Source organism: Streptosporangium nanhuense, assembly GCF_059358815.1.
The window spans coordinates 1-115,343 of sequence record NZ_JCADBG010000009.1; the positions used below are offsets into that span (position 1 = coordinate 1).

Consider the following 115,343-nt stretch of genomic DNA (forward strand, 5'->3'; position numbering starts at 1 on the left):
GTCATCTGGTACGGGGGCCTGGCCGCCCTCATCGCCATGGTCGCCTGGTACGTCGCCACCCGCGACTGGCGCGCCGGGACCGTGCTCATCGGCTACGCCGCGGGCTGGCTCCCCTGGTTCTACTACGCCCTCGCCGACAACCGGACCATGTACCTCTTCTACGCGATCACGATGCTTCCCTTCATGATCCTCGCGCTGACCCTGGCCGCCGGACTGATCATCGGACGGGCGGACGCCGCGCCCAACCGCAGGGCGGTGGGGGCCGCGGTCGTCGGTGCCTTCACGCTCCTCGCGCTGATCAACCTCGGGTGGCTCTATCCGGTGCTGGTCGCCGAGCTCATCCCGCACTCCGAGTGGTGGGCGCGGATGCTGTTCCGGAGCTGGGCGTGACGGTGCCCGCTTCAGGGGTGTCGGCTTCAGGGGTGTCGGCTTCAGGGGTGTCGGCTTCAGGGGTGCCGATTTCCGGGGTGCCGGGGGTGCCGGGGGTGACGGCGCCTGGGGTGACGGCGCCTGGGGTGACGGCGCCGGGCACGGCGGTGGCGGGTCTGGAGAACCCGTGGCGCAGCGAGATCGCCGCCGCCATGCACGCCAGCGGCACCGCGGGCAGCAGGTAGCGGTAGTCGAACTCGGCCGTCGCCGCCGGGGCCAGGATGAGCCCGAACGCGGCCAGCCACGGCAGCAGCACCGGCCCGCCCAGCTTGCGCCAGCGCGCCGCCACCCCGGCCAGCCCGATCAGCAGCAGCACGCCGAGCACGATGCCCGGCAGCCGGACGATCCGCTGGTAGCCCTGCAGGAAAGCGGCCCACGGGTCGTTGACGTCGGTGCCGATCACGCGGACCTTGCCCTGGATCGGCGCGGTCCGCAGGCCGGGGTCGTACTTGTGCGCGTCGGTGTCGGTGCTGCCCCGGTACGACGACCAGGCGGGCAGGACCTTGGTCGTCGGCGGGAACTCGTACTGCAGGTAGGTCTGGGCGTCGGGGAAGCGCGGCCGGCCCCAGTGGAAGGCGCGGAAGAAGTCGCCGGCCACGAAGCCGAGGTAGTCGAGCGGCTGGGACAGGATGGCCCGCTGGGCGAACGCGCTCGCGGTCTTGTTCATCTCCGGGGTGAACGTGCTGCCCACCCCGAAGGCGTGGAAGCGCTGGCCGTTCTGCGCCCACCAGAGATACTTCTGCCCGGAGAAGTGGCGCTCGCTCGGCGGCGCGCTGATGCACAGCAGCGCCAGCTCCAGCTCCTCGCGCGGATCGACCTTCATCTTCGTGCAGTCGGCGAAGAGCGACGTCCGCATGTAGAGGATCGCGCCGTCGCTGTTGGTCATCGCGAAGTTGCCGTGCGCCGAGGCGAACCAGGCCATGTAGCCGACCACCGGGAGGGCGCACGCGGTGATCATCGCCGCGATCGTCCTCCAGTCCGTGCGCTTGACCAGCAGGTAGACCACGACCAGCACGAGGATCGGCAGGCCGATCGACCGCGTGAGGGCGGTGAGGGCGAGCAGCAGCCCGATCACCGCGCCGAGCCGCCAGGACATCCGCCGGTGCCAGAGCACCAGCGTGATCACGCCCACGACCAGCAGCATGAACATCGCGTCGGACATGACCAGGTGTTCGAGCTGGATCTGGTACGCGTCGAACAGCACCGGCAGCGCGGCCAGGGTCGCCCCCCAGCCGGGCAGCCGGAACCTGACGCGCAGCAGGGAGTAGATCAGCGCCGCGATGCCCAGGCCCATCAGGTGCTGGACGAAGGCCACCAGGCCGAAGCTGTGCAGCGGCCTCAGCAGCAGGAGCAGAAAGGAATAACCGTTCGGCCGCAGGGCACTGGGCCGGTCGGGGTTCACCGCCCCCGAGACGTACTCGTAGGAGTCGTTGAACCACAGGGCCGGGCCGTACCCGAGCATGGTGATCACACGCAGCAGGAAGGCCAGCGCGAGGGCGGCCACGAACAGGCGGTGCCGGTGGAGGAACGCCCGCAGGCGAGTGACCCGGTCGGGCGGAGGCGCGTCCAGGTAAGGGCGGTCGGCGACGGTCACCATGCATTACAGGATGCCAGCCGTTTCGGGGAGTTGACCCGGGCAGGGGACTGTAGAGGGCATCATGGTGAGATTGGCTTGTGCAGTGAGTGAAGGGTTGAGACGTGGAACTGACCGTGGTCATGCCTTGCTTGAACGAGGCGGAGACCGTGGAGACCTGCGTACGCAAGGCGCTCGCCTGCATGCGGGAGCACGGGATCGACGGGGAAGTCCTGATCGCCGACAACGGCAGCACGGACGGCTCGCAGCAACTCGCACGTGAGGCCGGAGCCCGGGTCGTGCACGTCGACGCCAAGGGGTACGGCAACGCCCTGATGGGCGGCATCCGCGCGGCGCGCGGCCGCTACGTCATCATGGGCGACGCGGACGACTCCTACGACTTCACGGCGCTGCTGCCGTTCGTCGAGCAGCTCCGCGACGGTGCCGACCTGGTGATGGGCAACCGGTTCAAGGGCGGCATCGCGCCGGGCGCCATGCCCCCGCTCCACCGCTACCTGGGCAACCCGGTGCTCTCCTTCATCGGCCGCCTGTTCTTCCCCAGCGCGATCGGCGACTTCCACTGCGGCCTGCGCGGCTTCCGGCGCGACTCCATCCTGCGGCTCGGCCTGCAGACCGGCGGCATGGAGTTCGCCAGCGAGATGGTGGTCCGCTCGACCCTGTCCGGGCTGGACGTGCGCGAGGTGCCCACCACGCTGTCGCCCGACGGCCGCTCCCGCCCGCCGCACCTGCGCTCCTGGCGCGACGGCTGGCGCCACCTGCGCTTCCTGATGCTCTACAGCCCGCGCTGGCTGTTCTTCATCCCCGGCCTGGTCCTGATGACCCTCGGCCTGGTCGCGGGCGCCGCCCTCACCTTCGGCCCGGTCTACATCGGCAAGCTCGCCTTCGACGTCGACACCCTGGTCGGCGCCTCGGCCATGGTGGTGATCGGCTTCCAGGCGTCGCTGTTCGCCCTGTTCACCAAGGTGTACGCCGCCGAGGAGGGCTTCCTGCCGGAAGACAGGAGGGTGCGCAAGCTCGTCGACATCGTGAGCCTGGAGAAGGGCCTGATCGTCGGCGGCCTGCTCGCCCTGGGCGGCCTGGGCGGCCTGGTCGCCTCGCTGGTCCACTGGCAGACGCGCAGCTTCGGCCCGCTGATCCCCTCGGAGTCGCTGCGTCTCGTCGTGCCCTCGGCCACCGCGCTGATCGTCAGCTTCCAGACGATCTTCGCGGCGCTGTTCATCAGCATCCTCGGCATCCGCCGTACCAAGGAGACGCCCATCGACGTGGCCGCCTCCGCCGCGGAGGAGGCCGCCGAGGCCGTCAGCCGCGCCACCGCGGGAGACCCGGCGGTCACCCCCGCCGACGGTGCCACGCCGGCGGCCCCGCGGCTGCCGTGAGCGTCGCGGCGGCCTCGCGGCCGTCGTTTCGCGGTCGTCTTTTCGCGCTCGCCGTTTCATGATCGCCTTGAGTGTCGCGGCGGGCTTCGCGGTGGTCGTTTCGCGGTCGTCTTGAGTGTCGCGGCGGGCTTCGCGGTGGTCGTTTCGCGGTCGTCTTGAGTGTCGCGGCGGCCCCGGGGCGGGCTCCGGAAAAGTCGAGGGCCGCGGAGAAGCGTGACCGCACCAAGGCCCGAGGCCGCGTCCCTTAGGCTTGCACCATGTCCCAGCACATCCTGACCGCGGTCGCCTGGCCATATGCCAACGGCCCCCGCCACATCGGGCACGTCTCCGGATTCGGCGTGCCGTCCGACGTCTTCAGCCGCTACCAGCGGATGGCGGGCAACAAGGTCCTCATGGTCAGCGGGACCGACGAGCACGGCACCCCGATCCAGGTCCAGGCCGACAAGGAGGGCCTCACCGCCCGCGAGCTCGCCGACCGCTACAACAGGGTGATCGTCGAGGACCTCCAGGCGCTGGGGCTCTCCTACGACCTGTTCACCCGGACCACCACGGAAAACCACTACGCGGTGACGCAGGAGATCTTCAAGGGACTCCACGCCAACGGCTACATCTTCCCCCAGACCACGATGGGCGCCATCTCGCCCTCCACCGGGCGCACCCTGCCCGACCGCTACATCGAGGGCACCTGCCCGATCTGCGGCTACGAGAGCGCCCGCGGCGACCAGTGCGACAACTGCGGCAACCAGCTCGACCCGATCCAGCTGATCGACCCGGTGAGCAAGGTCAACGGCGAGACCCCGGTCTTCGTGGAGACCGAGCACTTCATGCTCGACCTGCCCGCGTTCGCCGAGGTCCTGGCGTCGTGGCTGTCCTCCAAGGAGGGCGACTGGCGGCCCAACGTGCTGAAGTTCGCCCTCAACATGCTGGGCGACATGCACCCCCGCGCGATCAGCCGCGACCTCGACTGGGGCGTGCCGATCCCGCTGGAGGGCTGGGACGACCAGGCCAACAAGCGGCTGTACGTCTGGTTCGACGCGGTCGTCGGCTATCTCAGCGCCTCCATCGAGTGGGCCCGCCGCTCCGGCGACCCCGAGGCCTGGCGTCAGTGGTGGCAGGACCCCGAGGCCCTCGGCTACTACTTCATGGGCAAGGACAACATCGTCTTCCACGCGGAGATCTGGCCGGCGATGCTGCTCGGCTACAACGGCCAGGGCGCCCGTGACGGCGAGCCGGGCTCGCTCGGCGCGCTGAACCTGCCCTCCGAGGTCGTCTCCAGCGAGTTCCTGACGATGGAGGGACGCAAGTTCTCCTCCTCCCGCTCGGTGGTCATCTACGTGCGCGACTTCCTGGAGCGCTACGACGCCGACGCACTGCGCTACTACATCGCCGTGGCGGGCCCGGAGAACCAGGACACCGACTTCACCTGGTCGGAGTTCCTCAACCGCAACAACGGCGAGCTGGTGGCGGCCTGGGGCAACCTGGTGAACCGCTCGATCTCGATGGCCGCCAAGAACTTCGGGGTCATCCCCGAGGCGGGCGAGCTCACCGACGCCGACCGCGCCATGCTGGAGCGCAGCCGCGCGGCCTTCCCCAAGGTCGCCGCCGAGTTCGAGCACTGCCGGTTCAAGAACGCGACGAACGAGGCGTTCGAGGTCATCCGCGAGGCCAACCGGTACCTCGCCGAGCAGGAGCCCTGGAAGATCAAGGATGACCCCGCGCGGGTGAAGACCATCCTGCACGTCGCCCTGCAGGTCGTGGACGACGCCAAGACGCTGCTCACCCCGGTCCTGCCCAACTCCTCCAACAAGATCTACGCCATGCTCGGCGGCACCGGCGTCTGGACGGGCATGCCGGAGATCCAGGAGGTCACCGACGACGACGGCCGGACCTACCCGATCATCACCGGCTCCTACGACGGCGCCGCGCGCTGGGAGTCGTCCCCGATCCGGGTGGGCTTCCCGCTCGCCCCGCCGACCCCGCTGTTCGTGAAGCTCGACCCGAAGATCGTCGAGGAGGAGCTGGCCCGCCTGGGCGAGTAGGAGCGGCTCCAACGGCCCGCACCCGGCACCGGGCGCGGGCCGTACCGCTTCTCGGCAGGCGGGTCCGGCACTGTGGGGCTTCTCGGCAGGCGGATGCGGGCCGCACCGGCTTCTCGGGACGGCCGGGCGCGGGCCGTACCGGCTTCTCGGTAGGTTGGACGCCGTGAGCACGCTGAAGCTTCCCGACGCACCCAAGCCCCTGCCCGCAGAGGTGTTCGACAGCCACTGCCACCTGGACATCATGGTGGGCAACCGCCAGGCGTCCTCGGGGGATCCGGTCGCCCAGGCCGCGCAGGCGGCCCGGACGAGCGTCGAGGGCATCCTCGACGAGGCCCGCGCCGTCGGCGTGACGCGGCTCGTCACGATCGGCTACGACCTGCCGTCCTCGCGTTGGAACGCCGAGACGGCCGCCCTGCACGCGGACGTCTACGCCGGGGTGGCCATCCACCCCAACGAGGCGCACGCCTCGACGCCGGAGACCCTCGCCGAGATCGAGCGGCTGGCCCGCCTGCCGCACGTCAGGGCGGTGGGGGAGACCGGGCTCGACTACTACCGCGACTGGGCGTCGAAGGACGACCAGCACGCCAGCTTCCGCGCGCACATCGAGATCGCCAAGCGGACCGGCAAGGCCCTGGTGATCCACGACCGCGAGGCCCACGACGACGTGCTGCGCGTGCTGGCCGAGGAGGGCGCCCCCGAGGTCGTGGTGTTCCACAGCTTCTCCGGTGACGCCGAGATGGCGAAGCGGTGCGTCACCGCCGGATATTTCATGTCGTTCTCCGGCCCGGTCACCTACAAGAACGCCGCCTACCTCCGGGAGGCCGCGCGGGTCGCGCCGAGGGAGCTGATCCTCGTCGAGACCGACGCGCCCTACCTGCCGCCGACCCCCCACCGGGGCAAGCCCAACGCCCCCTACCTCATACCGCTCACGCTGCGCTGCCTCGCCGAGGTCAAGGAGACCGACCTCGCCGAGCTCGCCGGCGCCGTCAGCGCCAACGGGGAGACCGTCTTCGGCTCCTGGTGACCCTTCCCGGCTGGTGACCCTTCCCGGCGCTCAGCCCACGGCGGCGCCGAAGTCGGCGGAGGCGGCTCCTTCGAGGGCGGGGATCTTCCCGGTGCCCGGTGAGAGCGGGGTGCCCTCGGTGTCGTTGCGGCCCAGCAGGACGACCGCTCCGGCGCCTTTTCTGTCGGGCGCCCCGACGACCAGCCGGTTGCCGCTGAACCCGACCGACCAGCCGAAGTGGTCGCCCGCGTCGCTCTGGGTGACCAGCGTGCCCGCGTCCGGCCGGCCCATCGTGATCAGTCGCACGCCGCCCTGCCCGCCGGTGCCGTCGAAGGGCACGCCCACGGCGAGCCTGATCTCTCCCGAGCCCTCGCCGGTGAAGGCCAGCGAGAATCCGTAGCCCTCGCCCTTGGCCCCCTCCCCACCCTGGTGGAGGGTGGCGATCGGGTCGATCTCCTGGGCGTCGGCGGACTGGAACAGCTGGACGAGGCCGGAGTCCTTGACCTCCCCGCCGTCGCCGAGCGGGGCGCTCACCGCGAGGTAGCCGACGTCCCCCTGCTCGGCGTAGGCCATCGCGTAGCCGAACCGGTCGCCCTCCTCGGACCTGGCCACCTCACGAAGGTCCCACTTCCTGCTCCCGTACTCCTCCTTGGGCTCGCGCACGTCGTAGATCACCGCGATCGACCCCGAGTCGAGCTTGCCCGAGCCGACCTGGCGCCCGGCCCCGTCGTCGTTCTCGTACGGCACCCCGACCGCGAGATCCGGCTCGTCCAGGGCGCCGCCGAGCCTGCCGATCGCCAGGGACCAGCCGAACATGTCGCCGACCTCGCCGTTGCCCGAGACGCCCTCGGTCTCCTGGGAGATCCGCCGGCCCGTGCCGAGCGTCTCGCCGCCGAACAGGTAGACCGCACCGGAGTCGGCCGTACCCCCGGCGTTCTCGTGCGGGGCTCCGGCCGCCACCAGCGTCCCGCCGGAGGCCAGGGACCAGCCGAAGTGGGCCTCGGCCTCGGGGTCGGGGGAGACCAGGCGGACCGTCCTGCCCTGTGGGCCGCCGTAGACCACGTAGACGGCGCCCGCGTCCTCACGGCCCGCCACGTCCGCGTACGGGGCGCCGACGAGCAGGTCCGCGCAGCCGTCGCCGTCGACCTTGGTCAGCCGCACCGACCACCCGAAGGCGTCCCCCGCCCTCGTCTCGGGGACGGTCACGGCCTTGCCGCTGTCTCCCCGGCCGAACAGCACGTGGACGGCTCCGGCGCCGGTCAGCCCGCCGGGGTTGGCGAAGGGATCGCCGACCGCGGAGTCCTCCAGGCCGTCGCCGTCGAAGTCGCTCGCGCCCGCCCGGGTGCAGTCGGTGGGCGGGGCGGCGGAGGCGGCCGCGAGGGAGCCGGCGGGCGCGGCGGGTGCGGCGGGCGCGGTGAGCGCCTCGGCGGCCCCGGTGGAGGAGAGTGCGATCGCGGCCGTCGCCGCGAGCGAGAGCAGCAGCCTCAAGACAACCTCACCTCGATGTTCCTGCCTCCCTGGATCATGACACCGGTCAGCTTGGCGGGTTTGCGGGGCAGGGGCAGGTCGAAGACCAGGACGGCCTCCGCCTTCGTCCCGGGGGGCAGGGCGGGGGGCAGGAACGTCGACACCCTCTCGGGGGAGTGCGTCACGCCGCGATCGTCGATCAGGGTGATCGCGGTGCTGTCGCCGAGCTGGACCTGCTCCCCGCCGGCATTGATCATCGTCAGCGGGATCGTGCAGAACCGGCCCTTCGCCGGGTTGGCGTTCTGGTAGGAGGTGAGCCCGCAGGCCGGGGTACGCGGAATGATCAGCTGCGGGTCCTCGATGAAGGAACCTGTCGTGATCTTGCGGCCCACGTCGGTGGCGCCGGTACCGGCGAGGTCGCCGCGGTCTCCGGCGACGTCGGTGGCGCCCGGCCGGGCCTGTCCCTGGTTGTTCGCGTTCCCCCCGGAGAAGTTCACCAGGACGACGACCGTGACGGCGAGTGCCACGAGCACGGCCAGCCCGGCGAACAGCCAGCGCCGCCGGGGCCCCGAGCCCCCGGTGTCCGGCGCGTCAGGTCCCGGCGGGACCTTGAAGCCGGACGGGGGCGGCAAGGGCGGCAGGGTGGGCACCTGGCCCTGCGCCTGGCCCTGCGCCTGACCGGGTACCTGACCCGGCACCTGGCCCTGCGCCTGGACCCACGTCCGGTCCTGTGTCCGGCCTTGTCCCTGAGCCGGTTCCCGGCCCGGTGCGACGTCCGCCGCCCGGCCGGACGGCGGGGCGTTGAAGGGGGTCGTGAACGGGCGCGACGGTGAGGTCGCGGGCTCGGCCCGCATGGGGTACGGGAGCGGGTTCGGCGGCGGGGTCCGCTCCGGGGCCGTCAGGGAGCCCGATGACCCCGGCGGCCCGGACGGCCCAGACGACTCCGGCGCCGGTGTGGTGGACGGATCGTGCACCGAAGGCGCCGAGGACGCCGAGGACCCCAAGGACGCCGAGGACGCCGAGGACGCCGAGGACCCCGAGGGTGACGGGGTCTCCGGAAGCGCGGACGCGAAGGCCGCCCCGGAGGACGAGCCCGCCGGGCCCCGGACGGGAACCGCGCCGGAGGACGAGCCCGGAAGCGTGCCGGAACCCGATCCGGGGAGCGTGCCGGGAAGCGGTCCGGGGATGGGCGTCGGCGCCGTGGCCGGGTCGCTGAACCCCGTCTCCAGGTTCAGCGCGCTGAGGGTCTGGGTGGAGTCGGGCTCCACGTTGGCGGGCGGCTCCCACGACTCGTTCAGCAGGTCGGTGGCGATCAGCGTGGGCGGGTCGGCCCGGACGGGAGCCGGGGCGGCCGGTGCCGCGATCCCGCCGCCGACCAGGGCGATCAGCAGGTCCTGGGCGCTGGGCCGCTGGTAGGGGTCCATCTCGGTCGCGCGGCGGACCAGGTCGTTCAGCGGGGCGGGAAGCGCGCCCAGGTCGGGCGGGGTGGTGAGCAGCCGGGTGGCCATGGTCATCATGTCGCCCCGCCCGTAGGGGTGGCGGCCGTTGCCCGCGTACGCGACCATGCAGCCCCAGGCGAAGATGTCGGCGGCCGGGGTGATCTCCAGGCCGCGCACCTGCTCGGGGGCCCACCAGCCGGGGCTGCCGAGCACCTCGCCCGAGCGGGTGAAGTTGTGCGTGGAGTCGAGGGCCCTGGCGATGCCGAAGTCGATCACGCGGGGCCCCGACATGGACAGGATCACGTTGGCTGGCTTGAGATCCCGGTGCACCAGCCCCGCGACGTGGATCGCGGCCAGCGCCGCCGCCACCCCCAGGGCCACGCCGTGCAGGGTGCCCTGCTCCAGGGCGCCGTGCTCGGTGATCTGACGGGACAGCGGCGTGCCCGCGATGTACTCGGTGACCATGTACGGCAGGCCGTTGTCGTCGTTGCCGTTGTCCAGCACCTGGGCGGTACAGAACGAGGCCACCCGCCGGGCGTTCTCGACCTCCGTGTGGAACCTCGCCGCGAAGCCCTCCTCGACCGCGAACTCCGCCTTCACCACCTTGAGCGCGACCGGCCGTCCCGTCGGCGCCAGCGCCAGGTAGACGGTTCCCATCCCGCCCTCGCCGAGACGTCCGAGCAGGCGGTAACTCCCGATCTGCTCGGGGTCGGCGGGTCGCAGCCCCTCGACACCGGGCTGGTTCACGTCCTCTTCACCGGGAAGATTCCCTTTCTCACCGTTGGGCCCCCGTACGGCAACGTTATCCACAACGGAACCCCTCGCGCTTCATCGAGCGTCTTTGCATCGTCTTCGGTGCGGGAAACTGGTCGGATGGCATGGGAGAGCAACCTTGGGTGATCGAGACAAACGAGTCGAAGACCACGGCGGACCGGTGGATGCCGGGTTCGAACCGCCGTGCGGAGAACCAGCATGAACCTTCTTGGTCCAGCAGAAATACGTATTTTGGCGAATAAGCTCAACATTCGTCCCACAAAGAAGCTCGGCCAGAACTTCGTGATCGACGGGGGCACGGTCCGCAAGATCGTGCGGGTGGCCGGGCTTGAGCCCGACGACGTCGTGATCGAGGTCGGCCCCGGGCTGGGGTCGCTCACGCTCGCGCTGCTTCCCGAGGTCCGCGGCGTGATCGCCGTGGAGATCGACCCCGTCCTCGCCGCCCAGCTCCCGCTGACCGTCGCCGAGCACGCCCCCGAGTTCGCCGGGCGCCTCACCGTGGTGCTCGCCGACGCCATGCGCGTGCTGCCCGCCGACCTGCCCGAGGAGAGGCCGACCGCGCTGGTCGCCAACCTTCCCTACAACGTGTCCGTGCCGGTGGTGCTGCACCTGCTGGAGACGCAGCCGTCGCTGGGCAAGGTCCTGATCATGGTGCAGGCCGAGGTCGCCGACCGGCTGGCCGCGGCGCCGGGCTCCAAGGTGTACGGCATCCCCTCGGTCAAGGCCGCCTGGTACGCCGACGTCCGCCGGGCCGGCCCCGTCGGCCGCACGGTCTTCTGGCCGGTCCCCAACGTCGACTCCGGCCTGGTCGCGATGGTCCGGCGGGAGCCGCCCACGACCGTTGCCACCCGCGAGGAGGTCTTCGCCGTGGTGGACGCCGCCTTCGCCCAGCGCCGCAAGACCCTGCGCGCCGCCCTCGCCTCCTGGGCGGGTACGGCCCCCGCGGCCGAGCGGGCGCTGCGGGCCGCGGGCGTCGACCCCTCCGAGCGCGGCGAGCAGCTCACCGTCGAGGACTTCGCGCGGATCGCCGAGCACCGTACGACGCGGGGTGCGGCGGAGAGCGGTGTGGCGTGATTCGCAGGTCGGTTTGTGTGCGCGGCGGAGGGATCCCGTTACCATCTGACGTCGTGACCAGTGAGCGAGCCCCGATGGGGGACGCATGAACTCCGTGACCGTCCGCGTGCCCGCGAAGGTCAACCTGCAGCTCGCCGTCGGGCCGCTGCGGGACGACGGCTACCACGACCTCGTCAACGTCTTCCACGCCGTCTCGATCTTCGACGAGGTCACGGCCACCGCGATGACCGGGATGAGCGTCCGGGTGGAGGGCGAGTCCGCCGACCAGGTGCCGGAGGACCACGAGAACCTCGCGATCAAGGCCGCCCTCGCGCTGGCCGGGCACGCGGGCCGCTCGTACGGCGTGAACCTGCTGATCCGCAAGTCGATCCCGGTGGCGGGCGGCATGGCGGGCGGCAGCGCCGACGCCGCCGCCGCCCTGGTCGCCTGCAACGAGCTGTGGGGCCTCGGCCTGCCGCTCGAGGACCTGATGGAGATCGCCGCCGACCTCGGCAGCGACGTCCCGTTCGCGCTGCTCGGCGGTACGGCCGTCGGCACCGGCAGGGGCGAGCGGCTCACCCCGCTGGACATCGCGGGCACCTTCCACTGGGTGTTCGCGCTCGCCGACGGAGGCCTGTCCACGGCCACGGTCTACGCCGAGTGCGACCGCCTCCGCCAGGCGACCGGCGAGCGGGTCGCCTGGCCCCGGGCCGCCGAGCCGCTGCTGGCCGCGCTCCGCGAGGGGGACGCGGAGACCCTCGGCGGCGAGCTCCGCAACGACCTGCAGCCCGCCGCCGTGATGCTGCGCGGCTCCCTGGCCCGCACCCTGGACGCCGGCCGCGAGCACGGGGCCCTCGGCTCGCTGGTCTCCGGCTCCGGGCCCACCTGCGCCTTCCTCGCCCGGTCCGAGGCCCACGCGGGCGAGCTGGCCGCCTCTCTGAAGGACATCGGGGTGGCGCGCGACGTCATCACCGCGTACGGCCCCGTCCCCGGCCCGGTGATCGTGTAGTTCCGGACGCGGCCCCGAGACGCCGTGCGACCGGGGCCGGATCTCCCGGGGCCGTTTTCCCGGTGCGGGCGGGGTGCGTTTCCCGGTGCGGACGGGGTGCGTTTTCCGGCGCGGGCAAGGTGCGTTTTCCGGCGCGGGCGGGGTGCGTTTCCCGGTATGGGCGGCGATCGGTTCCCGGTGGGAGCGGCGGTCGTTTTCCGGGGGGAGCGCGCCGGTCGGGAGCGGATACGCTTGTGTGGCGATGAATCTGGTCAATCTTGAGTCGGTCTCCCACTCCTACGGTCCCAAGCCCCTGCTCCGCGACGTCTCCCTCGGCATCGAGGTGGGCGACCGCATCGGCGTGGTCGGCCGCAACGGCGGCGGCAAGACCACCCTCATCTCGGTGCTCGCCGGCGATCTCAAGCCGAACGCCGGACGGGTCACCCACAACCGGGGGCTCCAGGTGGGCTCGCTCTCCCAGGGCGACGACCTCGACCCGGCGCGCTCGGTGAGCGAGATCGTCCTCGGTGACAGGTCCGAGCACGAGTGGGCGGGTGACGCGGGCATCCGCGAGATCCTCGCCAGCCTGCTCGGCGACATCGACCTGACGGCGCCCGCCGGGAGCCTGTCGGGCGGTGAGCGGCGCCGTACGGCCCTGGCCAAGCTGCTCATCGACGAGCACGACCTGATCATCCTGGACGAGCCCACCAACCACCTCGACATCGAGGCCATCGACTGGCTCGCCAGGCACCTGGCGGGCCGCAGGACCGCGCTGGTGGTCGTGACCCACGACCGGTGGTTCCTGGACGCGGTCTCCACCAGGACGTGGGAGGTCGTGGACGGCGCGGTCGAGCGCTACGAGGGCGGGTACGCCGCGTACGTGCTGGCCAAGGCCGAGCGCGCCCGGGTCGCGGCCTCCACCGAGGCCCGCCGCCAGAACCTGATGCGCAAGGAGATCGCCTGGCTCCGCCGTGGCCCGCCCGCGCGCACGTCCAAGCCCAAGTTCCGCATCGACGCCGCCCAGGCGCTGATCGCCGACGAGCCGCCCGCCAGGGAGAGCGTCGAGCTGGTCAAGTTCGCCGCCGCCCGGCTGGGCCGCACGGTCTACGACCTGGAGGACGTCACCCTGCACGCCGGGGGCCCCGGCCAGGGCCCGATGGTCCTCGACCGCTCGACCTGGCAGTTCGGCCCCGGCGACCGGGTCGGCCTGATCGGCGTGAACGGGTCGGGCAAGTCCTCGCTGCTCCGCCTGCTCGCCGGTACGGTGCACCCCGACTCGGGCAGGCTCGTACGCGGCAAGACGGTCCGCCTGGCGCACCTGTCGCAGGAGCTGGGCGAGCTCGACCCCGAGCGCCGGGTGCTGGAGACCGTCGAGGAGGTCCGCAAGTTCATCCAGGTCGGCAAGAAGGAGTGGACGGCCTCCCAGCTGCTGGAACGCCTCGGCTTCAAGGGCGACGCGCAGTGGAAGGTCGTCGGGGACCTGTCCGGCGGCGAGCGGCGCCGCCTGCAGCTGCTCCGCCTTCTCATGGACGACCCCAACGTGCTGCTGCTCGACGAGCCGACCAACGACCTCGACATCGAGACGCTCAACGAGCTGGAGGACCTGCTCGACGGCTGGCCGGGCACGCTGATCCTGGTCAGCCACGACCGCTACTTCCTGGAGCGGGTCACCGACAGGACCGTCGCCCTGCTCGGCGACCGCAAGCTGTCGATGCTCCCCGGCGGGGTGGACGAATACCTCGCCCGGCGCGCCTCGGGGGCGGCCCTGTCGGCGCGGGCCGCGTCCGGCCAGGTGTCCGGTACGGCCTCGGCGACCTCGTCCACCGGTGCGAAGGAGGCGGCCCCCGGGCTGTCCGCGAAGGACGAGCGCGACCTCCGCAAGGAGCTCTCCCGGATGGAGCGCCAGCTCGACAAGCTGAGCGGCCGGGAGGCGAAGCTGCACGCGTCCATGGCCGACGCCGCCGCCGACTACGAGCGGCTGGCCTCGCTCGACGCGCAGCTGAAGGAGATCCTCGCGGAGAAGGAGTCGATCGAGGGCGAGTGGCTGGAGCTGGCCGATCGTCTGGGCGACTAGGCCGGATCCGTCCCGGAAGGGGAAGGCCCAGGTTTGGATCTTCCTCGGAGGGTACGAAGGGTCAACGCACTCCGGTGTCGGTGGCGTCAAAAGGGACGAGTAGCGTGCGCAGCAGGCCCGCAAGGGCCTGCTGTTCGCGTTTTCCGAGGCTCGACAGGAGTTCGCGCTCGCGGCGCAGCAGGTCGGCGAAGGCGCCGTCCACGCGCGTCCGCCCGGCGTCGGTCAGGGAGACCAGGACGCCGCGCCGGTCCTCGGGGTCGGGGCGACGCCTGACCAGCCCGGCCGCGGCCAGCCGGTCGATCCGGTTGGTCATCGTCCCCGAGGTCACCAGCGTCGCGCGGAGCAGGGCCCCCGGGCTCATCTCGTACGGCTCCCCGGCCCGGCGCAGGGCGGTGAGCACGTCGAACTCCCAGGTCTCCAGGCCGTGCTCGGCGAAGGAGGCCCGGCGGGCGCGGTCGAGGTGGCGGGCCAGCCGGGAGACCCGGCTGAGCACCTGGAGCGGCTCCACGTCGAGGTCGGGGCGTTCCTGGCGCCAGGCGGCGACCAGCAGGTCGACCTCGTCGCTGTCGGGCGCGAGACTCTTGTCCTTCGCGCCGGAGAGACGCCCGGAGTCGTGGTCCGCGTGGTGCAGGGTCATGGCGCGAGTCTATCTGTCTTGACATCGAGATATCTTGCCGGATATCAATTGTCTTGATGTCAAGAGATATGTGGGATCCAGCGATCTACGGCCACTACGCCGACGAACGCTCGCGGCCGTTTTTCGATCTTGTTTCCAGGATAGCCGCCGAGCGCCCCTCCCATGTGGTCGACGCGGGCTGCGGCACCGGCGAGCTGACCGCCGAGCTCGCCAGACGGTGGCCGGGCGCGCGCGTCCACGGGTTCGACTCCTCGCCCGCCATGATCGAGAAGGCCCCCGCGGGCGGCTCGCTGAGCTTCTCCGTCGACGACGTCACGCGGTGGCGCCCCGGGCGCCCGGTCGACGTGATCGTGTCCAACGCCGTCCTGCAGTGGGTGCCGGAGCACCGCGAGCTGCTGCCGCGCTGGGTGGAGGCCCTCGCCCCCGGCGGCCGGCTCGCCTTCCAGGTCCCCGGCAACTTCGACGCCCCCAGCCACGCCCTGGTCCGCGAGCTGTGCCGGACGACGTGGCGCGACCGGCTGGGCGATCTCGTCCGCCCCTCCCCGGTCGACGACCCGGCCGGCTATCTGGAGCTGCTCACCGGCCTGGGCTGCCGGGTGGACGCCTGGGAGACCACCTACCTGCACGTCCTCCCCGGCGACGACGCCGTGCTCACCTGGATCACCGGCACCGCCCTGCGTCCCGTGCTCGACCGCCTGGAGCCCGCCGAGGCCACCGCCTTCCTCGCCGACTGCGCCCCGCTGCTCCGCGAGGCCTACCCGCGCGGGCCGCACGGCACGGTCTTCCCCTTCCGCAGGATCTTCGTGGTCGCCCACAGGTGACCGTCCGTGAAGACGTGAGGTTTCGTGGGGGTTGTGGCATCGGAGGAGGTTCGGCGGAGCACTCTCCTCGCCGCCTCAACCGGGAATGTCGAAGGTGTACGAACCGGCTCGCTGTGCGCGCCACGATCGCTTCTGTCTCGGCGGTCAAGGCCGCACCACCGGTGGATCGGCGGTTCCCGGTGCAGGGAAAGCGATCGTGCGGCACGATACGTGCCCGATTACAGGAAGTTTAAAGTCATCACCTGAGAGTGACGGTTAGGGTGGGCGCGGCTGGTTTACCGGAGAGGCGTCAACAAGTGCCCGACCCGTTCCCCTCGCTCAAGCCGCAGGAGCTGCTTCGCGTGCTGCCGGCCCTTGGATATGAGGAAGTGGCATGTAAAGGATCACATCGAAAGCTTGTCTGTGAAGGGAGGGGAAGGCTGACCTTCGCCTTTCACGGAGGAAGTATCACCCCCGGGGTAGTGAGAGACATACTGGTCAAGCAGGTAGGGCTGGATGCGGATGAGGCGTTGAAGGTGGTGCGTGGTGAGCGGTGAGATCATTCATCTGATCGTTAGAGCGGGCTCGAACAACCGCGATCTTTACGCCACATCGCCCCAGGCGCCAGGCCTGCTGTACGGACGCCCGACCTTGACGGAACTTCGTGACGACCTCCAGGAAGTCCTGGAGTTCCACTTCGAGAAGCCAGGTCCCTTCACGGTGCGGGAGCACCATGAGCGCCACCACGACGTCGCCGGCGGCGAGCTGGTCACCCGCATGGCCATGGACGAGTGTGCGGACGTCCGGCAAGCCACGTATGAGGTGCTCGGCCGGGCTGTCGCGGCGAACTCGGAGCAGGCGGAAGGGCTGGTCTCCGCCCCGGCCAACGCCGTCGGAGAAGTGGTCTACATCTGCGCGGTGATGTCCGACACCGTGGGCTGGATCATGGATCAGCTCGACCCGCGGGGTGATGTCGTCAACGTGGCGGTCTCCGTGGCCAACCTCATGGTCGTCACGTTGCCCTTCGGCTGCGGTGAGGCGGTTGCCCCCGACGGCATGGTGAGTCTCGGTGCCAGGTCCTACACCTTGGAGACGAAGCTCACCGACGTCATCCAAGATCTTGAGATCGTCAGGCCGATGGCTGTCAACAAGATCAACATTTGCGCATAGGTGATCTTCGCACCACAAAAGCACGCTCCGGTTTTCGGCGCCCCGTCCTCGCAGGCCGGGGCGTTTCGCCTTTCTGGTGCTACGGCAACAGGCAGGCGAGGCGTAACAGGGGGAAACCCGAAGGACACGCTTGCCGTACGGGAGACTCTGGCCGGAGTGCTTCGTGCCCGTCCGGTCGGTGGTGTCCTGGTCACGGGAGCGGTTGGGGTTCCCGGACGAATAACAGGGCATCAATAAATACTGCGAAGACATGGTAGATATCTGGGCAAATCTGGGGATGACCTGTGGGAATAGAGATTGAGGACAAGTTCGACGTGCCGACGGACTACCAGCTGCCGGATCTCACGGGCCTGCCGGGCTCGGCGGAGGTCGTGGGTCCGAAAACCCACCAGCTGGTCGCCCTCTACTTCGACACGCCCGACCTGAGGCTCGCCGCGAGGGGGATCACCCTGCGGAGGCGCAGAGGTGGCACCGATCCCGGCTGGCACCTCAAACTTCCCAAGGCCAAGGGCGTCCGGCAGGAGATCACCCACCCGCTGACCCGGAGCGCCAAGATCGTACCCGCCGAGCTGGCGGACCTGGTGCTCGCCTACACCCGGGGCGCCCCGCTCGCGCCCATCGCCGAGCTGGACACCCGCCGCGCCGTCACCACCGTGGTCAACGGTGCCGGGGTGGGGCTGGTCGAGATCGCCGACGACCGGGTCAAGGGCACCGTCTTCGGCGACGAACCCCACGTCGAGCGCTGGCGCGAGGTCGAGGCGGAGCTGCTGGAGGGTGACGAGAAGCTCCTGAAAAAGGTCGGCAGGCGGCTGGGCAAGGCGGGGGCCGTCCCCGCCGACTCGGCCAGCAAGCTCGCACGCCTGCTCGGCGGCGCCGGAGCGGTCTCGGAGCACCCGCGCGCCGAGACCGCTCCGGGGTCGGCGGGCGAGGTCGTCGTCGGCTACCTCACCACCCAGGCCGGCGCGCTGCTCTCGCAGGACCCCAGGGTCAGGAAGGCCGAGGAGGACGCCGTCCACCAGATGCGCGTCGCCGCCCGGCGGCTCCGCAGCGCGCTCAAGTCGTTCAGGACGGTCGTCGAGGGCACCGAGAACCTCCAGGAAGAGCTCAAGTGGCTCGGCACGGTCCTCGGCGAGGCCCGTGACCTGGAGGTCGTCCGCGAGCGGTTCGCGCGCAGGCTCGACAGCCTGGACGACGCGCTGATCGTGGGCCCGGTCAGGGCGCGCCTCAGCTCCGACCTGCTGGACGACGAGCACGAGGCCCTCGACCGGATCAGGGACACCCTCGGCGGGGAGCGCTACTTCGCCCTGCTCGACGCCCTCGACGACCTGACCGGCACCCCGGTGCTCACCAAGGCCGCGAAGAAGCCCGCCGACACCCTGGACACCGTCGCCGCCAAGAGCTGGCGCCGGGTCACCCGGGCCTACGACACCGCACAGGCGATCGAGAACGAGTCCGAACGCGAGGTCGCCATGCACGACGTGCGCAAGGCGGCCAAGCGGGCCCGCTACACCGCCGAGGTGCTCGGCATGAGGCAGCTGGCCAAACGGGCGGAGGCCGTACAGGAGGTGCTGGGCACCCACATGGACGGGGTCGTCGCGCAGGAGCGGCTGGCGGCCGAGGCCGCGAACGCCCGCCTGGCCGGGGAGGACACGTTCACCTACGGCGTGCTGACCGGCGTGGAACGGGCCGGGGCCGCGCGCGCGTGGGAGGAGTTCCCCCGGGTCTGGGCCGAGACCACGACCGCCGTCGCGAAACTCCTCTGACATGCCCGTCGCCCTGCGAAGGTCTTGTGAGGCGTCCGGCGGACCGGGTGGTTCGCGGCCCCGGCCCGGAGCGGGCGGGGGCCGCGGACCCCGTGGAGATCAGTGGAGATCAGACGTCGTAGACGTCCGCGGCCACGACGTCGCCGCCCGCGTGGTGCAGGACCATGAACGCGCCCTTGGACAGCCGGGTGCCGCCCGCCCGCTCGTCGAGTCCGGCGATCAGCTCGGGCAGGACCTTGCCGTGGCTGCAGAGCGCCACGGGCCGGTTCGAGGCCATCGCCTCCGTGGCCAGGCGCAGGGTGGCCCGGGAGTCGTAGCCGTTCTCCGACAGGACGGGTTCGAGCCGGATCGGCAGGCCGGCCCGCCCTGCGTAGGGCTCCAGGGTCTGCACGCACCGCCTGCTGGGGGAGCTGACCAGTTCCGCGAGGCGGAAGGCGCCCAGCACGCCCGCCAGCACCTCGGACTGGTCGCGCCCGCGCCTGTCGAGCGGCCGGTCGTCGTCGTCGCCCTCCCAGTCCTGCCGGTTGCCCGCCAGGCCGTGCCGTACCAGGACGAGCGGGGTGGTCGCCGGCGAGGTCTCGCCGAGCGCGGTGAGCAGCCCGGCGTCCCACTCGTAGGTCAGGCGCCGCGCGGCCTCGTCGACCGGCAGCCACACCACGCCGTCGACCTCGCGCGTGTCGGTACGGGGGCCCTCGGCGACCGTCCTGGCCAGCCAGTAGTCGACGCGCTTGGGCCGCCCGCCCTTCAGGTAGTGGCTCGACGGCAGCGACCGGCCGAACTCCGCGGTGATGCCCGTCTCCTCGGCCAGCTCGCGCAGCGCGCCCGCGAGGGGGTGCTCGCCGCGTTTCAGCTTCCCCTTGGGAAACGACCAGTCGTCGTACTTGGGCCGGTGGACGAGGGCGACCTCCGGCGCGTCCGGGGAGCCGCGCCAGACGACGGCCCCGGCCGCGTGGATCATGTCGTCCCCGCGGGCGTCGCGCTCAGTCATCGATCGTTCTCCACCGGCGGGTGCCGATCAGGTAGGTCTGCAGGTCGTCGCCGGGGTGGCGGGTCCACGTCCCGTCGGAGTTGAGCCACCAGGTCGCGGTGTCGTCGGACATGGCCCGGTCCAGCAGGTCGCTGAGGTAGTTGCGCTGCTGCTGGCTGGAGACCTTGACCAGCGCCTCCACCCGGCGCTCGATGTTGCGGCGCATCATGTCGCCGCTGCCGATCCAGATCTCCGGGCGCCGGCCGTGGCCGAACTCGTAGATCCGGGAGTGTTCGAGGAAGCGGCCCAGCACGCTCCTGACCCTGATGTTCTCCGACATCTCGGGGATGCCGGGACGGAGCGTGCAGACCCCCCGCACCCACAGGTCCACCGGCACGCCGGCCCGCGACGCCCGGTAGAGGGCGTCGATGATGGGCTCGTCGACCAGGGAGTTCGTCTTCATCCTGATCCTGGCCGGGCGGCCCGCCTCCTGGTGGGAGATCTCCCGCTCGATCCTGGCCAGCAGCCCGCCGCGCAGGGAGTGCGGGGCGACCAGCAGCCGCCGGTAGGCCGAGTGGTTGGAGTAGCCCGTCAGGTGGATGAACAGGTCCGTGACGTCCTCGCCGACCAGCCGGTCGGCGGTGAGCAGGCCGAGGTCCTCGTACAGCCTGGCGGTCTTGGGGTTGTAGTTCCCCGTGCCGATGTGGCAGTAGCTGCGCAGCTCGCCGGAGGACTCCTGGCGCACGACCAGGGCCAGCTTGCAGTGGGTCTTCAGCCCTACGACGCCGTAGACCACATGACATCCGGCGCGCTCCAGCTTGCGCGCCCAGGTGATGTTGGCGTGCTCGTCGAACCTGGCCTTGATCTCCACCACTACGACGACCTGCTTGCCCGCCTCGGCGGCGTCGATCAGCGCGTCCACGATGGGCGAGTCGCCGCTGGTGCGGTAGAGCGTCTGCTTGATGGCGAGTACGGCGGGGTCGGCCGCGGCCTGCTCGATGAACCGCTGCACGCTCGTGGAGAACGAGTCGTACGGGTGGTGCAGCAGCACGTCCCGCTCGCGCAGCACCGCGAAGATGTCGTCCTCGACGTGCACGACCTCCGCGGGCACGAACGGGCGGAAGCTCAGTTCGCCCCGGTCCAGGTCGGCGATCGCGTGCAGCCCGGTCAGGTCCAGCGGCCCCGGCAGCCGGTAGATCTCGTGCTCGGCCACGCCCAGCTCGTCCACCAGCAGGTCGAGCACCTCGGGGGTGATGGTGTCCTCGACCTCCAGCCGGACCGGGGGACCGAAGCGGCGCTTGAGCAGCTCGCGCTCCAGCGCCTGCATGAGGTTCTCGGTGACGTCCTCGTCGACGTCGAGGTCCTCGTTGCGGGTCACCCGGAAGACGTGGTGCTCGACGACCTCCATGCCCTTGAACAGCTGCCCGAGGTGGGCGGCGATCACGTCCTCCAGCGGGACGAAGCGGTTCACGGACGCCGTGACGAAGCGGGGGAGCTGGCTGGGCACCTTGACCCTGGCGAAGACCGTGTTGCCGGTCGTGGGGTTGCGGACGGTGACGGCCAGGTTCAGGGACAGGCCCGAGATGTAGGGAAAGGGATGGGCCGGGTCGACGGCCAGCGGCGTCAGCACCGGCCTGATCCGCTCCCTGAAGAGCTTGCGCATCTCGCCGCGCTCGTCGCGGCCCAGGTCGTCCCACCGCACGATCTCGATGCCCTCGGCGCCCAGCTGCGGGCAGATCCGCTCGTAGAAGCAGGTCGACTGCCGCTGGGCGAGGTCGTTGGCGATCGCCGCGATCCTGGCCAGCTCCTCGCGCGGTTTCAGTCCGCTTTTCGTACGGAGCAGCAGTCCGGTGGCCATCCGCCGTTTCAGGCCGGCCACCCGGACGCGGAAGAACTCGTCGAGGTTGCTGGCGAAGATGGCCAGGAACCGCACCCGCTCCAGCAGAGGCAGGGACGGATCCTCCGCCATCTCCAGGACTCGCTGGTTGAACTGGAGCCAGCTCTCCTCTCGGTTGAGGAAGCGCTCCTGGGGTAGAGGAAGCCCGTCGGAGGTGGGACGAACGAGTTCAGCGGACATATGACCAGAATGCCCGCTTTGATTGAACGGAACGTTAATTTAGTCTCAACGAGCGCTGTTGCTTACTCACTTGGTTCAAGCTTTCCCTGCTCTTGGTCGGCGAGCTTCGCCTGCTTGAGGGCGTCGCGCTCGGCGGCCTTGGTCTCCTTGAGACGCGCCTTCTCCTGCTCCCTCAGTAATCGCTGCTGCTCCCGATACTCCCGCTCGCGGGCCTTGTCCAGCTCACGCTGCTCGCGAAGCCGTACCTTCTCCAGCTCCCTGGCCAGTTTCTCGGCCTCGCGCTGCTCGCGCTGCCGCAGTTTCTCCTGCTCCTTGAGCTCGCGCTCGCGCAGCTTCTCCTGGTTCCTCAGCTCGCGCTCGCGCGCCTTCTCCAGCTCCCGGATCTCCTTCTCCGTCGGGGGCGGCGGTAGCTCGGGGCGCGGGGCCGGGGCCGGCCCGGCCGAGGGCGGCTGCGGCTGCGGCAGGGTCTCCCCGGTGTGTAACTCCCCCTCCGTCCCCTCGACGTGCGGCTGGGAGCCGGAGGAGTGGGGCTGCGGGCCGGACGGGTGGGGATCGGCGGGGCGTTGCGGAGGGTGGGAGAGCCGCTGCTCCAGGCCGCGCGAGGCGGCGGTCAGCCGGGGGTTGGGATCCAGCCCGGTCAGGCCGTTCCAGGCCAGGTTGACCAGGTGGGCGGCGACCTCCTCGCGCGGCGGCCTGCGCACGTCCAGCCACCACTGGCCGGTCAGCGCCACCATGCCGACCAGCATCTGGGCGTACATGGGAGCCAGCTTGGGGTCGTAGCCGCGCTCGACGAACTCGTCGACCATGACGTCCTCGACCTGGCTGGCGATGTCGTTGATCAGGCTGGCGAACGTGCCGGTCCCCGAGGCGGCGTGCGAGTCGCGGACGAGGATGCGGAAACCCTCGCTGTTCTCCTCCACGTACGCCAGCAGGGCCAGGGCCGCCCGCTCCAGTTTGATCAGCGAGTGCGAGGCGGACAGCGCCTCGGTCACCAGGCTCAGCAGCTTCTGCATCTCCCGGTCGATGACGACCGCGTAGACGCCCTCCTTGCCGCCGAAGTGCTCGTAGACCACCGGCTTGGAGACGTTGGCGGTCGCCGCGATCTCCTCCACCGAGGTGCCGTCGAACCCTTTCTCCGCGAAGAGGGTCCTGCTGATCTGGATCAGCTGTTCCCTGCGTTCCTTGCCTGACATGCGCCGTCGGGGTTCGCTCACGGTTCTCATAATGGCGTTTCCCCGCTCCCTGACGGCAACCGAACCCCGGGTCAGGCGGCGATGCGCTTGGCGGCCAGGCGCTCGGGCGTGGGCCAGCGGACGTCGTACGCCCATCCGGCCTTCTCGAACATGCGGATGACACCCGCGCTGAGGTCGATCTGTCCCTTCAGCGCGCCGTGCCGGGCGCAGGTGGGGTCGGAGTGGTGCAGGTTGTGCCAGGACTCGCCGAAGGAGGGGATGGCCAGCCACCACACGTTGCGCGACTTGTCGCGCGACTCGAAGGCCTCCTCGCCGAAGACGTGGCAGATGGAGTTGATCGACCAGGTCACGTGGTGCAGCAGGCCGATCCGGACCAGTGTGCCCCAGAAGAAGCCGGTCGCCATGCCCCACCAGGACCAGGTCAGCAGTCCGCCCAGCAGCGCGGGAGCGACCATCGTGGTGATCGCCAGCACCGGGAAGAGCTTGTGCAGTTTGATGATGTCGGGGTCCTTGACCAGGTCGGGCGCGTACTTCTCCCGGTTGGCCCGGTCGGCCTCGAACAGCCAGCCCATGTGGGCCCAGAGCAGGCCCTTGGACACCGCCACGAAGCCGGTGCCGAAGCGCCACGGCGAGTGCGGGTCGCCCTCCTTGTCGGAGAACTTGTGGTGCTTGCGGTGGGTGGCGACCCAGTCGAGCACCGACATCTCCATCGAGAGGCTGCCGGCGATGCCCAGCGCGATCTTCAGCGGGCGCTTGGCCTTGAAGGAACCGTGGGTGAAGTGGCGGTGCAGGCCGACGGTGACGCCCAGCCCGGTGACCACGTAGAAGACACCCGCGATGACGATGTCGGACCAGCCGAGTCCCCAGCCCCAGGCGAACGGCACGGCCGCCACCAGGGCGATCAGCGGGGCGCCGACCACCACCCCGAAGGTGATGATCTCGGGCAGGGTCTTTCGCTCGGGGTCGAAGTCAGGTTTGGGGCCCGAAGCAGGCCGTTCTTCGATGAGGGTCATGCGCTACCTCGCGGTGGCTCGGAAAAGGCCAAGGACTCATGTGCGGCTACGCCACCGTAACCTACGCCATCGTAAGTTAGGAACACCTAAGAACCCAATGTCTGGAACATGACTCTTCGGGATTGACGCCGTAGCGGGTCCATCACTTGTTCTACCCCCCGCCGACCTGCTAAACGGGGTCCCTCGCGCGCGCATGGTCGCGCGGGCGCGTGTGACGGGCGTGCGGGCACGGGATGGGCCGCCGAAGCGGGTCCGTAAACGAGGCGCGTTCGGCGGCGCGGGCTCTGTATCGTAGGGGTGCCGGGTGCGCGGACACCGTCTCGATCGCCTGGCCGATCCGGCATTGGGTAATTGGCAGCCCGCAAGGTTTTGGTCCTTGTTGTCCAGGTTCGAGTCCTGGTGCCGGAGCCATCCCCGTGTGTCTGTTTTATTCGCTCGGCTGGTCGGCTGAGTGGCTTCCCGAGGGGGAAGGTATCCTCACGTTGTCGAGCAGGTGACGATGCCACCCCCTGGGGGTGGACATCCGTCATCGCGCTTCGCCATGTCTCAGCCGCGACGCCGAGGGAGCCTCGTCCGTGAGTGTGCCGCGCCCGGCAGCCGTCATCGTCCTCGCCGCAGGCGAGGGCACCCGGATGAAGTCGAGAACACCGAAGATCCTCCATGAGTTGTGCGGCCGGACCCTGGTCGACCACGCGCTCTCCGCCGCCCGGGGTCTCGAACCCAGGCGGCTCATTGTCGTCATCGGCCACGAACGGGAGCGGGTCCAGGCGCACCTGGCCGGGACCGACCCCGACGCGCAGGCCGTCGTCCAGACCGAGCAGAAGGGCACCGGCCACGCGGTCAGGACCGCCCTGGAGACGTCCGGCACCATCGACGGCACCGTCCTGGTGACCTATGGCGACGTGCCGCTGCTGCGCACCGAGACCCTCGCCGCCCTGCTCGAACGGCACGGCGAGGACGGCAACGCCGTCACCGTGCTCACGGCCGAGGTCCCCGATCCGCGCGGCTACGGCCGGATCGTCCGCGACGACTCGGGCGCCGTCCTGGAGATCGTCGAGGAGAAGGACGCCGACGCCGCGCAGCGGGCGATCAAGGAGATGAACTCCGGCGTCTACGCCTTCGACGGCCTCCTGCTCGCCGACGCGGTCAAGCGGGTGTCCGCCTCCAACGCCCAGGGCGAGGAGTACCTCACCGACGTCCTTGCGATCCTGCGCGAGGACGGCCACCGGGTCGGCGCGCACATCGCGGCCGACTACGTGGAGGTGGAGGGCGTCAACGACCGCGTGCAGCTGGCCTTCGCCCGCAAGGTGCTCAACGCGCGCCTGCTGGAGGCCCACATGCGGGCCGGGGTGACCGTGATCGACCCGGCCACCACGTGGGTCGACGTCGACGTCATCCTCGAGGCTGACGTGGTGATCCACCCGGGAACCCAGCTGCACGGCTGCACGACGGTCGCCGAGGGCGCCGAGGTCGGCCCCGCCAGCACCCTGACCGACACGATCGTCGGTGAGGGCGCGCTGGTGCGCAACGCCGTCTGCGTCGACGCCGTGATCGGCCCCGAGGCCCTGGTCGGGCCGTACGCCTACCTGCGCCCCGGCACGGTCCTGGCGCGCAAGGCCAAGGCGGGGACGTACGTCGAGATGAAGAACGCCCAGGTCGGAGAGGGCGCCAAGGTGCCCCACCTGAGCTACGTGGGCGACGCCACGATCGGGGCCGGCGCCAACATCGGCGCTTCGGCGATCTTCGTCAACTACGACGGGGTCAACAAGCACCACACGACGGTGGGCGAGGGCGCCTTCGTCGGGTGCGACACCATGCTCGTCGCGCCGGTCACCATCGGTGACGGCGCGTACACGGCCGCGGGCTCGGTCGTCGACTCCGATGTCCCTCCCGGGGCCATCGGGGTGGCTCGCGCGCGGCAGCGCAACATCGAAGGGTGGGTCGTGCGCAGGCGCGCGGGCACCAGATCGGCCGCGGCGGCGCTACGGGCCGCCGAGGCCGGGAAACAACAGGGGAGCCAGACGTGAGTGAGCGAAGCGAGCGGCCCGGTGGGCACGGCAGCGTCGCGCGGGCATCGGTGTGCTGTCAGGCGAGGAGGACGGCATGAGCGGCATCAAGCAGACGGGTGAGAAGAACCTGATGTTCTTCTCCGGGCGCGCCCACCCGGAGCTGGCGGACGAGGTGGCGAGCCACCTCGGGGTCGACGCGGCGCCGACCACGCTGCGCGACTTCGCCAACGGGGAGATCTACGCCCGCTACCAGGAGTCGGTCCGCGGCTGCGACGCCTTCGTCATGCAGAGCCACACCTGGCCGATCAACAAGTGGATCATGGAACAGCTGATCATGGTGGACGCCCTCAAGCGCGCCTCCGCCAAGAGGATCACCGTGATCATGCCGTTCTACGGCTACGCCCGCCAGGACAAGAAGGGCCGGGGCCGCGAGCCCATCACCGCCCGCCTGATGGCCGACATGTTCAAGACGGCCGGGGCCGACCGGCTGATGTCGATCGACCTGCACACCTCCCAGATCCAGGGCTTCTTCGACGGCCCGGTGGACCACCTGTTCGCCATGCCCGTCCTGGTCAACTACCTCAAGGACAAGCTCGACCTGGCCACGACCACGGTCGTCTCGCCCGACACCGGCCGGGTGCGGCTCTCCGAGCGCTGGGCCGACACGCTGGGCACCCCGCTGGCCTTCATCCACAAGCGCCGCGACCTCGACGTGGCCAACCAGGTGAAGGTGAGCGAGGTCGTCGGCCGGGTCAAGGGCCGTACCTGCGTGCTGATCGACGACATGATCGACACCGCGGGAACGATCTGCAAGGCGGCCGACGCGCTGTACGAGCAGGGCGCCACCAACGTGGTCGTGGCCGCCACCCACGCGGTGTTCTCCGACCCCGCGGTCGACCGGCTGAAGAACTCCGGGATCTCCGAGGTCATCGTCACCAACACGGTGCCGCTCTCGGAGGACAAGAGGTTCGACAAGCTCACCGTGCTGTCGATCGCCCCCCTGATCGCCCGCGCGATCAACGAGGTCTTCAACGACGGCTCGGTGACCAGCCTCTTCGAGGGCGACAGCTGACACCTGGACCCCGTCTCCCGGTAACCCGTCGTCGACGTGTTCCCCGGGGCGGGGTCTTTCGCCGTCCGGACGGCCCCGGCCTTCCCGGGGCGGCGGGACCTTCCGGCCGGGCCCCCGTGGGAACAGCCGGGACTCCGCGAGGACGGCCGACCCCCTCACGGGAGGGCGGGCCAGGGCTCTCCCGAGGGTGGCCGGGGCCGTGATGCGTCTCGCGTCACCGTTGACACGGTAGGGTTGTGGGATTGCGTGCGTTCGTAACGCCTTCCGCTAGGGCGGGTGAGGGGGAACGCACCTTTCCGATTCCCAAGATCCCTAGGAGATCAGCCATGTCCGAAGTGGTCATCACCACCGAGCTCCGTGACAAGTTCGGCAAGGGCGCCGCCCGCAAGATCCGTCGTGAGAACAAGGTCCCCGTCGTCCTCTACGGGCACGGCACCGACCCCCAGCACCTGTCCCTGCCGGGTCACGACCTGCTGCTCGCCCTGCGTACGCCGAACGTGCTGATCCGCCTTGAGGGCGCGGTGGCCGAGCTGGCCCTGCCCAAGGGTGTCCAGCGTGACCCGATCAAGGGCTTCCTGGAGCACGTCGACCTCATCCTCGTCCGTCGCGGCGAGAAGGTCACCGTCGAAATCCCCGTCACCGTGGTGGGCGAGGTCGCCGACGGCATCCTCGACCAGCAGCTCGTCTCCGTCTCCGTCGAGACCGAGGCCACCCACATCCCCGAGGGCGTCGAGGTCGACGTCGAGGGCCTGGAGGTCGGCACCCAGATCACCGCCGCCGACCTGAAGCTGCCCGAGGGCACGACGCTCGCCGCCGACCCCGAGGCGCTGGTCCTGATCGTCGCCCCGACCCCGGTCGCCGAGCCGGAGGGCGAGGCCGCCGAGACGACCGAGGCCTCCCCGGCCGCCGAGGGCGAGAGCTCCGAGAGCGCCGAGTAGTTTTCTCTGCTAGATCTGTCAGGGCGGCCCGGGACCGGGCCGCCCTGACGCGCGTGTGAAGGGATGCCGATCGTGGACCGCTGGTTGGTCGTGGGCCTGGGAAACCCCGGGCCGGAGTACGCCGGGAACCGGCACAACGCGGGGTTCATGGTCCTTGACGAGCTCGCCGCGCGAGCCGGGGGACGGTTCAAGGCGCACAGGTCACGGGCCGAGGTGGTGGAGGGCCGCCTGGCGGGCGTCCCCGCCGTGCTGGCCAAGCCGCTGTCCTTCATGAACCTCTCCGGCGGGCCGACCAAGGCCCTGGCCGACTTCTACAAGGTCGACCCGGCCCGCGTGGTCGTGGTCCACGACGAGCTGGACATCCCGTACGGCGCGCTGAGGGCGAAGCTCGGGGGCGGCGACAACGGCCACAACGGGCTGAAGTCGATCACCAAGTCGCTGGCGACCAAGGACTACCTGCGGGTGCGGTTCGGCATCGGCCGCCCGCCCGGCCGGATGGACGCCGCGGCCTACGTCCTGCGCGACTTCGCCACCGCCGAGCGCAAGGACCTCGCCTTCCTCGTCGACCGGGCCGCCGACGTGGTGGAGTCGCTGATCAGGGCCGGCCTGGAGCCGACCCAGAACGCCTTCCACACCGGAGACCTGAACGTCTCCGGCCCGCCCCGGTAGCCTTTCCCGGCTTCCCGGCTTCCCGGGGCCCGGCCCGCCCCGGTAACCGGTCCGCCCGTTCAGGGGCGGGGCGGGTCGAACGCCATCAGGTTCTGCAGCAGCTCGGCCTGCTCGATCGCGTCGTCCAGCGCGTTGTGGGTGTGCGGTCGCCGGGACCTCAGGTGCTCGGGCATCTGCCGCTTGGTCGCCCAGCCGATCGGCACGCCCGCCTTGGCCGCGTACAGCGTCTTGAGGTCGACGCAGCGCGAGTGCCCGAACGGCGAGACGCCGGTGAAGCGCATGAAATACCAGTAGATCCACATCCAGTCGTAGGAGAGCGGGTAGGCCGCCAGCACCGGCGAGCTGTTCCCGCACACCTCGCGGATCCACGCGGCGGCCGCCCGCATCGCCTCGGCCGGGTCACGGCCCTCGCGCAGCAGCGTCTCCCGGTCCAGCCCGCTCACGGCGAGCGCCTCGGGAACGTGGTCGTCGCTGATCGGCCGCAGCTCCACGTAGTGCGTGTGGGCCTGCGGATCCACCGGCTCGAAGACCTTTCCGGTCATCCGCCCGGCCACGGTCATACCAAAGCTGACCATTGAATACGGCCCCGGAATGGGACCATCGGCCTCGACATCCACAGAGATGTACGTTTCGGTCTTCAACCTTCGGGCCTCTCCCGTCGCCGCTACCATTCCATAACTGTCTGTCCGTGAACGGTTACGCAGGGGGAGCGCGTGCGCGACGTGACCGCAGTCCAGGCCGCACAGGAGACAGGGGAGGCGCGGAAAACCGGGCCTCTTCCGGCCGCGCGCCGGCGCGTGCCGGGCTGGGTGCAGGAATACCGCGCGACGGCCTTCGCCGCCGACACGGCCTGCGCCGCCCTGGCCGGGGCCCTCGCGCTGTTCGTTCGATTCGGCGAGGTTACCGCCTACGTCTTCCCGTACGTCGTGCTGAGCGCGGCCCTGCCCGCCGTCTGGGTCTGCGTGGTCGCGCTGAACCGCGTCTACGAGCCCCGGCTGATCGGCCTGGGCTCGGAGGAGTTCCAGCGGATCCTGCAGTGCGGCTTCATGCTCACCGCCGCCTTCGCCGTCTGCGCCTACCTCACCAAGATCGAGGTGGCCCGGGGTTACGTGGTGCTGGCGCTGCCGCTGACGACGCTGCTCACCCTCCTCGCGCGCTACGCCCTGCGCCGCTCCCTGCACCGCAGGCGGGCGCGGGGCGAATGCATGCGGCGGGTGGTGGCCGTCGGCCACCGGGCGGCGATCGCCGAGCTGGTCCGCGGGTTCCGCGGGGCGCGCTACCACGGCATGGAGGTCGTCGCGGCGTGCGCCCCGCACGACGGAATGGGCGACGTGGAGGGCGTGCCGGTGCTGGGCGACTTCTCCGACGTCGCGCTCGCGGTCGGGCAGGTCTCCGCCGACACCGTGGCCGTGCTCGCCTGCCCGGAGATGGACGGGGTGGCGCTGCGGCGGCTGGCCTGGCGGCTGGAGAAGACCGACACGGACCTGATCGTGGCCCCCGCGCTGATGGAGGTGGCCGGGCCGCGCACCACCATCCGCCCGGCGGCGGGGCTGCCGCTGCTGCACGTGGACCACCCCGAGATCTCCGGCCTGCGCCAGGTGCTCAAGAACCTGTTCGACCGGGTGGGGGCCGGGCTGCTGCTGGCGGCACTGCTGCCGCTGCTGGCAGGGGTGGCGCTGGCCGTACGGGCCTCGGGGCCGGGGCCCGCGTTCTTCCGGCAGACGAGGGTGGGCCGCGACGGCGCCGAGTTCACGATCTACAAGTTCCGGACGATGCGCGCCGACGCCGAGCGCCGGAAGATCACCCTTTCCAGCGACGGGCACGGCATGCTCTTCAAGATCCGCGACGATCCGAGGGTGACCCCGCTGGGCGCCCGGCTGCGCCGCCACTCGCTGGACGAGCTGCCCCAGCTGATCAACGTGGTCCTGGGGCACATGTCCCTGGTCGGCCCCCGGCCGCCGCTACCCGAGGAGGTCGCCAGGTACGGTGACGACGTCCGCCGCCGATTACTCGTCAAGCCGGGAATGACCGGCCTCTGGCAGGTAAGTGGTCGTTCTGACCTCTCTTGGGAGGAATCCGTACAGTTGGACCTGCGTTACGTGGAGAGCTGGTCCCTCATGCTGGACCTGCAGATCCTGTGGAAGACTTGGTCGGCTGTCGCGCGAGGAGCTGGAGCATACTGATGACCGTTCGCGACGATCACACACTCGCCGCGGAGCTGGCGACGACGGCCGGCGAGAAGCTGGCGGCCCTGCGCGCGGAGCGGGGCTTCGGCGACCCGTCCGAGCTTCGCAAGGAGGGCGACGCCGCCTCCCACGTGTTCCTGATGGAGGCCCTGTCCCGGTTGCGTCCGGGTGACAGTGTGCTGTCCGAGGAGGCGACCAGCGAGGAGCGCCTCGACCCGCGCAGGCTGCGCGCCGAGCGGGTCTGGATCGTCGACCCGCTCGACGGCACCCGCGAGTTCGCCGAGGAGGGCCGCGCCGACTGGGCGGTCCACGTGGCGCTCTGGGAGCACGGCACGCTGACGGCCGGGGCCGTCGCGCTGCCCGCCCAGGGCCGTACGCTCTCCACCCTCGAACCTCCCGTGCCGCCCGCCCCCGAGGCGGGCGCCAGGCCGCGGATCGCGGTCAGCCGGACCCGCCCGCCGGAGTTCGTGCAGAACCTGGCCCGCCTCGCCGGAGCCGACCTGGTGCCGATCGGCTCGGCGGGCGCCAAGATCTCCGCCGTGCTCACCGGCCAGGTCGAGGCCTACGTACACGCCGGGGGCCAGTACGAGTGGGACTCGGCCGCGCCCGTCGCGGTGGCACTCGCCTCCGGGGTCCACGCGAGCCGCATCGACGGCTCGCCGCTGATCTACAACCAGCCCGACCCCTCGTTGCCGGATATTCTTGTATCCCTACCGGGACTGGCGCCAACGTTGCTCGCTGGAATCCGGGATCTGCACCGCTAATCCCCGCTAGGAGAGTCTGATGCTTCAGCGCGACTACACCACGTCGCAGCTCGACGTCCTCGAGGCAGAGGCTGTTCACATCATGCGCGAGGTCGCGGCGGAGTTCGAGCGTCCCTGTCTGCTCTTCTCGGGGGGCAAGGACTCGATCGTCATGCTCCGCATCGCGGAGAAGGCCTTCTGGCCGGCGCCGATTCCCTTCCCGCTGATGCACGTCGACACCGGGCACAACTTCACCGAGGTGATCGAGTTCCGCGACCGCCGCGCCGCGGAGCTGGGCGCCCGCCTGGTCGTCGCGAGCGTCCAGGACTCCATCGACGCCGGACGCGTCGTCGAGGAGACCGGCCGCAGGGCCTCGCGCAACCGGCTGCAGACCACCACGCTGCTGGACGCGATCGAGGAGAACGAGTACGACGCGGTGTTCGGCGGCGCCCGACGCGACGAGGAGAAGGCCCGCGCGAAGGAGCGCGTGTTCTCCTTCCGCGACGACTTCGGCCAGTGGGACCCCAAGAACCAGCGCCCCGAGCTGTGGAACCTCTACAACGCCAGGATCCGCAAGGGCGAGCACATCCGGGTGTTCCCGCTGTCCAACTGGACCGAGCTCGACATCTGGGACTACATCCGGCGCGAGGAGATCGAGATCCCCTCGATCTACTTCGCCCACACCCGCAAGGTGTTCGAGCGCGACGGCATGCTGCTGGCCGACAGCGAGTTCATCACCCGCGACGACGACGAGTCGCTCCTGGACATGACGGTCCGCTACCGCACGGTCGGCGACGTGACCTGCACCGGAGCCGTCCAGTCGAGTGCCGCGACGGTCGAGGCGATCATCGAGGAGATCGCGGTGACCCGGATCACCGAGCGCGGCGCCACCCGTGCCGACGACCGCGCCTCGGAGGCCTCCATGGAGGACCGCAAGCGGGAGGGATACTTCTAGTGAGCGTCCGTCTCCCCGGTTCCCCGTGCCGGCCGGCCCGCCCGGTCTCCCGTGAGCCCCTTCCCGCGCGGTCCCGCCGCGCACGCCGTACGACCCCTGGAGAGCAGCGCTAATGGACATTCTTCGCTTCGCCACGGCGGGAAGTGTCGACGACGGAAAGTCGACTCTCATCGGGCGGCTGCTCTTCGACTCCAAGGCGATCTTCGAGGACCAGCTGGAGGCCGTCGAGCGCACCTCCCGCGACCGCGGCACCGAGTACACCGACCTGTCGCTCCTCACCGACGGCCTGCGGGCCGAGCGGGAGCAGGGCATCACGATCGACGTGGCCTACCGCTACTTCGCCACTCCCAAGCGCAAGTTCATCATCGCCGACACCCCCGGGCACATCCAGTACACCCGGAACATGGTCACCGGCGCCTCCACCGCCGACCTGGCGATCGTCCTGATCGACGCGCGCAAGGGCGTGCTGGAGCAGTCGCGGCGGCACGCCTTCCTCACCACCCTGCTCCGGGTGCCGCACCTGGTCCTGGCCGTCAACAAGATGGACCTGGTCGACTACTCCCAGGAGCGGTTCGAGGAGATCCGCGAGGAGTTCACCGCGTTCGCCTCCAAGCTGAACGCGCCGGACCTGACGTTCATCCCGATGTCGGCGCTGCACGGCGACAACGTGGTGTCCCGCTCGGAGAACACGCCCTGGTACAACGGGTCCTCCCTGCTCCACCACCTGGAGCACGTGCACATCGCCTCCGACCGCAACCTGGTCGACGTGCGCTTCCCCGTGCAGTACGTCATCCGCCCGCAGCGGGCCACCGACCCCTCCCTGCACGACTACCGCGGCTACGCGGGCCAGGTCGCCGGAGGGGTGCTGAAGCCGGGCGACGAGGTCATGCACCTGCCCTCCGGCCTGGCCACGCGCATCGCGTCGATCGACACCTTCAACGGGCCGGTCGACGAGGCGTTCCCGCCGATGTCGGTCACCCTCCGGCTGGAGGACGACATCGACATCTCGCGCGGCGACATGATCTGCCGCCCGAACAACCAGCCGCAGGTCTCCCAGGAGCTGGAGGCGATGGTCTGCTGGATGGCCGACACCGCCAAGCTGGCCCCGCGCACCAAGCTGACCATCAAGCACACCACCCGCACGGCCCGTGCCCTGGTCAAGGACCTGCACTACCGGCTGGACGTCAACACCCTGCACCGGGACGAGACGGCCCAGTCGCTCGGCCTCAACGAGATCGGGCGGGTCTCGCTCCGCGTCACCCAGCCCCTGTTCGTGGACGACTACGCCCGCAACCGCCTCACCGGCGGGTTCATCCTGGTGGACGAGTCCACCAACAACACGGTCGGCGCCGGCATGATCGTCGACGCCCGGTAGGCACACCTCGCCGCCCGCGGCCCGCCGTGGCTCCCTCCCGTACGCGACGGGAGGACCACGGCGGGCCGCGGTGTTCGTACGCGGTGTGGAAGGGGCACGGCGGCCCGCGGATCCCGCGCGTGGGTCCTGCGCGCTGTGGGGGGCCACGCCGGGCCGCGGATCCTGCGCGTGGGTCCTCCGCGTGGGTCCTGCGCGCTGTGGGAGGGCCACGCCGGGCCGCGGGCGGTTCGCTGTTCGTCGGCCGCCGACCGTGGGTTCGTGCCCTCTCATGCCCGTGGCCTGCCCGGTGTCGGGGGCGGGGTTTCGGTGCCCCCCCGTTCAGGAGACGGGCGGCGTTACACCCGCTGGGTAGATCCTTTGTCCGTTCTCTGACCCCTCCGTTACGCTCCGCGCTAGCCTCGGCACGTTCCGTATCCGTCGGGTAAGGATTCGTGCCTGTGTCTGATAGTCCGTCACCTGCTCGGGTGGTATTCCTGGGCGGCCTGGGCCGCAGCGGGACCACGCTGCTGGAGCGCCTGCTCGGGGAGGTCCCCGGCATCGCGCCGCTCGGCGAGGTCGTCCACCTCTGGGCCAGGAGCGTGCTCGCGGACGAGTCCTGCGGGTGCGGCGAGCGCTTCGGGTCGTGCCCCTTCTGGGAGAAGGTCGGCGAGCGCGCGTTCGGCGGCTGGTCCGAGGGCCTGGCCCACCGGATGATCGCGCTCAGGTCCCGTGTCGACCGGACCCGCCGCGTCCCGACCCTGGCCAGGCTGCTGGCCGAGGAGCAAGCGGGCACCGGCAGGTGGCCGACCCCCGGCACCGCCGAGCTGGACGAGTACGCCGCGGTCCACCGCGACCTGTACAACGCGGCGGGCGAGGTCGCCGACTGCCCGGTCGTGATCGACTCCAGCAAGCACGCCTCGCTGGCCTTCTGCCTCGCGGCGGCCGGAGTCGACGTCCAGGTCGTCCACGTGGTCCGCGACCCCCGCGCGGTCGCGCACTCCTGGCGCAGGAGGGTCGCGCGTCCCGAGGACGGGCGCCCGATGACCCACTGGTCGCCCTCCCGCACCTCGCTGCACTGGCTGAGCGAGAACCTCAGCCTCGAACTCCTCGCCCGCAGGGGTGTCCCGGTCACCCGGATCCGCTACGAGGACCTGCTCGACGCCCCGGCCGACACGCTCAGGCGCGTGATCGCCAGGATCGGGCTCCCGTGCCGCCTCGACTTCCTCTCGGGCGGCTGGGCGGAGTTCTCGACGGCGCACACGGCATCGGGCAACCCCGTGCGCTTCACGGTCGGCCGCACGGAGCTGACCAGGGACGACAGCTGGCGCGCCGTCGCGTCGTCCCGGCAGTCGCGCCTGGTCGCCGCGCTGACCTGGCCCCTCATGATCAAATATGGCTATCACAGGAGAGTCGCGTGAACACATCGGTGGGTGTCGTCATCCCCACCCGGGGGCACCGGCCTGACCAACTGCGCGCGGCCACGCTCGCCGTGCTCGGCCAGGACCACCCCGGCCCCGTCGAGGTCGTCGTCGTGGTGGACCGGGGTGATCCGGCCTGGGTCGCCGACCAGGTGGCCGACCTCCTGGCCAGCCGGGCACTGGCGCCGGGCCGGCGCGAGGCGCCCGCGCGCGGGGTGCGGGTGATGGCCAACCGGCTCACCCCGGGCCTGCCCGGTGCCCGCAACACCGGCATCGCGGCGCTCGGCACCGACATGGTCGCCTTCTGCGACGACGACGACCTGTGGTTGCCCGGCAAGGTCGAGGCCCAGGTCGCCGCCCTGGAGGCGGAGCCGGACGCGCGCTTCTGCAGCTGCGCCATCGAGGTCGAGTACGGATCGCGCCGCATTCCCAGGCTGGCCGGGACGAGCCGCGTCACCTACCGCCACCTGGTGCGCTCGCGGATGGTGATGGTGCACTCCTCGACGTTCCTGTTCCGGCGCGGCGGCCTCTGGGCGGACGAGAGCGCCCCCAAGGGCCAGAACGAGGACTGGGACCTGGCGCTGCGCGCCGCCGCCCAGCACCCCATCGTGCACGTCGACCGGCCCCTGGTCCGGGTGCGCTGGGGTGGCTCCTCGTACGTGGCCCGCTGGGCCGACCGGATCGCCGGGCTGCAGTGGATGCTCGCCCGGCACCCTGATCTGGCCGTGGATCCGCGCGGCGCGGCGCGGGTCTACGGCCAGCTCGCCTTCCACCACGCGGCCCTCGGCCAGCGGCGGGAGGCGGGCCGCTGGGCCTGGCGGGCGTTCACCGCCCGCCACGGCGAGCCTCGCGCGCCCATCGCGCTCGCGGTGGCGGCGGGCCTGGTCCCCGCGAGGACCATGCTCAGCGTCCTGAACCACCGGGGGCACGGCATCTGATGACGCCCATCATCGAGCAGCCGAGGGTGACCCTCCGCCACGGTGCCTGGATCGTGCCGCCCGCGACGGACCCGGTCGCCGAGCGCCCGCCCTACGGCCCGCCGGTCGCCTCGCTCCTGACGGGACAGGCCGTCAAGCGACCGCCGGTGTTCCCCCGCCACGGTCCGGTGCTCGCTCCGTCCACGGCCGGGCAGGCTGTCGAGCGCCCGCGCGTCACGGTTCGCTACGGTCCGCCGGTCGTTCCACCCGCGGAGGGGCGGGCCGTCGAGCGTTCGCGCGCCACGGTTCGCTCCGTTCCGCCCGTGTCGGGGCGGGTCGTCGAGCGTCCGTCGGTGGTCATGCGCCACGACTCGCCGGTCGTGCCGTCGGAGGTGGAGCCGGCCGCGATCCCGGTCGCCCGTGACGCCGCGACGCCGATCCCGTCGCCTGCCGACCACCGGTCCGCGACCACCGGTCACGATCCGGTGCCCGGCCTGCCCGCCGTCGCAGGGCGGGCCGGGACGCCGGTCGCGAGGCGGGGGGCGACCTCGGCCGTCCCCCGCCGGAGGCCCAGGCCCGACAGGGCCACCCGCAGGCGGCTGCGCAGGCGCGTGCGCGTGGCGGGGGTCGCCGTCGACCCGATGACCGAGAGCGAGGTCGTCGACCACGTGGTCGCCGCTCTGAAACGCGGTGAGGGAGGCCACCTCGTCACCCCGAACGTCGACATCAGCCGGACCGTCGCCCGAGACCCCCGGGCCCGCCGGTTCGTCGAGCGCGCCGACCTCGCGGTGGCGGACGGCATGCCGCTGGTGTGGGCGGCGAGACTGCTCGGCACCCCCCTCCCCGGCAGGGTCACCGGCGCGGACCTGATCTGGTCCCTGTCGGAGGCGGCCGCCTTCTACCGCCATCCCGTGTACCTGCTGGGCGGTCCCCGGGGCACGGCCGCGCAGGCGGCCCGCGAGCTGGTGAACCGCCATCCGAACCTGGTGATCGCGGGGGTCGCCACCCCGCCGTACGGGTTCGAGGACGATCCGGAGAGTTACGCCCGGGTGCGCGACGCCGTGATCGCCGCCGCGCCCCGGCTGGTCTTCGTCGGGCTCGGCTTCCCCCGGCAGGAGCGGCTCATCGCCTCGCTCCGCCGGGACCTGCCGGGCACCTGGTTCGTCGGCTGCGGCTCGGCGATCGCCTTCGCCGCGGGCACCGTCCGGCGGGCGCCGGCGTGGATGCGCCGTGGCGGCCTGGAGTGGGTCTTCCGGCTGACGCGGGAGCCGGGCAGGCTCGCCCGCCGCTACCTGGTCGACGACCTGCCGTACGCGCTCAGGCTCCTCACGGTCTCCCTCGTGCGAGGCCTCTTCTCCTGAGGGGGTGTCCGGGCTCCTCGCCGCGCTTCCTGACCGGCCGTCTCAGCGTTTGGCGGAGGCCAGCTCCCTGACCCGGAGGGCCTCCTCGGGGCTCAGCCGGGCACCGGCCTCGGCGAGGGCGCGGCGCGAGTCCATCGGCCGGTAGGCCGTGCGGGAAAGGCCGCTCCAGGCGAAGCCGCCGGGACCCGCTGAGGTGGCCATCCCTGGTGCGGTCGTGCCCGGCGCGGCCGTGCACGCGCGGCGGACGCGCTCCTCGGCGCGGGCCGACCAGGTCAGGCCCGCCCACTCGTACAGGCGGCGAAAGCCCGCCAGGGGGTCACGGGCCAGGTCCTCGTAGCGGACCAGCATGATCCCCGGGTGCCGCTCGGCCAGGCCGGCGGCGGTGGTCCCGGCCGCCCGCCACAGGGCCACGGCCTTGGCGACGCGGTCCTGGGAGCCGATCAGCGGGCGCAACGCCTCCAGGTGGGGCTGGTCGCGCATCAGCAGCGGCTGTTCGAGCAGCTCGTGGAAGTAGACCGTCCAGCCGAGCCGCTGCCAGCTGCCGACGAACGCCACCGGGTCGCGCGACAGGACGATCACCCGGCAGCCCAGCCGGTCGGCGAACCACCCGGCGGAGAACAGTGCGAACGGGTCGTCCAGCAGCGCCCGGCGCCCGCCCAGCCGCCCCAGCGTGAACGCGGTGCCGTACCGGACCATCCGCGCCAGGTCGTACGGTGACCGGTTGCGGCGCAACTCCGGCAGGAACCCGTAGCGCAACGCGACCGTGCGGGCGAAGGCGGGCAGCCAGGCCCGCTCGTTGTCGGGGCAGATGTACTGGAAGCGGTGGCCGACCACGGCGTCGAGGACACCCGGGGAGCGGCCCGGCGGGTGTTCGGGGTTGAGCGGCTCGTTGACGTAGACCAGCTCCCCGCCCGCCGCGAGCATCCTGCCCGTCCAGCTCGTCCCGGTCCTGGGCAACCCGGTGACCAGCACGGGTGTCACGGCGCCCGCCCCGCGCCCGGGTCCTCGGGTCGGCGGGACCGCGTGTGGGCACGGCGTCCGGGGCGGCCGGGTCGCGCGGTCACGGCGCCCGTCCCGCGCCCGGGGCGGTCAGGCCGTGCGTGCCGAAGGGGCGCAGGCCGTACAGGCGGTGGATGCGCCACAGGGGCAGCAGGTTCTTGACCGCCGTGCCCCCCGCCCAGCCCAGGGCGGCGCCGAGCGAGCCCATCGAGGGGATCAGCAGCAGGTCCAGCGCCACCGTCGTCGCCACGGCGGTGGCCAGGTTGGCCAGGCTGGAGCCGGTGTGCCCGGCGGAGGTCAGCACCACGTCGGCCATCCCGCAGGCCGTGGCGAGCATCATCGTCGCGGCCAGCACGAACGCCACCGGCGCGCCGCCGGTGTAGCCGTCCCCGAAGACGGCGCCGAGCAGCCAGGGCGCGAGCGCGGCGTACCCCAGCCAGATCGGCCAGGTCAGCACGACCAGCCAGAGGGTGGCCGATTGGTACAGCTCCCGGGCGCGCGACAGGTCGCCCTCGGCCAGGGCCCGTACCAGCCTCGGCTGCGTGGCCTGCGCCAGCCCCTGACCGGCCAGCTGACCCACGATCTTGAAACGGGTGGCGGCGGTGTAGACGGCGGCCTCGGCGGGCCCGGCCAGCAGTGCCACGATCACGACGTCCAGTCGCTGGAACACCGCCTGTGTCCCGGACGCCAGCGACCGGGGCCAGGTGTGGCGCCACAGTTCGCGCGCGGTGCCCGGCGGATGAGCGGTGCCCGGCGGGTGAACGGTGCCTGGCGCGTGAGCGGTGCCCGGCGGGTGCGGGGGCCGGGGCAGCCGCCGGCGCAGCCAGATCGAGGCCAGCAGCAGCACCGGCAGGTACGGCAGCGCCCAGGCCGCGGCGAGCAGCGGCACGGAGTCGCGGCCCGCGAGGACCACCGCCCCGACCAGGAGCAGCTGGGTCAGCGGCTGCAGCACCCCGTCCAGCAGCACGGTCGGCCGCATCGAGCCGAACCCGCGCGTCGCGCTCACCACGACGCCCGAGCACGCCACCGCGGGCAGGGCCACCGCCAGCACCCGCAGCACCGGGTCGGAGGTGGTGAGGATGACCGCCGCGCCGGCCGCGAGCGAGAGCGCCGCGACCGGGACGAGCGCGGCGCGGACGTAGCCGGAGGCGCGGTGGTAGCCGGACGACCGGGACCTGGCGATGAAGTGGACCAGCCCGTTACCGGCGTCCAGCCGCAGGACCGCGGCGGCCACCAGGCACAGGGCGGTTCCCGAGAAGAAGAGACCGGCCGTCTCCTGCCCCACCCCCCTGATGACCAGCACGACCGTCAGGAACTGCGCGGCGGCACCCGTGCCCGCTCCCGCCAGCCCCGCCACCCCGCCCCGCGCGGCCCCGGTCAGCCTGGTCAGGCGGGCGGGGATCAGCGGCGCCACGACGGTTCCGTGCCCAGCCACGAGGTGAGCAGGGTGTCCTGCTCCTCGAAGTAGGCCGTCAGCTCGCGACGGAGCTTGCGGGGCATGGGGCCCGGCCTGGCCCGGGTGTTGTGCCGCTCGAAGACCGGGTCGCCGAGGTGCGGCAGCCCGAGGAACGCCAGCACGCGGTCGTAGGCGAGGTCGGGTTCGGCGAAGAACCTGCCGCTGTCGAGGACGAGCAGCCGGTCGCGGCCGACCAGCGGATCCAGCCGGGCGAGCTGCTCGGCGTAACGGCCCCTGGCGAGGTAGGCGTGGTGGCGGTGGGCCAGGCTCGTCGCGTGCGGCGAGGCGCGCAGGGCCTCCGCCGCCCCGGCCAGCCGCTCCTCCTCCAGCCTCACGGCCCTGGTGAAGGACCGTTCCGTCTCGAAGCCCCTCGCCAGCTCGTGGGCGTGCGCGGAGAAGGCGCGCTCGACGGGGTCGCGGACCAGCACGATCAGCTTGGCGCCCGGCAGGTCGCGGGCGATCCTGGGACCGGCCAGCGGGTGGAACAGGTAGTAGGGCGACGACTCGAACGCCTGGGGGCGGTGGCCGTACCTGCGGGCCAGCCGGGAGGCCGACATCCGCAGCGGGAAGTGCGCCCGGTACCAGGACGGGCCGCGGTCGTACGCCGTGTCGAAGTAGTGCACGCCCTTGCGCAGGACGGGTTTCAGGATGAGCGGGTGCTGGGACAGGGCGCGGTACAGGGAGGTGGTGCCGCAGCGCTGCGCCCCGATGATGAGGAAGGAGGGCAGCACCCGGCTTCCCGAGGTGAGACGGCCCACGACCTCCGACGCCGCGTGGGCCGAACGCTTCAGCGCGGGCTTCACAGGAGGGTCTCCTGGGAGTCGGCGAGGGGGGTGAGCCAGAGTTCCGGCGGGCCGAGGGGCGCGTGGCCGTCGGCCGCGTGGCGGTCGGCGAGGGCGATCAGGTAGCGGAGCGCGGTCAGCCGGGCCTCTGCGGCCGACAGCCCGAACGGGGCCAGGATCCGCAGGGCCCGCGCCACGCAGGCCCTGGCCGCGACGGCCGGGTCGTCGCGGCGCAGGGCCCGCTGGAAGAAGTGGTGGACGGCGTCGAAGCCCAGCGGCACCCCGGTGCCGAACCGCTCCCAGTCCCAGACCAGCAGCCGCTCGTCGGGGCCGCGCGAGATGTTCCACGGCGTCAGGTCGCCGTGCCAGGAGAACCCCTGCCCCAAGGACGGCTCCCCGGGGCCCGGACCCGGGCCCGTGTCTCCGGGAAGCGGGCCCGCCGGAGCCGGATCCCCGGGGGACGGGTCGCTCGGATCCGGGTTTCCCCGGGCGGGCCCGCCGAGCGGGGCGCGCTCCGGGACGTGGTCCGGGACGTGGTCCGGGACACGGTCTCCGGGAATGCGGGCGATCTCGGCGATCGCGTCGGTGAGGACGTCGGCGGGTATCCGCCCCCGCCGTACCGGAAGCGGGGTGAGTGCCAGCACGGACAGGCCGCGCCACGATCCGTGGTGCAGCACGGCGGGCGGGACGACGGTCTTCAGCGGCACACCGGCGAGCAGGCCGAGCGTCCGCGCCTCGTGGGCGACGAGCTCCCGGGTCAGGTCGGTGTCGCCGATCTTCACGAAGGCGATCGGCCCGTCGGCGGCGCGCGCCTCCAGGATCGGCTTGCGGTTGGCCCGCCGGGCGGGCCGCACGCGCAGCGTGACGCGGACGGGAGTGCCGAACACCTCGCTCAGGTGGCTCTCGATGCCGTCGCGGCCCGACGGCACGGTGACCCTCCCGCCGGGGTGCCACCACGCGCGGGGGACCAGCCTGCGGGGGAGCAGGCGGTGCGGGAGCAGGGTGTACGGGCTCGGGTCGCCGGGGCCGGGGAACAGCAGGTCGAGGGTCTGGTCCAGGTAGCGCAGGCGGGCGCGGGCGTCGTTCATGCGGCCGTGCTCGGCATCGAGTTCCTCCAGAGCAGCGCGAACGAGACGAGGTACAGGCTGAGCGGGGTGACCAGCCCGTCGTAGACGAACATGTAGAGGAGGGTGAGGATCATCACGAGGACCCCCGCCAGGCCGATCGGGCTCCGGTCGCGCCAGTGGCGGCGGACGGCCCCGGCGAAGAACGCCACGTAGAGCGCGGCCCCGGTGAAGCCCTGTGTGATCATCAGGTGCCAGAGCTGGCCGTCCCCGCCCAGCGGCGGGTGGCCGCAGCCGGGACACCAGTCGCTCTTGCCGGTGGTGATCGTCCGGTGGTTGCCGGTGGCGTTGCGGGTGTTGCCGTACCCGATGAGCGGCGCGGTGCCCGCGGCGGCGATGGTCGCGGAGACGGTGAAGGCGCGGATGTCGTTGCTGTGCGGGCGGTCGAGCCGCTGGGCCACCATCGCCTGCAGCGGGCTGAGGGCGAACGCCAGCGCCCCCGCCGCCAGGGCCGCGCAGGTCACGACGCGGGCCCGGGTGCCCAGGCGCAGCAGGACGTACGCGACGGAGACGCCGAGCCCGATCCACAGGCCGCGGTTGAGCGAGTAGATGACGGGGATCGCGGCCAGCGCGGCCAGCGGGATCACGGCCAGGCGCCTGCGCGGCCCGCCGTACACCCACCAGCCGACCACGAACCAGATGAGCAGCACCGAGAGGTTGCCGCCCCAGGCGTTGGCCCACTCGAACGGCGCCTCGGGCCGCGGCGAGGCGTGGCCGAGGACCTTCTGCACCTGGGCGGCGGTGGGGTGGATCAGGTTGTGGACGAAGGAGTTGCCGCTGATCCAGCCGGGGAGGACCATCTCGACCGGCGAGGTGAACTCGGCGCGCGGGGCGAACACGCCCAGCAGGCCGCCCGCGACGGTCGTGACGAACAGCGCGCCGAGCATCCGCACCAGGGTGAGCTGCGGCAGCTCCTCCTCCGTCAGGTTGCCCAGATAGAGCACCATGATCAGCAGTGAGACGTAGAGGCACAGGCGCATCAGGTAGCCGGCCAGGCGCCCGGCGCCGAACTCGCCGTAGGTGCCGGGGGGCATCTCGCCGAGCATGAGCGCGCTGATCGCGTAACCCGCGAGGAGCAGCAGCCAGAGTCCGAAGCCGCGCGGCGCCCTGATCGGCCGTCTCCGCCACAGGACCAGCGCCATCGCCGGGGCCACCACGATCACCGACAGGCCCCCGAAGCCGAGCGCCCACCAGACCGGGTATCCCACCAGGAGCGCGGCGATCGGCCAGGCGGCCGGGCGCGGACCTCTCACGACCTGCGCCCCCTCCGCCCGACCGCCGCCTGCCGGTTCGGTGGAACGTTCCCGTACGCGTGGGAGGAGAGCGGCGCCTCGGCCGCTCCGGCAGGTCCGTACGCTCCGTCGCCGCCGGCCCTGCTCGCCCTGCTCGCCCCGCTCGTCCCGCGCGTTCCCGGCCGGACGGGCCCCTCCGGGCTCTCGCCGGGCGGCTCGGCGGCGGCCGGATCGGCCGTCATACCGCTCGCCGCGACGCCCGCCATGCCGCTCGTCATGCCGTTCGCAAGGCCGCTCGCCGTGCCGCTCGCCGTGCCGCTCGCCGTGCCGCTCGCAAGGCCGGCGAGAGGTCGCCCGGCTCTCCTCGGAAGGCTCTCGCGGTCTCGCGCCCCGCCGGAGCGCGGCGCGGGCGCGACCTGCGGCGCCTGCGAGCCGTACGGGGCCTGCGCGGCACGGGAGGCCTGCGAGGCCTCGGGAAGCCGCGGCGTCTGGGGAGCCTGCGCGGCGCGCGGAACCCGCGAGGAAGGGGAGGAGGGAACGGGGGAAGCGGAGGAGGACGCGGGAGGCGGAGGGGCCCCGTCGCCGATGACGAACGCGCCGACCACGGGGACCCCGCGATCGTTCAGGGCCCGTACGGCGTCCCTCACCTCGCGCGACGAGGTGCCGGGGACGGCGACCACGAGCACCGCGCCCGCCAGGTCGTGCCCCTCCCCGCTGTTGACGGTGTCGAGGCCGGTCAGGCGCCCGATGTCGGAGGCGGTCCGCAGGGCGGTGTCGAGGCGGTCGCGGAGCCATGCGGCCCCGACGCCGCAGAGCAGCCCCACCATCAGGCCGCTGCCCAGGTAGAGGGGCGGGCGGGGGGTGGTGGGCCCGGCCGGTGCCGTCGCCTGGCTGATCACGGAGCCGGGGGTGACGGCGACGGTCTTGAGCGCGTCGTACCGGGCGGTGAGACTGTGGACCTGGCGGGAGAGGACGTTCTGCCGCTGGAGGGCGAGGGCCCGCTCGGTGGTCCCCCTGCCGAGGCCGGGAAGCTCGGTGGCGACCTTGGTGAGACCCGCGTTGGCCTGTCTCAGCTTGAGCAGCACGACCTTGAGCTGGGCCGCGAGCGTCTGGGTGGAGGACTCGTGGCGCTGGGCCAGGTAGGCGAGGGCGTAGGCGTTCGCGCCCGAGGCCGCGGCCCTCGGGTCGGCGGCGCCGCAGGAGATCTCCAGGACCGAGGTGTTGGGCGGCACCGAGACCTCCGCGGCGCAGGGAAGGCCGCCGAACAGCCGGCGGGCCTTCGCGGCGACCACCGCGGAGCGGGCCACCTGGGCCTCGGTGTCGAGGTTGAGCGGTTCGCGCTGGCGGCTGGTGACCTGGTTGGTCTGCTCTTGAGAGCCGGTCGCGGTCACCAGGACCTGCCCCGAGGCCGTGTAGGAGGGCGGGGTGAGCCACAGCAGGGTGAGGCCGCAACCGGTTCCGGCGAGGAACAGGGAGAGGACGATGGGCCACCGGCGGCGGAGAAGCGACGCGTAGTCCGCCAGGTCCTCGCCTCCGCGGCGGACGGGGGCGTCCGGTGACGGGCTCATGGGTGCGGGTGCCTCTCCGGCGAACAGACGCTGGGAACCCTTGGAACTATAGGTCGGGTTTCCATTTCCCGAACCGATACACAAGATTTTCTTCGAGCCGCTCCCGCAAATCACGGGGAGATAACAACCGTTTATCCGATATTTCCCGTCGTCCGCTCCGGGGCTACGGCATGGACAGGCAAAGTCAGGGACGAGGCACGTCCGGGCGATGGGAAGGTGTTTCCCCGTGGCGGTCGAAGGCCGTCCGTGAATGCGTACATGCGACATCTGTGAGGAACCGGTGCATCGGACAAATGCCGCTTTAGACGTAGTTCCGCGCGTGATAAGAATCGCCGGTTCCTGCCTCGTCCTGACGCTGGCACTGGGCATCCTCGTGCTGGGGGTCGCGGGGCTGAGCGGGGGCGGTCGGACCTCGAACGCCGCGGGCGCGAAGAAAGCCCCGGACACGCCGGGAGTGCCGGGAGTGCCGGAAATCACCAGGGTGCCGGAGCCGTCCGGGGCGGCCTGCGAGGTCAGCGCCAGGCTCGTCCCCTCCTGCGGCGCCTGGTGGGGCATCGCGCCGGAGATCTTCACGGGGAGGCCCCCGGGGCGGGCCCTGGAGCGGGCGGAGCGGCGCATGGGCCGGGCGGCCGACATCATGCACGTCTACCACCGGGGCGACGAGCTCTTCCCGACCCCCGCGGAGCGCGCCATCGCCCGCGACCCGGACGGCCGCAGGCTGCTGCTGGTCAACTGGAAGCCGTCCTTCGACCACACCTGGGAGCAGATCGCCCACGGGGCCCTGGACGCGCGGATCGACCGGCTGGCTGCCCACATCGTGAGGACCTTCCCCGAGAGGTTCTTCCTCACCGTCCACCACGAGCCGGAGAACGACGTGCGGGAGGCCCGCGGCAGGGGGATGACGGCGGCCGACTACGCCGCCATGTTCCGCCACGTGGTGACGCGCCTGCGGCACAAGGGCGTGACCAACGCGGTCACGGTGATGACCTACATGGGCGCGCCCAACTGGGCGTCGGAACCCTGGTTCGAGAAGCTCTACCCCGGTGACGACGTGGTCGACTGGGTGGCGATGGACCCCTACGTCGACCACAGGGTCCACAGCTTCGACGGGCTGGTCAACAAGACCCGCCCCGAGTTCCCCCGGTGGCCCGGGTTCTACCGGTGGATGCGGGAACGCTTCCCGGACAAACCCGTCATGCTCGCCGAGTGGGGCGTCTTCGAACGTCACGACAGGCTCGGGTTCAAGGAGTCGTTCTTCGCCTCGGTACGCCAGGAGCTCGGCGAGTATCCGCAGATCAAGGCCCTGATCTACTTCGACTCGCCGCGCGCCCCACGGGGTGACACCCGGTTCGACACCACGCCCGGCGGCCGGAGGGCCTTCGGTGAGCTCGCCCGCGACGCGCGCCTCAACGCCGCCGTCCCCGCCGACTGACCCGCGCCTCGGCACCGCCGCCCGCGCCGGTCGGCCCCGTGTCGGCCGGCGCCGTCCCCTCCGGCCGGGTGGCCCAGGGGGCCGGGGCGTCAGATCCGGCTCACCGGATCCAGCCGCCCTGGATCAGCGGGTCGAGCACCTGGTGCACCGCCCGGTCCACGCTGATGCCGGTGGTGTCGATCTCCAGGTCGGCGTCGTCCGGCTCCTCGTACGGGTCGGAGATGCCGGTGAACCCGGGGATGAGCCCCGCGCGGGCCTTGGCGTAGAGCCCCTTGCGGTCGCGGCGCTCGCACTCCTCCAGGGGGGTGGACACGTGGACCAGCAGGAAGTCGGCGCCGACGGCCTCGACCATCTCCCGTACCTCCTCGCGGGTGGCGGCGTAGGGGGCGATGGGCGCGCAGATCGCCAGCCCGCCGTGCCTGGCGGCCTCGGCGGCGACGAAGCCGATGCGGCGGATGTTGAGGTCGCGGTCCTCCTTGGAGAAGGTCAGTCCCGCCGAGAGCAGGTGGCGTACCACGTCGCCGTCGAGGTAGGTCACCGTGCGGCTGCCGCGCTCCAGCAGCGCGTCGCGCAGCCCCCGGGCGACGGTCGACTTGCCGGAGCCGGACAGGCCGGTGAGGAAGACCACCAGCCCCCGCCGGTGCGGGGGGCCGGGCAGCGTCACGGGCTCGGGGCCCGCCAGGTGCTCGGTCGCGCCGTAGGCCTCGGCCACGCGCTCACGCAGCTCCAGGTCGATGGCGGGCTCCCTGGGCGCCAGCGGCACCACCGCCACGAGCGTGCCCTCGGGCAGCCCGTCGCGGGCCTTGAGCGCGGCGCGGACCACCGCGGGCCCTCCCTCGCCGTACGCCAGGGGGAGCAGCAGGATCGACGCCTCCAGCTCCTGGGCGGTCGCCACGATCTCGCCGAGGTCGCCCAGCGGCCCGCGCATGGTGACGGCCAGGACCGACTCGCGCCCGTCCAGTGCCTCGCGGACCCGCGCCGGGGTGAGGCGGAGCCGGGCGAACGGCCCGTGCTCGGGGGAGTCCAGGGGCTCGACGGGACCGGAGGCGAAGCCGTCCTCGCGCCCGGTGACGGTCAGCACGGCCAGTGCCGCGCCCTCGGGGTCACGCAGGGTGACACGGTCGCCGGGGGAGGCCGGGTGGTCGTCCGGCAGGGTGAGGGTGACCGGCGCGGGCCACGGCGTGCCGTCGGCGAGCGTGCCGCGCTCGTCCACGGAGTGCGCGTCCGCCGAGCTCAGGAAGCCCGCCAGCGGTCTGAAGGCGCCGGAGAGCAGCAGCTCGAGGTCGGCCAGCTCGCGGGCGTCGGGGGTCCACTCGAAAGGCGCCTTCATCTGCTCCACCATCGTGATCGTCGGACTTTCCTGCCTCGCCCGCTCACGATGGGCGCCCCCGTCCGGCGAGCCGGCGGTCCACCGGTCCGGAGATTCACCGGTCCGGGAGTCCACCGGTCCGGGAATCCACGGGTCCGGCGGATCCAGGGCGCCCCGGTCCGGTGGATCTCAGATCAACCGGGCGAAGTGGCTCTGGGGCTTGCGGATCACCATGGTTATCTCGTCGTGGGACGCGGACCGGCTTCCCCTGGAGAGGGCCTCCACCACCGAGCAGGCGGCGCGGGCAAGCTTACCGAGAGGTCCGCGGAGCGCGGGCCCGCTGCTGGCGTAGACGTCCTCGGTCACCATCAGCCCGCGTACCAGGCAGAAGGAGTGCATCCCCTCGCGCGAGGCGACCTGCTCGTAGACGGCGGGCAGCGGGCCCACGGTCCCCGCGGGGGCGAACCTGCGCCACATCGCCCGCCGCAGCCTCGTGGGCGCCAGCCGGTCGCACGCCCCGTACGCCGAGGCCCGGTCGCGCATCCTGACCAGCAGCAGCCCGCCGGGGCGCAGGCCGGTCAGCAGCCGGTCGAGCACCAGCTCGGAGTGCTCGATCCGCTCCAGCAGGAACGACACGTAGACGATGTCGAACGCCCGCGGGGGCACCGGCACCGAGCGCAGGTCGCCCAGCGCCCAGGAGTCCAGGTCCTTGCGGGCGGACGTGCTCGTGCGCAACACGGGCAGGTCCTCGTCGATCCCGATGACCCTGGACTCCGTCTGCGCCAGATCGAGCGGCTCGGGCCATCCGCACCCGGCGATCAGGATGTCGAGCCGCCTGCCGAGCTGGCCGCTCCACTGTTCCCTGATCCGCTGACTCAACAAGTCGTCTCGATCGACGACCGACCTCACCTCTGACATGTAACCGAGAGTAGTCAACTCAGCACGATTCGCCGTGCATTTACCACTCTTTGCGAGAGCGGGCGCCCGGGGAAGTAGCCTTGAGCAGGTACCCCCCGTGTCTTCCCGGCCCGGGGTTGTCGTGTTGCCGTCGTGGGGCTGAGGGCGAATCTTATGAGTCTTTCCGGACTTCTGGACCTTGTCGCCGGGGAGCCCGAGCTGGCTTCCCTTCTTCAGGACGTGCGCGGGGGCGACTCGTCCGACGTGTCGCTGGTCGCGCCGCCGGCGCTGCGTCCCTTCGCGGTGGCCGCGCTGGTCAGGGAGGGGGCCAAGGGGGCGGCCAGGACCGTTCTCGCGGTGACCGCCACCGGGCGCGAGGCCGAGGACCTCGCCGCGGCCCTCACCAGCCTCCTGGACGAGAGCACCGTCGCGGTCTTCCCCGCCTGGGAGACGCTCCCGCACGAGCGCCTGTCGCCGCGCAGCGACACCGTCGGACAGCGGCTGGCGGTGCTGCGCAGGCTGGCGCACCCGGTCGCGGGCGACCACTCGGCGGGGCCGCTGCACGTGGTCGTCGCGCCGATCAGGGCGCTGCTCCAGCCGATCGTCCGGGGGCTGGGCGACCTGCGGCCGGTGCGGCTGCGCGCCGGGGACGACGCCGATCTCGACGCCGTCGTCCACAACCTCGTGGAGAACGGCTACCACCGGGTCGACATGGTGGAGAAGCGCGGCGAGGTCGCGGTCAGGGGCGGCCTGCTGGACGTCTTCCCGCCCACGGAGGAGCACCCGCTCCGGCTGGAGTTCTGGGGCGACACCGTCGAGGAGATCCGCTGGTTCAAGGTCGCCGACCAGCGTTCGCTGGAGGTCGCCGAGGACGGCCTGTTCGCCGCCCCCTGCCGGGAGCTGCTGCTGACCGCCGAGGTCAGGGAGAGGGCGAGGGAGCTCGCCGAGGCGCACCCCTCGCTGGCGGAGATCCTGGAGCAGCTGGCCGAGGGCGTGCCGATGGAGGGCATGGAGGCGTTCGCGCCGGTGCTCGCCGGGGAGATGGACCTGCTCATCGACCACCTGCCGGGGCAGGCGGCGATCTTCGTGTGCGACCCGGAGCGCATCCGGGGGCGCGCCGACGAGCTGGTGCGCACCAGCCAGGAGTTCCTGGAGGCGTCCTGGATCAACGCGGCGTCCGGCGGTGAGGCGCCGATCGACCTGGGCGCGGCGGCGTTCCGCGACCTGGAGGAGGTCCGCGACCACGCGCGGCGGCTCGGCCAGCCCTGGTGGTCGCTCGCGCCGTTCGGCGCCGGCGCGGAGGACGACTCCGCGGTCACCGGGGGACCGGGCGGAGGGCAGGCGCTGAGGGCGCGCGAGGTGGAGTCCTACCGGGGCGACACCCAGCGGGCGCTGGCCGACATCAAGGGCTGGCTCGACTCCGACCGGGTCGTCGTCCTGCTGAGCGAGGGCCACGGCCCCGCCGAGCGCATGGTCGAGCTGCTCAAGGGCGTCGACCTGCCCGCGCGTCTGGAGCCGGGCCTCGACACCGTGCCCGACAGGCAGGTCGTCCACGTCACCACGGGCCTGGTCGAGCACGGGTTCGTGACCCCGGCGCTGGCCGTGCTGACCCACCTCGACCTGGTCGGCCAGAAGGCCTCGACCAAGGACATGCGGCGGCTGCCCTCCCGGCGCCGCAACATGGTCGACCCGCTCCAGCTCAAGGTCGGCGACCACGTCGTGCACGAGCAGCACGGCGTGGGCCGCTACGTCGAGATGGTGCAGCGGACCGTGCAGGGCGCCACCCGCGAGTACCTGGTGATCGAGTACGCCAAGGGCGACCGCCTCTACGTGCCGACCGACCAGCTCGACGAGGTCACCCGCTACGTCGGCGGCGAGTCGCCCACCCTCAACCGGATGGGCGGCGCCGACTGGGCCAAGGCCAAGACCAAGGCCAAGAAGGCGGTCAAGGAGATCGCCGGAGAGCTGATCCGCCTGTACTCCGCCAGGATGGCCTCGCCGGGACACGCCTTCGCGCCCGACAGCCCCTGGCAGCGGGAGATGGAGGACGCCTTCCCGTACGCCGAGACGGGCGACCAGCTGGAGGCCATCGACGAGGTCAAGCGCGACATGGAGCGCCCGATCCCGATGGACCGGCTGATCTGCGGCGACGTCGGCTACGGCAAGACGGAGATCGCGGTGCGGGCGGCGTTCAAGGCGGTGCAGGACGGCAAGCAGGTGGCCGTCCTGGTGCCGACCACGCTGCTGGTGCAGCAGCACATGTCGACCTTCGCCGAGCGGTTCTCCGGGTTCCCGCTGAACGTGCGGCCGATGTCGCGGTTCCAGAGCGACGGCGAGGTCAAGGCGACCATGGAGGGCCTGCGGGAGGGCTCGGTCGACATCGTGATCGGCACGCACCGGCTGTTCTCGCCGGAGGTCAGGTTCAAGCAGCTCGGCCTGATCATCATCGACGAGGAGCAGCGGTTCGGCGTCGAGCACAAGGAGGCCATGAAGCACCTGCGCACCCAGGTCGACGTGCTGGCCATGTCGGCCACCCCGATCCCCCGGACGCTGGAGATGGGCCTCACCGGCATCAGGGAGATGTCCACGATCCTCACCCCGCCGGAGGAGCGGCACCCGATCCTCACCTTCGTCGGCCCGTACGACGAGAAGCAGATCGGCGCCGCGATCCGCCGCGAGCTGATGCGTGACGGCCAGGTGTTCTTCGTCCACAACCGGGTGGCCAGCATCAACAAGGTCTCGGCCATGCTGCGCGAGCTCGTGCCCGAGGCGCGGATCGCCGTCGCGCACGGCCAGATGCAGGAGCACCAGCTGGAGAAGATCATGGTGGGCTTCTGGGAGCGCGACTTCGACGTGCTCGTCTGCACCACGATCGTCGAGTCCGGCCTGGACGTGCCCAACGCCAACACCCTGATCGTCGACCGGGCCGACAACTACGGCCTGTCGCAGCTCCACCAGCTGCGCGGCCGGGTCGGCCGGGGCCGCGAGCGCGGCTACGCCTACTTCCTGTACCCGCCGGAGAAGCCGCTCACCGAGACCGCCCACGAGCGCCTGGCCACCATCTCCCAGCACACCGAGATGGGCGCGGGCATGTACGTCGCGATGAAGGACCTGGAGATCCGCGGCGCGGGCAACATCCTGGGCGCCGAGCAGTCGGGCTTCATCGCGGGCGTCGGCTTCGACCTGTACGTGCGGATGATGGCCGAGGCCGTGCAGGAGCAGAAGGCCAAGCTGGCGGGCACCTACCGGGAGGACGAGCGGCCCGACGTCAAGGTCGAGCTGCCGATCAACGCCCACATCCCGCACGACTACGTCACCTCCGAGCGGCTGCGGCTGGAGGCCTACAAGCGGATCGCCGCGATCGGCTCCGACTCCGACATCGGCGCGGTGCGCGACGAGCTCGTGGACCGGTACGGACGGCCGCCCCAGCAGGTGGAGAACCTGCTGGAGGTCGCGCGCTTCCGCATCCGCGCCCGCCGCGCCGGGCTCACCGACGTCACCCTGCAGGGGCAGAACATCAAGTTCGCGCCGGTGGACCTGAAGGACTCCCAGCAGGTCAGGTTGCAAAGGCTTTACCCGAAGGCGCTACTGAAGCAGGCGGCCGGTACGTTGCTCGTGCCGGTGCCCAAGACCAGGCCCCTCGGCGGCCAGCCGCTGCGCGACCTGGATCTGCTCAAGTGGTGCGGTGATCTCGTCGAGGCGATGTTCCTCGAAACGGTGCGGGTAGAGTAAGCGGCGTTTGTCGTGAAGGGAACGCATGTGAAGTCGACTCGAATCCGCGTCATCCTGGCGGTCGCCGCCGCCGGTGTCGCGCTGACCGCCTGCACTCCGAACCAGGCCGGCGCCGCCGCCGTCGTGGGCGGGGAGCGCATCAGCTCCGGTGAGCTGGACAGGAACGTGCGCGAGTACGAGGCGGCGCTGGCCAAGGCCAATGTCACCGCCGCGGACCTCAAGTTCCAGGACAGCGTCCCGCAGCTCGTGCTCTTCCAGCTGGCCAACGCCAAGCAGTTCGAGAAGGTCGCGGAGAGCAAGGGCATGACGATCACCGAGGGCGAGATCGACCAGCTGGTCGCCGGCCAGGGTGGCCAGCAGAAGCTGGAGCAGCAGCTGCTCCAGAACGCCGTGGCGCCCTCGCAGATGCGGTCCTTCATCCGGGCGCAGCTGCTGTTCAGCAAGCTCATCGCCAAGTACGGCGGCGGCACGGACGAGGCCGCCGTCCAGCGCGGCCAGGAGCAGGCGGTCAAGGACCTGCAGGCCGTGCCGATCACCTGGAACCCCCGCTACGGCACGCCGAACAAGCAGCGGAGCGAGCAGCAGCCGAGCGTCTTCGTCGACGCCGGCCGCTTCGGCGCCCCCGCGGCCCCCGGCCCCGCCGACGCGCCGCCCGCGCCGCCGCAGCAGTAGCCTCCGGGCATGCCGCTGATCGTCGTCACCACCTCGCCCCGGGTCGCCCCGGGGCTGCTCACCCGCCACGCGTGGCGGGTCCTGGAGGAGGGCCCGGTACGCACCGGGTCCGCCGACCACCCACACCTGCCCTACCTGGCGGAGGCCGGGGTCGACGTCGAGGTGGTCGCCTGCGACCCGGCCGCGCTGGTCCGCGAGGCCCAGGCGGCGACCGTCGTGTGGCTGGAGGCCGACGAGGCGCTGATGCGCTCCATCGGCCACGCCGCCGTGGCGCTCGACGACCCGCCGGTGATCGAGGTCGTGCCGGGCTCGTACGACCTGCCGGGCGCGCGGCTGCTCGACCTGGTCTCGGTGATGGACCGCCTCCGGGTCGAGTGCCCGTGGGACGCCCGCCAGACCCACGAGTCCCTGGCCCCGTACCTCATCGAGGAGGCCTACGAGGTGCTGGAGACCATCGAGGAGGGTGATCACACCGCGCTGCGCGAGGAGCTGGGCGACCTGCTCCTGCAGGTGGTCTTCCACGCGCGGGTCGCGGGCGACGGGCCCGGCGGGTTCGACGTCGACGACGTGGCCGAGGGGATCGTCGCCAAGCTCGTCCGCCGCCACCCGCACGTCTTCGCCGACACGCGGGTGGAGGGCGCGGGCGAGGTGAGCGCCAACTGGGAGACCATCAAGGCCGCCGAGCGGGCGGCCAAGAACGGCGGCGACCCGGGCTCGGCCGTCGACGGCGTCCCGATGGGCCAGCCCGCCCTCTCGCTCGCCGCGCAGCTCCTGCGCCGCGGCGAGCGCGCCGGAGCCCCCGCGGCCCTCCCCGAGGGGGTTCCCGCCGACGGTCTGGGGGCCAGGCTCTTCGAGCTCGTACGGCAGGCGGGGGAGGCCGGGCTCGACCCGGAGGCCGAGCTGCGCGCGGTGGCCCGCGCCTACCGCGACCAGGTCCGCGCCCAGGCGCTCTGAGGCCGCTCCAAGGGGCTCTGGGGCCGCTCCGGAGCCGCTCCGGAGCCGCTCCAGGGCCGGGCCCAAGCCGCTCCAGGGCCGGTCCGGAGCCGCGCCGAAGCCCGGCCGCCGGGCCCGGCGGCCCCGCGCCGGGACCGGTGGATCCTCGGATCCGGAGCGAGGCGCGTCCAGGTCACCTTCCGTCCCCCCTACGAACATCGTCCGGAAGCGTCCCGGCCGCCGTACCGGTAAGTAGGTCTCGGTAGGCTTCTGAGGCAAACTGTCCTGCGACTTTAGGAGCGCTTCGTGGCTTCCATCGAGGGCGTTACCGCCCGAGAGATCCTTGACTCCCGGGGCAACCCGACGGTTGAGGTCGACATCCTCCTGGACGACGGCAGCCAGGGGCGTGCCGCGGTTCCCAGCGGCGCGTCCACCGGCCAGTTCGAGGCCGTCGAGCTGCGTGACGGCGACGAGCGCTACGGCGGCAAGGGTGTCGAGAAGGCCGTTCTCGGCGTGACCGACGAGATCGCCGACGAGATCCTCGGGTTCGACGCCGCCGAGCAGCGCAGCATCGACCAGGTCATGATCGACCTGGACGGCACGCCCAACAAGGCCCGCCTGGGCGCCAACGCGATCCTGGGCGTCTCGCTCGCCGTGGCCAAGGCCGCCGCGGAGAGCGCCGAGCTGCCGCTCTTCCGCTACCTCGGCGGGCCGAACGCGCACGTGCTGCCGGTGCCGATGATGAACATCCTGAACGGCGGCGCGCACGCCGACAGCAACGTCGACATCCAGGAGTTCATGATCGCCCCGATCGGGGCGGAGACGTTCCGCGAGGCCGTGCGGATGGGCACCGAGGTCTACCACGCCCTCAAGTCCGTCCTGAAGGAGAAGGGCTACGCCACCGGCCTCGGTGACGAGGGCGGCTTCGCGCCGAGCCTGCCCTCCAACCGCGACGCGCTCGACCTGATCCTGGTCGCCATCGAGAAGGCCGGATACGTCGCGGGAGAGGACATCGGGCTCGCCCTCGACGTGGCCGCCTCCGAGTTCCACTCGGACGGCGTCTACACCATCGACGGCAAGGGCCTGTCCGCCGCCGAGCTGATCGCCTTCTACGAGGACCTGGTCGCGAACTACCCGCTGGTCTCCATCGAGGACCCGCTGGACGAGAGCGACTGGGAGGGCTGGAACGCCATCACCCGCGCCCTGGGCGACAAGGTCCAGCTGGTCGGCGACGACCTGTTCGTGACGAACCCCGAGCGCCTGGGCCGCGGCATCGCCGAGGGCACCGCCAACGCGCTGCTGGTCAAGGTCAACCAGATCGGCACCCTGACCGAGACCCTCGACGCCGTGGACCTGGCCCACCGCAGCGGGTACCGCTGCATGATGAGCCACCGTTCCGGCGAGACCGAGGACACCACGATCGCCGACCTCGCCGTGGCCACCAACTGCGGCCAGATCAAGACCGGCGCCCCGGCCCGCTCCGACCGGGTGGCCAAGTACAACCAGTTGCTCCGCATCGAGGAGCTTCTGGACGACGCGGCCCGTTACGCGGGTCGCGCCGCCTTCCCGCGCTTCCGGCGGTAGTTTCGTCTGGCGGCTCGCGCCCGCTCCGGGCACGAGCCGCACCGCCGGCCGCACCGCGGACGAGCGCCGATCTCCCCGCCCCGATCCCCGACGAGGGGACCGGCGTGCGGGGACCGGCGCGGAGCGGCCGGCACCGGGGAGCGACGGCGGAGGTCGAGACCGGAGATCGAGACCGATACCGGATCGACGCGGGGAGATCGTTCCCCGCCGGTGTCGCGTCCGCCGTGCCGGGCACGGCGGACGACGCCACGATGGCCCACGGGAACACGAAGACCGAGGAGGGCGCATGGCGGCACGGCCGCAGCTGACGGGACGGGCCGCGGTGCTCGCGATCGTGGTGTGCGCGATCGCCATGAGCCTCGCCTACCCCATCAGGGAGTACGTCGCCCAGCGCCGCCAGATCGCCCAGCTGGAGCAGGAGAAGGCCAGGGAGATCGCCGCGATCAAGGCCCTGGACGACCGCGCCAAGCAGCTTCTCGACCCCGGCTTCATCAAGCGGCAGGGCAGGGAGCGCCTCTTCTACTGCGACCCCGGGCAGAAGTGCTACGTCGTCATGGGAGGTTCTCCCTCGCCGGGCAAGGGCACGGCCGGCGAGCGCAAGGCCGTCGCCAGGCCGCCGTGGTACGAGACGCTGTGGGACTCGGTCAAGGCCGTCGACAGCGGCAGGGGGCAGAAGGCGGCCAAGGCCACCGGGTGACGCCGATACCCTGGGTGTCGTCTTTCAGGGGGTGTCACGAATGGTTGACGATCGCGACGTGGCGGCGGTGGAGCGACAGCTCGGCCGGACGCCGCGCGGACTGCGGGGGGTGGCGCACCGCTGCCCGTGCGGGCTGCCCGACGTCGTCGAGACCGCCCCGAGGCTGCCCGACGGGTCGCCCTTCCCGACCCTGTTCTACCTCACCTGCCCCAGGGCCGCCTCGGCCATCGGCACGCTGGAGACCTCGGGGCTGATGCGGGACATGCAGGCCAGGCTCGCCGAGGACCCGGAGCTGGCCAAGGCGTACCTGGCCGCCCACGAGGACTACGTGGCGCGTCGCGACAGGGCCGCCGCCGAGGACGGCCTGGAGCCGCTGCCCCGCGACATGCAGAGCACCGGGGGCATGCCCAACCGGGTGAAGTGCCTGCACGCCCTGGCCGGGCACGAGCTGGCCGTTCCCGGGAGCAACCCCTTCGGCCGCGAGACCCTCGACGCGCTCGGCGACTGGTGGTCCGCCGGTCCGTGCGCCGCCCACGCCGAGGCACCGGCCACGACATCGACCCAGGCATCGACCCAGGCACCGGCCACGACATCGACCCCGAAGGAGACCGAGTGATCCGCGTCGCCGCGATCGACTGTGGCACCAACTCCGTCCGCCTGCTCGTCGCCGACATCGGCAGGGACAGGCTGATCGACCTGGAGCGCCGGATGGAGATCGTCCGGCTGGGCCAGGGGGTCGACGAGACCGGCAGGCTGGCGCCCGAGGCCCTGGAGCGCACGTTCACCGCCATGCGCGGCTACGCCGGGCTCATCCGGGAGCACGGGGCCTCCTCGGTCCGGGTGGTCGCCACCAGCGCCACGAGAGACGCCGCCAACCGGCAGGACTTCGTGGACGGCGTGCGCGACATCTTCGGGGTGGAGCCCGAAGTGATCACCGGTGCGGAGGAGGCGGAGCTGTCGTTCGCCGGGGCCACCCGCGATCTGGTGCGGTTCTCGCACGAGACGGGCCTGCCCGCCCCCGACGGCACCCGCCCGCCGTACCTCGTGGTCGACATCGGCGGCGGCTCGACCGAGTTCGTGCTCGGCTCGGCGCACGTGGAGGCCGCGCTGTCGGTCGACATCGGGTGTGTCCGGCTGACCGAGCGCCACCTGCGCGGCGCGGGCGACCCTCCGTCGGCCGAGGCGATCGAGGCGATGACCGCCGACATCGACGACGCGCTCGACCGGGTCGCGGCCGAGGTGCCCGTGGAGCGGGCGCTGACGATGGTCGGGCTCGCCGGATCCGTCACCACCGTGGCCGGAATAGCGCTCGACCTGCCGGAATACGACCCGGAGAAAATTCACCACTCGCGAATTACCGCAGGTCAGGTGCATGACATCGCCGAGCGCTTGCTTGGAATGACCGTTGAACGGCGGGCGGCGATTCCCCTCATGCATCCCGGAAGGGTCGACGTGATCGGGGCGGGCGCTCTCATCCTGAACCGGATTGTCACCCGGTACGGTTTCGGCGACGTGGTCGCCAGTGAGCACGACATCCTCGACGGGATCGCGTGGTCTGCCGCCGAGTCATAACAAGACCTAGACAATTCGCCTGTTTAGGGAGTATTGAGGAAAGCTTCCCGTTTATGGTTAGGTAAAGAAGCTTTAGTGAGGCTTTGCCGTGGGGCCCGGCACAGCTGTTGTCGGGGCGGCAACCGTCTCCTGAGCGATTTTGCTTCCCAACGAACGGAGCATCCCCTCATGAAGTCCGGACTAGCCAGAAAGCTAGCCGCAGCAGGAGCCAGCGCGGCCATGCTGGCAACCATGGCAGTAGGCATGCTGGCCACGCCCGCGGCGGCGGCGGCCGGCGGATCGAGCCAGGCGGGGAAGGTGGCCTCGGCCGCCGCCAAGCCGAGGCCGGCCGTCTCTGCCGGAACCCCCAAGGCATCCCCCGCGAAGTACGCGGGTGAGTGCCCCGTCAACGTGACCTTCTCCTCGAAGATCAAGGTGAAGGCCGTCAAGGGCAAGACCACGGTCGCCTACCGGTGGCTGCGTGGAGACGGCTCCAAGAGCAAGGTGAAGTCCTTCACCTTCCGCGGCAAGGGCGTCAAGAGCTTCACCGTCAAGGAGAAGGCCACCTTCAAGGGCAACGTCAAGGGCTGGCAGGCCGTCCAGGTCCTGGCCCCCCGCGGCGTGAAGTCCTCGAAGGGCTACTTCTCGGTCTCCTGTGGCTCCAGCGATGACCACGAGATCAAGACTCCTCCCCGCGTCGGCGCTCAGGTGTGGGTCGACGAGGGCAACTGCAAGGCCGCCCTGATCGGCCGCATCCACGCCTCCGGCGTCCGCTGGGTGCGCTACCAGTGGGTCGTCAACGGCCGCGTCGTCGACCGCGACGCCGTCCGCGTCGACGGCTCGCGCAAGGTCTTCCACGTGATCAAGCCTCGTGACGACTTCAGGGGCTGGGCTTCGCTGGAGATCGTCGGCCCGGTGGAGGCCTCCTCCAACCGCGCCTACTTCAAGATCCGGTGTGAGGACCCGTCGCCGAAGGTCTGGGCCTCCGTCGACTCCGTCGCCGCCTACGAGGGCTCCTGCCCGACGACCCGTACGTTCAGCGGCGTGATCAGCGTGACCGGTCGCACCGCCGTGAAGTACCGCTGGATCACCAACGGTGTGGCGGGCGAGTGGAAGTCGCTCTACTTCGGCGGTCACGGCACGCAGCGTGAGCGGGTGTTCGACAGCTGGACCACCTCGGTCTCCGGCGAGTCCAAGCGCGCGATCGACATCGCGGGTGGCCCGACCACCGACGCCGCGGTGGCCAAGGTCGTCTGCAAGGTCGCCCCGACCCCGACCCCCACGCCGACCCCCACCCCCACCCCCACTCCGACCGTCACCTCCGGCGCCTGACGGCACGGTAGGTCGAGGTAGCGCGCCCGGCGGCTGACGCCGGGCCGCGTCCCGAGTGAGACAGGCGGCGCCCGCACCCAGCGGGCGCCGCCTTTCGCGTTCCCGCACCCGGAGCGTCCGCCACGTCCCGAGGCCCGGCTCCTCGGGCCCGCCCCCGGCGGCACCCGCCCGCCGTACCTCGTGCTCTCCCGCGTCGGGCACCATCGAGGGATGACCCATGTTCCTCCCGGACCCGGATGGCCCGACGATCCCGCCCGGCCCGGCACCCCCGTCGCGCACGACCCCGCCGAGGTGCGGAAACTCGCGGGGGAGAGCCTCACCCTCGCGGAGCTCACGGCCGCGCAGTCGGTCTGCCGGGCCTGCCCGCGCCTGGTGGAGTGGCGGGAGGAGGTGGCGACGGTCAAGAGGCGGGCGTTCGCCGAGGAGACCTACTGGGGCCGGCCCATCGCCGGCTGGGGCGACGAGCGGCCCGAGATCCTCATCGTCGGGCTGGCGCCGGCGGCGCACGGCGGCAACAGGACCGGGAGGATCTTCACCGGTGACCGCAGCGGCGACTGGCTGTTCGCCTCGCTCCACCGGACGGGCCTGGCCGTACAGGAGACCAGCCTTCGCGCGGGGGACGGCCAGCGGCTCGTCGGCGCGCGGATGGTGGCGGCGGTCCGGTGCGCTCCCCCCGCCAACAAGCCCGAGCCCGCCGAGCGGTCCGCCTGCTTGCCCTGGCTGTCGCGCGAGGTCGCGCTGGTCTCGGCGGACGTACGGGTGGTCGTCGCGCTGGGAGGCTTCGCCTGGCAGGCGATCTGGCCCGCGCTGAGGGACGCCGGATACGCCCTGCCGCGGCCGAGACCGCCCTTCGGGCACGGCGCGGAGGTGGAGATCACCTCTCCCGGGGGAAGTTCCGCGCATCTTCTGGGCTGCTACCACCCCAGCCAGCAGAACACCTTCACCGGCCGGGTGACCGCGCGAATGCTCGACGACCTCTTCACCAGGGCGAACGCGCTTCGGGCCTTGTGAACTCGATCACAAAGAGAAGATCAGCGGGAATTCTGCCGAGAAGAGTGAGTGTTTCTAACCGGTAGCGAAAAATATGGCCGTATTGCCGGTTGGGCGGCTGGCGTGATCGGGGGCCCGAGCGTATGCTTGTGAAAGGTTTCACAAGCTATGAAACTAAAGGATGGCGTCGAAGTGAACCGCAACTCCAAGCACATCGTGGTCGTCGGTGGAGGCTACGTCGGCCTCTACACCGTGCTGCGCCTGCAGCACACCCTCCGCAAGGAACTCCGCGAAGGAAGCGTGCGCATCACCGTCCTGACCCCCGAATCCCACATGACCTACCAGCCGTTCCTCCCCGAGGCCGCCGCGGGAAACCTCTCGCCCCGGCACGTGGTCGTCCCGCTCCGCCGCGTGCTCTCGAAGGCGACGATCCTCAACGGCAAGGTCTCCAAGGTCAACCACGCGGCCAAGTCCGTCACCTTCGCCCCCAACGTCGGCACGCCGCACGAGATCGACTACGACATCGTGGTCATGGCGGCCGGATCGATCTCCCGCACGCTCCCCATCCCCGGCCTGGCCGACTCCGCGATCGGTTTCAAGACGGTCGGCGAGGCGATCGCGCTGCGCAACCGGGTGCTCGAACTCCTCGACCGGGCCGAGAGCGACGAGGACGAGGCGCTGCGCAGGCGCGCCCTGACCTTCGTCGTGATCGGCGGCGGCTTCGCGGGCGTCGAGGCGCTCGCCGAGCTGGAGGACATGGCGGTCGACGCCACCCGCTACTACCGGAACATCTCCCGCGAGGACATGCGCTGGGTCCTCGTCGAGGCCACCGACCGCATCCTCCCCGAGGTCGGCCCCGAGATGGGCGCGTGGACCGCCGAGCAGCTGCGCGAGCGCGGCATCGAGGTCAAGATGAACACCCGCCTCGAATCCTGCGAGGGCGGCCTGGTCAAGCTCTCCGACGGCGAGGAGTTCGAGGCCGCCACCATCGTGTGGACCGCGGGGGTGAAGCCCAGCCCGGTCGTCAACGCCGGGGACCTGCCGATCGACGAGCGCGGCCGGATCAAGACCACCTCCCGCCTGACCGTGGCCGGCGTCCAGGACGCCTACTCGGCCGGAGACGTGGCGGGGGTGCCCGACCTGACCAACCCCGGCCAGTACTGCGCGCCCAACGCGCAGCACGCCGTACGGCAGGCCAAGGTCCTCGCCGACAACATCACCCGGAGCCTGCACGGGCGGGAGCTCGCCGACTACCGGCACAAGTACGTCGGCTCGGTGGCCGGGCTCGGTCTCCACAAGGGCGTCGCCAACGTCTACGGGATCAAGCTCCGCGGGCTCGCCGCGTGGTTCATGCACCGTACCTACCACCTGTCGCGGGTGCCCACCTTCAACCGCAAGGTCCGGGTGACGGCCGACTGGACCCTCGCGCTCTTCTTCAAGCGCGAGACCGTCTCCCTCGGGGAGATCGAGGAGCCGCGCACGGAGTTCCGCGCCGCCGCGGCGAACTGAACTTCCGTTCCGGGAGCGGACCCGGCTCCCGGAACCGGAGGCGGGCGACGGCGCCCACCTCCGAGTTCGCCGTTCCCCGCGGTGTGCTATTTCTTGACCGGGTCTCTCCGAAGCCGGGGCGATCCGCGGGTTCCCAATGAAAGTGATGCGACGGTTGCCTTGAGCAGTTACGCATGAGTGGTCCGTTACGTATGATTACGGCGCCCCCGTAGCCCAATGGCAGAGGCAAACCCCTTAAAAGGGTTCGAGTGAGGGTTCGAGTCCCTCCGGGGGCACTCATGGCGATCTGCCGAACAAGGCCCATGACCAGTGAAAACGCGGTCATGGGCCTTTCCTCGTTATCGGGCTCTCCATGGCCGGTGGCGAACGGCCACGGCTGTCCATCCCAAATGCCCTCGTGAAACTTTCGCGGTTACCTAAATGTGATCAGTTTCCTCGGGCGCGTTCCGGATTCGCCGAGGGGCGAGGTGCTCCCGCCCCTCGCGCCCTTCGCGTGGCCGGATGAGGACAGATATGGCCGGATGCGGCCGGATGCGGCCGGATGCGGCCGGATGCGGCCGGATGCGGCCGGATGCGGCCGGACGGGGTGCGGTGCCGCCGTACCCGGCCCGCTCGCTGGGCGCGTCGGCGAGGCGGGCGTCTCACCACGCTTCCCTTCTGACAGGCCTGACCGTAACTTGGCAATATGGACGGTAAGAATCCGCTCGGCGCGTTTCTTCGCGCTCGGCGCGAGGTCACGACCGTTGACCAGGTGGGGCTGCCACGCACTCCTCGCCGGATCCCCGGACTGCGCCGGGACGAGGTCGCGGCGCTCGCCGACGTGAGCACCGACTACTACATCCGGCTGGAGCAGGGGCGGGAGCGCAACCCGTCGGCCCGGGTGATCGAGGCTCTGGCGCGGGTCTTCCAGCTCGACGCCGAGGCGACCATGCACCTCCGTGATCTCGTACACGACCGGAGACCCTGCGAGGGGCCGGTCGGGTGCGCCGACCGGTTACGGCCGGACGTGCGGAGGTTCATGGAGGGGTGTGATCACGCGGTGGTGTTCGCGGTGAACCGCCGGCTCGACTTCCTCGCCAAGAACTCACTCGCCACCGTTCTCTACCAAGGGGTGGACGACTACGGGAACGGGCTACGGCTGGCCTTCCTCAATCCCGTCGCGCGCGAGTTCTACGTGAACTGGGAGCAGCACGCCCACTCCCTGGTGGCCCACCTCCGCGCCATCGGGGGGCCGGGCCCCGCGGACCCGTCCATGCTGGAACTGGTCCAGGAGCTCTCGCGCGAGAGCGAGGACTTCAGGCGGATATGGGCCCGCCATGACGTCCGGATCAGGACGCACCGGCCCGTTTCCTACCGTCACGGCGAGGTCGGCGAGATGACCCTGCACAACGAGGTGCTCCGCGTCGGCGGCCCCGAGGGCCATCAACTCGTCGTCGGCCAGCCCGAGCCGTGCGTCTCCTCGGAACGCGCTTTCGAAGCCCTGAGCAGGCTCGCGGGTATCGGAACCGGCCGCCGCTGAGAGGGCCCGCCCGGCCGGGGGCGCCTCCCTCGGAACAGGCCGGACTTCGCGGGCACCGCGTCGCCTGCTCGCGATCGGCCGGCGAGCGGTGCGAACGTGATGCCGTACCGTCTGGGATTTCGCTGGAGACCCAGGTATAAAATAGTAACCATGAGGGACGAAGCGAACCTGGAGCCCATACTCAGGGCCAACGGGATCGCCCGGCAGGTGATCGCTCACATCGGGGACAAGTGGTCCCTGCTGGTGATCGCGGCGCTGGGGCACGGGGCCCAGCGGTTCTCCCGGCTCAAGACGCGGGTCGAGGGGATCAACCAGCGCATGCTGACCCGGACGCTGCGGGCCCTGGAGCGCGACGGCATCGTCGAGCGCAACGTCTATCCGACCTCACCGCCCACGGTGGAGTACGTGCTCACCCGGATGGGCCGGGACCTGTCGGTGGCCGTGACCGGCATCTGCGAGTGGGCGCGCCGCAACCTCGACGAGGTCGAGGCGTCACAGCGGCTTTTCGACGAGCGATCGGCGAAACAGATGTGAGGCCCGGGAACCGGACGCACCACTTGTTCGTTGGCAATGTCGGCGGTAGCCGTACGGCCACTTGGACAACATAGATATCAGCACGATACGGCCGTGTGACAACCGATCTAATACGCTGATCGCGTAGGTCGCAGCGTGGAGGCAGCGATGGAGAGCAAGAACCCCGTTTTCAGTCGGCAGGCCAAGGGCCAGCAGCAAGGCTGGGGCACGCCGACCCCCACCCCTGAGCAGCTTCAGGGCATGTACAACACGCCGTCATACGCGCCGCCCGCACAGCGGACGATGACGATCGACGACGTGGTCGTGCGTGGTTTCATCACGCTTGGCACGCTTGTCGTCTCGGCGGCGGTGGCCTGGGCGCTCAACCTCGGTATGGTCGCGGCGATCGCCGGTGTCATCGTCGGCCTGATCCTCGCCCTGGTCATCTCGTTCAAGTCCAGCACCAACCCCGTGCTGATCCTCGGCTACGCGGTCGCCTACGGCGTCGCCATCGGTGTGATCAGCCACGTCTACAACAACCTGTACAGCGGCATCGTCTTCCAGGCGGTGGTCGGTACGGCTCTGGCGTTCGCCGCCATGCTGACCGTTTACTCGCTGCGCATCATCCGCGTGACGCCGAAGTTCACCAAGTTCGTCGTGGCGGCGGGCCTGGGCCTGATGGGTCTCATGCTCATCAACCTGGTCGCCGGCTACTTCATCGAGGACGGCATCGGCATCCGGTCGGGCGGTGCGCTGTCCTACGTGTTCAGCATCGCCACGATCCTCATCGGCTGCTTCTTCCTGCTCCTCGACTTCGACGAGGTCGAGCGCGGGGTGAAGAACGGCGCCCCGGAGAAGTACTCCTGGCTGATGGCCTTCGGCCTGACCGTCACCCTGGTCTGGATCTACCTGGAGATCCTGCGCCTGCTGAGCTACTTCTCAAGCAGCGACTGACGAACAACGCCGACAGCCCCCGCCGGAGCGCGCTCCGGCGGGGGCTGTCGTTTTTCTGGGCGGCGCATGAGTGAACGCAAGGCAACGGGGGATAGACGAACCGCGACGGAAGAGAGCATCTCGGGGCTTGCTATCTGGGCTTTCGTGATGCACTGTCGAGCAAAGGAGCCTATCCGTGGAGGTGCCCATGTCGTTGAACCACTCACTGGAGACGCAGAGCAAGCTGATCGCAAGGGTCCCGGACATCACGGGGCGCGCACTCCCAGAGTGGTTCCAAGCAATCGACAACGGCCCGTCGTTCCTTCGCTGCGATGAGCGTGCCACCTGGCTCGCCGACGAGCACGGGCTGACCCACGGCTACGCCGCCGCCATCGTGCACGAGCACGAGAGGCATCGCCGTACCCGTTACCTGTAAGTCGCCTATCTCCGTGAAGCCCGCGCCACCCCGGTGGTGCGGGCTTTGTTGTACGCGCATGATGGTGTCATGGATCATGACAAGGCGCGCGAGTTCGTCCGCGCCAACCACCGTGCGGTCATGCTGACCTCGCACGCCGACGGACGCCCGCAGCTCTCCCCGGTCACCGTGGGGCTCGACGCCCGGGGGAACGCGATCGTCAGCACCCGGGAGACCGCGGCGAAGGTGCGCAACCTCCGCAGGAACCCGCAGGTCTCGCTCTGCGTGACGACCGACGCCTTCTTCGGCGAGTGGATCCAGATCGACGGGGTCGCGGAGATCGTTCCGCTGCCCGAGGCGATGGATCTCCTGGTCGACTACTACCGCGACATCTCCGGCGAGCACCCCGACTGGGACGACTACCGGGCCGCGATGGAGCGGGAGCGGCGGGTGATCCTGAGGATCGCGATCACTCGCGCCGGCCCCGACGTGCACGGCTGACCCGCGGTCCCCCCGCGAGGGGACGCCGCGGCCGGGGATCGGGGCCTCCGATCGCCCGGCCGGGGTCGATGGATCAGCCGTTTCAGCTGAGGCGCTCCAGGACCAGGGCCATGCCCTGGCCGCCGCCGACGCACATGGTCTCCAGGCCGATCGACCTGTCGTGGAAGGCGAGGCTGTTGATCAGCGTGGAGGTGATGCGGGCACCGGTCATCCCGAAGGGGTGGCCGACCGCGATGGCGCCGCCGTTGACGTTGAGCCGGTCGATGTCGATCCCGAGCTCCTGGTAGGACGGGATGACCTGGGCGGCGAACGCCTCGTTGATCTCGACGAGGTCCACGTCGCCGATGGCCATGCCCGCCCTGGCCAGGGCCTGCTTGGAGGCCTCGACCGGGCCCAGACCCATGATCTCGGGGGACAGGCCGGTCACGCCGGTGGAGACGATCCGGGCGAGCGGGGTGATGCCGAGCTCGGCGGCCTTGGTGTCGCTCATCACGATCACGGCGGCGGCGCCGTCGTTCAGCGGGCAGCAGTTGCCCGCGGTGACCGTGCCGTCGGGCCGGAAGACCGGCTTGAGCTGGGAGACCGCCTCGTAGGTGGTCCCCGCGCGGGGGCCGTCGTCCTTGCTCACCACGGTCCCGTCGGGCAGGGTCACCGGGGTGATGTCCTTCTCCCAGAAGCCGTTGGCGATGGCCTTCTCCGCCAGGTTCTGGGAGCGGACGCCGAACTCGTCCTGCTCCTGCCGGGAGACGCCCTTCAGCCCGGCGAGGTTCTCCGCCGTCTGGCCCATCGCCACGTAGACGTTGGGCAGCTGGCCGTCCTCGCGCGGGTCGTGCCAGACCCCCTTGCCGCCCTCGGCGGCACTGACCGAGCGGAGGTGGGCGTCGCCGAACAGCGGGTTCATCGTGTCGGGCCCCTGGTCGGAGCTGCCGTTCTTGAGGCGGGAGACGCACTCCACGCCCGCCGAGACGAACACGTCGCCCTCGCCGGCCCTGATCGCGTGCAGGGCCATCCGGGTGGTCTGCAGCGAGGACGAGCAGTAGCGGGTCACGGTGGTGCCCGGCACGTTGTCCAGGCCGAGCAGGGTGGCGACCACCCGGCCCATGTTGAAGCCCTGCTCGCCGCCCGGCAGGCCGCAGCCCAGCATGAGGTCGTCGATCGTGGACGGGTCGAGCTGGGGGACCTTGGCAAGCGCGGCCTGGATGATCTGTACGGTCAGGTCGTCGGGGCGGATGTCCTTGAGGGACCCCTTGAAGGCGCGTCCGATGGGCGAGCGCGCGGTCGCGACGATGACTGCCTCGGGCATGTGGCTCTCCTGGGTTCGTGTCTGCTCCTCCAGCGGAGCGTACCGCGCGGTATGCCGGAAGCCACGCCCGGGGGGCGATGTAACAGAACTTTGTACGGTAAGCACAAGGCCCCGTCCGGAACGGGACGGGGCCTCGACGCGCTTCGACGTTCCGCAGGCCGCCGAGGTCCGCGGCACACGCCGGTCGCGAACCTCGGCCGGGTGGCGAGGTGGTGGAGGTCAGCCGTACATGCCGGGAGAGGTGCCGTCGCCGTCCTTGATCCCGTGGAGGCCGCCCTTCTCGTCGCGCCACATCCGCCAGCCGTTCTGGCTGCCGGTGAACCACAGGGGCGGGGCACCCGAGCCGGACACCCGCGTGCCGTCGGCCAGCCTGAACTGGCACAGCGAGGCCACCGAGTAGAAGCCGGAGTTCTGGCCCTTGAGCGCGAGCGGCTTGGGGTCGGTCACGCAGAAGGACCAGGCCCGCTCGTCCTTGACGTCGGCGGCGCGGCCGGCGGGCAGGTCGAAGGCGTTGCCCGGCTTGCCGTGCCGCAGGAAGCCGATCTTCTCCATCCGGGGCGGGAAGGCCAGCCACCAGCCCGACTCGGGAACCTGCTCGGCGGAGATCTGGCCGAGCACCCGGCCGCTGTCGGCCTCCAGGCGGGCGAACCCGCCGTAGCGGCCCTCCTGGTCGACCGGGCGGACGACCGGCGCGAAGCCGGGGCTGCCGCTGGGGTAGACGCGGACCACCGACGGGCGCATCCAGTTGACCTTGCCGTCGGCGAGCTTGACGGAGAACAGGCCGAAGGCGGAGACCTTGCTCGTCTTCGGATTGGTGTAGGGGGCGACGTACCCGACGAGGTTTCCCGCCGTGGCGCCGAAGGACCAGCCTCCCGACAGGTCCACCCCGGCGCCGAGGGGCTGCTCGACGGGGGTCCGCCAGATGGTCTTGCCGGTCTTCAGGTCGTGCGCCTCCAGGACCGGATGGCGGGCCAGCCGCAGGAACACCACGCGCGAGGCGTCGGACCACTCGGCCTCGGCGATGCCGGGGATCTTCCACATCGCCCTGCCGGTGACCGGGTCGAGGACCACGACGCGGGCACTCGCGAGCGCGGTGTTCTCGGACACGCACACGAAGGCCCCGCACCGCTGCGGGCCGAAGGTGGAGTGCACCGGGCGGCTCCACCTCCGCGTCCCGGTCCTGGCGTCGAGGCCGACGAGCGTGGCCTTCCAGCGGCCCCGCCTGGCCGGATCGATCGTCACCGCGACGGCCTGCCCCGCGGAGGTCTCGACGATCGCGGGGGCGGGCACCCCCATCCCCGGCAGGCGCCCCGCCATGGTCGAGGGATGGGCCCACAGCTTCCTGCCCGTGGCGAGGTCGAGGGCCACCGTCTCCAGCGTGCCGTCGGGCTTCATGGAGGTCGTCGTGGCGACGCCACCGGCGGTGGTGGTGCGGCTGACCGCGTTCATCTCGGTGTTGTGCCAGGTGGGATGGTCCGGGGTGGCCGCTTCGGTGCCGGAGCAGCCGCCCAGGGCCAAAGCTCCGGCGAGCACCAGGGCCGGTTTCGCGAGGGGCCGGATCATGGGTATTCCACTCCAATGCGGGCGAGGCGTTACGGCTTCGCAGCGGAGGGTGACCGTGTTCAGGCGTCGTGGGGCCGCATCCACGGCCTGCGGCCGAGCATGGTCACCCACCGTCCGTGAGGTCCGGTCGCTCGTCCGGCGACACGGGTCGCGGAGACCTCGGCGCCGGGCTCCTCCGCGGCCTTGGCCGCCGCGAGGTAGATCGACTCAGCGCGCCGGGCCCGGGGCTCGGGCCAGAGTTCCAACGCACTGCATACGGAAGGTAGCACCGCGTAAGCGATCTGGAGATAGCCTTGGGCAGATGGGTGATAACGATCAAGGCCGAACATCTCCGCCGGGTTGGTGTCGAACTCCGGCCCCAGCAGGTCCGCGAAGGCCACCGTCCGCCCGCCCGCCTCGACCACCGCGACGGTCTGCGCGGCGGCCAGCTGACGGCTCCACCGCCGGGTCACCCAGCGCAGCGGCTGCGCGATCGGCCGGACCGTGCCGAGGTCCGGACAGGTGCCCACGACCACCTCCGCCCCGGCCTCCCGCAGCCGCCTGACCGCCTTCTGCAGGTGGCGTACGGCATGGGCGGGCCTGCTCTGCGAGGTGACGTCGTTGGCCCCGATGAAGATGACCGCGATCTCCGGACGGGCCTTCAGCGCCCTGTCCACCTGCTCGCCCAGCTCCGCGGAGGTCGCTCCCGACATGCCCGCCACGGTCAGCCGCACCGGCCGCTCGGCGATCACGGCGAGCCCGTTGGCGATCAGCACGGCGGGCGTCTCCGACGGGTCGGAGGTGCCCAGGCCGACGGAGGTGGAGTCACCGAGCATGACCATCCTGAGCGGCTCGCCGCCGAAGGCCCCGTACGAACCGTCCGACGGCGGTCCCTCCATGCCGTGCGGGCGGCCGACGGCGCGACGGGCCACCAGCGCCTCGGCCAGCAGCAGGCCGTAGGTCGCCGCGCCGAGCGCGGTGAGACCCCCTCCGCCCAGCGCGGCCGCCGCGGCGATGCGACGGGCGGCCCGCGCCACTCCCGGTGTCCAGATCACAAGGCGTCGCTCCCTCCGTACGGGGCGGTAGCGTGGCCTTTGGTGACACAGCCGGGTCCCCACCACCCCCATGGGATCACGGTGACCACAACAACAAGCCGACCGAGCTTTGGTATTTCGAGGTGATATCCCGGTGCGCGTACATGACTCGCTCGTCGAGCTGATGGGCAACACCCCTCTCGTCCGGCTGCACAAGGTGACGGAGGGTATCTCCGCCCAGGTGCTCGCGAAGGTGGAGTACTTCAACCCGGGCGGATCGGTGAAGGACCGCATCGCGGTCCGGATGGTCGACGCCGCCGAACGGTCGGGCGAGCTGCGCCCGGGGGGCACGATCGTGGAGCCCACCTCGGGCAACACCGGGATCGGCCTGGCCATCGTGGCCCAGCAGCGGGGATACCGCTGCCTGTTCGTGGTGCCCGACAAGGTCGCCCAGGACAAGATCTCGGTTCTGCGCGCCTACGGTGCCGAGGTCGTGGTCTGCCCGACGGCGGTCTCCCCCGACCACCCCGACTCCTACTACTCCGTCTCCGACCGGCTGGCCAAGGAGACGCCGAACGCCTGGAAGCCGGACCAGTACTCCAACCCGCACAACACCGAGAGCCACTACCACTCCACGGGCCCGGAGATCTGGGAGCAGACCGAGGGCAGGATCACCCACTTCGTGGCGGGCGTCGGCACCGGGGGCACGATCAGCGGCACCGGCCGCTACCTCAAGGAGGTCTCCGGGGGCAGGGTCAAGGTCATCGGGGCCGACCCGGAGGGGTCGGTCTACTCGGGCGGCACCGGGCGGCCGTACCTGGTGGAGGGGGTCGGCGAGGACATCTGGCCGGCCAACTACGACACCACGATCTGCGACGAGGTCATCGCGATCTCCGACCGTGACTCCTTCATCATGACCCGCCGCCTGGCCCGCGAGGAGGCGCTGCTGGTGGGCGGCTCCTGCGGCATGGCGACGGTCGCGGCGCTGCGCGTGGCCGAGCGGGCCGGGCCGGACGACGTGATCGTGGTGCTGCTGCCCGACGGCGGCCGGGGCTACCTGTCGAAGATCTTCAACGACGAGTGGATGGCCGACTACGGCTTCCTGACCACCTCCAGCGAGGAGGGCCTGGTCAAGGACGTCCTGACGCGCAAGAGCTCGGGCATGCCGGAGTTCGTGCACACCCACCCGCACGAGTCGGTCGACACGGCCATCTCGATCATGCGCGAGTACGGCGTGTCGCAGCTTCCGGTGATGAAGGAGGAGCCGCCGGTCATGGCCGCCGAGGTGGTCGGCTCGATCCTGGAGCGCGACCTGCTCGACGCCCTCTACCGGGGCCGGGTGCGGCCGACCGACCCGCTGGCCGCCCACATGTCGCAGCCGCTGCCGACGATCGGCGCGGGGGAGCCGGTCTCCATCGCCGTCGAGGCGCTGGAGAAGGCCGACGCCGCGGTCGTCCTCGACGACGGCAAGCCCGTCGGCCTGATCACCCGCCAGGACCTGCTGGCCTTCCTCGCCAACCACTGACCGCGCTCCGGGCCGGGTTCTCCCGGCCCCTCCCTTTCCGGTCCTCGGCGGTCTTCGGCGGCCCTGGGCCTCACGGCGCTCCGCGGGCCCCGGAGGTTTCCGGTGTCCGCGAGGTCTCCGGGGGCGGAGGTCTCCGGGGTTCAGAGGGGTCCAGAGGGGTCGGAAGGGTCAGAGGGGGAACTCCGCCATCACCTCCCAGGCCCCGGAGGGGGTGGGCCCGGCCATGAGGCGCCCGCCGAGTGCCTCGACGCGCTCGGCCATGCCCACCAGGCCGAAGCCGCCCCCGAGGCGGGAGATCCTGATGTCGGCCATCGAGCCGTAGTTGCGCACCCGCAGCCGCACGGCGCCTCCGGTGGCCGAGGTGCCGCCCACACCCCCGCCGGCCGAGGCGGCCGAGGTGCCCGTGGAGGCGTAGGCGGCACGCCGGGCCCGGGGGTCCTGGCCGTTCCTCGCGCGTACGCTCTCGGCCCACGCGCGCAGGTCGGAGCCGTCGGTGAGCTTCAGGTCGGCCTCGACCCAGCCGGTGCCCGGGGCGTGCCTGCGGACGTTGGTCAGCGACTCCTGGAGGACCCGGTGCAGGGTGGTCATCACCTCCTGGGCCACGGTGCCGTCGGCGATGCCCTGGCCGATGTCGAAGGTGACCTGGGGGCCCGCCGCGGAGAAGCGCTCGACCATGGTGCGCATGTCCATGAGGGTGCTGCCCGGCGAGCGGGCGGCCTCGTCCTCCGAGCGCAGCACGCTGACCAGGCGGCGCATCGAGGTCAGCGCGTCGGCCCCGGCGTTGGCGATCGCCTCCAGGGAGGGGACCACGGCCTCCGGTTTCTGCTCGGCGACGACCTTGGCGGCCTGCGCCTGCACCACGATCCCGGTGATGTGGTGGGCGACCAGGTCGTGCAGCTCCCTGGCCAGCTCCAGGCGCTCGGACCGCCGTACCGTGTCGACGGCCTCCCTGCGGCGCTCCAGCTGGAAGCGGAGGTAGGCGCCGATGCCGGCGGCGAAGGACCAGCAGACGAAGAGCAGGAAGCCGACGGCCACCGTCGGCTCCGGGCCCACCGCGTTCATGCGGGAGGGGGTGGCCTCGAGCACGATCATCGCGGCCAGGGAGAGCAGCGCGGCCCGCCGCACCGGTTCGATCGCGCGCAGCCCGCCGACGGTGAGGACCAGCAGCGACCCGATCTCGGCCACGCTGGGACTGCCGTCGCCACCGGTGATCCCGATGGCCAGGGAGGACAGGAACGACACCGTCAGCAGGGTGACGAGCCCGCCGACCCGCCAGCGGCGGCGTCGTACCACCGCCACCACGCCCACCAGGCCGCACATCGGGCTCAGCAGGATCGCCGGGCTGAGGCCGTTCGTCGCCACTATCACGTCGATCAGCAGGAGCAGGACGAGCCAGCCGATCAACGCGATCTCGCTGAGGCGTTTGATCCAGTAGACCAGCCGGCTCGTTTCTCCCACGGTCCCCGAGCCTAAGCCTCAGGGAGGACATGTCGTATCGGCCGTTCGGCCGAACCGTCCCCGCCGGAACAGGCCCTTCAGCGGAGGCGGCGCCGGGGGCCCGTCGCCGATCCTTGAAAGGTCGAAGGGGGAAGAGATGACCGTCATCGGGATTGTGCTGCTGGTCGCCGGGCTCGTGGTCGGCGCGGCCCTGACGCTCGCCGATCCGCTCCTGCTCTCGCGGATCAGCGGGGAGCGCGCGGAGTAGAACGGGGAGCGGGTGGCGCGGGGCCGTGGGGATCGGCTCCCACGGCCCTGGGGCCCCCGCTGCTGCGAGTAGCGTTGACCCCATGAACCATGGATTCGAGACACTGGCCATCCACGCAGGTCAGGACCCCGACCCTTACACCGGGGCCGTGGTGCCGCCGATCTACGCGGTGTCCACCTACAAGCAGGACGGCGTGGGCGGGTTGCGCGCCGGATATGAGTACAGCCGGTCGGCCAACCCGACCAGGACCGCGCTGGAGGAGGCCGTGGCCGCCGTCGAGGGCGGCAGCCGCGGCCTGGCCTTCGCCTCGGGCCTGGCGGCCGAGGACGCGGTGCTCCGCGCGCTCTGCAGGCCGGGTGACCACGTGATCATCCCGAACGACGCCTACGGCGGCACCTACCGCCTGTTCGCGAAGGTCCACGAGCGCTGGGGGCTGCACTACGACCCGGCGCCGCTGGGCGACCTGGCCGCGGTGGCCGCCGCCGTGACCCAGAAGACCAAGATCATTTGGGTGGAGACGCCCACCAATCCGCTGCTCGGCATCGCGGACATCGCGGCCCTGGCCCAGCTCGCGACCGAGGTCGGCGCGCTGCTGGTGGTGGACAACACCTTCGCCTCCCCGTACCTGCAGCAGCCGCTGGCGCTGGGCGCGGACATCGTGGTCCACTCGACCACCAAGTACGTGGGCGGTCACTCCGACGTGGTCGGCGGCGCGCTCGTCGCGCGGGACGCCGGGCTGGGCGAGGAACTCGCCTACCACCAGAACGCGATGGGCGCGGTGGCCGGGCCGTTCGACGCCTGGCTGACCCTGCGCGGCCTCAAGACGCTCGGCGTGAGGATGGACCGCCACTGCGACAACGCCGAGCGGGTGGTCGACCTGCTGCTCGCCCATCCTCGGGTGACCTCGGTGCTCTACCCGGGCCTGGCCGAGCACCCCGGCCACGAGGTGGCGGCCAAGCAGATGAGGCGTTTCGGCGGCATGGTCTCGTTCCGGATGGCCGGAGGGGAGGACGAGGCGGTCGCGGTGTGCGACAGGACCAAGCTGTTCACCCTGGGCGAGTCGCTCGGCGGCGTGGAGTCGCTGATCGAGCACCCGGGCCGGATGACCCACGCCTCCGTCGCGGGCTCGCCGCTGGAGGTCCCCGGTGACCTGGTGCGCCTGTCGGTCGGCATCGAGTCGATCGACGACCTGCTGGCCGACCTCACCCAGGCGCTGGGCTAGGAACGGGCGCGGGGGCGTCGAGAGGCTCGGGCCGGTTCCCCGGGAGGTCCTGGCCGGGCCGTCGGCGGGCTCAGACGCTCAGACCGGGTCGCCCCAGACCATCAGCACCAGGATGACCATCCAGATCAGCACGATCACACCGGAGAGCGCGGCGATCCGGCCCACCTGCACCTTGGCGTCGTCGTCCGGGTTCTCGCTGGCGAGGACCCGGATGGCGGTGCTCTGGTCCCGGTCCACCATGATCAGCAGCACCGCGGCGACGATGAAAAGCGTCATGGACACCGACAGGTACGGCTTTCCGAGAAATTCGCGGCCCAGCAGCAGCCCGAACAAAAAGACCCCGATGGACGCGAAACCGTAGAGACGCGTGGTCTTGTGCAGATAACGCAGGACACCGACGTTCTTGGCGCGGATGAATCTGGGAGTCGACATCGTGGCGGCGGTGATCGGTCCCAGAGCGAAGATCGCAAAACCGATGTGCAGCCAGAGCAGCAGGTCTGTCATGCGCCAGACATTAGTATCCGGTGATCTCGTCTGGGTACGTCTCGCGAGGCCTCGCCGCCCGGCGGGATCTTTTCAATGATCGTTCGTGGGGCGTTCCGGAGAACGGGAATCACCGGGACGCGGCCGCCGTCCGGGGCGGGGCCGGGTCACTCGCCTTCGACGCCGTCGTGCCTGTCGCGCGTGTGCGGGACCATGCACAACTCGAAACAGACGCAGACGACGAGCATCAGCGCCACGAGAATTCCCGCGAGCATCGGGCTCACTTCCTCCCCTTTCAGGAACCTTGTTCTTTCGTCACTGGGTAGACGGCGTTTGTTTCAGGGTGGTTGTTACGGAAGGGTCACGGTTGAGGCGGGGGTGACGGCCGCGTACGAGATTGCCGATCTTCGCATTCCGCGCGGAGCACGCCCGCGGGGTTAGTAGGATCGTGGGCGAGCTCGTTCCCGTGTGATGAGACCGGCGGCGGTGAAGTCGTGGTCGTGCCGGGCGGGCGTTCCATCGGACAGAGTAAGACGGCACAAGGGAGTGCCCGCCGTGGGTGTCAAACATGTTGAGCCGTATACCGACGAGTGGCGCGACCAGCCGTGCCACTACGTCGGCCTCGTCGTCGAGGCGCTGGGTGACCAGGTCGAGAGCTGGTGGCAGGGGCCCTGCGACCCGCGCACCGTCACCATCCGCCTGACCGGCGGCGACGCCCTGGTCTGGGACGAGGAGAGCGGCTGGCGCCGTGGCCGTTACGTGAGCGGCGACCCCGTCACCCTCACGACCCTCACCGACGACCGCTATCTCGGCGGCGGCCTCCTGCCCTCCCCCGAGCGGGTTCCCTCCGCGATCGCCGACGCCCGCGCGGGCGTCGGCAACAGCACGGCGTGGCGGCCCTGCTACCGCTCCCACCGCCACCACCGTGACGGCTTCGACCTGGCCCTCGACGGCTACGTCGCCTACGCGTAGCCGTCTGAGGTCCGGGTCCCGCCACGAGGGCCCTGGGGCCCCCGTGGCGGGGCTCAGCGGGTGCGGCGGGTGCGCAGGAAGTCGCTGACGACGTACTCGCCCAGGCGGTCGGCGCCGGGGGAGAAGACCCGGCCGCCGTTGCGCCGCCCGACCTCGTTCACGAACTCCTTGAGGCGCTCGTCGTCGGCGAGCATGAAGACGTTGAGCGTCGCCCGGCGCCGGGTCATCTTGTCGACCTCGGCGAGGGTCAGCTCCAGCGTCTCCTGGGTGGGCGGCCACTCGAAGGCCGCCGAGCCGTTGCGCCGCAGGTGGGCGGTGGGCTCACCGTCGGTGACCACGAGCACCACCGGCTCGAAGTCGGGATGGCGGTCCAGGTGGCGCCCGGCGATCAGCAGGGCGTGGTGCAGGTTCGTCCCCTGGACCATGTCCCACTCCAGGCCCGCCAGCTCGTCGGGCTGCAGCACGCGGGCGTAGTTGGAGAAGCCGATGATCTGCACCGAGTCCTGGGGGAACTTCGAGGCCACCAGGGCCTGCAGCGCCATCGCCGTCTGCTTGGCGGCGGCCCAGGTGCCGCGCAGCGCCATCGAGTAGGACAGGTCGACCAGCAGGCACACCGCGGCCGCCGTGCGCCGCTCGGTCTCGGCCACCTCGAAGTCGTCGACCGACAGGGTCACCGTGCCGCCGCTCCCGCCGCGCCGGACGCCGTTGACCACCGTGCGGACCACGTCGATCGGCTGCTCGTCGCCGAACCGCCAGGGCCGCGAGGAGCCGGTGAGCTCACCGGCCGAGCCCGCGTCCACCTGGTCGTGGTCGCCGCGGCGCCCGCTCTCCAGGGAGGCGAAGACGCGGCGCAGCGCGGTCTCCCCCAGCCGTCGTACGGCCTTGGGGGTGAGCTCCAGCTTGCCGCGCCGGCGCAGGAGGTAGCCCTGCTGCTCCAGCTCGCGCTCGATCTGCTTGAGCGCCTCCAGATCGTCGACGGCCGACCGGCCCAGGGCGCGCCGGATCGCCGCCTCGTCGATGTCGTCCATGCGGGCGCCGGGGTAGTCCTGGCGGAGCGCGGCCTCCAGCTGGGTCAGGTCGGCGAGCTCGTCCAGCGCTCCCACGGCGTCGGACATGCCCATCGGCTCGTCGCCGCTCAGCCGCTCCGGGGTGTTCCAGGCCAGGTCGGGGCGGCGGGCGTAGAGGGACTCGCCCAGGCGGCGCATCTGCTCGTCCAGCCCGGCCTGGCGGAGGGTCTGCTCGATCAGCTGGTCGAGCTCCTCGCGCTGGGCCGGGGTGAGGGAGGCCAGCAGGCGCTGGGTGGCGGCGGCCCGGCGGGCCAGGGTGTCGACCAGCTCCTCCAGGTTCCGTGGCGCCTCCGGGAACATGTCCCCATATTTCGACATGAACTGCTCGAAGTCCGCCTGGGTGTGCTCGCCCCGGGAATCCCGGTCGAGCATGTCGTTCAGGTCGGACATCATCTCCCTGACCCGCTCCATGGCGGCCGGGTCGGGGTTGGCCAGAGACTGCCGCATGCCGCGGAACTGGCTGTCGAGCACCTCCCTGCGCAGCAGGTCGCGCAGCTCCTCGAAGGTCCGCCGGGCGGCGGCCGAGCGCCACTGGTAATTGCCCAGCTCACGGATGGCGCTCGCCGTGTCGTCGGGGAGGGCGGCCAGCTCCGCCTCGCGCAGCCGGGCCTCGTCGGAGGGGTCGGGGAACAGCTCGGCCCGCTCCTGGCCGATCGCCTTGTCCAGCAGCGCCCTGGCCCGCTCCAGCGTGCCGTCGAGACGCCCGCGCTCGCGCAGCTCGCGCCGGCGCCGGCGCACCTCGCGGAGCAGGTCCTCGAGGCCGCGACGGTCCTGCGCGCCCGGCAGGCCCTCCTTGAGCAGGTCGCGCAGGGCGTGGGCGGGGTTGGAACCGGACAGGATCGCGTCGCCCATCCGGTCCAGCGCCGAACGGACGTCGTACGGCGGGGCGAGCGGGTCGGGCCCGTCCCGGTATTCGCCATAGCGGTAGCTCATGCAGACACCTCAGGTGCGGTAAACCGTCGTGCCGTCCACCTCGTCCTTGGACAGCCGGCGCAGGAGGTAAAGGCCCTCCATGGCGAATTCCAGCGCGGCGGCGGCGTGCCCGGGGGACTCGTCGCCGATGCCGAGCTGGGACATGATCTTTGCCAGGCCGGAAACCGGGCCGATCCTGCGCAGCAGCTCGGCCGCGGGGACCGTCACCCCCGACTCCACCTGGATGCCCTCGGAGAACTTCTCCAGAAGCGGGTTCAGGTCCAGGCCGCCGAGCGTGCCGCGGAACGTCTCGGCCGTCGCCCTGCGCAGCAGGTGCGAGAGCACCTCGGTCTCCCGGCCCTCCTCGCTGACCTCGAACTCCACCTTGCCGCGCAGCGTGTGCACGATCCCCGGCAGATCGGCGACCCTGGCCACCGCGTGGTCCTCGCCGGTCAGCGCCGCCCGCCGTACGGCGGAGGCCGCCGCGGTCTCGGCGGCGGCGATGGAGAAGCGGGCCGAGACCCCCGAGCGGGCGTCCACCGCGGTGGACTCGCGGACCAGCCGGGTGAAGCGGGCGATCACCTCGATCAGGTGGTCGGGCAGGTCGGCGCCCACCTGGCCGAGCGCGGCCTCCTGGCGGATCAGGACCAGCTCGGTCTCGATCGACAGCGGGTAGTGGGTGCGGATCTCGGCGCCGAAGCGGTCCTTCAGCGGGGTGATGATCCGGCCGCGGTTGGTGTAGTCCTCGGGGTTCGCGCTGGCGATCAGCAGGATGTCCAGGGGCAGGCGCAGGTTGTAGCCCCTGACCTGGATGTCGCGCTCCTCCAGCACGTTGAGCAGCGACACCTGGATGCGCTCGGCCAGGTCGGGCAGCTCGTTGACGGAGAACACCCCGCGGTTGCTCCTGGGGACCAGGCCGTAGTGGACGGTCTCCGGGTCGCCGAGCGTGCGCCCCTCGGCGATCTTGATCGGGTCGATGTCGCCGATCAGGTCGCCGACGGAGGTGTCGGGGGTGGCGAGCTTCTCGCCGTACCGCTCGTCCCGGTGCTTCCAGGAGATCGGCAGCTCCTCGCCCGCCTCGCCGGCCAGGCGGCGGCAGCGGACGCAGGAGGGTTCGTAGGGATGGTCGTTGATCTCACAGCCCTCGACGACGGGTGTCCACTCGTCGAGGAGCCCGGTCACGGTGCGGATCAGCCGGGTCTTGCCCTGACCCCGCTCACCGAGCAGGACCAGGTCGTGCCCGGCGAGCAGCGCTCGCTCCAGGTATGGCAGGACGGTGTCGTCGAAGCCCACGATGCCGGGGAACCGCGGCTCTCCTGCCCGCAGGCGGGTCAGGAGATTCTCACGGATCTCGGCCTTTACCGTACGGTGAATATGGCCGCTCGCGCGCAGCTCGCGCAGAGTACGTGGCTCTGGGATTTGAGGCACGGGATCGAGCCTACGTCCACAACGCCCGATCCGGCACTCTCATCCCTCTCTCGGATCTTGACGATTGCGTGAGGGACAACGGGAGTGCTTGTGCCCCCAGTGGGGAGAATCGCTCCAAGACATCGCTCCAAGACGCATCGCCCCGGCTCCCCGGTCGGGGGCCGGGCGACGTCGGAAGGGACCGCGACGTGAGATCTCCGGTGTTCACGCTTCCACGGCACTGAGAGACCTCACGGCTCCACGGCGGTTCATGACAGACTTTCACGGCAGTTCAGATGGTTCAGGCAGTTCACAGCAGGGACCTAAGGCTTCTCGGCGAGCCTGCCGGACACTCTTCGGCGGCCGTCCGACAAGGGATCAAGAAGGAGGGGCGAGACGAGTGGCGCTGATGACAAGCCGTTTCGCCGACGGCCTCGCGGTGGGGTCCGATCTGGTCTCCGCGGCCGAGACCGCGGTGCGCCAAGCCCTGTCCGGCCTCTCCGGACCGGCCGACCTGCTCTGCTTCTTCATCTGCGGGGACGATCCCGACGACGTCTCCCGCGCCGGCCTGCGCGCGATGAGCATGGCACCCGGTGCCGCCGTCCTCGGGTGCAGCGCCACCGGGGTCATCGGCGACGGCCAGGGGGTCGAGGTCACCCCCGCGGTGAGCGCCTGGGCCGCCTCGCTCGGCGGGGCCCGGCTGACGACCTTCGCGCTCGACACGCTGAGGACCGACGACCGCTTCGTCGTGGTCGGCCTGCCCGACCGCGCCCCCGACGACCACGCGGCCATCCTGCTCGCCGACCCCTACAGCTTCCCCACCGACGGTTTCGTCGAGCGCTCCGAGGAGGTCATGGGCAACCTCCCCCTGATCGGCGGCCTGGCCAACGCCGTCCAGGGGCGCGGCGCGGTCCGGCTGTTCGCCGGCGGGGAGATCCACACCGAGGGAGCCGTCGGGGTGCTGCTCAGCGGCGCCCTCAACGTCAGCACCGTCGTCAGCCAGGGCTGCCGCCCGATCGGCCCGACGATGGCCGTCACCTCCGCCGAGGACAACCTCCTGCTCGAACTCGCCGGGCAGCCCGCCCTGGCACGGCTGGAGGAGATCGTCAGCGCCCTGGACGAGGACGACCGCGACCTGGTCGCCTCGGGGCTGCAGATCGGCATCGCCATGGACGAGTACGCCGAGAAGCACGAGCACGGCGACTTCCTGATCCGGGGCGTGCTCGGCATCGACCCCGAGCGGGAGGCCGTGGCCATCGGGGACGTCGTCGAGGTCGGCCGTACCGTCCGCTTCCAGGTCCGTGACGCCGCCACCGCCGACGAGGACCTGTACGAGCTGCTGGACGCGCACCGCGAGGAGTTCGGCCGGGTGGACGGCGCCCTGCTGTTCTCCTGCAACGGCCGGGGCTCGGCGATGTTCGGCAGCGCCGACCACGACGCCGTCGCCGTCCGCGACACCCTGGGCCCCATCGGGGTCGCCGGCTTCTTCGCCGCCGGAGAGGTGGGCCCGGTGGGCGGCCACAACCACGTCCACGGCTTCACCGCCTCGGTCCTGGTCTTCTCCTCCCATCAGCCGGCCGAGAGCTCGTAACGCCCGCGCCGGGAAGTAACGCCCGCGGGGCCTGGGACGCCACGACTCGGGCCGCCGGCGTCCCCGAGTCGACGGTCACCGTCTCCTGGAGACCGATGACGGCTTCGAGGCGCGTCGTTCGTCTCCACAGGCGTCTCCGCAGGGTGGGTAAGCGCTCTCCTTCGTCGGACGAAGTCGCGCCGGGCGGCGGGGCGGCCGAGTGCCGTGCTGCGGGGCGGTGGGGCGGCCGGGCGGTCGTGAAAGTTTCACGGAAGGTGTGGCGGGCGTGAACCGGGCGGTGTGACCGTGTGAGCCCTCTCGCCTGCGTTTTTGCAAACGGTTGTTGCAGAAATCGGGGGACGACCAGGCGGAACCTGCGGTTCCGTTTGCAGTTTTACCTGAACGTATTGACGTTTCCTCCATGTAACGCGACTGTGTCTGCAACCGGTTGTTCACAAGCGTGATCTCTGAGTGGCCCGCGTGACCGCTGCGTCGAGGTGGGGCGGCCGGCAACGGCATGCCGTCACCCCTGAGGGCGCCGGGCTTCTCCGATTCACTTTCACGCGACTCCCCAGGGCCGACGCGGCCCGCGACCTCTGCTGTGCCATGCCCTGAATCCACACAGATCGCAGAAATGGAGCTGGAAGTGCATAAAAAAGAACATTTAGCCAAGCGGCTGGCGGTCGTCCTGGCCGCCGGCCTCATCACCGCCGGCGGGCTGGTGGTCACGTTCGACACGCCCGCCTCGGCGGCCCCCTCCAACGGCAACTACACGCTGGCCAACGCGGGCAGCGGCCTGTGCGCCGCCGTACCCGGGCAGAGCACCGGTGACGGCGTCCAGCTGGCCCAGAGCGCCTGCGCCGACGCCGCCGGGCAGGTCTTCACGCTCACCTCCTCAGGCGGCGGCTACCAGATCAAGGCGGTGCACAGCGGCAGGTGCCTCGGGGTGCGGGACGCCTCCACCAGCGCCGGCAAGGCGGTCCAGCAGGAGTCCTGCACCTCGGCCGCCTCGCAGACCTGGCAGCTCACCGCCTCGGGCTCCAACTACCGCGTGGTCAACGGCAACGGCGGCAAGTGCCTCAACGTCAAGGACAACTCCACCTCCTCCGGCGCCCTGCTGCAGCAGAACTCCTGCGACTCGGCGGCCACCAAGCAGTGGACGCTGCGGTCCGCCGGCGGGGGCGGCACGCCCGATCCCACCCCCACTCCGACCCCGACCCCCACCCCGACCGTGACGCCTCCCCCCGGCGGCGGTGACGGCAGCGGTGCGTGGCCCTCGGACACCGGCAGCGTCCACCAGACCACCACCCGCAACGCCGGCACGTTCTTCGACGGCGGCATGAAGCGCTACTACGGCATCGGCGACGGCGGCCAGGGCGAGAGCCAGGACCCGATGTTCGTCGTGGCCAACGGCGGCACCATCCAGAACGTCATCCTCGACGCCCCGGCCGGCGACGGCATCCACTGCGAGGGCTCCTGCACCATCCGCAACGTCTGGTGGAACGACGTCGGCGAGGACGCAGCCACCTTCCGCGGCTCCAGTTCCTCGTCCACCTACCTGGTGGACGGCGGAGGCGCCAGGTCGGCCTCCGACAAGGTCTTCCAGCACAACGGAGCGGGCAAGCTGACCATCCGTGACTTCCAGGTGCACAACGCCGGCAAGCTGTACCGGGCCTGCGGCAACTGCTCCACCTCCTACCAGCGCCATGTCGTGCTGGACGGCGTCACCGCCCGCTCCACCAAGGTGCTGGCCGGGATCAACTCCAACTGGGGCGACACCGCGCGCTTCAGCCGGATCACCGTCTACGGCAGCGCCACCATCTGCGAGCGCTACAAGGGCGTGCCCAAGGGCAGCGAGCCCAGCAAGATCGGTGAAGGGCCCGACGGCACCCACTGCCTGTACTCCGAATCCGACATCACCCGCCGCTAGGACCCCGGGCAGGCGGGCCACCCCCCACCCGCCTGCCCGGCACTCCTGAAAGACGTCCCCGGCCGGAACGGTGAGACCGCGTCGAGCGCCGGAACGCGCCGTGTCCCTCACCGGAACCGGCCCGGGGGCCGGAAAGGCCGACAACCGTCATCCGACGACCCGACAATCTTGGAGACCAGCGATGCGCCTGACGCCCTTCCTCGCGTGCGCCGCTCTGTTGGCCGGCGTGCTCGCCGCGCTGCCCGTGAACGGGGCGCACGCCGCGACCACCCGGTACGAGGCCGAGACCTCGCCCGCGGTCTGCACCGGCACCATCGACTCCAACTGGGCCGGCTACTCCGGCAGCGGCTTCTGCAACGGCACCAACGCCGTGGGCGCCCACGCCCAGTTCACCGTCACCGCCGCCACCGCCGGCCCGGTGACCCTGGGTGTCCGGTTCGCCAACGGCACCACGGCCCGCCCGACCAATCTGATCGTCAACGGGGCCACCGTGCAGACCCCCTCGTTCGAGGGCACCGGCGCATGGTCGGCCTGGGTCACCAAGACCGTGACCGTCTCGCTCAACGCCGGCGCCAACACCATCCGGCTGAGCCCGGCCACCGCCGCCGGCCTGCCCAACCTCGACCACCTCGACGTCGAGACCGGCGACCAGCCGCCGCCGACTCCGAACGCGCTGTACGTCGCGACCGACGGCGACGACGCCGGCCCGGGAACACAGGCCTCGCCGCTGCGGACGATACAGCGGGCCGTGGACCTGGCGCAGCCGGGGTACACGATCGTCATCCGCGGCGGCACCTACGCGCCGAGCACCAACATCCAGATCCTCAAGGACGGCACGCCGGGTCAGCCCATCACGATGCGCAACCACGACGGCGAGCGGGTCGTCATCGACGGCGAGAACATGCCCTACACGCCCGGCGCGGTCGGCTCCAGCATCCCCCGCCCCGAGCGGGGCGCCGTCCACATCGAGGGCGACTGGTGGCGCCTGACCGGCCTGGAGATCATCCATGGTCCGTACGGCGTCTTCGGCCTGAACGTCAACAACACCGTCTTCGACCGTCTGGTCACCCGGGACAACTACGAGTCGGGCCTGCACCTTCAGGGCGCCTCCGGCGACAACCAGATCATCGACCTGGACGCCTACGGCAACCGCGACCCGCGCAAGAACGGCGAGAGCGCCGACGGCCTGGCCATCAAGGAGGGCTCGGGCGGCGGCAACGTGGTGCGCGGCGCCCGGCTGTGGAACAACTCCGACGACGGCCTGGACTTCTGGTTGTTCCTGTCCCCGATCACCGTGGAGTCGTCGGTGGCGTGGGGCAACGGGTTCGACCGGTGGAACCTGCCCGACTACACCGGGGACGGCAACGGCTTCAAGCTCGGCGGCGGTGACCCCGACCCGCCGGCCGACCACGTGATCCGCAACTCCATCGCGTTCGACAACGCGGTCGGCGGCTTCATCGACAACGGCAACCCCGGCCGGCTGACCGCCGGCCGCAACACCGCGTGGCGCAACGGCGGCACCGGCTTCGACTTCGCCGACTCCGACTCCACCCTCACCGGGAACCTGGCGGTGGCGAACGCGACGCAGGTCTCGCTCGGCTCGTCGTCCTCGGGCTCGGGCAACTCCTGGAACCTCGGCGGCACCTGGACCTTCGCCAGTACCGACTCCGGCACGATCACCGGACCCCGCGCGGCGGACGGCTCGATCCCGTCCTCCTCCTTCCTGCGCCCGTCCAACGGCGCCGACGTCGGGGCCCGTATCTGATTCGAGCATCGTCCGGTAGTCCCCTGCCGGTCCCAGCCGCTCGTCGGCGGAGATCGGCAGGGGTTCGGGAATGTTCTGTACGTGTCCGAAGCCCTTCCTCTCCATCGAGCTCCGGAAATCCCGCCCCGCCGGGCGTCCGCGCACCCCGGACCGGGCGGATCCGGGCCGCGGACACGCGGGTCGTACGATGATCTATATGTCAGATCCCCAGGTGACCTACGACGACGTGGTCGCCGCGCGTGAGCTGCTGGCCGACGTCGCCCTGCGCACCCCGCTGCTCCACTCCCACGTGCTCTCCGAGATCATCGGCGGGCCCGTCCACCTCAAGTGCGAGAACCTGCAGCGCTCGGGGTCGTTCAAGATCCGGGGGGCGTACGTCAGGATCGCCGGGCTGACCGAGGACGAGCGGCTGCGGGGGGTGGTCGCGGCCAGCGCGGGCAACCACGCGCAGGGGGTCGCGCTCGGGGCGGGGCTGGTCGGCGCCGGGGCCACGGTCTACATGCCCCAGGGGGCGCCGCTGCCCAAGGTGGCCGCGACCCGGTCGTACGGCGCCGAGGTGCTCTTCGCGGGTGAGACCGTGGACGTCGCGCTGGAACGGGCGAGGGAGCACGCGAACCGGACCGGGGCCGTGTTCATCCACCCCTTCGACCATCCCGACGTCGTCGCCGGGCAGGGCACGATCGGGCTGGAGATCGTGGAGCAGCTGCCCGAGGTCGGCACGATCGTGATGTCGCTGGGCGGGGGCGGGCTGGCGGCCGGGGTGGCGCTCGCGGCCAAGTCGCTGCGGCCGGGCGTGCGGATCGTCGGGGTCCAGGCGGAGAGGGCCGCCGCCTACCCGGCGTCGCTGGCCCTCGGGCACCCGGTGGAGGTCAGGCCCGCCTCGACGATGGCCGACGGCATCGCGGTGGGCCGTCCGGGGGAGCTGCCCTTCGAGCTGATCCACTATCTGGTCGACAGCGTCGTCACCGTCACCGAGAGCCAGATCTCCCAGGCGCTGGTGCTCTGCCTCGAACGCGCCAAGCAGGTCGTCGAGCCCGCGGGCGTGGCCGGGGTGGCCGCGATCCTGGCCCACCCGCACGTCTTCGAGCCTCCCGTGGTGGCCGTGCTCTCCGGGGGCAACATCGACCCGCTGCTGCTGGCCAAGGTCCTGCGGCACGGCCTGGCCGCCGCCGGGCGCTATCTCACCGTGCGGGTCCCGCTCTCCGACCGGCCGGGCGCGCTGGCGCAGCTGCTGTCGCGGCTGGCGGAACTCGGCGCGAACGTGCTCGACATCGTGCACGAGCGGCTGGGCATGCACGTGGGGGAGGTCGAGGTCCAGCTGCAGCTGGAGACCAAGGGGCCGGTGCACTCCGAGGAGGTGCTGGGCTCCCTGCGCGTCGAGGGGTACAAGATCGTCGTCGGGTGAGCCGGCGAGGGGAGTCGGCGGGGGCCGGTGAGGTGAGGGGGCGCCGGGGTGGGCCGACGCGGTGGCGGGGGGTCCGCCGCGTCGTTCGGGCCCGGGCGCGTCAGCGGGGGGACGGCCTCGTCACCAGGTGGTCGGCTTCTTCGCGGTGAACAGCCAGGCGTCGAAGAGGGCGCCGAGCTTCTTGCCGGAGATCTTCTCGGCCATCGCGACGAACTCCGGGGTCGTGACGCTCCCGTATTTGTGCGTGGCGCTCCACTCCTTCAGGAGCTTGAAGAACGCCGGGTCGCCGATCCGCTGCCTGAGCGCGTGGAGCGTCATGCCGCCCCGGGTGTAGACGGAGTTGTTGAACAGGTCCTCCGGCCTGGCCTTGCCGGGGGCGTAGCTCCAGATCGGGTCGTCGGCCGCGGCGCCGTAGTGCCTGCGGAAGAGCTGCTCGGCGGTGGCCTGGCCGTCGTGCTCCGACCAGAGCCACTCGGCGTAGGTCGCGAAGCCCTCGTTGAGCCACAGGTCCTTCCAGCGGGTGATGCTGAGGCTGTCGCCGAACCACTGGTGGGCCAGCTCGTGGGCGATGATGGCGTCGTCGGGGGCGAACCCGCCGTACATGGGCTTGGTCTGGTTCTCCAGCGCGTAGCCGGCGGGGAAGTCGTCGACCACACCCCCGGTGGAGGAGAAGGGGTAGGGGCCGAAGACGGTGCTCCAGTAGTCGGTGACCCTTCCCGACACGTCGTACACCTTCCGCAGCGAGTCGCGGAACTTCGGGTCGACGGCCGCGATGTTCTTCAGGCCTCCGGCGGTCCTGCCCTGGAGCATCTCGAACTTGCCCAGCGTCATGGTCGCGAGATAGCTGGCCATCGGGTGGCTCTCGCGCCACCGGAAGGTCGTCCTGCCCCCGGCGGTCTCCGGCGTGCCGACGAGCTCGCCGTTGGCCAGCGCGGTCAGCCCGGCGGGCACGGTGATCTCGAAGTCGTAGCTCGCCTTGTCGGCGGGGTGATCGTTGCCGGGGAACCAGGTCTTGGCGCCGTTGGGCTGGCAGGTGACGAACGCGCCGTCCTTGGTGGGGATGAAGCCGTACGTGCCCAGGTTGGAGGAGCCCCGGACCGGCTCGGGCCGGCCGGCGTACGCGACCTCGACGGTGAACGCCGAGGCGTTCGGGATGGACGCGGCCGGGGTGACGCTGAGCTCGGTCCCGGTCCTGTCGAATCTCGCGGTCTTGCCGTTCACGATGATCCGGCTGACGGTGAGGCCGGAGAGGTCGAGGTTGAAGCTCGCCAGGTTCTGGGTGGCCCGCGCCGAGATCTGGGCCACTCCCGACAGATGCCGGGAAGCGGGGTCGTAGCCCAGCTTGAGCCCGTAATGGCCGACGTCGTAGCCGCCGTTGCCGTCGGTGGGGAAGTCGGGGTCGCCGATCCCGGAGGCGCCGGGCACGGCCTCGCGACCGGAGGCGACGTCGGAGGCGGAGGCGACCGGCGTCAGGGGACTCACGGTCGAGGCGTCCGGCCTCACGGAGCTCACGGTCGAGGCGTCCGGCCTCACGGGGCTCACGGCGGAGGTGTCCGGTCTCACGGAGCTCGCCGGGGGGACGCTCGCCCCGTTCGACGCCGAGCAGGCGACGGTGCCGATGGTCCCGAGCGTGCTGAGAAGAGCGGCGGTCGCCGTGGTGGCCAGCCGTTTGGACGCCATACGTTAAAGCCCCTTTCCCGGCCGGACGGCCGAGCCCGTGGAATGGCACACTACGCGACTGACCTGCGCCGATCAGGCGTCTATGACAAGCGTTCCGGCCGCGAGGTCGTGTACGGCCTGCTTGCGCGAGTGGAAAAGGATGAAAGCCACATCTATCCAGCCCAGGCAGCAGGTGGAGTACATCAGCCACGAGACCAGCTGACGGAGCGCTGTCTGCTTGACACCGGCCCTGTGCCCGCCGATGTCCGCCACGCGCAGCCGAAAGATCTTCTTGCCGAGCGTCTGACCGCTCCAGAAGGAGATCAGCAGCCACGTGTAGAGGAAGCCGATCACCGCCACCAGGAGAGTCTCCGCGAAGGGTACCTGCACCGACAGACCACTCTCCGCGCCCGTGATGGTGGTGACGGTCCGGTAGGTGAAGGGCGAGGAGAGGAACCCGACGACGAGAAGGTCGAAGATTCCGGCGAAGAGGCGGCGCCAGCGCCCGCCCAGCCTGATGGCGCCCTGCCCGGGAAATCCGCCGGACGGCTCCCCCCCGGAGGGGTAGCCGAAGACGGGATCGGGGCCCGGCCCGTGGCCGGGGAAGGGAGCGTGACCGGATCCGGGTCCGGGGCCAGGTCCGGAGGAGGGGCCGTGGGCGGGTCTGCGGCCCGGGTCGGGGCCGGGGTCAGGCTCGTGACCGGGGCCGGGACCCGGGCCGTCGTGACCCGGCCCGGGCGGTGCGGGGTCGGACCACGGGTCCGATCCCCGATCCTCCGGCGGTGGCGGTACTGATCCCATCCAAGGGTGATCGCCACAAGGCCGCCACAGCAAAGCCAAGGACGGTTATGGGTTGCTCCCGGGGCCGACCCAGGCCGCGGGGGGCCGGCCCGGTCGGTCCTCGGCTACGGGTTGCCCCGGCTACGGGTTGCCCCGGCTAGAGGTCGCCCCGGCTAGAGGTTGCCCCGCAGGTCCTGCTCGCGCTCGATCGCCTCGAAGAGCGCCTTGAAGTTGCCCTTGCCGAAGCCGAGCGAGCCGTGCCGCTCGATCAGCTCGAAGAACACCGTCGGGCGGTCCTGCACCGGCTTGGTGAAGATCTGCAGCAGGTAGCCGTCCTCGTCCCTGTCGACCAGGATCCCGCGCTTCTTCAGCTCCTCGATCGGCGCGCGGACCTCGCCGATGCGGGCGCGCAGCTCGGGGTCGTCGTAGTAGGAGGCGGGGGTGTTCAGGAAGCTCACGCCGGCCGCGCGCATGTGGTCGACGGTGCTGAGGATGTCGTTGGTGGCCAGCGCGATGTGCTGCACGCCGGGACCGGCGTAGAACTCCAGATACTCGTCGATCTGCGACTTCTTCTTGGAGATCGCCGGCTCGTTGAGCGGGAACTTCACCTTGCGGGTGCCGTCCGCGACCACCTTGGACATCAGCGCCGAGTACTCGGTGGCGATGTCGTCGCCGATGAACTCCGCCATGTTGGTGAAGCCCATGACCCGCTTGTAGAACTCCACCCACTCGTCCATCTTGCCGAGCTCCACGTTGCCGACGCAGTGGTCGACGGCCTGGAACAGGCGGCCGTTGCGCACGTCGGGGGCCGCCACGATGGGCTCGGCCGCGACGTAGCCGGGCAGGTACGGGCCGCTGTAGTTGGACCTGTCGACCAGGGTGTGCCGGGTCTCGCCGTAGGTCGCGATAGCCGCCGACACCACCTTGCCGTGGTCGTCCTCGACCACATGGGGCTCCACCAGGCCCCGCGCGCCCTGGGCGAGCGCGTGGGCGTAGGCCGCCTCCACGTCGGGGACCTCGATGGCGAGGTCGATCACGCCGTCACCGTGCTCGGCCACGTGGCGGGCCACCCCGGTACCGGGACGCACCGCCCCCCGGAACTCGAACCTGGCCGAACCCGAGGTGAGGACGTACGCCACCTCGTCGCGACTTCCGTTCTCCGGGCCCCGGTAGGCCACGAGCCGCATGCCGAACGCGCTGGAGTAGTAGTGGGCCGCCTGCTTGGCGTTGCCCACCGCGAAGACCACGCAGTCCATACCGTTCACAGGAAAAATGTCGCTCATGTGCATACTGTCTGTTTTTCTGGGCTGTTTGTGCAACACTGTCTTCAAAGACTGCACAATATGCACACCTACTCACCGGTCACCGCGGAGTATCTGTACATCATGACGATCGACCAGCTCGACGCCCGGCTCATCGCCCTGCTGGCGGCGGAGCCCCGGCTGGGGGTGCTGGAGTGCTCGCGGCGGCTCGGAGTGGCCAGGGGGACCGTGCAGGCGCGCCTCGACCGGCTGGTCGCCCGCGGGGTGGTCACCGGGTTCGGCCCGGACATCGCCCCGGCGGCGCTGGGCTACGACGTGACCGCGTTCGTGACCCTGCAGATCCGCCAGGTCAGCGGGCACGACCCGGTCGCCGACCAGCTCGCCGCCATCCCCGAGGTGCTGGAGGTGCACACGATCACCGGCGGCGACGACATGCACTGCCGGGTGGTGGCGCGCAGCAATGCCGACCTGCAGCGGGTAATTGACCTGATCGTTGACGTCCGGGGCGTGGTCAGGACCTCGTCGGTGATCGCCTTGGACACCCCTGTGCCATACCGTGTTCTGCCTTTGGTGGCCGATGTCCCGCGCAAGGGGAAGAGCTAGCCGTACCATGCCAAGCAGGGGCCAGACACCGTTATCCATCGTTTACCCTTAACGGTCCGCAACCGTCGGGGGTCAGCGGCGGGTCCTATCGGGGGGTCACGCGTGTTAAAAGGCGGGACGGGCAGTCCTAGAAGAAAGCTCCTGAGGATCACACTCGTCGTCTTCGGCGCCGGGCTGATCTCGGCGATCGGCCTGCTCGGGGTGGTGTGGGCGATCACCCCCATTCCCGACAGCACGCAGCCGAGGGCCACCGCGCAGGGGTCGGTGATCTACTACCGAGACGGCAAGACCGTGCTGGCCAGGCAGGGCGTCAACCGCAAGAGCGTCGCCCTCGACAAGGTGCCGCAGAGCCTGCGCAACGCGGTCATCGCCGCCGAGAACCGCTCCTTCTACGACGACCGGGGCGTCTCCCTCTCGGGCACCTTCCGCGCCATGTGGTCCACGGTCAGCGGCCAGCAGCTCCAGGGCGGCTCCACGATCACCCAGCAGATGGTCCGCAACTACTACAGCGGCCTCAGCCAGGAACGTTCCATAATCAGGAAGCTCAAGGAGGTCATGATCTCCTTGAAGGTGGACCAGTCGAAGTCGAAGGACTGGGTGCTGGAGCAGTATCTCAACACGATCTACTTCGGCCGGGGGGCCGACGGGGTCCAGGCCGCGGCCGGGGCGTACTTCGGCAGGGACGTCAGCAAGCTCACCCTCGCCCAGGGCGCCTACCTCGCCGCGGTGATCCAGCAGCCCTCCAGGTTCGCCGACCCGCAGGGCCCCGACCTCCACGCGGCCAGGGACCGCTGGCGGTCGGTGATCGACGGGATGGTGGCCACCGGGGCCATCACCTCCCAGGAGGCCGCCGAGGTGACCTTCCCCAGCCTCCGCAAGCCCAAGGCGATCTTCGCGCCCAAGGGGCAGGAGGGCTACATGCTCGACCAGGTGACGGCCGAGCTCAAGAGCAGGGGATACACCGACGAGGTCATCAACCAGGGCGGGCTGAAGATCGTTTCGACCTTCGACAAGAACCTGATGGCCGCCGCCGAGCGCGCGGTGACCTCGGTCCTGCCGGACGGCACCCCCAAGAAGGTCCGCACCGGGCTCGCCGCCGTCGACCCCGCCACCGGCGAGGTCGTGGCCTTCTACGGCGGACGCAACTACACCGCCAACAAGTTCGACAACTCCTTCTCGGCCAAGGTGCAGGCCGGATCGACGTTCAAGGCCTACACGCTGGCCGCGGCCCTGGACAACGGCTTCGGCCTCGACACCAGGGTCGACGGCAACTCGCCGCTCCGGATCGCCTCCGCCGACATCCCCAACTCGGGCGGCTACTCCTACGGCGAGGTCAACCTCGTGAAGGCGACCCAGAGCTCGGTGAACACCGCGTTCGTCGACCTCGCCCAGAAGGTCGGCCTGAACAAGGTCGTCAAGGTCGCCGAGGAGGCCGGGATCCCCGGCGAGCAGCTCGCCCCGCACCGGGGCGCCGCCACGCTCCCGCTCGGCGTGGCCTCGGTGAGCGCCGTCCAGAACGCCTCCGGCTTCGCCTCCTTCGCCGCCGAGGGCGTCCACCGCGAGGCCCACGTGATCCGCTCGGTCACCGACGCCGAGGGCAAGGTCGTCAAGAGCTCCACCAAGGGCAAACGCGCCTTCGGCGAGCAGGCCGCCATCGACGCCACCTACGCGCTGACCCAGGTCGTCGAGGGCGGCACCGGCTCCGGAGCCCGCCTCTACGACCGTCCCGTGGCGGGCAAGACGGGCACCACCGACGAGTCGGCGGCCGTGTGGTTCGCCGGGTTCACCCCGCAGCTGGCGGTGGCGGTCGACATGTTCCGCGACGACAACAAGCCGGTGACGGTGAACGGCAGCGCCCTGTACGGCGGCTCCTACCCCGCGCAGATCTGGCGGACCTTCATGACCGAGGCGATGGAGGGCAAGCCGGTCAAGGAGTTCAAGGAGCCGTCCAACTACGGCTACTCCGACTCGTACGGCGGCTACGGCCCCGGGGACGACGAGTACGGCGACCAGCAGGGCGACGGCCAGGACAGGAGCACGCCCGGCCCCGACGAGACGGGCACCCCCGACCCCGGCCAGAGCGCCACCCCCGAGCCGGGGACCCCGGGGCCCGACCAGCCTCCGGCCCCCGAGGACACCGGCGAGGGGCCGGGCGGTCCCGGTGACGGTCCCGGCCGGGGCGACGGCCCCGGCGGCGAGGGCGGTCAGGGTGGCGAGGACGGCGGGGGCGACTGGGGTGACAGGGGCGACAGGAACGGCGGCGACTTCGGCGTCGACGGCCTGGGCCGCAGTCTCGGCGCCCCCGTCCAGGGCGTCTGACGAGCAACGGGCACGGTCACGCGGACGGGGCGGAGCCGATCTCGACGGCTCCGTTCGGAACGACGGTCCCGGCCGGTCCGTGTTCAAGACGACGGCCCTGTTCTGGGTGACAGGCCCCGGCCGGTCTGACGATCTGGCCGGTCTGATGGTCGGCCGGTCCGTGCTCAGGGCGACGGTCCCGGCCGGTCCGTCACGCCCCGCCCGCCAGTTCGGCGCGCAGGGCCGCCGGGGTGGTCACGGGCATCCTGCAGGTGAAGCCGCGGCACACGTAGGCCGCGGGCTCGCCGCCCACCAGGCCCCTGCCGGCCAGGAGCGGGACCTCCCCGTCACCGGAATCGCCACCGAAATCGTCATCGGAGTCCGGCTCGCCGAGCGCCAGCACCAGGCCGGGCAGGGGTGACAGCAGGGCCTCCCTGTGCAGGGCCACCGTCGCCGGATCGCCCGCCGGTCCCACGATCGCGACCTCGATCGGGCCGGACAGCGCCGCCTGGGCCGCGGCCAGCCCCCACCCGGCGAACCGCGCGTGCTTGTCGGCCAGCACCGTGACCGTGCCCAGGGCCGCCTCGGCCGCCTCCCGGTGCCGGGCCGAGCCGGTCAGCGCGGCGTACGAGAGCAGCGCGCCCGCGGCGGCGAACTGGCCGGACGGGGTGGCGTTGTCGGTCGCGTCGCGGGGACGCTGGAAGAGCCGCTCCGCGTCGTCGGCGGTGTCGTAGAACCCGCCGGAGCCGTCGGAGAACCGCTCCAGGACCGCGTCGAGCAGCGTCTCGGCCCGCCGGAACCAGCGGACCTCCCCGGTCACCCCGTACAGGGCGAGCAGGCCCTCGGCGAGGTCGCCGTAGTCCTCCAGGACCCCGGCGTTGGCCCCCGCCCTGCCGTCGCGGGAGGTGCGCAGCAGCCGGTCGCCGTCCATGTGGAGCTCGTCGACCAGCACGGCCGCCGCGCGCGCGGCCTCGACGAGGTCGGGCCGCTCGAACAGGGCGCCGGTCTCGGCGAGGGCGGCGACGGCCAGGCCGTTCCAGGCGGCCACCACCTTGTCGTCCCGTCCGGGCCGTACCCGGCGGGCCCGCGCGGCCAGCAGCGCGGAGCGGACCCGGGCGAACCGCTCGGCGTCGCCGGGACCGGGGTCGGCGAGGAGCTGCAGCACCGAGGTGCCGTGCTCGAACGTCCCGGTCACCTCGAACAGCTCGATCGCCCAGAGGCCGTCCTCCTCGCCGAGGACCTCCAGGAGCTCCTCGCGGGTCCAGGCGTAGAACTTGCCCTCCACGCCCTCGCTGTCGGCGTCCAGGGCGGAGGCGAAGCCCCCCTCGGGGGTGCGCATCTCGGCCAGCAGCCAGTCGGCCGTCTCCAGCGCGACCCTCCTGCCCAGGGCGGAGCCGGTGGAGCGCCACCAGTGCGTGTAGACCCGCAGGAGCAGGGCGTTGTCGTAGAGCATCTTCTCGAAGTGCGGGACCACCCACTCGGCGTCCACGCTGTAGCGGGCGAACCCCCCGCCGAGCTGGTCGTAGATGCCGCCCCTGGCCATGGCCTCCAGTGTCCGTCCGGCCATGGCCGTCGCCGCCTCGGCGGTCGCCCGCCGCTCCTCGTCCCCGGTGTCCGGCGCGTCCCCGACGGCTGCCGCGCCGTACCGCAGCAGGAACTCCAGGGCCATCGACGGCGGGAACTTGGGCGCCCCGCCGAAGCCGCCGCGCACCGGGTCGAAGGAGTTGGCCAGGGTGTGTACGGCCCGGGTGAGCGTGTCCGGCGTGGGCAGCGGCCCGGACGGCAGCGCCGACCGCTCGTTCAGCGCCTCCACGATCTTCGAGCCCTGCTCCAGCACGGCCTCCCGCTCGCCGGTCCAGGCGCTCGACACCCCGGCCAGCAGCCGCTGGAACTGCTGCCTGGGGAAGTAGGTGCCGGTGTAGAAGGGGTGGCCCTCCGGGGTGGCGAAGACCGTCATCGGCCACCCGCCCTGACCGGTCATGGCCTGGGTGGCCGCCATGTACACCGCGTCGACGTCCGGCCGCTCCTCGCGGTCGACCTTCACGTTGACGAAGTGCTCGTTCATCAGCGCGGCCGTGGCCTGGTCCTCGAAGGACTCGTGGGCCATCACGTGGCACCAGTGGCACGCCGAGTAGCCGACGCTGATCAGCAGCGGCACGTCGCGCCGGACGGCCTCGGCGAACGCCGCCTCACCCCATTCGAACCAGTCGACGGGATTGTCCGCGTGCTGCAGCAGATAGGGACTCGTCGCGTCCTTCAGGCGGTTCATAAAGACCCTTTCCGCGTGCGCGACGCGTGGTTCTCCTCGCGAGGTGCGCGAAGGTCGCGCGTCGTGATTCTTCCCGCACGATCCTTCTCACACTAAACCGAGAGAGGGAAGGCGCCGCGTTCGCGGGCGGGCGGCCGGGCAAAACGGACGGACGGTTCGAGGTCCGGCGGCGGGCGGGTGCGTGGATGCCGAGATTTTAGGCCGAGGATGACGTGCGCGGGTGCGTCGCTCCCGTACGGCCGCCGATGGCTCTGGTGGGGTTTGCTGGGGATCCCCGGCGGGCGGCGCGCGGCTCCGAACCGGCCCGGCCCGTACGTGAGGCGGACAGGACTGGCCGGGCGCGAGCCGGGCAGGAGGGGGCCGTGATGACGAACAGGTCGGCCGGCAGGGGCGGAGCCGGGCGGATCGCCCTGCCCGGCACGGTTCTGGGCATCGGGCTGGGAGGGTTCGTCGACGGCATCCTGCTGCACCAGATCCTGCAGTGGCACCACATGCTGTCCAGCACGAACACCGACAACATCGGCGTGCGGTACTACCCGGTGGACACCGTTCCCGGCCTGCGGATGAACACGCTGTGGGACGGGCTGTTCCACGCGTTCACCTGGCTGGCGGTGCTGATCGGCCTCGGCCTGCTGTACTCGCGGGTCCTGCACTCCCGCGGCCGGGTGTGGAGATCGCGGGAGCTGTGGGGCTGGATCCTCGTCGGATGGGGGGCGTTCAACCTGGTGGAGGGCGTCATCGATCACCACCTGCTGGGCGTCCACCACGTGCGGACCGGCCCGTACCAGATCTGGTGGGACCTGGGATTCCTGCTTCTGGGCGCGGTGCTGGTGGCCGGGGGGTGGCTGCTGCGGCGCGGCGGCGGCCCGGTCGAGCTGTGTGACGAGAGCGGGCGCGCCCCCGCCGCGCCGAGGTCATGATCGCCCTGGTGCACGAGGCCCACCGGCACGGCGCCGGCCTGGCGGGGGCGCTGCCGCTCGCCGCCCTGGCCGTGGCCGCGGGGGGATATCTGTGGGCGGCGGCGCGGCGCGCTCGTGAGCCCAGGGGCTGGAGCCGTTGGCGGACGGCGGGTTTCGTCGCGGGCCTCGCGCTGGTCGCCGCCGCCGTGACCGGGCCCGTCGCCGCGTTCGCCGAGACGGACTTTCGCGGGCACATGTTGCAGCACCTGCTGATCGGCATGCTGGCGCCGCTGGGCCTGGTGCTGGGCGCCCCGGTGACGTTGCTGCTGCGCTCGCTGCCGCCGGTCCACGGGCGTCGTGTCGGCGCCGTGCTGCGCTCCCGGGCGGTGCACGTGCTGGCCGACCCGTGGGTCGCGCTGCTGCTCAGCGTGGGCGCCATGGTGGCGCTGTACTGCACCCCGCTGTACCGGCTCGTCTCCACCGGCGCGCTGCCGCACCAGCTGGTGCACGTGCACTTCCTGCTGGCCGGCTGCCTGTTCGCCTGGGTGATCGCCGGCCCTGACCCGGCGCCGCGGCGCCCGCCGGTACCCCTGCGGCTGGTCGTGCTGGGGGTGGCGATCGCCGTGCACGCCACGTTGTCGCAGCTGATGTACGCCGGGCTCGTCGTCGACGTGCCGGTGCCGGTCGCGCAGCTGCGCGGGGCCGCGGAGATCATGTACTACGGCGGCGACATCGCCGAGCTGCTGCTGGCCTTCGCGCTGGTGAGCACCTGGCGTCCGGCCAGGACCACCGCCCCGCGACGCGCGCGGAGCCTCGGGTGGGTGAGGTGACACCGGGCGGGAAGGTGTGTTCACCGCGCTTCCGGCGTAGGCTCACTGGGCGTGGATCTCGACTTCGTCTGTGTGCACGCCGGAAGGGTGGCTTCCGAGCTGACCCGGCGTGATGTTGCCCGCGCGCTGCTCGCCGTGCCGTCAGGAGTGGCGCTGGTGGCGCTGCCCGATCTGAGGCGGGCGATGCTGGCAGCGGGCAACCCGCTGTCGGTGCCCTTCTGGGACTCCGCGAAGGCGACGCTCAGCGCGATCGAGTCCGGCGGCGCGACCGTGGGGGACGTGCAGCGCTGGATGGAGTCCACGGGCACCGAGCCGCTCCTGCTCACCCCGAGCTTCTTCGTCTGGCCCGAGGAGGACGAGCGAGGGCCGGTCGGTGAGGAGATGTACCACGGGCTCGTCGCCCACCTGGAGGAACGGGTCGCCTCGGGGGAGATCGACCCGGACGCGCTCGCCCGCGGCGACGAGCGGGCCAGGGAGGCCTACGCGGATCTCCAGGAGCGCTGGCTCACCGGCCCGCTGCCCGACGGGCGGATTCCCGGAACCGCCGTCTCCGACGAGCAGGACCAGGAGCTGTTCGCCGCCTGGGACGAGGAGGAGGCGTTCGCGCTGGCCGAGCTGCGGCGCATCCTGGCCGAGCTGCCCGAGCCCGAGCGGCCCGTCAGGGAGCTGCGGGCCGCGGCCACCCGGCTGCGCGAGGTGCTGGGCAGGCCCGGCTATCCCGGCAACGTGCTGAGGGCCTGCGCCGGGTACGAGGGGGAGCCACTGCCGGCCGACGACGAGGAGCTCTGGCTGACCGTCACGGCGGGCATCGCGGGGCCGATCTCCGACCTGCCCGAGGAGGAGGACAGGCTGGAGGTCTTCGCCGACCTGGACGGGGAGCTCAGCCACGAGGACTCGGTGCTGGCCGCCCTGTGCGCGATCCACCACGCCGACTGGCTGGCCGTGGTCGCCGCCCTGGCCAGGCGGGGCCCCGGGGTGCTGGCGTCGCCCGAGCGGATCGCCAGGCTCATCGCCGAGTCGGAGGACATCGACGTCGATCTGGACGAGCCGGAGGACCTGGAGGCGGCCGAGACGCTCTTCAGCTCGGTCACCCCGCTCTGGGCGTGCCTCGGGATCGTCGACAGGACCGAGGTCCTCACCTCGCTGGGCCGGTGGGGGCTGCCCAGGGCACTGGAGCGCGCCTGGTCCTCGACCGACACCCTCGGCGACTGACGGACCTCTCCGCGAGGCGGGCCCGCGCGGCCAGGCCGTGAAGGAGGGGCCGCGCGGTCAGCTTGTGAGAAAGGAGCCGCGCGGTCAGCCTGTGAAGGAGGGGCCGCGCGGTCAGGCGTCCTCTTCGAGAAGGTCGAGGTAGCCCTCGGGCACCAGGTCCTTGTACTCGGGGTGGCGCCGGACGTAGCGGGCGACGAACGGGCAGAGCGGCACGACCGACCGGCCGGACGAGCGGCTCGCGTCGAGAGCCGCGGAGACCAGCCGGCCGCCCAGGCCCTTGCCCTCGTGCTCGGGGAGGATCTCGGTGTGGGTGAAAATGATCTTCCCGGCGCGCAGGCGGTACCCGGCGAACCCGGCGACCTCGCCGTCCAGCAGGATCTCGAAGCGGAAGGCCTCGGGATTGTCGGAGACCACGATGTCGTTGGCGTCGTCGGCCATGCTCGTCCTCGCTCGCTCTCGGGGGTTTCGGCTCGGCCGATCCGCCCCCGCGCGTGTCGCGCGGTGGCCGGTCAGGACCGTGGATCCGGCGGATCCGGCGGATCCGGCGGGGCTAGGGAGCGGTCGGCGTCGTCGTGGTGGCGGCGCCGGTGTCCTTCCGCTCCCTCAGCTCGGCCTCGGAGGGGACCTCGATCCTGGAGATCTGCTTCCTCATCGACTTGACCAGCAGGTAAAGGGCGAACCCCAGGCCGGCCACGACGAGGAAGCCCAGGAGGCCCGGGCTGACGTCACCTTTGGTGACGGTGTCGAATGCAATCACACGTCAAGTTTGCCACCGCCACCCCATGGTCGCGTCAGTGGCAGGCGTGCGAGACCGTGTCGGCGGTGACCTCCGTGTGGATGCCCGTGAACAGGTCGTCCTCGGGAAGCTCGACGTCCACGAGCGAACGGGCCAGGTGGTAGTCCTCGGTCGGCCAGATCTCGCGCTGCAGGTCGCGCGGGCAGACGAACCAGAAGCCGTCCGGGTCGACCTGGGTGGCGTGCGCGAGCAGCGCCTCGTCGCGGAGCTCGAAGTAGTCGCCGCAGGGGATTCGGGTGGTCACCTGCCACTTCTGCGGGCGGTCCTCCCAGCGGGAGATCCAGTCGGCGTACGGCGAGCCGATGCCGCGGGCGTTCATCGCCTCGTGCAGCGCCTCGAACCGGTCCTTGGTGAAACCCATGTGGTAGTAGAGCTTCAGGGGCTGCCAGGGCTCACCGGTGCCCGGGTAGCGGTCGGGGTCGCCGGCCGCCTCGAAGGCCTCCACCGAGACGCGGTTGGTCATGATGTGGTCGGGGTGCGGGTAGCCGCCGTCGTCGTCGTAGGTGAGGATCACGTGCGGCCTGAACTCGCGGACGGCCGCCACCAGCGGCTCCGAGGCGATCTCCAGCGGCTGCAGCGCGAAGCAGCCCTCGGGCAGCGGTTCGGTCTCGTCCTCCGGCAGGCCGGAGTCGACGAATCCCATGAAGCGCTGCTGCACGCCGAGGATCTCGCGGGCACGCTCCATCTCCAGGCGCCGGACCTCGCCGATGTTCTCGAGGATCTCCGGGCGCTCCATCTTGGGGTTCAGGATCGACCCCCGCTCGCCTCCGGTGAGCGTACAGACCAGCACGTCCACGCCCTCGGCCACGTAGCGCGCCATGGTGGCGGCGCCCTTGCTCGACTCGTCGTCGGGATGCGCGTGAACGGCCATCAGCCTGAGCGTTGCACTCACGGGCTCGGTGTCTCCTTATGTCGGTCGCGCGTCGGATCGTCGCCGTTCGCCTCGCGGACGGCCTGCCCGGCCGTGTGTTCCGCTCCGCCAGACGTGGTTCCCCGCGCGTCCTCGGCTTACGTCACTCTAGGGAGAGGTTAGTTTCTCTTGGGCGGTCGCGAGGGCGAGGCCCCCGCAAGGGACAATTGTCTCGGATAACACCGAGGTAGTGCAGGGAGATTCCGTCATGGCCACCAGCGAAGCCGAGAAGGGCCGTCAGGACGGTCCTGTCCTCGGCACCCCGGGCGACTTTCCCGACCGCCCGGAGCGCAGGGGGCGCTTCGTCGTGCACGTCGTGATCGCGATCCTCTGCGCCGTGTGCGCCGGGGGATGGGGCTACGTGATGTGGGCGTCCAAGGGCAACACGGAGGTCATCGACCAGGTCATCGCGTTCGACGCCACTCGCGGCGATTCTCTGCAGATCACCTTCGAAGTGGTCAAACCATCCGATCGCGCGGCGCTCTGCCGCCTGCGGGCCTCCGATGTCAACCACGTCGAGGTCGGCAGCAAGGAGGTCAATATTCCGGCTGGTGAGGGGTATGTTCGGCTTACTGAACGGCTAGAGACCAGTGCTCCCTCCACTTCCGGCGATGTCCAGTACTGCTATCTCGTATAGTGAGACATTTGGGGAGGCGATCGAGGGGTTAACTTGTTAGCCTTTCGAGATTCGTTCGACCGTTACCCCCAAGCACCAAGCACGAAGCCCCCGAGGAAGCAAGGAGAACCCGTGGCCGACTCCCACAGCGAGAGCGTCACCTGGCTCACTCAGGAGGCGTACGACCGCCTTAAGGCTGAGTTCGAGCACCTCTCGGGGCCCGGGCGCGTCGACATCGCCAAGAAGATCGAGGCGGCACGCGAAGAGGGCGACCTGAAGGAGAACGGCGGCTACCACGCCGCCAAGGACGAGCAGGGCAAGATGGAGGCCCGCATCTTCCACCTCCGCCAGATCCTGGACAGTGCCAAGGTCGGCGAGGCACCCCGCACCGAGGGTGTGGTCGGGCCCGGCATGACGGTGACCGTCCGGTTCGAGGGCGACGACGAGGAGGTCGCCTTCCTGCTGGCCTCCCGCGAGGAGAGCGGCGCCCCGATCGACGTCTACTCGCCCAAGTCGCCGCTCGGCGCGGCGATCAACGGCAAGAAGATCGGCGAGAAGGCGAGCTACACGATGCCGAACGGCCGCTCCAACACCGTCGAGATCCTTGAGGCCGTGCCGTACATCGGCAACTGACCTCCACATACTCCGATCGATTCGCTGATCCGCCGGGACGGGTGTCCCGGCGGATCGCCGTGTGTCAGAGGATTTCGCAAGGTTCAGCAAGCCTTCAGCCATGTTGCAGATAGGGCGCTTTTCGATGGGTTTGCGTGCATTGGAGGGCGGTCTAAGGCACCCTCGTAGGGCTGGAGTCCACGGGGAAGGGGAGATGTCGTGTTCGATCGGCGGCCACGTGTCTCCGACCTGATCCGGGAGGCACGGCAGGACCTCGCCTACAGCCCCCGTCTCCGCTACAGCCACCGCACCGCCCGCCTGATGAGACGGGCCGTCCCGATCCTGGCCGTCGTGCTCGTCGGCCTGCTCGCCACCGGTCTGATGGTCTTCACCCAGATGCCGGAGGCCGAGCCGGAGACGATCACGATGCGCAAGTCCGTCGCCACCCTGCCGACCCAGGTGGCGAAGCCCGCCCAGGGCGCGCGGACGGCGGAGCCGGTGGCGCCGCTCACCTCGATGCGGCAGCCGCACCTGTTCGTCGTCGCGCACCGGCCGCTCAGCGCGACCGCGGTCGCCAGGGTCGCCCAGCTCTCCGGGGTACGGGCGGTGGAGCGCGCCGACGCCGCGGAGGTGGTCCTGGACGGCAAGCCGGTGCAGACGCTCGGGGTGAACCCCTCGACGTTCCGCGCGTACACCCCCAAGCCGACCGCGCGCTCCGACAGGCTCTGGCGGAACGTCTCGGCGGGCGAGGTCGCCGTCTCCTTCGTCCTGGGCAACGACGGGGGCATGCCCCTGGGCAAGACCTTCACCACCGCCGGGCTCAACCTGCGCGTCGGCGCCTACGCCACGATGGGCATGGGCGCCATCGACGCCGTGGTCTCCCGGCCGACCGCCCGCGCGCTGGGCATCCCGGAGAACAACGCGCTCGTGGTGAGCGCGCCGAAGGCCGACTCCGCGAGGCTGCGGCTCGCCCTCCTGCGAGCCCTGCCCAAGGGGGCCCAGGTCGCGGTGATCAACCCGGTGCTGAGGGCCCCCGGCAGGACCGCCGCGGAGACCCCCGACAGGGCCGTGACCTGGTCCGCCAGCTCCTTCATGACCGCCCCCCAGGTCACCACCGCGCTCACCGCCGCGATCGGCAAGCTCGGCCGCCCGTACGTGTGGGGCGCCGAGGGGCCGGACAGCTTCGACTGCTCGGGCCTGGTCCAGTGGGCGTACGCGCAGGCGGGGATCAAGGTTCCCCGGGTGACGCACCAGCAGTTCGTCTCCGGCCCCCAGATCCCGCTCGCCCAGGCCCAGCCCGGTGACCTGCTGTTCTGGCGGCACGACCCCACCAACCCCGGCTACGTCTCGCACGTGGCCATCTACTGGGGGAACGGCAAGATGCTGCACGCCCCCAGGACCGGCGACGTGGTCAAGCTCGTCCCCGTCACCACCCGCAACTTCGCCGGGGCCGTGCGGATCAGCCCGCAGGTCGCCGCCCGGGTCCGCTAGCCCGCGTCCCTCCCCACCCGGCGGTCGTCGCCCCGTGGACCCGCCCGGCGAACCGGGCGGGTCCTCGCCTTTCCACGCTCGTGCCGTCCTGCGGCGGCGCACAATGCTGGCTTCGCCAGATGAAGCGTTGTAATCTGAATTACATGGAAAAAGATGAAGCGGTGGCGAAGCTGCGCGGCTGGTTCTCGGGGAGACTGCCCGAGGAGTGGTTCGAGGGCGGGGTCGAGATCGTGCTCGACCGCGAGGAGATCGCGGTGGTCGGCAGGCTCCGAGCTCCCGCGCTCGGTGACGACGTCTCGGAGGTGGAGCGTTCCGCCGCCGTGGAGGGCGGCATCCTGCGGTTCCGCGAGGAGACCAGGGAGCGCCGCGTCGAGATCGCGCTGGAGGCCGAGCGCCGCTTCCGCAGGAAGATCTCCTGGGGGGTCGCCGTCGGCGACAAGACAGTGATGTTCACCACACTCTCGGTGCCTGTCATGACCCGGCTCAAGCAGTCGGAGCGTCAGGTGCTCGACACCCTCGTCGCGGCGGGAGTGGCCCGCAGCCGCAGCGACGCGCTCGCCTGGTGCGTGCGCCTGGTGGGCGACCACACCGACACCTGGCTGGCGGATTTGCGGGACGCGCTCCAGCACGTCGACCGCGTACGGGCGGCGGGCCCGGACATGAATTCCTGAGCCTGAGCGGCGGAAATGGTCGGCAAATTGGTCTGAACCTGTCGCCTAATTGGTTTAGACCTTTCTCGGTGGCCTATACCACTGCCGGGACGGCTTTTTTTAGATGCGCTTCTTTTGGGTACGGGTTTTAAAACCTTGCGTCTCCTGCCTGGCCATACGCCGCCGGAGACGTCGAGCCCGGAGCGTCGTGACGCGTGATCGCGCTAATTCACTGGTCTATGCCAATTGGATCGAGCGCGACCCGTTCGTCAATGATGTTTTGGTCCGGAGAAGCGTAAAGGAGCCCCAGTAGTGTCCGTTACCGTAGATGTCACCGCCGTCAGCCCGACCAGCCACGAAGAGCTCGCCGGGTGGGTCAAGGAGATCGCCGGGCTGACCCGGCCGGACCGGATCGAATGGTGCGACGGCTCCGAGGCCGAATGGACCCGCCTGACGAATCTGCTGGTCGAGCAGGGCACGTTCACGCGCCTGGCCAAGCGGCAGAACAGCTTCCACGCCACCTCCGACCCAAGCGACGTCGCCAGGGTCGAGGACCGGACCTACATCTGCTCCGAGCGCGAGGAGGACGCGGGACCGACCAACAACTGGATCGCCCCCGCCGAGATGCGCCGTACCTTCGGTGAGATCTTCGAGGGCAGCATGCGCGGCCGGACGATGTACGTGGTGCCGTTCTGCATGGGCCCCCTGGGCGGCGAGATCTCCCAGCTCGGCGTGGAGATCACCGACTCGCCGTACGTGGTGGTGTCCATGCGCGTCATGACCCGCATGGGCGACGAGGCCCTGCGGCTCATCGAGGAGCGCGGCGGCTACGTCAAGGCCGTCCACTCGGTCGGCGCCCCGCTGGAGCCCGGCCAGGACGACGTGCCCTGGCCGTGCAACGCCACCAAGTACATCAGCCACTTCCCCGAGACCCGCGAGATCTGGTCCTACGGCTCCGGGTACGGCGGCAACGCCCTGCTCGGCAAGAAGTGCTACGCCCTGCGCATCGCCAGCACGATGGCCCGCGACGAGGGCTGGCTGGCCGAGCACATGCTCATCCTCAAGGTCACCCCGCCCGTCGGGGAGACGCGCTACGTCGCGGCGGCCTTCCCGAGCGCCTGCGGGAAGACGAACCTCGCCATGCTCCAGCCGACCCTCCCCGGCTGGAAGGTCGAGACGATCGGCGACGACATCGCCTGGATGCGCTTCGGCGACGACGGGCGGCTGCGCGCCATCAACCCCGAGGCGGGTTTCTTCGGCGTCGCCCCCGGAACCGGTGAGTCCACCAACGCCAACGCGATCAGGACGCTCTGGGGCAACAGCATCTTCACCAACGTCGCCCTCACCGACGACGGCGACGTGTGGTGGGAGGGGCTCACCGACCGGCCCCCGGCGCACCTGACCGACTGGAAGGGCCGCGACTGGACGCCGGAGTCCGGCGAGCCCGCCGCGCACCCCAACGCCCGCTTCACGGTCCCGGCCGCGCAGTGCCCGACGATCGCCCCCGAGTGGCAGGACCCCGAGGGGGTGCCGATCTCCGCGATCCTGTTCGGCGGGCGCCGGGCCAGCGCGGTTCCGCTGGTGACGGAGTCGACGAGCTGGCAGCACGGCGTCTTCGTGGGGGCCAACATCGCCTCGGAGAAGACCGCCGCCGCCGAGGGCAAGGTCGGCGAGCTGCGCAGGGACCCGTTCGCGATGCTGCCCTTCTGCGGCTACAACATGGGCGACTACTTCGCCCACTGGCTCAGGGTCGGCCGGCGCGAGAACGCCCGGCTGCCGCGCATCTACTACGTGAACTGGTTCCGCAAGGACGACCGGGGCAGGTTCATCTGGCCCGGCTTCGGCGAGAACACCCGCGTGCTCAAGTGGATCGTCGACCGCCTCAACGGCCAGGCGGAGGCGGTACGGACCCCCATCGGCCTGCTCCCCGCCAAGCTCGACACCGACGGCCTCGACGTCTCCGACGAGGACATGCGGACGCTGCTGAGCGTCGACGAGGACATCTGGCGGCAGGAGGCCTCGCTCATGCCCGCCTTCTTCCAGACCTTCGGCGACCACCTGCCCGGGGAACTCTGGGAGGAGTACGAGGCCCTCGTCGCCCGCCTGGGCTGAGCGCCCGCCCCCGGCCGCGCCGGGGGCGGTGACTCGCATTTCGCCTGGTGACCGACATCTCACCGGGTCGCCGTCGAAGTCGGGGAAAACTTCTGCCAGGCTGTGCGCGTCTACCTGGGTACACGGGACCTCACTCCTGTGGCTCACCTTCCCCCCAAGGAGGCGGACATGGGGTTCTCGCTGTTCGTCATCGTCCTCGCCGTCGGCCTGGTCATCCTCTCCACGGCCTTCGCGGTGCACCGCGAGCACCGCCGGGTTCGCTCGGCCATGGTCGGCCACTACGGCGGGCCGCCGAATCCGTACGAACTCGCCTATCTCTCCGGCGGGCCGCGTCGCGTGATCAACACCGCTCTCGGCCTGCTGGCCAGGGCCGGGGCGATCCGGATCTCGCGAGGCGGTCAGGCCAGCCTGGTCGCCGGGGCCCAGCCGTCTCCCGACCCGATCGAGTACGCCGTCATGGAGTCGCTCCACCAGCGCGGTGGCTCGGCCCCCGTGGGCGAGGTCCGCCGCGCGGTGGCCGACGGGCAGAGCGTCGACGGCCTGCGCTACCGGCTGCTGGGGCTCGGCCTGCTCGTGCCCGAGGGGGCGCTCGACCACGCGCAGGTGCTGCTGGGCAGGCTCCAGATCGCCTCGATCATCGAAGTGGTCGTCGTGGCGGGCATCCTGCTCGCGGGAGCCACCGGGGGGTTGGGCACTTTCGCGCTGCTGGTGGGCCTGGTCTCGGCGATCGGCGGTTTCTCCGTCTACGTACGGCAGAAGAGGGCCCTGCGCGACGCCCTGAGCCACGCCGGTCACCAGGTGCTCGCCTCCGCCCGAGGAACCTACGCGCGGGGCGCCCGTCCCCTCGCGCCCGATCTCGCCTTCGCCGTCGGCATCCCCGTCGCCCTGTACGGCCTGGGCGAGCTCAACGAGCCGGGCCTGGAGGAGGAGCTCCAGCGGCAGAACAGTGGTTCGAGCAGCTGCGCCTCGGGCGCCTGCGGCGGCGGTTCGAGCTCGGGGGACGGTGCCTCCTTCGGCGGTGGCGGTGACTTCGGCTCCGGGGGCTGGAGCGGGTCGGGTGACAGCGGCGGTTCGAGCGACGGCGGTGGCGGCGGATCCAGCTGCGGCGGCGGGTGCGGCGGCGGTGGTTGCGGTGGCTGAGCCGCACCGGGCCCCGGCGGCGGCCGGTCACGCCGGGGATGTGACGGCGGCCGGGCGGCCGGCAGGACCGGGCGGGGGTGCCTCCGATGGCGGCTGACTTCCCGGCACTGGGAGTCGGCATCGGCTGGCGGCCGGAGATCGACCTGACCGTGGAGCGGATGCCCGGGGTCGACTTCGTCGAGGTCATCGCCGAGAACGTCAACCCCGCCAGGCTCCCCGAGTCGCTGCGGGTGCTCCGCGGCCGCGGGGTCCCGGTGATCCCGCACGGTGTCGGGCTGGGCATCGGCGGCGCCGAGCCTCCCGACCCGCGGCGGCTGGCGCACCTGGCCGACTGCGCCCGCGCCCTGGACGCGCCGCTGGTCAGCGAGCATCTCGCCTTCGTACGGGCGGGCGGGATGGAGGCCGGGCACCTGCTTCCGGTCCCGCGCACCCGGGCCGCGCTCTCCGTCGTCGCCGAGAACGTGCGGCGGGCCCAGGAGGCGCTTCCCGTACCGCTGGCCCTGGAGAACGTCGCGGCGCTGTTCGGCTGGCCGGAGGACGAGATGACCGAGGCGGACTTCCTCGGCGAACTGGTGGAGACGACCGGCGTCGGGCTCCTGGTCGACGTGGCGAATCTCTACACGAACCAGATCAATCTGGGCCTGTCGGCCACCGCCGCGCTGGACGGCCTGCCGCTGTCCGAGCTGGCCTACGTCCACGTCGCCGGCGGCCACCTCCGCCAGGGGGTGTGGCACGACACCCACACCGCCCACGTCCCGCAGGACGTGCTGGACATCCTCTCCGAGCTGTGCGCCAGGGTCGATCCGCCGGGGGTGCTGCTCGAATGGGACGACGACTATCCCAGCGACGGCGCCCTGGAGGGAGAGCTCGGCCGCATCCGCGGCGCGATGGCCCGTGTCTGACGAAGTGGCCCGCGACGCGATGCCCGAGGGCGTCGCCGGCCGGGCCCGGGAGGCGGACGGCCACGAGGGGCGGGGAGCCGTCGAAAGCGTGCGAAGGGCCGTTGAGGGCGTGCGAGGGACCGCCGAGGGGCGGGAGGCCGTTCAGGGGCCGGAGGGCGGGGACGCGGCGCGTGCGGCGCTGGCCAGGGCCCAGGAGGCTCTGGTGGCGGCCCTGGTGGCCGGGCGTGAGGCGCCTCGGGGTTTCGACCGGGAGCGGTTGCGGATCCAGGAGGCCGGCCTGATCTCCAAACGGCGCAGGACGGTGGCCAGGCTACGACCCGACCTGGCCGCGCTGCTCGGCGACGGTTTCGCCGGGGAGTTCGACGCGTACGCGCGAGGCCGCCCCAGGCCGCCGGGCGGCTCCCACGCCGACGCCCGTGACTTCGCCGACCACCTCCGCGCGGCGGGACGGCTGCCGGAGGAGCCCGTGACCCCCGAGCCCGGCCCCGCGCCCCGCCGGTGGTCGATCTTCGGCCGCCGCCGCTGAAACGGACGCCTCCGCACCGGCCCCGGACCGGGAGGCGCCGAACGGGGCCCGGCGGCTCTCGGTCCGCCGGGCCGAGAGCCGCCGGGCGGGGCGCGGCCGGACCGGGGACCACCGGGCGGGGTGCTGCCGAGTCGAGACCGGATTGGGCACTGTCGGGCCGAGGCCGGACCGAATATCGCCAGGCCGAGACCGAATCGATGTCGCCGAAACTTCCTGTCCTCCCCGTTCGTCCACTGGGTAGTGGACCTCAGACAGGGCCGTTCTCCCGGAGGCCGTCATGCAGACCGTACTGATCGTCGTCGTCGTAGGTGTCTCGCTTCTGGTGGTGGCCGTGCTGGTCGCGCTGCGCCTGGCCGCCCGCCCCTCGCGCGTCTACGAGGGGCCCGAGCTGACGCCGTACGAGCTGGCGCTGCTCGCGGGCGGCCGGTCCCGGGTGGTCGACACCGCGCTGGCCGCGCTGGCCGCTGGAGGGGTGCTCAGGGCGCGGAGCGACGGGCGGCTGACGCGGGTGTCGGACCAGGTCGGCGTGCTCACCCAGCCGGTGCAGACCGAGATCCTCGACCAGTTCAAGGGGCGGTGGGACGGCGTGCCGGTCTGGGGGATCAGGGACAGGGCGGCCCAGGGGGCCGCGGTGACCATGCTGATCGCGCGGCTGAGGGACCTGGGGCTGATCGACGCGCCCGGTTCCGGCCGGGCCGACCCCACCCACCCCAACCGCGTGGGGAAGACCGCGCTGGCCCACTACCGCCTGCGCCACCGCGAGGACAGGTCCCTGCCGCCCCGCGCCGGCGACCATGTCGACCGTGACGAGCTGAACATCATGGGCGTCGCCCTGCACGGCCTGAAGCAGTGGGAGGACGGGCGGCTGGCGACCGTCCTGTCCATGGACGGCCCGCCCCCGGCGCCGCGTCGCGACTCCTCCCGCCGCTCCTCCCGCCGCTCCTCCGACACCTCGGCGGGCGCCTACTACTACGGCGGGGGTGGTGACGGCGGGGGCGGCTCCGACTCCGGTTCCAGCTGCGGGGGCGGGGGCGGGGGCGGCTGCGGCAGCTCCTGAGGAGCCTGTCCGGCCGAAGATCGTTCGGTTAGGTTGGGCCGACACATGTCGGTATGTGCCGGCCGAACCTGACCGACACCTGATCGGGCCCCTGCATCGGAGTGACCGTGGGAAAGTTCGTCGATCACGCGACGTGGCCGCTGCGGCCCGAGGACGAGGGGCCGCACACGGCGGGCCCCGAACCCCTGTGGAGCGAGTCCGTCTATCTCGACTTCGCCGCCGAGGACGGCTCGCTCGCCGGTTACGTCCGGATCGGCCTGTACCCCAACTGGAACCGCGCCTGGTACTGGGCCTGCCTGGTCGGCAGGGACCGGCCCGCGGTGCTGCTGGCCGACCACGACGTCCCGCTGCCCGTCCACGGTCCTCCCGAGCCGGACGGGGCGGGGACGCGTCCCGGCGTCCTCGCGGTGCGCGGCGAGGGGGCCGGAGGGTTCAGGGCCGTCCACGACGTGACGGCCCCCATGCGGTCCTTCCGGGTGACCCTCGACGCCGGGGCGGCGGCCGTCCTGGACGACCCCGCCGTGGCGTACGGGGACCTGGACGGCGCGGAGACGACCTCGCTCGCGTTCGACCTGGAGTGGCGGAGCGGCGGCGACCCGTACCCCTACCGCTTCATGTCCCGCTACGAGATCCCCTGCGAGGTCGAGGGGACGATCCGGGTGGGCGGGGGTGAGGAGATCGCCTTCTCCGGGTACGGCGAGCGCGACCACAGCTGGGGCGAGCGTGACTGGTGGCGGCTGTCGTGGCTGTGGAGCTCGGGGCGGCTCGACGACGGCACGTTCTTCCACGGCATGCGCGCCAACGTCGGCTTCGAGATGCCCTGGCCGTGCTTCACGGTCCCGCCGGGCGGTGAGACGGAGGAGCGGGAGGGCTTCACCGCGGCGAGCGAGTTCGGCGAGGACGGTTTCCCGTCCCGGGCGCGGCTGGAGGTGCCGGGGCTGCCGATGACGGCCGTCCCGATCGCCTTCGCGCCGGTCGCCATGACGTCCCCCGACGGGGAGGTCGCCCGCTTCCCGCGCGCCCTGTGCCGGTTCGAGGCCGAGGACGGGCGGTCCGGGTACGGCTGGACCGAGTGGCACCAGCCGCCCGGCTGGCGCGGACACGGATGGCGTTGATCACGTTTTGGCGGACTGAGCCGGGGATACCCTCTCTGAGGTGGGGGGACTGCGTTGTCTTGATGGTTCTTATCTGACCGTTACGCCGGTGGCGTGCCGTGACAGTGTCGGCACGCCGTACGAGATCACCCTGCAGCTGCACCGTGACGGGGCGCTGTACGGGACGGTGGGCGAGCGGTGCGGATGGTTCCTCACCCGGCTGGCGCGAGGGGTCGCCGAGGCGCGCGCCGGTCACGAGGCCCGATGGCCCGACCCCGACGACCGCTTTCCCGGCGACACGGAACTGTTCGCCTTTCGTTACCGGGCCAGGAACGGTGTCGTCGGCGGGGGCGAACTCCGCTGTCAGCTGCGGACCATCCCGGTCTGGGTTCCCGGGCCGCGGGGGCCCGGCGGGGAGTGGCGGCTCACCAGAAGGGCCTTCCTGGAGGCCTGGGGCGGCGGAGGGGTGGGGATGCGCGCCGTTCTGACATCCTCTGAGCTGGGGGTTTTCGTGGAGGCACTCGTCGCGGAGGCCGAGGACTGCCTGGGTTCCCGCAAGCCGGGCAAGCCCGCCAGATCCCTGTAGAGGGGGCGGAGGGGTCCGCGGGGCGGCGATAATTGCCTGTCAGTGCTCATTCGTGGCGGGTGCTGAGGGAGGGGCTTCAATGGGCGTGCGCGATCTCGTCTACCGGGTGTACGAACGCAGGCTTGAGGCGAAGCTGTCCCGTCAGAGGGAGATGGCTCCCCGGCATGTCGGCGTGATCGTCGACGGCAACCGGCGCTGGGCGCGCTCGATGGGCATCGACGATGTGAGCCGCGGGCATCGCAAGGGCGCCGACAAGATCTCGGAGCTGCTCGGCTGGTGCCGCGAGGCCGGTGTCGAGGTCGTCACCGTGTGGCTGCTGTCGAGCGACAACATCAACCGCTCCAAGGACGAGCTGGACCTCCTGATGAAGATCATCGAGGACGTGGTCCAGGAGCTCGTGGCCGACGGATGGCACATCAAGCCCATGGGGGCGCTCGATCTTTTGCCCGATCACACGGCTCGTGTCCTCAAAAACGCAAAAGAAGCGACATCACATCGTCCCGGTTTGATTGTGAACGTTGCTGTTGGGTATGGAGGAAGGCGTGAGATCGCTGATGCGGTGCGCTCCCTTCTCCAGGAGCACGCCAGCAAGGGCGCTAGCATCGAGGACCTTGTCGAGGTCCTCGATGTCGAGCACATCGCGGAGCATCTCTACACGCGCGGCCAGCCCGACCCGGATCTGGTCATCCGGACCTCGGGAGAGCAGCGGCTCTCCGGCTTCCTGCTCTGGCAGAGCGCTCACTCCGAATTCTACTTCTGCGAGGCCTACTGGCCTGACTTCCGCAGGGTCGACTTCTTGCGGGCTCTCCGCTCCTACGCCGCGCGGCACCGCCGGTACGGTTCCTGAAACTCCACATGAACGACCCCTTTCGGTCAGTCTTAAGCAGTTGGAAGTCGGGCATTCAGGACGTACCGTAAGAAGTAGGAGAGCACAGCTCACCTACGCCGGAGAGGGTCCGCCTTTGCGTCACGACCTGCTGAGGAGGGCCGGTCAACGGTCCCTGCTCGACGTTCTCGTGAGCGGGCCCGGGGCCGGTCCGCATCCCAGCTCATGGCAGGGCGCCGTCCATGGCGCCCGGGGGAGAACGCGTGGCAAACCCTTCGTCCTCACCCACGTCGCCGGCAGTGCAGCGGCGCACGTACGTCCTGGACACCTCGGTGCTCCTGGCGGATCCAACGGCGATGAGCCGTTTCGCCGAGCATGAGGTCGTCATCCCGATCGTCGTCATCACCGAGTTGGAGGGCAAACGCCATCATCCAGAGCTCGGATACTTCGCGCGCAAGGCGCTAAGGTCCCTCGACGAACTCCGGGTGACACACGGACGGCTGGACGAGCCCATGCCGATCGGCGAGGGCACCATCCGGGTCGAGCTCAACCACAGTGACCCGTCCATCCTGCCCGTCGGGTTCCGGCTCGGCGACAACGACACCCGCATCCTGACCGTGGCGAAGACCCTCGCCGCCGAGGGCGCGGACGTGGTGCTGGTCTCCAAGGATCTGCCGATGCGGGTGAAGGCCGCCTCCATCGGGCTCGCCGCGGACGAGTACCGCGCCGAACTCGTGGTGGAGTCCGGCTGGACCGGCATGGACGAGCTCCAGGTGACCACGGAGGACGTCGAGACCCTCTTCGAGCACGGTACGGCCGATCTGGACGACGCCCGTGACCTGCCCACCCACACGGGTCTGCGCCTGTTGTCCAGCAAGGGCTCCGCGCTGGGCCGGGTGCTGCCCGACAAGTCGGTGCGGCTGGTGCGCGGCGACCGCGAGGTGTTCGGCCTGCACGGCCGCTCCGCCGAGCAGCGCATCGCGCTCGACCTCCTGATGGACCCCGAGGTGGGCATCGTCTCGCTGGGCGGCAGGGCCGGCACCGGCAAGTCCGCGCTCGCCCTCTGCGCGGGCCTGGAGGCGGTCCTGGAGCGCCGCCAGCACCGCAAGGTCATCGTCTTCCGTCCCCTGTACGCCGTGGGCGGCCAGGAGCTGGGCTACCTGCCCGGTTCCGAGAACGAGAAGATGGGCCCGTGGGGGCAGGCGGTCTACGACACCCTGGGCGCGGTCACCACGCCCGAGGTGATCGAGGAGGTCATGGACCGGGGCATGCTGGAGGTGCTCCCGCTCACCCACATCCGCGGCCGGTCGCTGCACGACGCCTTCGTCATCGTGGACGAGGCGCAGTCGCTGGAGCGCGGGGTGCTGCTCACCGTGCTGAGCCGGATCGGCGCCAACTCCCGGGTCGTCCTCACCCACGACATCGCCCAGCGCGACAACCTGCGGGTGGGCCGCCACGACGGCGTCGTGGCGGTGGTGGAGAAGCTCAAGGGCCACCCGCTGTTCGCGCACGTCACCCTGACCCGCTCGGAGCGCTCGCCGATCGCGGCGCTGGTCACCGAGATGCTGGAGGACATCACGATGTGACGGGGCGTCTCGACGCCACCGCCGGAGCGCGGTCGCGGGTGCTCGTACGGGGCCCCGCGGCCGCGCTCCGCGCGTCACGGCTCCGGATGTTACGGCCCCGGGCGTCACGGCTCCGGGTGTTACAGCACCGGACGTTATGGCTCCGAGCGTCACAGCTCCGGGCGTTACGGCCCCGGGCGTCACGGCTCCGGTCCCTCAGGGCTTCTCGTGGCGGGGTATCAGGGCGGCAGCCGCACGCCGGGCGCCGCGAGGTTGCGGTACTCGAAGCAGCCCCGGTCGCCCATCGTCTCCGGGGTGCCGGGGAAGAGCCGGGTGACCTCGACGCTCCAGATGCTCTCCTGCTTGTTCTGCCTGATGGTGCAGGTGATCTGGGCGAGGGCCTCCTTGGTGACCTTGCCCTCGCCCGTGATGATCACGTTCAGCCGGTAGCCCAGGTTGTCGTCCGGCTCGTTGCGCTGGTCGGTGTTGTCCGAGTAGCGGGTCGTCTTGGTGTCGTAGTGGCTGAAGTCGTTGAGCGCGCTGGTCAGCCCGGCCTTCGGCGGCTGCTTGCCGGCCCGGAACAGGGTGTCGATGATGTTCTTGGCCGAGTCGGAGACCACCGGGACCTTGACGGGCTCCAACCGGCCGTCGCGGAGCAGGTAGACCGTCACCCACGTGGGGCTGTAGCTGATCACCGGCGGGCCGCCGTAGTCCTGGACGTCGGTGGGGGAGATGCCGCAGCCGCAGAGCGCCAGCGCGGCGGCGAGCAGGCAGGCGAGCCACCTCACGCGTGCGGGCCGCCGTACGCCGGGGAGGGCCCGGGTGCACGGGCCGGTGAGCCGTCTCATGCCGGGGGGAGCCAGACCGTGAAGAGGGTTCCCGGCCGCTGGGCGCGGACCGAGATCGTGCCGCCGTGCAGCTGGGCGTTGGCCCGCGCGATGGACAGGCCGAGCCCGCTGCCGTCGCCCCGGGCGCCGGCCTTGTAGAAACGGTTGAACACGAAGGGCAGATCCTTCGCCGGGATGCCCTTGCCGTGGTCGCGCACCTTCACCTCCAGGCCGTTCGGGGTGCTGCGGGCGGTCACCATCACCGGGAGCTCTCCGTGGCGCAGGGCGTTGCCCACCAGGTTGGCCACGATGACGTCGAAGCGCCTGGGGTCGACGGAGAAGGCCAGCCCCTCCGGCACGTTCACCCGTACCTTGTCCGACCAGCCGCGCATCTCCAGGCAGTCGCAGACCACGTCGACGATGTTCACGGTGTCCACGTTCAGCGTGGCCGTCCCCGAGTCGAACCGGCTCGCCTCGATGAGCTGCTCGATCAGGGTCCGCAGCCGCGCGATCTCGCGCAGCACCAGCCGTACGGCCGCCGCGGGCTCGGGGGGCAGCCGGTCGGCCTCCTCGGAGAGCATGTCGGTCACCGCGGTCATCGCGGTCAGCGGGGTCCTGAGCTCGTGGGAGACGTCGGCGACGAAGCGGCGGGACATCGCCTCCAGCGAGCGCAGCTCGGTGACGCTCCGCTCCAGGGCGGCGGCGGTGTCGTTGAACGTGGCGGTGAGCTCGGCCAGCTCGTCCTGGCCGTGCACGGGCAGGCGGGTGTCGAGGTGGCCGGCGCCGAGCGCGCGGGCCGCCGAGCCGAGCCTCCTGACCGGCAGCAGGAGCTGCCGGGCCGACACCAGGCCCAGGGAGAGCGCGATGATCAGCATGGCGACGCCGGCGACGGCGAGCGGCTGCCGCAGGCCGTTCAGCAGCCGCTCCTCCTCGATGAGGGGGACGAACACGAAGACGGTCATCCCGGTGGGCTGGGCGGTGTGGATGGGCTCGATCCGCCAGACGGGGGTGCCGATGAGCAGCCACATGTCGCCGCCGATGGTCATGCGCTTGGCGACCAGCCGCTGGGTGGCCCTGGCCGCGAGGTCGCCGGGAATCTCCTTGGGGCCGAAGTCGCCGTCGGGGTAGGGGTAGTTCTCGTAGCGGACCACCACCCTGCCGCCCTGGGGGCGCAGGCTTCTCTGCAGCGCGCTGATCTCCTCGTCGGTCGGCGGGCTGTCTCCCGGCCAGAGCGCGCCGACGGGCAGCCTGCTGCCCTCCAGGATGTCGCGCACCTCGCTCACGGCCACGTGCTCGGCCCGCCCGATCATGCGGCTCTTGACGAACTCGTAGCCGATCACCGCGACGACCGCGGAGGCGGTGACGGCGATCAGGGTGAAGGTGATCACCAGGCGCCCGCGCAGCCCGGTGTACATCCGCTTCACGGCGGGCTGAACCGGTAGCCGAATCCCCGTACCGTGTGGATGAACTCGGGCTCGGCGGGGACCGCCTCGATCTTGGCACGGACCCGCTGGACGCAGGCGTCGACCAGCCGGGAGTCGGCGACGTGGGTGTGGTCCCAGACGGCCCGCAGGAGATACCTGCGGTTGAGCACCTGGCCGGGGTGGCGGACGAGTTCGAGCAGGAGGCGCAGCTCCGTGGGGGTGAGGTGGACCTCGCGGCCCCCCAGCGCCACCTTGAGCGCGCCCCGGTCGATGACCAGGTCGCCGAAGGTGATGCGGTCGGAGGCGACCGACTCCATCCGGCGCAGGACGGCGCGGATGCGGGCGTCCAGCACCCGGGGCTCGACCGGCTTGACCACGTAGTCGTCGGCCCCCGCCTCCAGGCCCACGACCACGTCGAGGTCGTCGCCCCTGGCGGTGAGGAGGATCACCGGCAGCTGGTCGAGCCTGCGGATGCGGCGGCACACCTCGACGCCGTCGATGCCGGGCAGCATGACGTCCAGGATGGCGATCTCGGGGCGACGGGACCTGATGTGCTCAAGGGCCTCCTCACCGCTGGCGTACGCGGTGACGGAGTGGCCCTGCCGGGTGAGCGCGAGCTCCAGCCCGGTACGGACCGAGGGGTCGTCTTCGACGAGGAGGATGCCTGCCACCGGGTAATCATTCTCCCAAGGCTCGGATGGATCTGCCGGGTCACAAAACCCAGACATAACGCAAACAGTACCTGAATGAGGTGGTCAGACCACGATTCGGGCACTTTCATGATCGACAAAGAGGCCTACATGGCACCGTACGGTAAAATGTGAGCAAAATCACTCCCAAGCTTTCCTTGCCGGGAAAGTGCTCGTGGCCTGGCGGTTAGGTCGCGGGAAACCCCGGAGGACCCGGCCGGGAGCAGACCAACTCCGTCGTTCCGGTTGCGGACCACCCCCCTCCCCACGGCAAGCTCATAGGTCGTGAGTCCAGGATCACAGCAACTGCAGGAGCGCTCGGCGCCCCGCCCCCGCCGCGCGAACCGCAGGGCGGGCAGGGGGAAGGCCTCCGACCCGCCCAGCTCGAAGCGCGGTATGACCTCCAAGCGCGTGCTGATCCTGGGCGCCGCGCTCGTGGTCCTGGTGGGCGGGGGCGCCTTCACCGCCTACACCGCCTACCAGAACGCCACGGCGCCGCCGACGAAGCCGCTCACCCTGGACGAGATGGCGCAGATGCTCGGCTCCGACCCCTTCGGCTCCGACCTGGAGTCCGACATGCTGAAGGCCCAGGCCGCCCAGGCGCTCAAGGCCGACAGGATCGCCGCCGAGCGCGAGAACCGCAAGGTGCTCAACCCGGTCAAGATCGTTGACGAGGCGCCGGGCGGAGGCGGGTTCAACCCGCAGCAG

Annotated in this window: 98 protein-coding genes, 2 tRNA genes and 1 pseudogene (1 of these 101 running past the window's edge); 67 read left to right on the top strand and 34 right to left on the bottom strand. The window is 71.1% G+C overall.

Annotation, left to right across the window (positions count from 1 at the left end):
- A pseudogene (locus tag AC5L38_RS18490) lies at positions 1-390 on the top strand (phospholipid carrier-dependent glycosyltransferase); the annotation flags it as partial.
- On the opposite strand, the gene AC5L38_RS18495 reads toward AC5L38_RS18490, so the two are convergent.
- On the bottom strand, positions 338-2,026 hold the full coding sequence (locus AC5L38_RS18495; RefSeq protein ID WP_495244041.1) for a hypothetical protein: 1,689 nt from the start codon (positions 2,024-2,026) through the stop codon (positions 338-340). The pseudogene AC5L38_RS18490 and the gene AC5L38_RS18495 overlap by 53 nt on opposite strands.
- Before the next feature lie 101 nt (positions 2,027-2,127).
- Here AC5L38_RS18495 and AC5L38_RS18500 point away from each other — a divergent pair, with 101 nt between their 5' ends.
- The 3 genes from AC5L38_RS18500 (at position 2,128) to AC5L38_RS18510 (ending at position 6,462) form a co-directional block, all read left to right on the top strand.
- Positions 2,128-3,399: a glycosyltransferase gene (locus AC5L38_RS18500; RefSeq protein ID WP_495244042.1), complete on the top strand. Its 1,272-nt coding sequence runs from the start codon at positions 2,128-2,130 to the stop codon at positions 3,397-3,399.
- 257 nt (positions 3,400-3,656) lie between these two features.
- Positions 3,657-5,438 carry a methionine--tRNA ligase gene (gene metG, locus AC5L38_RS18505; protein ID WP_495244043.1) on the top strand — a complete coding sequence of 594 codons (1,782 nt, stop codon included), beginning with the start codon at positions 3,657-3,659 and terminating at the stop codon, positions 5,436-5,438.
- A 163-nt stretch (positions 5,439-5,601) separates the two neighbouring features.
- Entirely contained in the window at positions 5,602-6,462 is an 861-nt protein-coding gene (locus AC5L38_RS18510) for a TatD family hydrolase (protein ID WP_495244044.1), read from the top strand.
- Between the two features lie 30 nt (positions 6,463-6,492).
- Here AC5L38_RS18510 and AC5L38_RS18515 read toward each other — a convergent pair whose 3' ends face one another.
- A complete protein-coding gene (locus tag AC5L38_RS18515) occupies positions 6,493-7,929 on the bottom strand; it encodes a hypothetical protein (protein WP_495244045.1) in 1,437 nt (478 codons plus the stop codon).
- The gene (locus AC5L38_RS18520) at positions 7,926-10,094 is read right to left on the bottom strand and encodes a serine/threonine-protein kinase (RefSeq protein ID WP_495244046.1); all 2,169 of its coding nucleotides are present in this window, start codon (positions 10,092-10,094) and stop codon (positions 7,926-7,928) included. Before AC5L38_RS18520 ends, AC5L38_RS18515 begins: the two co-directional genes overlap by 4 nt.
- Positions 10,095-10,319: 225 nt before the next feature.
- Here AC5L38_RS18520 and rsmA point away from each other — a divergent pair, with 225 nt between their 5' ends.
- The 3 genes from rsmA (at position 10,320) to AC5L38_RS18535 (ending at position 14,236) form a co-directional block, all read left to right on the top strand.
- Complete coding sequence (gene rsmA / locus AC5L38_RS18525; RefSeq protein WP_495244047.1) at positions 10,320-11,195, top strand: 16S rRNA (adenine(1518)-N(6)/adenine(1519)-N(6))-dimethyltransferase RsmA; 876 nt, start codon at positions 10,320-10,322, stop codon at positions 11,193-11,195.
- Between the two features lie 85 nt (positions 11,196-11,280).
- The gene (locus AC5L38_RS18530) at positions 11,281-12,183 is read left to right on the top strand and encodes a 4-(cytidine 5'-diphospho)-2-C-methyl-D-erythritol kinase (RefSeq protein WP_495244048.1); all 903 of its coding nucleotides are present in this window, start codon (positions 11,281-11,283) and stop codon (positions 12,181-12,183) included.
- A gap of 241 nt (positions 12,184-12,424) precedes the next feature.
- Positions 12,425-14,236 (top strand): ABC-F family ATP-binding cassette domain-containing protein, encoded by a 1,812-nt coding sequence (locus tag AC5L38_RS18535; RefSeq protein ID WP_495244049.1) that lies wholly within the window; start codon positions 12,425-12,427, stop codon positions 14,234-14,236.
- A 61-nt stretch (positions 14,237-14,297) separates the two neighbouring features.
- On the opposite strand, the gene AC5L38_RS18540 is transcribed toward AC5L38_RS18535, so the two are convergent.
- Positions 14,298-14,873, bottom strand: a complete 576-nt coding sequence (locus AC5L38_RS18540) for a MarR family winged helix-turn-helix transcriptional regulator (RefSeq protein ID WP_495244050.1) — start codon at positions 14,871-14,873, stop codon at positions 14,298-14,300.
- A 56-nt stretch (positions 14,874-14,929) separates the two neighbouring features.
- On the opposite strand from AC5L38_RS18540, the gene AC5L38_RS18545 reads away from it, so the two are divergent.
- The 4 genes from AC5L38_RS18545 (at position 14,930) to AC5L38_RS18560 (ending at position 18,606) form a co-directional block, all read left to right on the top strand.
- Positions 14,930-15,694 carry a trans-aconitate 2-methyltransferase gene (locus tag AC5L38_RS18545; RefSeq protein ID WP_495244051.1) on the top strand — a complete coding sequence of 255 codons (765 nt, stop codon included), beginning with the start codon at positions 14,930-14,932 and terminating at the stop codon, positions 15,692-15,694.
- 296 nt (positions 15,695-15,990) lie between these two features.
- Positions 15,991-16,230 (top strand): type II toxin-antitoxin system HicA family toxin, encoded by a 240-nt coding sequence (locus AC5L38_RS18550; protein WP_495244052.1) that lies wholly within the window; start codon positions 15,991-15,993, stop codon positions 16,228-16,230.
- Complete coding sequence (locus AC5L38_RS18555) at positions 16,220-16,843, top strand: hypothetical protein (protein WP_495244053.1); 624 nt, start codon at positions 16,220-16,222, stop codon at positions 16,841-16,843. The genes AC5L38_RS18550 and AC5L38_RS18555 overlap by 11 nt, the downstream gene beginning before the upstream one ends.
- 284 nt (positions 16,844-17,127) lie before the next feature.
- Complete coding sequence (locus AC5L38_RS18560; protein WP_495244054.1) at positions 17,128-18,606, top strand: CYTH and CHAD domain-containing protein; 1,479 nt, start codon at positions 17,128-17,130, stop codon at positions 18,604-18,606.
- Between the two features lie 109 nt (positions 18,607-18,715).
- On the opposite strand, the gene AC5L38_RS18565 is transcribed toward AC5L38_RS18560, so the two are convergent.
- The 4 genes from AC5L38_RS18565 to AC5L38_RS18580 form a co-directional block, all read right to left on the bottom strand.
- A complete protein-coding gene (locus AC5L38_RS18565; protein WP_495244055.1) occupies positions 18,716-19,594 on the bottom strand; it encodes an NUDIX domain-containing protein in 879 nt (292 codons plus the stop codon).
- Positions 19,587-21,650 (bottom strand): RNA degradosome polyphosphate kinase, encoded by a 2,064-nt coding sequence (locus AC5L38_RS18570; RefSeq protein WP_495244056.1) that lies wholly within the window; start codon positions 21,648-21,650, stop codon positions 19,587-19,589. Before AC5L38_RS18570 ends, AC5L38_RS18565 begins: the two co-directional genes overlap by 8 nt.
- A 62-nt stretch (positions 21,651-21,712) precedes the next feature.
- On the bottom strand, positions 21,713-22,873 hold the full coding sequence (locus AC5L38_RS18575; protein ID WP_495244057.1) for a TetR/AcrR family transcriptional regulator: 1,161 nt from the start codon (positions 22,871-22,873) through the stop codon (positions 21,713-21,715).
- Between the two features lie 41 nt (positions 22,874-22,914).
- Complete coding sequence (locus tag AC5L38_RS18580; protein WP_495244058.1) at positions 22,915-23,856, bottom strand: acyl-CoA desaturase; 942 nt, start codon at positions 23,854-23,856, stop codon at positions 22,915-22,917.
- Positions 23,857-24,192: 336 nt separating this feature from the next.
- Here AC5L38_RS18580 and AC5L38_RS18585 point away from each other — a divergent pair.
- The 5 genes from AC5L38_RS18585 to pth all read left to right on the top strand — a co-directional run bounded on the left by AC5L38_RS18585 (position 24,193) and on the right by pth (position 28,544).
- Positions 24,193-24,267 (top strand) — tRNA-Gln (locus AC5L38_RS18585).
- 164 nt (positions 24,268-24,431) lie between these two features.
- Positions 24,432-25,883, top strand: a complete 1,452-nt coding sequence (gene glmU, locus AC5L38_RS18590) for a bifunctional UDP-N-acetylglucosamine diphosphorylase/glucosamine-1-phosphate N-acetyltransferase GlmU (protein WP_495244059.1) — start codon at positions 24,432-24,434, stop codon at positions 25,881-25,883.
- 76 nt (positions 25,884-25,959) lie between these two features.
- Positions 25,960-26,937 carry a ribose-phosphate diphosphokinase gene (locus AC5L38_RS18595; protein WP_495244060.1) on the top strand — a complete coding sequence of 326 codons (978 nt, stop codon included), beginning with the start codon at positions 25,960-25,962 and terminating at the stop codon, positions 26,935-26,937.
- A gap of 326 nt (positions 26,938-27,263) precedes the next feature.
- A complete protein-coding gene (locus AC5L38_RS18600) occupies positions 27,264-27,875 on the top strand; it encodes a 50S ribosomal protein L25/general stress protein Ctc (protein ID WP_495244061.1) in 612 nt (203 codons plus the stop codon).
- 63 nt (positions 27,876-27,938) lie between these two features.
- Positions 27,939-28,544 (top strand): aminoacyl-tRNA hydrolase, encoded by a 606-nt coding sequence (pth, locus tag AC5L38_RS18605; RefSeq protein ID WP_495244062.1) that lies wholly within the window; start codon positions 27,939-27,941, stop codon positions 28,542-28,544.
- A gap of 59 nt (positions 28,545-28,603) precedes the next feature.
- On the opposite strand, the gene AC5L38_RS18610 is transcribed toward pth, so the two are convergent.
- Positions 28,604-29,086, bottom strand: coding sequence for a 3'-5' exonuclease family protein (locus AC5L38_RS18610; RefSeq protein ID WP_495244063.1), 483 nt, complete (start codon positions 29,084-29,086; stop codon positions 28,604-28,606).
- A 180-nt stretch (positions 29,087-29,266) separates the two neighbouring features.
- On the opposite strand from AC5L38_RS18610, the gene AC5L38_RS18615 reads away from it, so the two are divergent.
- The 7 genes from AC5L38_RS18615 to AC5L38_RS18645 all read left to right on the top strand — a co-directional run bounded on the left by AC5L38_RS18615 (position 29,267) and on the right by AC5L38_RS18645 (position 37,478).
- Positions 29,267-30,727, top strand: coding sequence for a sugar transferase (locus AC5L38_RS18615; protein ID WP_495244064.1), 1,461 nt, complete (start codon positions 29,267-29,269; stop codon positions 30,725-30,727).
- Positions 30,727-31,494 carry a 3'(2'),5'-bisphosphate nucleotidase CysQ gene (locus AC5L38_RS18620; protein WP_495244065.1) on the top strand — a complete coding sequence of 256 codons (768 nt, stop codon included), beginning with the start codon at positions 30,727-30,729 and terminating at the stop codon, positions 31,492-31,494. Before AC5L38_RS18615 ends, AC5L38_RS18620 begins: the two co-directional genes overlap by 1 nt.
- Before the next feature lie 19 nt (positions 31,495-31,513).
- Complete coding sequence (cysD, locus tag AC5L38_RS18625; RefSeq protein WP_362851172.1) at positions 31,514-32,428, top strand: sulfate adenylyltransferase subunit CysD; 915 nt, start codon at positions 31,514-31,516, stop codon at positions 32,426-32,428.
- 112 nt (positions 32,429-32,540) lie between these two features.
- Positions 32,541-33,803, top strand: coding sequence for a sulfate adenylyltransferase subunit CysN (cysN, locus tag AC5L38_RS18630; protein ID WP_495244066.1), 1,263 nt, complete (start codon positions 32,541-32,543; stop codon positions 33,801-33,803).
- Positions 33,804-34,267: 464 nt separating this feature from the next.
- Positions 34,268-35,200 (top strand): sulfotransferase, encoded by a 933-nt coding sequence (locus tag AC5L38_RS18635; RefSeq protein WP_495244067.1) that lies wholly within the window; start codon positions 34,268-34,270, stop codon positions 35,198-35,200.
- Entirely contained in the window at positions 35,197-36,138 is a 942-nt protein-coding gene (locus AC5L38_RS18640; RefSeq protein WP_495244068.1) for a glycosyltransferase family 2 protein, read from the top strand. Before AC5L38_RS18635 ends, AC5L38_RS18640 begins: the two co-directional genes overlap by 4 nt.
- Entirely contained in the window at positions 36,138-37,478 is a 1,341-nt protein-coding gene (locus tag AC5L38_RS18645; protein WP_495244069.1) for a WecB/TagA/CpsF family glycosyltransferase, read from the top strand. The genes AC5L38_RS18640 and AC5L38_RS18645 overlap by 1 nt, the downstream gene beginning before the upstream one ends.
- A 42-nt stretch (positions 37,479-37,520) precedes the next feature.
- Here AC5L38_RS18645 and AC5L38_RS18650 read toward each other — a convergent pair whose 3' ends face one another.
- From AC5L38_RS18650 to AC5L38_RS18675, 6 genes are all read right to left on the bottom strand, one after another.
- On the bottom strand, positions 37,521-38,459 hold the full coding sequence (locus AC5L38_RS18650; RefSeq protein ID WP_495244070.1) for a sulfotransferase: 939 nt from the start codon (positions 38,457-38,459) through the stop codon (positions 37,521-37,523).
- Positions 38,460-38,538: 79 nt separating this feature from the next.
- Positions 38,539-39,891 carry a lipopolysaccharide biosynthesis protein gene (locus AC5L38_RS18655; RefSeq protein WP_495244071.1) on the bottom strand — a complete coding sequence of 451 codons (1,353 nt, stop codon included), beginning with the start codon at positions 39,889-39,891 and terminating at the stop codon, positions 38,539-38,541.
- Complete coding sequence (locus tag AC5L38_RS18660) at positions 39,879-40,736, bottom strand: sulfotransferase family protein (RefSeq protein ID WP_495244072.1); 858 nt, start codon at positions 40,734-40,736, stop codon at positions 39,879-39,881. Before AC5L38_RS18660 ends, AC5L38_RS18655 begins: the two co-directional genes overlap by 13 nt.
- Complete coding sequence (locus AC5L38_RS18665) at positions 40,733-41,803, bottom strand: hypothetical protein (protein WP_495244073.1); 1,071 nt, start codon at positions 41,801-41,803, stop codon at positions 40,733-40,735. The genes AC5L38_RS18660 and AC5L38_RS18665 overlap by 4 nt, the downstream gene beginning before the upstream one ends.
- Positions 41,800-43,092, bottom strand: coding sequence for an O-antigen ligase family protein (locus tag AC5L38_RS18670; protein WP_495244074.1), 1,293 nt, complete (start codon positions 43,090-43,092; stop codon positions 41,800-41,802). The genes AC5L38_RS18665 and AC5L38_RS18670 overlap by 4 nt, the downstream gene beginning before the upstream one ends.
- Positions 43,089-44,639: a YveK family protein gene (locus AC5L38_RS18675; RefSeq protein ID WP_495244075.1), complete on the bottom strand. Its 1,551-nt coding sequence runs from the start codon at positions 44,637-44,639 to the stop codon at positions 43,089-43,091. The genes AC5L38_RS18670 and AC5L38_RS18675 overlap by 4 nt, the downstream gene beginning before the upstream one ends.
- Positions 44,640-44,958: 319 nt before the next feature.
- Between AC5L38_RS18675 and AC5L38_RS18680 the strand changes: the two genes are divergently transcribed.
- Complete coding sequence (locus tag AC5L38_RS18680; RefSeq protein ID WP_495244076.1) at positions 44,959-46,071, top strand: glycoside hydrolase family 26 protein; 1,113 nt, start codon at positions 44,959-44,961, stop codon at positions 46,069-46,071.
- Positions 46,072-46,171: 100 nt separating this feature from the next.
- Here the strand turns inward: AC5L38_RS18680 and cysC are convergent, their stop codons facing one another.
- Positions 46,172-47,515, bottom strand: coding sequence for an adenylyl-sulfate kinase (gene cysC, locus AC5L38_RS18685; protein WP_495244077.1), 1,344 nt, complete (start codon positions 47,513-47,515; stop codon positions 46,172-46,174).
- Positions 47,516-47,569: 54 nt separating this feature from the next.
- Positions 47,570-48,298, bottom strand: coding sequence for a class I SAM-dependent methyltransferase (locus AC5L38_RS18690; protein WP_495244078.1), 729 nt, complete (start codon positions 48,296-48,298; stop codon positions 47,570-47,572).
- A 153-nt stretch (positions 48,299-48,451) separates the two neighbouring features.
- Between AC5L38_RS18690 and mfd the strand changes: the two genes are divergently transcribed.
- The 16 genes from mfd to AC5L38_RS18770 all read left to right on the top strand — a co-directional run bounded on the left by mfd (position 48,452) and on the right by AC5L38_RS18770 (position 65,158).
- On the top strand, positions 48,452-52,009 hold the full coding sequence (gene mfd / locus AC5L38_RS18695; RefSeq protein ID WP_495244079.1) for a transcription-repair coupling factor: 3,558 nt from the start codon (positions 48,452-48,454) through the stop codon (positions 52,007-52,009).
- 27 nt (positions 52,010-52,036) lie between these two features.
- A complete protein-coding gene (locus AC5L38_RS18700; RefSeq protein WP_495244080.1) occupies positions 52,037-52,681 on the top strand; it encodes a SurA N-terminal domain-containing protein in 645 nt (214 codons plus the stop codon).
- A 9-nt stretch (positions 52,682-52,690) separates the two neighbouring features.
- Positions 52,691-53,635, top strand: a complete 945-nt coding sequence (locus AC5L38_RS18705) for a nucleoside triphosphate pyrophosphohydrolase (RefSeq protein WP_495244081.1) — start codon at positions 52,691-52,693, stop codon at positions 53,633-53,635.
- 285 nt (positions 53,636-53,920) lie between these two features.
- Positions 53,921-55,198, top strand: a complete 1,278-nt coding sequence (gene eno / locus AC5L38_RS18710; protein WP_350971782.1) for a phosphopyruvate hydratase — start codon at positions 53,921-53,923, stop codon at positions 55,196-55,198.
- A gap of 286 nt (positions 55,199-55,484) precedes the next feature.
- Positions 55,485-55,895, top strand: a complete 411-nt coding sequence (locus AC5L38_RS18715) for an FtsB family cell division protein (protein ID WP_495244082.1) — start codon at positions 55,485-55,487, stop codon at positions 55,893-55,895.
- Between the two features lie 40 nt (positions 55,896-55,935).
- Entirely contained in the window at positions 55,936-56,511 is a 576-nt protein-coding gene (locus AC5L38_RS18720; protein WP_495244083.1) for a DUF501 domain-containing protein, read from the top strand.
- On the top strand, positions 56,508-57,467 hold the full coding sequence (locus AC5L38_RS18725; RefSeq protein WP_495244084.1) for a Ppx/GppA phosphatase family protein: 960 nt from the start codon (positions 56,508-56,510) through the stop codon (positions 57,465-57,467). The genes AC5L38_RS18720 and AC5L38_RS18725 overlap by 4 nt, the downstream gene beginning before the upstream one ends.
- Positions 57,468-57,698: 231 nt before the next feature.
- Positions 57,699-58,778 carry a hypothetical protein gene (locus AC5L38_RS18730; protein WP_495244085.1) on the top strand — a complete coding sequence of 360 codons (1,080 nt, stop codon included), beginning with the start codon at positions 57,699-57,701 and terminating at the stop codon, positions 58,776-58,778.
- A 210-nt stretch (positions 58,779-58,988) separates the two neighbouring features.
- Positions 58,989-59,789, top strand: a complete 801-nt coding sequence (locus AC5L38_RS18735) for a uracil-DNA glycosylase (protein WP_495244086.1) — start codon at positions 58,989-58,991, stop codon at positions 59,787-59,789.
- A gap of 147 nt (positions 59,790-59,936) precedes the next feature.
- A complete protein-coding gene (locus AC5L38_RS18740) occupies positions 59,937-61,277 on the top strand; it encodes an NAD(P)/FAD-dependent oxidoreductase (protein ID WP_495244087.1) in 1,341 nt (446 codons plus the stop codon).
- Positions 61,278-61,479: 202 nt separating this feature from the next.
- Positions 61,480-61,552 (top strand) — tRNA-Leu (locus tag AC5L38_RS18745).
- A 410-nt stretch (positions 61,553-61,962) separates the two neighbouring features.
- Positions 61,963-62,796 (top strand): helix-turn-helix domain-containing protein, encoded by an 834-nt coding sequence (locus AC5L38_RS18750; RefSeq protein ID WP_495244088.1) that lies wholly within the window; start codon positions 61,963-61,965, stop codon positions 62,794-62,796.
- Between the two features lie 150 nt (positions 62,797-62,946).
- Entirely contained in the window at positions 62,947-63,330 is a 384-nt protein-coding gene (locus tag AC5L38_RS18755) for a winged helix-turn-helix transcriptional regulator (RefSeq protein WP_495244089.1), read from the top strand.
- A 147-nt stretch (positions 63,331-63,477) separates the two neighbouring features.
- On the top strand, positions 63,478-64,263 hold the full coding sequence (locus AC5L38_RS18760; protein ID WP_495244090.1) for a Bax inhibitor-1/YccA family protein: 786 nt from the start codon (positions 63,478-63,480) through the stop codon (positions 64,261-64,263).
- A gap of 187 nt (positions 64,264-64,450) precedes the next feature.
- Complete coding sequence (locus tag AC5L38_RS18765; RefSeq protein WP_329093696.1) at positions 64,451-64,678, top strand: DUF4287 domain-containing protein; 228 nt, start codon at positions 64,451-64,453, stop codon at positions 64,676-64,678.
- A 69-nt stretch (positions 64,679-64,747) separates the two neighbouring features.
- On the top strand, positions 64,748-65,158 hold the full coding sequence (locus AC5L38_RS18770; protein ID WP_495244091.1) for a PPOX class F420-dependent oxidoreductase: 411 nt from the start codon (positions 64,748-64,750) through the stop codon (positions 65,156-65,158).
- Positions 65,159-65,240: 82 nt separating this feature from the next.
- Here the strand turns inward: AC5L38_RS18770 and AC5L38_RS18775 are convergent, their stop codons facing one another.
- The 3 genes from AC5L38_RS18775 to AC5L38_RS18785 form a co-directional block, all read right to left on the bottom strand.
- A complete protein-coding gene (locus AC5L38_RS18775) occupies positions 65,241-66,461 on the bottom strand; it encodes an acetyl-CoA C-acetyltransferase (RefSeq protein WP_495244092.1) in 1,221 nt (406 codons plus the stop codon).
- Between the two features lie 219 nt (positions 66,462-66,680).
- Positions 66,681-68,024, bottom strand: coding sequence for an outer membrane protein assembly factor BamB family protein (locus AC5L38_RS18780; protein ID WP_495244093.1), 1,344 nt, complete (start codon positions 68,022-68,024; stop codon positions 66,681-66,683).
- A gap of 59 nt (positions 68,025-68,083) precedes the next feature.
- Positions 68,084-69,058 (bottom strand): SGNH/GDSL hydrolase family protein, encoded by a 975-nt coding sequence (locus AC5L38_RS18785; RefSeq protein WP_495244094.1) that lies wholly within the window; start codon positions 69,056-69,058, stop codon positions 68,084-68,086.
- Between the two features lie 133 nt (positions 69,059-69,191).
- Here AC5L38_RS18785 and AC5L38_RS18790 point away from each other — a divergent pair, with 133 nt between their 5' ends.
- A complete protein-coding gene (locus AC5L38_RS18790) occupies positions 69,192-70,562 on the top strand; it encodes a cystathionine beta-synthase (RefSeq protein WP_495244095.1) in 1,371 nt (456 codons plus the stop codon).
- A gap of 168 nt (positions 70,563-70,730) precedes the next feature.
- Here the strand turns inward: AC5L38_RS18790 and AC5L38_RS18795 are convergent, their stop codons facing one another.
- The gene (locus tag AC5L38_RS18795) at positions 70,731-72,020 is read right to left on the bottom strand and encodes a sensor histidine kinase (protein WP_495244096.1); all 1,290 of its coding nucleotides are present in this window, start codon (positions 72,018-72,020) and stop codon (positions 70,731-70,733) included.
- A 329-nt stretch (positions 72,021-72,349) separates the two neighbouring features.
- On the opposite strand from AC5L38_RS18795, the gene AC5L38_RS18800 reads away from it, so the two are divergent.
- Positions 72,350-73,489 carry a cystathionine gamma-synthase gene (locus tag AC5L38_RS18800; protein ID WP_495244097.1) on the top strand — a complete coding sequence of 380 codons (1,140 nt, stop codon included), beginning with the start codon at positions 72,350-72,352 and terminating at the stop codon, positions 73,487-73,489.
- A 78-nt stretch (positions 73,490-73,567) separates the two neighbouring features.
- Here the strand turns inward: AC5L38_RS18800 and AC5L38_RS18805 are convergent, their stop codons facing one another.
- The gene (locus tag AC5L38_RS18805; RefSeq protein ID WP_440068247.1) at positions 73,568-73,993 is read right to left on the bottom strand and encodes a hypothetical protein; all 426 of its coding nucleotides are present in this window, start codon (positions 73,991-73,993) and stop codon (positions 73,568-73,570) included.
- Between the two features lie 534 nt (positions 73,994-74,527).
- Between AC5L38_RS18805 and AC5L38_RS18810 the strand changes: the two genes are divergently transcribed.
- Positions 74,528-74,944, top strand: coding sequence for a DUF6292 family protein (locus AC5L38_RS18810; RefSeq protein WP_495244098.1), 417 nt, complete (start codon positions 74,528-74,530; stop codon positions 74,942-74,944).
- Between the two features lie 53 nt (positions 74,945-74,997).
- On the opposite strand, the gene AC5L38_RS18815 is transcribed toward AC5L38_RS18810, so the two are convergent.
- A complete protein-coding gene (locus AC5L38_RS18815) occupies positions 74,998-76,944 on the bottom strand; it encodes a vWA domain-containing protein (RefSeq protein ID WP_495244099.1) in 1,947 nt (648 codons plus the stop codon).
- A 9-nt stretch (positions 76,945-76,953) separates the two neighbouring features.
- Positions 76,954-78,351: a sigma 54-interacting transcriptional regulator gene (locus tag AC5L38_RS18820; RefSeq protein WP_495244100.1), complete on the bottom strand. Its 1,398-nt coding sequence runs from the start codon at positions 78,349-78,351 to the stop codon at positions 76,954-76,956.
- A gap of 388 nt (positions 78,352-78,739) precedes the next feature.
- Here AC5L38_RS18820 and AC5L38_RS18825 point away from each other — a divergent pair, with 388 nt between their 5' ends.
- The 4 genes from AC5L38_RS18825 (at position 78,740) to ilvA (ending at position 85,000) form a co-directional block, all read left to right on the top strand.
- A complete protein-coding gene (locus tag AC5L38_RS18825; RefSeq protein WP_495244291.1) occupies positions 78,740-79,921 on the top strand; it encodes an FIST signal transduction protein in 1,182 nt (393 codons plus the stop codon).
- A gap of 625 nt (positions 79,922-80,546) precedes the next feature.
- Positions 80,547-81,830, top strand: coding sequence for a pectate lyase (locus tag AC5L38_RS18830; RefSeq protein WP_495244101.1), 1,284 nt, complete (start codon positions 80,547-80,549; stop codon positions 81,828-81,830).
- 181 nt (positions 81,831-82,011) lie between these two features.
- On the top strand, positions 82,012-83,595 hold the full coding sequence (locus tag AC5L38_RS18835; RefSeq protein WP_495244102.1) for a right-handed parallel beta-helix repeat-containing protein: 1,584 nt from the start codon (positions 82,012-82,014) through the stop codon (positions 83,593-83,595).
- 196 nt (positions 83,596-83,791) lie between these two features.
- Positions 83,792-85,000 carry a threonine ammonia-lyase gene (gene ilvA, locus AC5L38_RS18840; protein WP_495244103.1) on the top strand — a complete coding sequence of 403 codons (1,209 nt, stop codon included), beginning with the start codon at positions 83,792-83,794 and terminating at the stop codon, positions 84,998-85,000.
- 120 nt (positions 85,001-85,120) lie between these two features.
- Here ilvA and AC5L38_RS18845 read toward each other — a convergent pair whose 3' ends face one another.
- Entirely contained in the window at positions 85,121-86,482 is a 1,362-nt protein-coding gene (locus AC5L38_RS18845) for a M1 family metallopeptidase (protein ID WP_495244104.1), read from the bottom strand.
- Between the two features lie 67 nt (positions 86,483-86,549).
- On the opposite strand from AC5L38_RS18845, the gene AC5L38_RS18850 reads away from it, so the two are divergent.
- Positions 86,550-86,687 (top strand): hypothetical protein, encoded by a 138-nt coding sequence (locus AC5L38_RS18850; protein ID WP_495244105.1) that lies wholly within the window; start codon positions 86,550-86,552, stop codon positions 86,685-86,687.
- A 65-nt stretch (positions 86,688-86,752) separates the two neighbouring features.
- On the opposite strand, the gene AC5L38_RS18855 is transcribed toward AC5L38_RS18850, so the two are convergent.
- Complete coding sequence (locus AC5L38_RS18855) at positions 86,753-87,460, bottom strand: RDD family protein (RefSeq protein ID WP_495244106.1); 708 nt, start codon at positions 87,458-87,460, stop codon at positions 86,753-86,755.
- Positions 87,461-87,612: 152 nt separating this feature from the next.
- Complete coding sequence (gene hppD / locus AC5L38_RS18860) at positions 87,613-88,695, bottom strand: 4-hydroxyphenylpyruvate dioxygenase (protein WP_495244292.1); 1,083 nt, start codon at positions 88,693-88,695, stop codon at positions 87,613-87,615.
- A gap of 129 nt (positions 88,696-88,824) precedes the next feature.
- Between hppD and AC5L38_RS18865 the strand changes: the two genes are divergently transcribed.
- Together AC5L38_RS18865 and AC5L38_RS18870 are read left to right on the top strand one after the other, a co-directional pair.
- Positions 88,825-89,304: an Lrp/AsnC family transcriptional regulator gene (locus tag AC5L38_RS18865; protein ID WP_495244293.1), complete on the top strand. Its 480-nt coding sequence runs from the start codon at positions 88,825-88,827 to the stop codon at positions 89,302-89,304.
- A gap of 102 nt (positions 89,305-89,406) precedes the next feature.
- The gene (locus tag AC5L38_RS18870) at positions 89,407-91,623 is read left to right on the top strand and encodes a transglycosylase domain-containing protein (protein WP_495244107.1); all 2,217 of its coding nucleotides are present in this window, start codon (positions 89,407-89,409) and stop codon (positions 91,621-91,623) included.
- A 190-nt stretch (positions 91,624-91,813) separates the two neighbouring features.
- Here AC5L38_RS18870 and AC5L38_RS18875 read toward each other — a convergent pair whose 3' ends face one another.
- Positions 91,814-93,871 carry a thioredoxin domain-containing protein gene (locus AC5L38_RS18875; RefSeq protein WP_495244108.1) on the bottom strand — a complete coding sequence of 686 codons (2,058 nt, stop codon included), beginning with the start codon at positions 93,869-93,871 and terminating at the stop codon, positions 91,814-91,816.
- A gap of 365 nt (positions 93,872-94,236) precedes the next feature.
- Here AC5L38_RS18875 and AC5L38_RS18880 point away from each other — a divergent pair, with 365 nt between their 5' ends.
- From AC5L38_RS18880 to AC5L38_RS18890, 3 genes are read left to right on the top strand one after another with little or no spacing between them, the layout of a single operon-like run.
- Entirely contained in the window at positions 94,237-94,791 is a 555-nt protein-coding gene (locus tag AC5L38_RS18880) for a DUF2243 domain-containing protein (protein WP_495244109.1), read from the top strand.
- The gene (locus AC5L38_RS18885) at positions 94,788-95,600 is read left to right on the top strand and encodes a cytochrome c oxidase assembly protein (RefSeq protein WP_495244110.1); all 813 of its coding nucleotides are present in this window, start codon (positions 94,788-94,790) and stop codon (positions 95,598-95,600) included. The genes AC5L38_RS18880 and AC5L38_RS18885 overlap by 4 nt, the downstream gene beginning before the upstream one ends.
- 51 nt (positions 95,601-95,651) lie before the next feature.
- Positions 95,652-96,812, top strand: coding sequence for a hypothetical protein (locus AC5L38_RS18890; RefSeq protein ID WP_495244111.1), 1,161 nt, complete (start codon positions 95,652-95,654; stop codon positions 96,810-96,812).
- Between the two features lie 111 nt (positions 96,813-96,923).
- On the opposite strand, the gene AC5L38_RS18895 is transcribed toward AC5L38_RS18890, so the two are convergent.
- The 3 genes from AC5L38_RS18895 to mca form a co-directional block, all read right to left on the bottom strand.
- Positions 96,924-97,250, bottom strand: a complete 327-nt coding sequence (locus AC5L38_RS18895; RefSeq protein ID WP_495244112.1) for a GNAT family N-acetyltransferase — start codon at positions 97,248-97,250, stop codon at positions 96,924-96,926.
- A gap of 112 nt (positions 97,251-97,362) precedes the next feature.
- Positions 97,363-97,569, bottom strand: a complete 207-nt coding sequence (locus AC5L38_RS18900; RefSeq protein ID WP_495244113.1) for a hypothetical protein — start codon at positions 97,567-97,569, stop codon at positions 97,363-97,365.
- 34 nt (positions 97,570-97,603) lie between these two features.
- A complete protein-coding gene (mca, locus tag AC5L38_RS18905; protein ID WP_495244114.1) occupies positions 97,604-98,500 on the bottom strand; it encodes a mycothiol conjugate amidase Mca in 897 nt (298 codons plus the stop codon).
- A gap of 226 nt (positions 98,501-98,726) precedes the next feature.
- On the opposite strand from mca, the gene AC5L38_RS18910 reads away from it, so the two are divergent.
- From AC5L38_RS18910 to phoH2, 13 genes are all read left to right on the top strand, one after another.
- Positions 98,727-99,155: a DUF4307 domain-containing protein gene (locus AC5L38_RS18910; RefSeq protein WP_495244115.1), complete on the top strand. Its 429-nt coding sequence runs from the start codon at positions 98,727-98,729 to the stop codon at positions 99,153-99,155.
- Between the two features lie 111 nt (positions 99,156-99,266).
- Positions 99,267-99,767 carry a transcription elongation factor GreA gene (gene greA, locus AC5L38_RS18915; RefSeq protein WP_495244116.1) on the top strand — a complete coding sequence of 167 codons (501 nt, stop codon included), beginning with the start codon at positions 99,267-99,269 and terminating at the stop codon, positions 99,765-99,767.
- A gap of 198 nt (positions 99,768-99,965) precedes the next feature.
- Positions 99,966-101,237, top strand: coding sequence for a C40 family peptidase (locus AC5L38_RS18920; protein WP_495244117.1), 1,272 nt, complete (start codon positions 99,966-99,968; stop codon positions 101,235-101,237).
- Positions 101,238-101,380: 143 nt separating this feature from the next.
- A complete protein-coding gene (gene abmR, locus AC5L38_RS18925; protein WP_495244118.1) occupies positions 101,381-101,908 on the top strand; it encodes an ATP-binding transcription factor AbmR in 528 nt (175 codons plus the stop codon).
- Between the two features lie 291 nt (positions 101,909-102,199).
- On the top strand, positions 102,200-103,999 hold the full coding sequence (locus AC5L38_RS18930; protein WP_495244119.1) for a phosphoenolpyruvate carboxykinase (GTP): 1,800 nt from the start codon (positions 102,200-102,202) through the stop codon (positions 103,997-103,999).
- A 168-nt stretch (positions 104,000-104,167) separates the two neighbouring features.
- Positions 104,168-105,139 (top strand): TIGR04222 domain-containing membrane protein, encoded by a 972-nt coding sequence (locus tag AC5L38_RS18935; RefSeq protein WP_495244120.1) that lies wholly within the window; start codon positions 104,168-104,170, stop codon positions 105,137-105,139.
- 86 nt (positions 105,140-105,225) lie between these two features.
- Positions 105,226-106,041 (top strand): MbnB/TglH/ChrH family RiPP precursor modification enzyme, encoded by an 816-nt coding sequence (locus AC5L38_RS18940; RefSeq protein ID WP_495244121.1) that lies wholly within the window; start codon positions 105,226-105,228, stop codon positions 106,039-106,041.
- A complete protein-coding gene (locus tag AC5L38_RS18945) occupies positions 106,034-106,567 on the top strand; it encodes an SCO6045 C-terminal-like domain-containing protein (protein WP_495244122.1) in 534 nt (177 codons plus the stop codon). Before AC5L38_RS18940 ends, AC5L38_RS18945 begins: the two co-directional genes overlap by 8 nt.
- Before the next feature lie 277 nt (positions 106,568-106,844).
- Complete coding sequence (locus tag AC5L38_RS18950; protein ID WP_495244123.1) at positions 106,845-107,624, top strand: TIGR04222 domain-containing membrane protein; 780 nt, start codon at positions 106,845-106,847, stop codon at positions 107,622-107,624.
- 107 nt (positions 107,625-107,731) lie between these two features.
- Positions 107,732-108,739, top strand: coding sequence for a DUF7064 domain-containing protein (locus tag AC5L38_RS18955; protein WP_495244124.1), 1,008 nt, complete (start codon positions 107,732-107,734; stop codon positions 108,737-108,739).
- 88 nt (positions 108,740-108,827) lie between these two features.
- Positions 108,828-109,304, top strand: a complete 477-nt coding sequence (locus AC5L38_RS18960; protein WP_495244125.1) for a hypothetical protein — start codon at positions 108,828-108,830, stop codon at positions 109,302-109,304.
- A 79-nt stretch (positions 109,305-109,383) separates the two neighbouring features.
- Positions 109,384-110,151: an isoprenyl transferase gene (locus AC5L38_RS18965; RefSeq protein WP_344750149.1), complete on the top strand. Its 768-nt coding sequence runs from the start codon at positions 109,384-109,386 to the stop codon at positions 110,149-110,151.
- 221 nt (positions 110,152-110,372) lie between these two features.
- Positions 110,373-111,716 carry an RNA 5'-3' helicase PhoH2 gene (phoH2, locus tag AC5L38_RS18970; protein ID WP_495244126.1) on the top strand — a complete coding sequence of 448 codons (1,344 nt, stop codon included), beginning with the start codon at positions 110,373-110,375 and terminating at the stop codon, positions 111,714-111,716.
- 218 nt (positions 111,717-111,934) lie between these two features.
- Here phoH2 and AC5L38_RS18975 read toward each other — a convergent pair whose 3' ends face one another.
- The 3 genes from AC5L38_RS18975 to AC5L38_RS18985 are packed head-to-tail and all read right to left on the bottom strand — an operon-like array spanning position 111,935 to position 114,617.
- Positions 111,935-112,543, bottom strand: coding sequence for a hypothetical protein (locus tag AC5L38_RS18975; protein WP_495244127.1), 609 nt, complete (start codon positions 112,541-112,543; stop codon positions 111,935-111,937).
- Positions 112,540-113,937, bottom strand: coding sequence for an ATP-binding protein (locus AC5L38_RS18980; RefSeq protein WP_495244294.1), 1,398 nt, complete (start codon positions 113,935-113,937; stop codon positions 112,540-112,542). Before AC5L38_RS18980 ends, AC5L38_RS18975 begins: the two co-directional genes overlap by 4 nt.
- A 5-nt stretch (positions 113,938-113,942) precedes the next feature.
- Entirely contained in the window at positions 113,943-114,617 is a 675-nt protein-coding gene (locus AC5L38_RS18985; protein WP_344921373.1) for a response regulator, read from the bottom strand.
- A gap of 303 nt (positions 114,618-114,920) precedes the next feature.
- Between AC5L38_RS18985 and AC5L38_RS18990 the strand changes: the two genes are divergently transcribed.
- Positions 114,921-115,343, top strand: the 5' portion of a protein-coding gene (locus AC5L38_RS18990) for an aggregation-promoting factor C-terminal-like domain-containing protein (RefSeq protein WP_495244128.1). The gene runs 321 nt beyond the window's last position; 423 of the gene's 744 nt are visible here — the first part of the coding sequence; its start codon is at positions 114,921-114,923; its stop codon lies off the right edge, out of view.

What these genes read in the sequence shown, in the direction of transcription:
- AC5L38_RS18940 (WP_495244121.1), top strand. Translation starts at nt 105,226, where the DNA reads ATGGCGGCTGACTTCCCGGCACTGGGAGTCGGCATCGGCTGGCGGCCG.
- AC5L38_RS18910 (WP_495244115.1), top strand. Translation starts at nt 98,727, where the DNA reads ATGGCCACCAGCGAAGCCGAGAAGGGCCGTCAGGACGGTCCTGTCCTC.
- metG (WP_495244043.1), top strand. Translation starts at nt 3,657, where the DNA reads ATGTCCCAGCACATCCTGACCGCGGTCGCCTGGCCATATGCCAACGGC.
- AC5L38_RS18950 (WP_495244123.1), top strand. Translation starts at nt 106,845, where the DNA reads ATGCAGACCGTACTGATCGTCGTCGTCGTAGGTGTCTCGCTTCTGGTG.
- mfd (WP_495244079.1), top strand. Translation starts at nt 48,452, where the DNA reads ATGAGTCTTTCCGGACTTCTGGACCTTGTCGCCGGGGAGCCCGAGCTG.
- AC5L38_RS18780 (WP_495244093.1), bottom strand. Translation starts at nt 68,024, where the DNA reads ATGATCCGGCCCCTCGCGAAACCGGCCCTGGTGCTCGCCGGAGCTTTG.
- AC5L38_RS18855 (WP_495244106.1), bottom strand. Translation starts at nt 87,460, where the DNA reads ATGGGATCAGTACCGCCACCGCCGGAGGATCGGGGATCGGACCCGTGG.
- abmR (WP_495244118.1), top strand. Translation starts at nt 101,381, where the DNA reads ATGGAAAAAGATGAAGCGGTGGCGAAGCTGCGCGGCTGGTTCTCGGGG.
- AC5L38_RS18805 (WP_440068247.1), bottom strand. Translation starts at nt 73,993, where the DNA reads ATGACAGACCTGCTGCTCTGGCTGCACATCGGTTTTGCGATCTTCGCT.
- AC5L38_RS18755 (WP_495244089.1), top strand. Translation starts at nt 62,947, where the DNA reads ATGAGGGACGAAGCGAACCTGGAGCCCATACTCAGGGCCAACGGGATC.
- AC5L38_RS18895 (WP_495244112.1), bottom strand. Translation starts at nt 97,250, where the DNA reads ATGGCCGACGACGCCAACGACATCGTGGTCTCCGACAATCCCGAGGCC.
- AC5L38_RS18595 (WP_495244060.1), top strand. Translation starts at nt 25,960, where the DNA reads ATGAGCGGCATCAAGCAGACGGGTGAGAAGAACCTGATGTTCTTCTCC.
- AC5L38_RS18965 (WP_344750149.1), top strand. Translation starts at nt 109,384, where the DNA reads ATGGGCGTGCGCGATCTCGTCTACCGGGTGTACGAACGCAGGCTTGAG.
- pth (WP_495244062.1), top strand. Translation starts at nt 27,939, where the DNA reads ATGCCGATCGTGGACCGCTGGTTGGTCGTGGGCCTGGGAAACCCCGGG.
- AC5L38_RS18975 (WP_495244127.1), bottom strand. Translation starts at nt 112,543, where the DNA reads ATGAGACGGCTCACCGGCCCGTGCACCCGGGCCCTCCCCGGCGTACGG.
- AC5L38_RS18880 (WP_495244109.1), top strand. Translation starts at nt 94,237, where the DNA reads ATGACGAACAGGTCGGCCGGCAGGGGCGGAGCCGGGCGGATCGCCCTG.
- AC5L38_RS18865 (WP_495244293.1), top strand. Translation starts at nt 88,825, where the DNA reads ATGACGATCGACCAGCTCGACGCCCGGCTCATCGCCCTGCTGGCGGCG.
- AC5L38_RS18690 (WP_495244078.1), bottom strand. Translation starts at nt 48,298, where the DNA reads ATGTCAGAGGTGAGGTCGGTCGTCGATCGAGACGACTTGTTGAGTCAG.
- AC5L38_RS18740 (WP_495244087.1), top strand. Translation starts at nt 59,937, where the DNA reads ATGAAACTAAAGGATGGCGTCGAAGTGAACCGCAACTCCAAGCACATC.
- AC5L38_RS18750 (WP_495244088.1), top strand. Translation starts at nt 61,963, where the DNA reads ATGGACGGTAAGAATCCGCTCGGCGCGTTTCTTCGCGCTCGGCGCGAG.
- AC5L38_RS18730 (WP_495244085.1), top strand. Translation starts at nt 57,699, where the DNA reads ATGGCAGTAGGCATGCTGGCCACGCCCGCGGCGGCGGCGGCCGGCGGA.
- AC5L38_RS18575 (WP_495244057.1), bottom strand. Translation starts at nt 22,873, where the DNA reads ATGAGAACCGTGAGCGAACCCCGACGGCGCATGTCAGGCAAGGAACGC.
- AC5L38_RS18535 (WP_495244049.1), top strand. Translation starts at nt 12,425, where the DNA reads ATGAATCTGGTCAATCTTGAGTCGGTCTCCCACTCCTACGGTCCCAAG.
- AC5L38_RS18825 (WP_495244291.1), top strand. Translation starts at nt 78,740, where the DNA reads ATGACAAGCCGTTTCGCCGACGGCCTCGCGGTGGGGTCCGATCTGGTC.
- AC5L38_RS18570 (WP_495244056.1), bottom strand. Translation starts at nt 21,650, where the DNA reads ATGTCCGCTGAACTCGTTCGTCCCACCTCCGACGGGCTTCCTCTACCC.
- AC5L38_RS18610 (WP_495244063.1), bottom strand. Translation starts at nt 29,086, where the DNA reads ATGACCGGAAAGGTCTTCGAGCCGGTGGATCCGCAGGCCCACACGCAC.
- AC5L38_RS18720 (WP_495244083.1), top strand. Translation starts at nt 55,936, where the DNA reads ATGGTTGACGATCGCGACGTGGCGGCGGTGGAGCGACAGCTCGGCCGG.
- AC5L38_RS18565 (WP_495244055.1), bottom strand. Translation starts at nt 19,594, where the DNA reads ATGACTGAGCGCGACGCCCGCGGGGACGACATGATCCACGCGGCCGGG.
- AC5L38_RS18620 (WP_495244065.1), top strand. Translation starts at nt 30,727, where the DNA reads ATGACCGTTCGCGACGATCACACACTCGCCGCGGAGCTGGCGACGACG.
- AC5L38_RS18665 (WP_495244073.1), bottom strand. Translation starts at nt 41,803, where the DNA reads ATGAACGACGCCCGCGCCCGCCTGCGCTACCTGGACCAGACCCTCGAC.
- AC5L38_RS18675 (WP_495244075.1), bottom strand. Translation starts at nt 44,639, where the DNA reads ATGAGCCCGTCACCGGACGCCCCCGTCCGCCGCGGAGGCGAGGACCTG.
- cysN (WP_495244066.1), top strand. Translation starts at nt 32,541, where the DNA reads ATGGACATTCTTCGCTTCGCCACGGCGGGAAGTGTCGACGACGGAAAG.
- AC5L38_RS18800 (WP_495244097.1), top strand. Translation starts at nt 72,350, where the DNA reads ATGAACCATGGATTCGAGACACTGGCCATCCACGCAGGTCAGGACCCC.
- AC5L38_RS18530 (WP_495244048.1), top strand. Translation starts at nt 11,281, where the DNA reads ATGAACTCCGTGACCGTCCGCGTGCCCGCGAAGGTCAACCTGCAGCTC.
- rsmA (WP_495244047.1), top strand. Translation starts at nt 10,320, where the DNA reads ATGAACCTTCTTGGTCCAGCAGAAATACGTATTTTGGCGAATAAGCTC.
- AC5L38_RS18875 (WP_495244108.1), bottom strand. Translation starts at nt 93,871, where the DNA reads ATGAACCGCCTGAAGGACGCGACGAGTCCCTATCTGCTGCAGCACGCG.
- AC5L38_RS18715 (WP_495244082.1), top strand. Translation starts at nt 55,485, where the DNA reads ATGGCGGCACGGCCGCAGCTGACGGGACGGGCCGCGGTGCTCGCGATC.
- AC5L38_RS18580 (WP_495244058.1), bottom strand. Translation starts at nt 23,856, where the DNA reads ATGACCCTCATCGAAGAACGGCCTGCTTCGGGCCCCAAACCTGACTTC.
- AC5L38_RS18760 (WP_495244090.1), top strand. Translation starts at nt 63,478, where the DNA reads ATGGAGAGCAAGAACCCCGTTTTCAGTCGGCAGGCCAAGGGCCAGCAG.
- AC5L38_RS18885 (WP_495244110.1), top strand. Translation starts at nt 94,788, where the DNA reads ATGATCGCCCTGGTGCACGAGGCCCACCGGCACGGCGCCGGCCTGGCG.
- AC5L38_RS18765 (WP_329093696.1), top strand. Translation starts at nt 64,451, where the DNA reads ATGTCGTTGAACCACTCACTGGAGACGCAGAGCAAGCTGATCGCAAGG.
- AC5L38_RS18705 (WP_495244081.1), top strand. Translation starts at nt 52,691, where the DNA reads ATGCCGCTGATCGTCGTCACCACCTCGCCCCGGGTCGCCCCGGGGCTG.
- AC5L38_RS18545 (WP_495244051.1), top strand. Translation starts at nt 14,930, where the DNA reads ATGTCAAGAGATATGTGGGATCCAGCGATCTACGGCCACTACGCCGAC.
- AC5L38_RS18775 (WP_495244092.1), bottom strand. Translation starts at nt 66,461, where the DNA reads ATGCCCGAGGCAGTCATCGTCGCGACCGCGCGCTCGCCCATCGGACGC.
- AC5L38_RS18540 (WP_495244050.1), bottom strand. Translation starts at nt 14,873, where the DNA reads ATGACCCTGCACCACGCGGACCACGACTCCGGGCGTCTCTCCGGCGCG.
- AC5L38_RS18735 (WP_495244086.1), top strand. Translation starts at nt 58,989, where the DNA reads ATGACCCATGTTCCTCCCGGACCCGGATGGCCCGACGATCCCGCCCGG.
- phoH2 (WP_495244126.1), top strand. Translation starts at nt 110,373, where the DNA reads ATGGCGCCCGGGGGAGAACGCGTGGCAAACCCTTCGTCCTCACCCACG.
- AC5L38_RS18815 (WP_495244099.1), bottom strand. Translation starts at nt 76,944, where the DNA reads ATGAGCTACCGCTATGGCGAATACCGGGACGGGCCCGACCCGCTCGCC.
- AC5L38_RS18835 (WP_495244102.1), top strand. Translation starts at nt 82,012, where the DNA reads ATGCGCCTGACGCCCTTCCTCGCGTGCGCCGCTCTGTTGGCCGGCGTG.
- AC5L38_RS18935 (WP_495244120.1), top strand. Translation starts at nt 104,168, where the DNA reads ATGGGGTTCTCGCTGTTCGTCATCGTCCTCGCCGTCGGCCTGGTCATC.
- AC5L38_RS18645 (WP_495244069.1), top strand. Translation starts at nt 36,138, where the DNA reads ATGACGCCCATCATCGAGCAGCCGAGGGTGACCCTCCGCCACGGTGCC.
- AC5L38_RS18770 (WP_495244091.1), top strand. Translation starts at nt 64,748, where the DNA reads ATGGATCATGACAAGGCGCGCGAGTTCGTCCGCGCCAACCACCGTGCG.
- cysD (WP_362851172.1), top strand. Translation starts at nt 31,514, where the DNA reads ATGCTTCAGCGCGACTACACCACGTCGCAGCTCGACGTCCTCGAGGCA.
- AC5L38_RS18980 (WP_495244294.1), bottom strand. Translation starts at nt 113,937, where the DNA reads ATGTACACCGGGCTGCGCGGGCGCCTGGTGATCACCTTCACCCTGATC.
- AC5L38_RS18495 (WP_495244041.1), bottom strand. Translation starts at nt 2,026, where the DNA reads ATGGTGACCGTCGCCGACCGCCCTTACCTGGACGCGCCTCCGCCCGAC.
- hppD (WP_495244292.1), bottom strand. Translation starts at nt 88,695, where the DNA reads ATGGACTGCGTGGTCTTCGCGGTGGGCAACGCCAAGCAGGCGGCCCAC.
- ilvA (WP_495244103.1), top strand. Translation starts at nt 83,792, where the DNA reads ATGTCAGATCCCCAGGTGACCTACGACGACGTGGTCGCCGCGCGTGAG.
- AC5L38_RS18600 (WP_495244061.1), top strand. Translation starts at nt 27,264, where the DNA reads ATGTCCGAAGTGGTCATCACCACCGAGCTCCGTGACAAGTTCGGCAAG.